The 115,343-nt window shown below is 70.2% G+C and carries 104 protein-coding genes, 2 tRNA genes and 2 pseudogenes (1 of these 108 running past the window's edge); 74 read left to right on the top strand and 34 right to left on the bottom strand.

What is annotated here, in order from left to right:
- Window positions 1-26: 26 nt before the first annotated feature.
- From CLV43_RS35040 to CLV43_RS35030, 3 genes are all read right to left on the bottom strand, one after another.
- A complete protein-coding gene (locus CLV43_RS35040) occupies window positions 27-440 on the bottom strand; it encodes a hypothetical protein (RefSeq protein WP_106192835.1) in 414 nt (137 codons plus the stop codon).
- A 187-nt stretch (window positions 441-627) separates the two neighbouring features.
- On the bottom strand, window positions 628-969 hold the full coding sequence (locus tag CLV43_RS35035) for an ArsR/SmtB family transcription factor (RefSeq protein ID WP_342749836.1): 342 nt from the start codon (window positions 967-969) through the stop codon (window positions 628-630).
- A 40-nt stretch (window positions 970-1,009) separates the two neighbouring features.
- A complete protein-coding gene (locus tag CLV43_RS35030; RefSeq protein ID WP_106192833.1) occupies window positions 1,010-1,687 on the bottom strand; it encodes a TetR/AcrR family transcriptional regulator in 678 nt (225 codons plus the stop codon).
- Between the two features lie 118 nt (window positions 1,688-1,805).
- Here CLV43_RS35030 and CLV43_RS35025 point away from each other — a divergent pair, with 118 nt between their 5' ends.
- Window positions 1,806-2,420 (top strand): hypothetical protein, encoded by a 615-nt coding sequence (locus tag CLV43_RS35025; RefSeq protein WP_106192832.1) that lies wholly within the window; start codon window positions 1,806-1,808, stop codon window positions 2,418-2,420.
- Window positions 2,421-2,429: 9 nt separating this feature from the next.
- Here CLV43_RS35025 and CLV43_RS35020 read toward each other — a convergent pair whose 3' ends face one another.
- Together CLV43_RS35020 and CLV43_RS35015 are read right to left on the bottom strand one after the other, a co-directional pair.
- Window positions 2,430-3,296: an aminoglycoside phosphotransferase family protein gene (locus tag CLV43_RS35020; protein WP_106192830.1), complete on the bottom strand. Its 867-nt coding sequence runs from the start codon at window positions 3,294-3,296 to the stop codon at window positions 2,430-2,432.
- Window positions 3,297-3,362: 66 nt separating this feature from the next.
- Window positions 3,363-4,604, bottom strand: coding sequence for an MFS transporter (locus tag CLV43_RS35015; RefSeq protein WP_106192828.1), 1,242 nt, complete (start codon window positions 4,602-4,604; stop codon window positions 3,363-3,365).
- 438 nt (window positions 4,605-5,042) lie between these two features.
- On the opposite strand from CLV43_RS35015, the gene CLV43_RS47310 reads away from it, so the two are divergent.
- The gene (locus tag CLV43_RS47310) at window positions 5,043-6,416 is read left to right on the top strand and encodes a PIN-like domain-containing protein (RefSeq protein ID WP_146175019.1); all 1,374 of its coding nucleotides are present in this window, start codon (window positions 5,043-5,045) and stop codon (window positions 6,414-6,416) included.
- A 628-nt stretch (window positions 6,417-7,044) separates the two neighbouring features.
- Here the strand turns inward: CLV43_RS47310 and CLV43_RS35010 are convergent.
- Window positions 7,045-7,764 (bottom strand): protein phosphatase 2C domain-containing protein, encoded by a 720-nt coding sequence (locus tag CLV43_RS35010; RefSeq protein WP_170156152.1) that lies wholly within the window; start codon window positions 7,762-7,764, stop codon window positions 7,045-7,047.
- Between the two features lie 48 nt (window positions 7,765-7,812).
- Window positions 7,813-8,586 carry a GntR family transcriptional regulator gene (locus tag CLV43_RS35005; RefSeq protein ID WP_106192825.1) on the bottom strand — a complete coding sequence of 258 codons (774 nt, stop codon included), beginning with the start codon at window positions 8,584-8,586 and terminating at the stop codon, window positions 7,813-7,815.
- A 120-nt stretch (window positions 8,587-8,706) separates the two neighbouring features.
- Between CLV43_RS35005 and CLV43_RS35000 the strand changes: the two genes are divergently transcribed.
- The 22 genes and pseudogenes from CLV43_RS35000 to CLV43_RS34910 all read left to right on the top strand — a co-directional run bounded on the left by CLV43_RS35000 (window position 8,707) and on the right by CLV43_RS34910 (window position 21,801).
- Complete coding sequence (locus tag CLV43_RS35000) at window positions 8,707-9,051, top strand: hypothetical protein (protein ID WP_106192823.1); 345 nt, start codon at window positions 8,707-8,709, stop codon at window positions 9,049-9,051.
- Window positions 9,051-9,287 carry a hypothetical protein gene (locus CLV43_RS34995; RefSeq protein WP_146175018.1) on the top strand — a complete coding sequence of 79 codons (237 nt, stop codon included), beginning with the start codon at window positions 9,051-9,053 and terminating at the stop codon, window positions 9,285-9,287. The genes CLV43_RS35000 and CLV43_RS34995 overlap by 1 nt, the downstream gene beginning before the upstream one ends.
- Window positions 9,287-9,667 (top strand): annotated as a pseudogene (locus CLV43_RS50190) (RRQRL motif-containing zinc-binding protein); the annotation flags it as partial. The gene CLV43_RS34995 and the pseudogene CLV43_RS50190, both read left to right, overlap by 1 nt.
- 50 nt (window positions 9,668-9,717) lie before the next feature.
- Complete coding sequence (locus tag CLV43_RS34985; protein WP_170156151.1) at window positions 9,718-10,152, top strand: hypothetical protein; 435 nt, start codon at window positions 9,718-9,720, stop codon at window positions 10,150-10,152.
- 23 nt (window positions 10,153-10,175) lie between these two features.
- On the top strand, window positions 10,176-10,457 hold the full coding sequence (locus CLV43_RS34980; protein ID WP_146175017.1) for a hypothetical protein: 282 nt from the start codon (window positions 10,176-10,178) through the stop codon (window positions 10,455-10,457).
- Window positions 10,454-10,600 carry a hypothetical protein gene (locus CLV43_RS48105; protein WP_170156150.1) on the top strand — a complete coding sequence of 49 codons (147 nt, stop codon included), beginning with the start codon at window positions 10,454-10,456 and terminating at the stop codon, window positions 10,598-10,600. The genes CLV43_RS34980 and CLV43_RS48105 overlap by 4 nt, the downstream gene beginning before the upstream one ends.
- Window positions 10,601-10,638: 38 nt before the next feature.
- Window positions 10,639-10,818 (top strand): hypothetical protein, encoded by a 180-nt coding sequence (locus tag CLV43_RS34975; protein ID WP_106192816.1) that lies wholly within the window; start codon window positions 10,639-10,641, stop codon window positions 10,816-10,818.
- Between the two features lie 27 nt (window positions 10,819-10,845).
- A complete protein-coding gene (locus CLV43_RS34970) occupies window positions 10,846-11,031 on the top strand; it encodes a hypothetical protein (protein WP_106192814.1) in 186 nt (61 codons plus the stop codon).
- Window positions 11,032-11,102: 71 nt separating this feature from the next.
- Window positions 11,103-11,543, top strand: coding sequence for an NUDIX domain-containing protein (locus CLV43_RS34965; RefSeq protein WP_245887186.1), 441 nt, complete (start codon window positions 11,103-11,105; stop codon window positions 11,541-11,543).
- Window positions 11,544-11,643: 100 nt separating this feature from the next.
- Window positions 11,644-11,913, top strand: a complete 270-nt coding sequence (locus CLV43_RS34960; protein ID WP_106192813.1) for a hypothetical protein — start codon at window positions 11,644-11,646, stop codon at window positions 11,911-11,913.
- Entirely contained in the window at window positions 11,910-12,251 is a 342-nt protein-coding gene (locus CLV43_RS34955; protein WP_106192811.1) for a hypothetical protein, read from the top strand. The genes CLV43_RS34960 and CLV43_RS34955 overlap by 4 nt, the downstream gene beginning before the upstream one ends.
- Entirely contained in the window at window positions 12,248-13,255 is a 1,008-nt protein-coding gene (locus CLV43_RS34950) for a conjugal transfer protein TraI (RefSeq protein ID WP_106192809.1), read from the top strand. The genes CLV43_RS34955 and CLV43_RS34950 overlap by 4 nt, the downstream gene beginning before the upstream one ends.
- Window positions 13,256-13,492: 237 nt before the next feature.
- Complete coding sequence (locus CLV43_RS34945) at window positions 13,493-15,553, top strand: FtsK/SpoIIIE domain-containing protein (protein ID WP_146175016.1); 2,061 nt, start codon at window positions 13,493-13,495, stop codon at window positions 15,551-15,553.
- Between the two features lie 293 nt (window positions 15,554-15,846).
- Window positions 15,847-16,020, top strand: a complete 174-nt coding sequence (locus CLV43_RS48100; RefSeq protein ID WP_170156149.1) for a hypothetical protein — start codon at window positions 15,847-15,849, stop codon at window positions 16,018-16,020.
- Window positions 16,021-16,125: 105 nt separating this feature from the next.
- Entirely contained in the window at window positions 16,126-16,605 is a 480-nt protein-coding gene (locus tag CLV43_RS34940; protein ID WP_106192806.1) for a hypothetical protein, read from the top strand.
- Between the two features lie 64 nt (window positions 16,606-16,669).
- On the top strand, window positions 16,670-16,846 hold the full coding sequence (locus CLV43_RS48095; RefSeq protein WP_170156148.1) for a hypothetical protein: 177 nt from the start codon (window positions 16,670-16,672) through the stop codon (window positions 16,844-16,846).
- Window positions 16,847-17,042: 196 nt separating this feature from the next.
- On the top strand, window positions 17,043-18,005 hold the full coding sequence (locus CLV43_RS34935) for a bifunctional DNA primase/polymerase (RefSeq protein WP_245887207.1): 963 nt from the start codon (window positions 17,043-17,045) through the stop codon (window positions 18,003-18,005).
- Complete coding sequence (locus CLV43_RS34930) at window positions 18,002-18,325, top strand: hypothetical protein (protein WP_106192802.1); 324 nt, start codon at window positions 18,002-18,004, stop codon at window positions 18,323-18,325. Before CLV43_RS34935 ends, CLV43_RS34930 begins: the two co-directional genes overlap by 4 nt.
- Window positions 18,322-19,143, top strand: a complete 822-nt coding sequence (locus CLV43_RS34925; RefSeq protein WP_106192800.1) for a deazapurine DNA modification protein DpdA family protein — start codon at window positions 18,322-18,324, stop codon at window positions 19,141-19,143. The genes CLV43_RS34930 and CLV43_RS34925 overlap by 4 nt, the downstream gene beginning before the upstream one ends.
- A complete protein-coding gene (locus CLV43_RS34920; RefSeq protein ID WP_106192799.1) occupies window positions 19,140-20,360 on the top strand; it encodes a DUF3631 domain-containing protein in 1,221 nt (406 codons plus the stop codon). The genes CLV43_RS34925 and CLV43_RS34920 overlap by 4 nt, the downstream gene beginning before the upstream one ends.
- A complete protein-coding gene (locus tag CLV43_RS34915) occupies window positions 20,357-20,572 on the top strand; it encodes a helix-turn-helix domain-containing protein (protein WP_245887185.1) in 216 nt (71 codons plus the stop codon). Before CLV43_RS34920 ends, CLV43_RS34915 begins: the two co-directional genes overlap by 4 nt.
- Window positions 20,572-21,801: a tyrosine-type recombinase/integrase gene (locus CLV43_RS34910; protein WP_106192797.1), complete on the top strand. Its 1,230-nt coding sequence runs from the start codon at window positions 20,572-20,574 to the stop codon at window positions 21,799-21,801. Before CLV43_RS34915 ends, CLV43_RS34910 begins: the two co-directional genes overlap by 1 nt.
- A 90-nt stretch (window positions 21,802-21,891) precedes the next feature.
- Here the strand turns inward: CLV43_RS34910 and CLV43_RS34905 are convergent.
- A tRNA-Gly gene (locus tag CLV43_RS34905) sits at window positions 21,892-21,965 on the bottom strand.
- A gap of 60 nt (window positions 21,966-22,025) precedes the next feature.
- Here CLV43_RS34905 and CLV43_RS34900 point away from each other — a divergent pair.
- A tRNA-Pro gene (locus CLV43_RS34900) sits at window positions 22,026-22,099 on the top strand.
- Window positions 22,100-22,145: 46 nt separating this feature from the next.
- Here the strand turns inward: CLV43_RS34900 and CLV43_RS50185 are convergent.
- From CLV43_RS50185 to CLV43_RS34875, 6 genes are all read right to left on the bottom strand, one after another.
- Complete coding sequence (locus tag CLV43_RS50185) at window positions 22,146-22,277, bottom strand: hypothetical protein (protein WP_281262189.1); 132 nt, start codon at window positions 22,275-22,277, stop codon at window positions 22,146-22,148.
- Between the two features lie 138 nt (window positions 22,278-22,415).
- Window positions 22,416-25,346, bottom strand: coding sequence for an alpha-mannosidase (locus CLV43_RS34895; protein WP_245887184.1), 2,931 nt, complete (start codon window positions 25,344-25,346; stop codon window positions 22,416-22,418).
- Window positions 25,343-26,473 (bottom strand): glycoside hydrolase 5 family protein, encoded by a 1,131-nt coding sequence (locus tag CLV43_RS34890; RefSeq protein ID WP_106192796.1) that lies wholly within the window; start codon window positions 26,471-26,473, stop codon window positions 25,343-25,345. Before CLV43_RS34890 ends, CLV43_RS34895 begins: the two co-directional genes overlap by 4 nt.
- An 11-nt stretch (window positions 26,474-26,484) precedes the next feature.
- The gene (locus CLV43_RS34885; protein WP_106192794.1) at window positions 26,485-27,291 is read right to left on the bottom strand and encodes a carbohydrate ABC transporter permease; all 807 of its coding nucleotides are present in this window, start codon (window positions 27,289-27,291) and stop codon (window positions 26,485-26,487) included.
- Entirely contained in the window at window positions 27,288-28,160 is an 873-nt protein-coding gene (locus CLV43_RS34880; RefSeq protein WP_211304699.1) for a carbohydrate ABC transporter permease, read from the bottom strand. Before CLV43_RS34880 ends, CLV43_RS34885 begins: the two co-directional genes overlap by 4 nt.
- A complete protein-coding gene (locus CLV43_RS34875) occupies window positions 28,157-29,431 on the bottom strand; it encodes an ABC transporter substrate-binding protein (RefSeq protein WP_106192791.1) in 1,275 nt (424 codons plus the stop codon). Before CLV43_RS34875 ends, CLV43_RS34880 begins: the two co-directional genes overlap by 4 nt.
- 97 nt (window positions 29,432-29,528) lie before the next feature.
- On the opposite strand from CLV43_RS34875, the gene CLV43_RS34870 reads away from it, so the two are divergent.
- A complete protein-coding gene (locus CLV43_RS34870; protein WP_106192789.1) occupies window positions 29,529-30,542 on the top strand; it encodes a LacI family DNA-binding transcriptional regulator in 1,014 nt (337 codons plus the stop codon).
- Between the two features lie 162 nt (window positions 30,543-30,704).
- Here CLV43_RS34870 and CLV43_RS34865 read toward each other — a convergent pair whose 3' ends face one another.
- The 5 genes and pseudogenes from CLV43_RS34865 to CLV43_RS34850 form a co-directional block, all read right to left on the bottom strand.
- Window positions 30,705-31,502: an alpha/beta fold hydrolase gene (locus tag CLV43_RS34865; RefSeq protein ID WP_106192788.1), complete on the bottom strand. Its 798-nt coding sequence runs from the start codon at window positions 31,500-31,502 to the stop codon at window positions 30,705-30,707.
- 12 nt (window positions 31,503-31,514) lie between these two features.
- Window positions 31,515-32,732, bottom strand: a complete 1,218-nt coding sequence (locus CLV43_RS34860; protein WP_106192786.1) for a threonine synthase — start codon at window positions 32,730-32,732, stop codon at window positions 31,515-31,517.
- A gap of 174 nt (window positions 32,733-32,906) precedes the next feature.
- The gene (locus tag CLV43_RS34855) at window positions 32,907-33,563 is read right to left on the bottom strand and encodes a LysR family transcriptional regulator substrate-binding protein (protein WP_245887206.1); all 657 of its coding nucleotides are present in this window, start codon (window positions 33,561-33,563) and stop codon (window positions 32,907-32,909) included.
- A 78-nt stretch (window positions 33,564-33,641) separates the two neighbouring features.
- A pseudogene (locus CLV43_RS49660) lies at window positions 33,642-33,812 on the bottom strand (LysR family transcriptional regulator); the annotation flags it as partial.
- 923 nt (window positions 33,813-34,735) lie between these two features.
- Window positions 34,736-35,302 carry a hypothetical protein gene (locus tag CLV43_RS34850; protein WP_106192782.1) on the bottom strand — a complete coding sequence of 189 codons (567 nt, stop codon included), beginning with the start codon at window positions 35,300-35,302 and terminating at the stop codon, window positions 34,736-34,738.
- A 183-nt stretch (window positions 35,303-35,485) separates the two neighbouring features.
- Here CLV43_RS34850 and tig point away from each other — a divergent pair, with 183 nt between their 5' ends.
- The 5 genes from tig to CLV43_RS34825 all read left to right on the top strand — a co-directional run bounded on the left by tig (window position 35,486) and on the right by CLV43_RS34825 (window position 40,378).
- The gene (gene tig, locus CLV43_RS34845) at window positions 35,486-36,844 is read left to right on the top strand and encodes a trigger factor (RefSeq protein WP_106192780.1); all 1,359 of its coding nucleotides are present in this window, start codon (window positions 35,486-35,488) and stop codon (window positions 36,842-36,844) included.
- A gap of 146 nt (window positions 36,845-36,990) precedes the next feature.
- Complete coding sequence (locus CLV43_RS34840) at window positions 36,991-37,599, top strand: ATP-dependent Clp protease proteolytic subunit (protein ID WP_106192779.1); 609 nt, start codon at window positions 36,991-36,993, stop codon at window positions 37,597-37,599.
- A 26-nt stretch (window positions 37,600-37,625) separates the two neighbouring features.
- The gene (locus tag CLV43_RS34835) at window positions 37,626-38,255 is read left to right on the top strand and encodes an ATP-dependent Clp protease proteolytic subunit (RefSeq protein WP_106192777.1); all 630 of its coding nucleotides are present in this window, start codon (window positions 37,626-37,628) and stop codon (window positions 38,253-38,255) included.
- A 191-nt stretch (window positions 38,256-38,446) separates the two neighbouring features.
- Window positions 38,447-39,727, top strand: a complete 1,281-nt coding sequence (clpX, locus tag CLV43_RS34830) for an ATP-dependent Clp protease ATP-binding subunit ClpX (protein ID WP_106192775.1) — start codon at window positions 38,447-38,449, stop codon at window positions 39,725-39,727.
- Between the two features lie 66 nt (window positions 39,728-39,793).
- Window positions 39,794-40,378: an RBBP9/YdeN family alpha/beta hydrolase gene (locus CLV43_RS34825; RefSeq protein WP_106192773.1), complete on the top strand. Its 585-nt coding sequence runs from the start codon at window positions 39,794-39,796 to the stop codon at window positions 40,376-40,378.
- Between the two features lie 25 nt (window positions 40,379-40,403).
- Here CLV43_RS34825 and CLV43_RS34820 read toward each other — a convergent pair whose 3' ends face one another.
- From CLV43_RS34820 to fdhD, 3 genes are all read right to left on the bottom strand, one after another.
- Window positions 40,404-41,315, bottom strand: a complete 912-nt coding sequence (locus CLV43_RS34820; RefSeq protein WP_106192772.1) for an alpha/beta hydrolase — start codon at window positions 41,313-41,315, stop codon at window positions 40,404-40,406.
- Window positions 41,316-41,383: 68 nt separating this feature from the next.
- Window positions 41,384-42,553, bottom strand: coding sequence for a CaiB/BaiF CoA transferase family protein (locus CLV43_RS34815; RefSeq protein WP_245887183.1), 1,170 nt, complete (start codon window positions 42,551-42,553; stop codon window positions 41,384-41,386).
- Window positions 42,540-43,370, bottom strand: a complete 831-nt coding sequence (gene fdhD, locus CLV43_RS34810; protein ID WP_106193028.1) for a formate dehydrogenase accessory sulfurtransferase FdhD — start codon at window positions 43,368-43,370, stop codon at window positions 42,540-42,542. The genes CLV43_RS34815 and fdhD overlap by 14 nt, the downstream gene beginning before the upstream one ends.
- Window positions 43,371-43,466: 96 nt before the next feature.
- Here fdhD and CLV43_RS34805 point away from each other — a divergent pair, with 96 nt between their 5' ends.
- From CLV43_RS34805 to CLV43_RS34795, 4 genes are all read left to right on the top strand, one after another.
- A complete protein-coding gene (locus tag CLV43_RS34805) occupies window positions 43,467-44,843 on the top strand; it encodes an L-lactate MFS transporter (protein ID WP_106192768.1) in 1,377 nt (458 codons plus the stop codon).
- Window positions 44,840-44,944 (top strand): MFS transporter small subunit, encoded by a 105-nt coding sequence (locus CLV43_RS50535; RefSeq protein WP_425445787.1) that lies wholly within the window; start codon window positions 44,840-44,842, stop codon window positions 44,942-44,944. Before CLV43_RS34805 ends, CLV43_RS50535 begins: the two co-directional genes overlap by 4 nt.
- Window positions 44,945-45,019: 75 nt before the next feature.
- A complete protein-coding gene (locus tag CLV43_RS34800) occupies window positions 45,020-45,220 on the top strand; it encodes a hypothetical protein (RefSeq protein WP_106192766.1) in 201 nt (66 codons plus the stop codon).
- Between the two features lie 9 nt (window positions 45,221-45,229).
- On the top strand, window positions 45,230-46,750 hold the full coding sequence (locus CLV43_RS34795; protein WP_106192765.1) for a phytoene desaturase family protein: 1,521 nt from the start codon (window positions 45,230-45,232) through the stop codon (window positions 46,748-46,750).
- A gap of 852 nt (window positions 46,751-47,602) precedes the next feature.
- Here the strand turns inward: CLV43_RS34795 and CLV43_RS34790 are convergent.
- Window positions 47,603-48,700, bottom strand: a complete 1,098-nt coding sequence (locus CLV43_RS34790; RefSeq protein ID WP_106192763.1) for a hypothetical protein — start codon at window positions 48,698-48,700, stop codon at window positions 47,603-47,605.
- A gap of 84 nt (window positions 48,701-48,784) precedes the next feature.
- Here CLV43_RS34790 and CLV43_RS50180 point away from each other — a divergent pair, with 84 nt between their 5' ends.
- Window positions 48,785-50,770: an AfsR/SARP family transcriptional regulator gene (locus CLV43_RS50180; protein ID WP_106192762.1), complete on the top strand. Its 1,986-nt coding sequence runs from the start codon at window positions 48,785-48,787 to the stop codon at window positions 50,768-50,770.
- 277 nt (window positions 50,771-51,047) lie between these two features.
- Here the strand turns inward: CLV43_RS50180 and CLV43_RS34780 are convergent, their stop codons facing one another.
- Together CLV43_RS34780 and CLV43_RS34775 are read right to left on the bottom strand one after the other, a co-directional pair.
- On the bottom strand, window positions 51,048-53,339 hold the full coding sequence (locus CLV43_RS34780) for an FdhF/YdeP family oxidoreductase (RefSeq protein WP_106192760.1): 2,292 nt from the start codon (window positions 53,337-53,339) through the stop codon (window positions 51,048-51,050).
- Between the two features lie 281 nt (window positions 53,340-53,620).
- On the bottom strand, window positions 53,621-54,562 hold the full coding sequence (locus CLV43_RS34775) for a hypothetical protein (RefSeq protein ID WP_146175015.1): 942 nt from the start codon (window positions 54,560-54,562) through the stop codon (window positions 53,621-53,623).
- A gap of 64 nt (window positions 54,563-54,626) precedes the next feature.
- Between CLV43_RS34775 and CLV43_RS34770 the strand changes: the two genes are divergently transcribed.
- The 8 genes from CLV43_RS34770 (at window position 54,627) to CLV43_RS34735 (ending at window position 69,673) form a co-directional block, all read left to right on the top strand.
- Window positions 54,627-57,323 (top strand): valine--tRNA ligase, encoded by a 2,697-nt coding sequence (locus tag CLV43_RS34770; RefSeq protein ID WP_211304698.1) that lies wholly within the window; start codon window positions 54,627-54,629, stop codon window positions 57,321-57,323.
- Entirely contained in the window at window positions 57,320-58,681 is a 1,362-nt protein-coding gene (gene folC / locus CLV43_RS34765; protein WP_106192755.1) for a bifunctional tetrahydrofolate synthase/dihydrofolate synthase, read from the top strand. The genes CLV43_RS34770 and folC overlap by 4 nt, the downstream gene beginning before the upstream one ends.
- Complete coding sequence (locus CLV43_RS34760; protein WP_106192754.1) at window positions 58,678-59,067, top strand: DUF4233 domain-containing protein; 390 nt, start codon at window positions 58,678-58,680, stop codon at window positions 59,065-59,067. Before folC ends, CLV43_RS34760 begins: the two co-directional genes overlap by 4 nt.
- A gap of 63 nt (window positions 59,068-59,130) precedes the next feature.
- Entirely contained in the window at window positions 59,131-60,654 is a 1,524-nt protein-coding gene (locus CLV43_RS34755; protein ID WP_106192752.1) for an alkaline phosphatase D family protein, read from the top strand.
- A gap of 21 nt (window positions 60,655-60,675) precedes the next feature.
- Window positions 60,676-61,950 carry a hypothetical protein gene (locus CLV43_RS48715; RefSeq protein ID WP_211304697.1) on the top strand — a complete coding sequence of 425 codons (1,275 nt, stop codon included), beginning with the start codon at window positions 60,676-60,678 and terminating at the stop codon, window positions 61,948-61,950.
- A 114-nt stretch (window positions 61,951-62,064) separates the two neighbouring features.
- Window positions 62,065-67,611 carry a pullulanase-type alpha-1,6-glucosidase gene (gene pulA, locus CLV43_RS34745; protein ID WP_106192750.1) on the top strand — a complete coding sequence of 1,849 codons (5,547 nt, stop codon included), beginning with the start codon at window positions 62,065-62,067 and terminating at the stop codon, window positions 67,609-67,611.
- A gap of 68 nt (window positions 67,612-67,679) precedes the next feature.
- Entirely contained in the window at window positions 67,680-68,162 is a 483-nt protein-coding gene (locus CLV43_RS34740) for a MarR family winged helix-turn-helix transcriptional regulator (protein ID WP_106192748.1), read from the top strand.
- A 62-nt stretch (window positions 68,163-68,224) separates the two neighbouring features.
- Complete coding sequence (locus tag CLV43_RS34735) at window positions 68,225-69,673, top strand: DHA2 family efflux MFS transporter permease subunit (protein ID WP_106192747.1); 1,449 nt, start codon at window positions 68,225-68,227, stop codon at window positions 69,671-69,673.
- Here CLV43_RS34735 and CLV43_RS34730 read toward each other — a convergent pair.
- The gene (locus tag CLV43_RS34730) at window positions 69,670-70,341 is read right to left on the bottom strand and encodes a hypothetical protein (protein ID WP_146175014.1); all 672 of its coding nucleotides are present in this window, start codon (window positions 70,339-70,341) and stop codon (window positions 69,670-69,672) included. The two genes, CLV43_RS34735 and CLV43_RS34730, sit on opposite strands and share 4 nt — an antisense overlap.
- A 106-nt stretch (window positions 70,342-70,447) precedes the next feature.
- Here CLV43_RS34730 and ndk point away from each other — a divergent pair, with 106 nt between their 5' ends.
- Together ndk and CLV43_RS47305 are read left to right on the top strand one after the other, a co-directional pair.
- A complete protein-coding gene (ndk, locus tag CLV43_RS34725) occupies window positions 70,448-70,858 on the top strand; it encodes a nucleoside-diphosphate kinase (protein WP_106192743.1) in 411 nt (136 codons plus the stop codon).
- 211 nt (window positions 70,859-71,069) lie between these two features.
- Window positions 71,070-71,855: a hypothetical protein gene (locus CLV43_RS47305; RefSeq protein WP_146175013.1), complete on the top strand. Its 786-nt coding sequence runs from the start codon at window positions 71,070-71,072 to the stop codon at window positions 71,853-71,855.
- 216 nt (window positions 71,856-72,071) lie between these two features.
- Here the strand turns inward: CLV43_RS47305 and CLV43_RS34720 are convergent, their stop codons facing one another.
- On the bottom strand, window positions 72,072-72,662 hold the full coding sequence (locus CLV43_RS34720; RefSeq protein ID WP_106192742.1) for a GNAT family N-acetyltransferase: 591 nt from the start codon (window positions 72,660-72,662) through the stop codon (window positions 72,072-72,074).
- 57 nt (window positions 72,663-72,719) lie between these two features.
- On the opposite strand from CLV43_RS34720, the gene CLV43_RS34715 reads away from it, so the two are divergent.
- The 4 genes from CLV43_RS34715 to CLV43_RS34700 all read left to right on the top strand — a co-directional run bounded on the left by CLV43_RS34715 (window position 72,720) and on the right by CLV43_RS34700 (window position 77,358).
- Window positions 72,720-73,655 (top strand): ABC transporter ATP-binding protein, encoded by a 936-nt coding sequence (locus CLV43_RS34715; RefSeq protein WP_106192740.1) that lies wholly within the window; start codon window positions 72,720-72,722, stop codon window positions 73,653-73,655.
- Window positions 73,655-74,464, top strand: a complete 810-nt coding sequence (locus CLV43_RS34710; RefSeq protein WP_106192739.1) for an ABC transporter permease — start codon at window positions 73,655-73,657, stop codon at window positions 74,462-74,464. Before CLV43_RS34715 ends, CLV43_RS34710 begins: the two co-directional genes overlap by 1 nt.
- 2 nt (window positions 74,465-74,466) lie before the next feature.
- The gene (locus CLV43_RS34705) at window positions 74,467-75,312 is read left to right on the top strand and encodes an ABC transporter permease (RefSeq protein ID WP_245887181.1); all 846 of its coding nucleotides are present in this window, start codon (window positions 74,467-74,469) and stop codon (window positions 75,310-75,312) included.
- Window positions 75,313-75,390: 78 nt separating this feature from the next.
- The gene (locus CLV43_RS34700; protein WP_106192737.1) at window positions 75,391-77,358 is read left to right on the top strand and encodes a TIGR03960 family B12-binding radical SAM protein; all 1,968 of its coding nucleotides are present in this window, start codon (window positions 75,391-75,393) and stop codon (window positions 77,356-77,358) included.
- A 151-nt stretch (window positions 77,359-77,509) separates the two neighbouring features.
- On the opposite strand, the gene CLV43_RS34695 is transcribed toward CLV43_RS34700, so the two are convergent.
- Window positions 77,510-78,382 carry a ferredoxin gene (locus CLV43_RS34695; protein WP_342749835.1) on the bottom strand — a complete coding sequence of 291 codons (873 nt, stop codon included), beginning with the start codon at window positions 78,380-78,382 and terminating at the stop codon, window positions 77,510-77,512.
- Between the two features lie 361 nt (window positions 78,383-78,743).
- On the opposite strand from CLV43_RS34695, the gene CLV43_RS34690 reads away from it, so the two are divergent.
- From CLV43_RS34690 to CLV43_RS34680, 3 genes are all read left to right on the top strand, one after another.
- On the top strand, window positions 78,744-79,295 hold the full coding sequence (locus tag CLV43_RS34690; protein ID WP_425445789.1) for a sigma-70 family RNA polymerase sigma factor: 552 nt from the start codon (window positions 78,744-78,746) through the stop codon (window positions 79,293-79,295).
- Between the two features lie 18 nt (window positions 79,296-79,313).
- The gene (locus CLV43_RS34685; RefSeq protein WP_146175012.1) at window positions 79,314-79,676 is read left to right on the top strand and encodes a hypothetical protein; all 363 of its coding nucleotides are present in this window, start codon (window positions 79,314-79,316) and stop codon (window positions 79,674-79,676) included.
- Window positions 79,677-79,917: 241 nt separating this feature from the next.
- On the top strand, window positions 79,918-82,722 hold the full coding sequence (locus CLV43_RS34680; RefSeq protein ID WP_146175011.1) for a LuxR C-terminal-related transcriptional regulator: 2,805 nt from the start codon (window positions 79,918-79,920) through the stop codon (window positions 82,720-82,722).
- 115 nt (window positions 82,723-82,837) lie between these two features.
- Here the strand turns inward: CLV43_RS34680 and CLV43_RS34675 are convergent, their stop codons facing one another.
- Complete coding sequence (locus tag CLV43_RS34675) at window positions 82,838-84,313, bottom strand: S8 family peptidase (protein ID WP_170156147.1); 1,476 nt, start codon at window positions 84,311-84,313, stop codon at window positions 82,838-82,840.
- A 228-nt stretch (window positions 84,314-84,541) separates the two neighbouring features.
- Between CLV43_RS34675 and CLV43_RS34670 the strand changes: the two genes are divergently transcribed.
- The 6 genes from CLV43_RS34670 (at window position 84,542) to proB (ending at window position 91,980) form a co-directional block, all read left to right on the top strand.
- Window positions 84,542-85,303 carry a TIGR03936 family radical SAM-associated protein gene (locus tag CLV43_RS34670; RefSeq protein WP_106192727.1) on the top strand — a complete coding sequence of 254 codons (762 nt, stop codon included), beginning with the start codon at window positions 84,542-84,544 and terminating at the stop codon, window positions 85,301-85,303.
- Between the two features lie 165 nt (window positions 85,304-85,468).
- Window positions 85,469-88,357: a translation initiation factor IF-2 N-terminal domain-containing protein gene (locus CLV43_RS34665; protein ID WP_106192726.1), complete on the top strand. Its 2,889-nt coding sequence runs from the start codon at window positions 85,469-85,471 to the stop codon at window positions 88,355-88,357.
- A gap of 342 nt (window positions 88,358-88,699) precedes the next feature.
- Entirely contained in the window at window positions 88,700-89,011 is a 312-nt protein-coding gene (gene rplU, locus CLV43_RS34660) for a 50S ribosomal protein L21 (RefSeq protein ID WP_106192725.1), read from the top strand.
- Between the two features lie 14 nt (window positions 89,012-89,025).
- Complete coding sequence (gene rpmA / locus CLV43_RS34655; RefSeq protein ID WP_106192723.1) at window positions 89,026-89,295, top strand: 50S ribosomal protein L27; 270 nt, start codon at window positions 89,026-89,028, stop codon at window positions 89,293-89,295.
- Between the two features lie 106 nt (window positions 89,296-89,401).
- Complete coding sequence (obgE, locus tag CLV43_RS34650) at window positions 89,402-90,853, top strand: GTPase ObgE (protein WP_106192722.1); 1,452 nt, start codon at window positions 89,402-89,404, stop codon at window positions 90,851-90,853.
- Window positions 90,853-91,980 carry a glutamate 5-kinase gene (proB, locus tag CLV43_RS34645; protein WP_106192720.1) on the top strand — a complete coding sequence of 376 codons (1,128 nt, stop codon included), beginning with the start codon at window positions 90,853-90,855 and terminating at the stop codon, window positions 91,978-91,980. Before obgE ends, proB begins: the two co-directional genes overlap by 1 nt.
- A 318-nt stretch (window positions 91,981-92,298) precedes the next feature.
- Here proB and CLV43_RS34640 read toward each other — a convergent pair whose 3' ends face one another.
- Window positions 92,299-92,694 (bottom strand): nuclear transport factor 2 family protein, encoded by a 396-nt coding sequence (locus tag CLV43_RS34640; RefSeq protein WP_106192719.1) that lies wholly within the window; start codon window positions 92,692-92,694, stop codon window positions 92,299-92,301.
- Window positions 92,695-92,776: 82 nt separating this feature from the next.
- Here CLV43_RS34640 and CLV43_RS34635 point away from each other — a divergent pair, with 82 nt between their 5' ends.
- Window positions 92,777-93,316, top strand: a complete 540-nt coding sequence (locus CLV43_RS34635; RefSeq protein ID WP_106192717.1) for a TetR/AcrR family transcriptional regulator — start codon at window positions 92,777-92,779, stop codon at window positions 93,314-93,316.
- On the opposite strand, the gene CLV43_RS34630 is transcribed toward CLV43_RS34635, so the two are convergent.
- The 3 genes from CLV43_RS34630 to CLV43_RS34620 all read right to left on the bottom strand — a co-directional run bounded on the left by CLV43_RS34630 (window position 93,302) and on the right by CLV43_RS34620 (window position 97,983).
- A complete protein-coding gene (locus tag CLV43_RS34630; protein ID WP_106192715.1) occupies window positions 93,302-94,582 on the bottom strand; it encodes an MFS transporter in 1,281 nt (426 codons plus the stop codon). The genes CLV43_RS34635 and CLV43_RS34630 overlap by 15 nt on opposite strands.
- Before the next feature lie 105 nt (window positions 94,583-94,687).
- Window positions 94,688-95,314: a phosphotransferase gene (locus CLV43_RS34625; RefSeq protein ID WP_281262191.1), complete on the bottom strand. Its 627-nt coding sequence runs from the start codon at window positions 95,312-95,314 to the stop codon at window positions 94,688-94,690.
- 587 nt (window positions 95,315-95,901) lie between these two features.
- Entirely contained in the window at window positions 95,902-97,983 is a 2,082-nt protein-coding gene (locus tag CLV43_RS34620) for a RecQ family ATP-dependent DNA helicase (protein WP_106192714.1), read from the bottom strand.
- A 95-nt stretch (window positions 97,984-98,078) separates the two neighbouring features.
- Here CLV43_RS34620 and CLV43_RS34615 point away from each other — a divergent pair, with 95 nt between their 5' ends.
- From CLV43_RS34615 to CLV43_RS34550, 14 genes are all read left to right on the top strand, one after another.
- Window positions 98,079-99,350 carry a glutamate-5-semialdehyde dehydrogenase gene (locus CLV43_RS34615; RefSeq protein WP_245887179.1) on the top strand — a complete coding sequence of 424 codons (1,272 nt, stop codon included), beginning with the start codon at window positions 98,079-98,081 and terminating at the stop codon, window positions 99,348-99,350.
- Window positions 99,347-99,910: a TetR family transcriptional regulator gene (locus CLV43_RS34610; RefSeq protein ID WP_106192710.1), complete on the top strand. Its 564-nt coding sequence runs from the start codon at window positions 99,347-99,349 to the stop codon at window positions 99,908-99,910. The genes CLV43_RS34615 and CLV43_RS34610 overlap by 4 nt, the downstream gene beginning before the upstream one ends.
- A gap of 95 nt (window positions 99,911-100,005) precedes the next feature.
- Complete coding sequence (locus tag CLV43_RS34605) at window positions 100,006-101,187, top strand: cytochrome P450 (protein WP_106192709.1); 1,182 nt, start codon at window positions 100,006-100,008, stop codon at window positions 101,185-101,187.
- Between the two features lie 88 nt (window positions 101,188-101,275).
- A complete protein-coding gene (locus tag CLV43_RS34600) occupies window positions 101,276-102,472 on the top strand; it encodes a cytochrome P450 (protein ID WP_106192707.1) in 1,197 nt (398 codons plus the stop codon).
- A gap of 4 nt (window positions 102,473-102,476) precedes the next feature.
- A complete protein-coding gene (locus tag CLV43_RS34595; protein WP_106192705.1) occupies window positions 102,477-102,698 on the top strand; it encodes a ferredoxin in 222 nt (73 codons plus the stop codon).
- A 210-nt stretch (window positions 102,699-102,908) separates the two neighbouring features.
- Window positions 102,909-103,505 carry a nicotinate-nucleotide adenylyltransferase gene (gene nadD / locus CLV43_RS34590; protein ID WP_106192704.1) on the top strand — a complete coding sequence of 199 codons (597 nt, stop codon included), beginning with the start codon at window positions 102,909-102,911 and terminating at the stop codon, window positions 103,503-103,505.
- 97 nt (window positions 103,506-103,602) lie between these two features.
- Window positions 103,603-103,998 (top strand): ribosome silencing factor, encoded by a 396-nt coding sequence (rsfS, locus tag CLV43_RS34585; protein ID WP_106192702.1) that lies wholly within the window; start codon window positions 103,603-103,605, stop codon window positions 103,996-103,998.
- Window positions 103,999-104,005: 7 nt separating this feature from the next.
- On the top strand, window positions 104,006-104,620 hold the full coding sequence (locus CLV43_RS34580; protein WP_106192700.1) for a histidine phosphatase family protein: 615 nt from the start codon (window positions 104,006-104,008) through the stop codon (window positions 104,618-104,620).
- Window positions 104,617-105,339 (top strand): diglucosylglycerate octanoyltransferase, encoded by a 723-nt coding sequence (gene octT / locus CLV43_RS34575; protein WP_170156146.1) that lies wholly within the window; start codon window positions 104,617-104,619, stop codon window positions 105,337-105,339. Before CLV43_RS34580 ends, octT begins: the two co-directional genes overlap by 4 nt.
- A gap of 20 nt (window positions 105,340-105,359) precedes the next feature.
- Complete coding sequence (locus CLV43_RS34570; RefSeq protein ID WP_106193023.1) at window positions 105,360-106,208, top strand: DegV family protein; 849 nt, start codon at window positions 105,360-105,362, stop codon at window positions 106,206-106,208.
- A 177-nt stretch (window positions 106,209-106,385) separates the two neighbouring features.
- Window positions 106,386-107,147 carry a ComEA family DNA-binding protein gene (locus CLV43_RS34565; RefSeq protein WP_106192697.1) on the top strand — a complete coding sequence of 254 codons (762 nt, stop codon included), beginning with the start codon at window positions 106,386-106,388 and terminating at the stop codon, window positions 107,145-107,147.
- Window positions 107,148-107,712: 565 nt separating this feature from the next.
- Window positions 107,713-110,034 (top strand): DNA internalization-related competence protein ComEC/Rec2, encoded by a 2,322-nt coding sequence (locus CLV43_RS34560; RefSeq protein ID WP_106192695.1) that lies wholly within the window; start codon window positions 107,713-107,715, stop codon window positions 110,032-110,034.
- Window positions 110,035-110,048: 14 nt separating this feature from the next.
- Complete coding sequence (locus tag CLV43_RS34555) at window positions 110,049-110,507, top strand: hypothetical protein (protein WP_106192693.1); 459 nt, start codon at window positions 110,049-110,051, stop codon at window positions 110,505-110,507.
- A gap of 562 nt (window positions 110,508-111,069) precedes the next feature.
- A complete protein-coding gene (locus CLV43_RS34550; protein WP_170156145.1) occupies window positions 111,070-114,219 on the top strand; it encodes a S8 family serine peptidase in 3,150 nt (1,049 codons plus the stop codon).
- 78 nt (window positions 114,220-114,297) lie between these two features.
- On the opposite strand, the gene thrC is transcribed toward CLV43_RS34550, so the two are convergent.
- Window positions 114,298-115,343 carry the 3' portion of a threonine synthase gene (gene thrC / locus CLV43_RS34545; protein ID WP_106192690.1) on the bottom strand. The gene runs 217 nt beyond the window's last position, so the window shows 1,046 of its 1,263 coding nt (coding positions 218-1,263); its start codon lies beyond the right edge, outside the window — the gene reads right to left on this strand; the stop codon is at window positions 114,298-114,300.

Genomic DNA, 115,343 nt, shown 5'->3' with positions numbered 1-115,343 from the left:
GCAGACGTGCGCCCGTGGACCGGACGTTAGGTCAACGGCTCGAAGAAGACCTTGTAGAGGCGGTACACCGAGTCCTCGGGACCGCAGTTCCGCACGGTCAGGGCGTTCTGGCCCGGCCGCAGCACCGACGCCGGGATGTCGAACCGCTCCAGCTCCCGCGTCCGGCTGCTGGGCAGGCCCTCGCGCGTCCAGACGAGCGTGCCGTTGGCCTCCATGCGGATCTCGACGGGACGGCGCGCCACGTGCCGCGGCGACCCGACCAGCGTCACCCGTCCCAGCGGCGAGCCGGGCGAGCAGCAGAAGCCGATCACCGCCTCACCTCCCGCCCGCAGCACCCAGTGGTCACCGCGGAACTGCGCGCCCGAGGAGGCGGCCAGGTGCGCGGTGTCCCCACCACCGGCCGGTGGCGCGGTGCGGAAATCGAGCAGAACCTGCTGCACTGGGGAAACCTCCATCCGTAGGGCCCCACTGCACCGAACGGGACGGCGGAACGCCAGGCAGAACGACCGGCAGAACTGCCGCCGGTGACGCCGCGCTTGCTGGGGGTTTCTCCTCGCGGGCAAGGCGGAAAACGCTTTCGTGGTCACGGCGCGCGGCGCGGTGGGGTAGAACCCGGTCGCATACCGGTCAGCCGGTCGGCGAAAGCCCGACGTGCCCGCCGACGCCTTCCGCCGCCGCGGCGGCCAGCACCGCGTCCAGCAGACCGGGGAACCGCGCGTCGACCTCGGCCCTCCGCAGCCGCACGAAGCACCGCGTGCCCTCCTCGCGCGTCCAGGTCAGCCCGGCGTTGCGCAAGGTCTTCAGGTGGTGGCTCAACGTCGACTTCGCCACCGGCGCCCGCAGCTCGCCCCAGCCCCGTTCCGCGCCGTCGGACAGCACGCGCACCAGGCCGATCCGGACGGGGTCGCCGAGCGCGCTCATGACGTCCGTCAGCTTCACCCGCTCCAGGTCGGGATGCTCCTGCCTCACGCGTCCAGCGTACGGTCGCCGACCTGCGGCGAACGGGTGATCACGCCAATCCGACGAGCAGCGCGAGCCGGTCCAGCTGGTGGTCGAAGTGCGCCGCGGGGTCGTGCACCCCGCCCGCGAACTGCCCGAACAGCTCGAAGCTGATCAACCCGAACACCGCCGTCCACGCCAGCACCGCCCGTGCCACCAGGTCGTCGTCCCCGCGCACGCCGAGGCTCTCCCGGATCCCCCGCACGTCCTCCCGCACCGGCGGCGCCATCACCGGATTCGGCCCCGCGTAAGCGGAATCGGCCTCGCTGATCACCCCGATCAGCAGCCTCGTCACCCGCGTCCCCGGCGTGATCGTCCGGTCCGGCGGCGCCGCGTAACCGGGTACCGGACTGCCGTAGATCAGCGCGTACTCCGACGGCACCGCCACCGCCCACGCGCGCACGGCCGTCCCGATCGCCTTCCAGCGCCCCACCACGTCGGCCCGCTCGCAGGCCGCGTCCGCCGCCTCCGCCACGTCCCCGACCGCGTTGTAGGCGTCCTCGATCAGCATCGTCAGCAGCTCGTCGCGACTCGGCACGTAGCGGTACATCGCCGACGACACGATCCCGAGCTCCCGCGCGATCGCCCGCAACGACAGCGCGGCCCCGCCCTGCACCGCCAGCTGCTCCCGCGCGATCCGCTTGATGTCGGCCATCGCCTGCTCGCGCGCCCATTGCCGTGGGGTCATGGGCCGAGTCTAGAGCGCCGGCAACTTCAGTGAGCACCGCTCTTGACGGATGGCCGGGCACTCGTCAACACTGAGAGAGCACCGCTCACTAAAGTGACAAGCGCCTCCAGGAGTGCCGATGACCACCCCGCGCCAGACCGCCGCCGCCTTCGCCGCGACCGGCCTGCTCTTCCTCGCCTACCCGCTGGTCAGGCCCTACGTCGACGAGACAACCATGGCGGGCGCGCTCTCGTTCGCCACCGGCTCCTGGATCACCGCCCACCTGGCGGCCGTCCTCGGCTTCATCCTGCTGCCCCTGGCGTTGCAGGGGCTGCACGTCGGCCGAACCGCCCACCTGACCACGTACCTGGGCGTCGGCCTCACGCTCCCGTACTACGGCGCCGAGGTCTTCGGCCTGCACGCCATCGGCCAGCGGATCGCCACCGACCACGACCTGGGCCTGCTCACCATGGTCGACGCCATCCGCTACACCCCGGCCGCCGCCACGATGTTCGTCCTGGGCCTGGCACTGATCGCCGTGGGCACCATCACCGCCGCCGTCGACGTCCACCGCTCCGGCCACCTCCCCAGGTGGTCGGCGGTGCCTCTGGCCACCGGCTTCGCCCTGTTCATCCCGCAGTTCTTCACCCCGGCCCCGTTCCGCATCGCCCACGGCGTCCTCATCGCCGCGGGCTGCGCCTGGCTGGCCGTCGAACTGCTGCGCGAACCGGCTCCCACGGCGACGCGTTCGTGAACCGCGCCCTCACCTCCCCAGCGCCGCCCTCAGGAACTCGTCCCGCCTCGCCGTGGCGGTCCGCGCGTCCAGATCACCCCGCCCCTGCCCGTGGATCACCGGCAACCAGTCACCCAGGTCCGCAGGCGTGCCCAACGCGGCCACCACGTCCCACCGCGCCACGTCCGGAGCCCGACTCCCGGCCTCCCGCTCCCACCCGTCCAGCACCAGGTCCGCCGCCCCGAGCCCGTGCAGGATCGCCGCGTCGCACCTCATCGACCCGACGTCCACCCCGCTGGGCCCGGTCCCCGCCCCGTCCCAGTCGACCATCCCCGTGCACGAGTCGCCCACCCACATCGTGTTGCCCTGCCAGAGATCCCCGTGCAGGAACACCCGCGGCCCACCGTCGCGGTCGAACCCCTCCAGGACCTGCTCGGCCTCCTCCAACAGCTCGGCGGGGCCCCGCTCCCGCCAGTCCGCCGCGAAGTCCACGTCCTCGATCGCCCGCTCCCGCAACGGCAGCTCCGCCGTCGGCTCCACCACGACCCGGTGCAACCGCGCCGCGGCCGCCCCCAGCTCCCGCAACCGCCCAGCCCGCACGTCGACCGGAATCCGACTGCTCCCGCGCACGACCGACGTGACCACCCCGAAGTGCCCGGCCAGCCCACCCCCAAGATCCGCCGCGAGCACACGGGGCGCCGCCACCCCGAACGCTGCCGCCCTCTCCAGCGCCGCCACCTCGACCACGAACGGCTCCCGCCGCCGTCCCACCTTCACCACGACCTCGGTGCCCCCGACCGCCACCCGCCAAGGCCCACCGTCGCGACTCCCCAACGGCACGAACGCCCCGACCTCCGCCCCCACCCACTCCGCTACCTGCTCACCGGGCCCACTCATACCCGGCACGCTAAGGGGTGATCGCACGGTGGACGCGGCTGTTGTGAAGCGGTCGGACAACGCGGGTCAGGTCAACCCGGCCGGAACGTCGTGGCCGAGCTCGTCCTCGACGAACGCGGGCTTCGCCAGCATGATCGCCGGGATGATCGTCACGAGGATGACGGCGAGCAGGAACAGCAACGGCAGGGTCCATCCGCCGCTCACGTCGTGCAGCAGCCCCACGAACAGCGGACCGAGCGCGCCAAGCGCGTACGAGACCCCCTGCGCGAAGCCGCTCAACGCGACCGTGCCGCCTTGGGTCCGGGTGCGGACGTTGATCAGCACGAGGTTGACCGGGAACAGGATCGACCCCGAACCGATCAGCAGCACCCAGAGCAGCGTGAGCGTCGCGGGCGCGATCAACAGGCCGAGGTAGCCGAGCACGAAGCTCGCGATACCTGCGCCGATCAGCCAGCCCACGTTGCCCAACCGCGCCACCAGCAGCGGCGCGATGAGCGCACCCGGCACGCTGATGAGACCGGTGACCGCCAGCAGCACACCCGCCTCGGTCGGCGTCGAGCCCGCGATGTCGCCCAGGATCTCCGGCAGCCACGCGAACGCCGCGTAGGTGCAGATCGCACTGGTCGAGAACATCACCGTGATCGACAAGGCCACACGCGACCGCCACAGCCTCGTGACCAGCGCAGGAGGCGCCGACTCGACAACACCGGTGTCCAACGCCCGCCGACGCCGTTCCTTCGCGATGATCACGATCCACGGAACCAGCGCCACCACCGACGTCACCGACCACAGCCCCAGCGAAAACCGCCACCCCGCCCGCTCCGCGACCGGCGCCGCGAGCGCCGCGGGCACCGCCGTGCTCACCCCCACCACGCACGCGTAGACCGCCGTCATCAGCGCTACCCGGTCGGGGAAGTACCGCCGCACGATCGGCGGCAACAACACGTTCCCGATGCCCGTACCCGCAAGCGCCACGACACTGCCCCCAAGCAGCACCGCGAACCCAGGCGCGAACGCCCGCACAAGATGCCCCGCGGTCATGAGCAGCAGTGCAACCACAATGCCACCATCAAGCCCGATACCACGGGCCACCCGCGGCGCCACGAACCCCGACACCGCAAGCAGGATCGGCGGCAACGTCCCCAACACCCCGACCCCGATGTCCGACATCGGAACGTCCACCCGGATGTCCCCAAGAATCGGCGACACCGCCGCCACCGCCTGCCGCAACGTCAGCGCGACAAGCACAATCCCCACCAACGCCGCCCCCCGCCCCGCCCACAGCGGCAGCGAACGGTGCTCAGACACCCCCCGAGCCTAACCGCCCCACCCTTCCCCTCAACCGTGACAATCAACCGCTTGACACACCCACCACATTGGCCTCTTCCACCACGACGCTCAAGCTCACCCAACACAAAAGCCCAGGCCACCGGGACGCCGGATGACCTGGGCTTGGATGTGGAGCGGGTGACCGGGATCGAACCGGCATGACCAGCTTGGAAGTTGAGTCCCAGTGAGAGCGCGTCATCAGCCGAGACGCCAAACACGGTTTACGTGTCAGTGTGCGCTGTAGTTCCCCGTAGCTCCCCCTGGTTAGCTGTCCTATCTGGCACGGATCTGGCACGGTCAGATAGCCAATCCAGCCTCATAGACCCCAAGTGTCCTTGCCTCGCTTAGCGGCTCAGGCGAGGCAACACGAGACGCCGTGGCAAGCTCAGGTGATCTCCATGCGGCATGATGGATCCTATGGAATTAGCGCAAGATAGTTCGAGTGAAGACTCGACAGAACGAAATATTCCCAGAGGGCTTCGTGATGGCTTTCGTGCGTACGCCACGGTTCACGAGGAAGATTATCGTAGAATATTTCAAAGCGGGGCAGTAGTATTTGATACGAATGCATTGCTGAACCTTTATAGGTATACTCCTGCCGTCTGCTCAGACTTCCTGAATGTAATGTCAGCCATTAGTGGAAGAATCTGGATTCCAAATCAGGTTGCCGCTGAATTCTGGCGTAACCGTGACTCGGCTCTGGCGGACTTCAGCAAGGCGACTAACCAGGCGACACAGGCTCTCCGTAAAGGGCTTGAAACGCAGGGGCAAGCATTGGAAACTTGGGCGAATCGCATATCTCTTTCTAACGTAGAAAAGGAGGGTTTATTGAATAAAATCCGAGAGGTCACGGAGAGTACGGTTTCTAGAATTAGTAGCTATCGAGGTGCCTGGTTAGAGGAGGCTCAGGATACGAGCAAAGACCGAGTGCTACTTGCATTGGAAGTCTTGTTGGCCGATCGAGTAGGCTCCCCGTTTACAGTAAAAGAAAAGCGGCAAGCTGCCAGTGAGGCAGTGAAGCGCATAGAAGATAAAGTCCCTCCGGGTTACGAGGATAAGAACAAACCTCCTGAGAAAAGGGTGGGAGACTACTTTGTGTGGCTGCAAATATTGAGTGAATGCAGGAAAAGAAGTTGGCAAGACGTTCTCTTTGTTACCGGAGACACCAAGCCTGATTGGTGGCGACACGATGACCGCGGAAACGCGCGGGGCCCACGTGTGGAACTGTGTGAAGAACTGCATCATGATTCGGGTGCCACCCTATACATGCTCCAGCCGGAACAGTTCTTGCAGCACGCCGCAGAAGCCGCGGGGATAAATATATCCACCTTGGCGCTTGCCGAGGTGGAAAAAGTTGATAAAGACGCAAAATTGAACCGGATAAAGATCAGCTACGGGAGGGATCGGCAAGAGGTTTTGCGAGCTGTGGGAAAATATGATCAATATTTGGCAACGCAAGGATTTAGGCCTCTACTTATGGGCCCTGATTGTCCGTTTGACCTGGTTGTGGAGAAAGGGCTGTCGTTCTACTATGTTAAGTATTTGCCATCGCCTTATGTGGCGCATGATGGCCTTGGTGAGATGAAGATTGCCTACAACGAATGGGCGTCTCAGTTTGACTCAACTGGAGGTTATTCCGTCAAATTCGTCGCATTGCTTTCTTCTGCGCCTTCAGTATCGATGAGTTCGATGGATGTTCGAGATGAATCGTACTTTGTATGGAATTCATTTGGTCATTACATGGGAACATCGGGCGTTAAGAGTATAGGTCTTGCAGAGGCCGAGATGTAAGTAGTCACTGTAAAATAGTCGGTCCAGAGAAGCAATTGCTCAAGTGGGCAAGTGAGGTGCGCAAGCCTATAGCTAATATTCCAACTGGAGGGGTGGCAATCTTAGTCGAGTCAAATCTCGCAGATGTCGCGGAATTCGCGCCTCAAATGGGTCATCATCCTTCGCGCGTAAAGCGTCAGAATGGCCGTACCTCCCGGTCCGCTGGACGCTCCTACCCTGGTCGGCGCCCTCCGATGAACGCCCCTGAACCGCGGAGGGCACAGGCTTAACGGCAGCGTATGAGATGACCGGTGAGGCGGAAGCTTGTCCATAGAGAGCACAGGGTTCAATCCCTCAGTAGGAGGCCTGGCGACGTCTGTAGAGGCTTAATCACGCAGGAACTCGTAGACACCATTCGGGTCCACAACAGGTCGCCGCCTTCGCTCATCACCTTCGTGTCGAGAGAGGTAACCGTCCCAGCCGTCCCAGCCGTCCCACCGCAGGTCAGGGCGGGACGGCACGAATCACTGGGACGGATTGAGCCGTCCCATAAAACAAGCCGTCCCGGCCTGACCTGCGGTGGGACGGCTGGGACGCTTGGGACGGCTACCCCCCTCAGTGCAGGCAAGGATCTGTCGTAGCAGTACCCCTACGGCACAAGGTTCACGAAAACCGCTGTCGCGTCATCATGATGCTTGCGTGTCCGACCGTCACTCGATACGACACCGCCAGCTTCAACCTTCCTCGTCTGCGTAATCAGACTCGCGGGCCCTTCATCAGACAGGATGCGAAACAGTTCTTCCCATGAGATCAACTGGAATGCGTCTACGAGGCGACTCGCACCATCGGTCAACAATGCCGCCGAATCTACACTCCCCGCCGGGAAGCTACCGTGCACGGCCTGATAGGCGGCATCGGGCATGGTGTTAGCAACGTAATACCCCTCTGGCGTGTTTTGCACAGCCATCACAGCGTCATACGAGTAATCGTTGAGGTTTGCCATTCGCTCATCGAGAACGGGTTCAATTTTTCCCGCATGGCTGACAAGAAGCGGGGAATCTCCAAGAACTAGGTAGTCGAGAAAATCATCACGATGACGCAATATCGTCACCGTTGACGACGGACTGTCCGGGTTGCTCAAGTCACATGTTTTCTCATGGGCCGCACAGGTGTGAGCGATTGACTCAGCCAGGGCATCTGCTAGCACAAGGTCTGAAGCAGTGGTGAGTAGCTGAGCCAGATTTCCGGCAAGTCTGTGCACCACCCATGGAACGTCATGGATACAGCCGTTTTTTTCCGGCTTCAGCGCAGTCGCCCCATCCAGCACGACCGCCCATTCCAAGCCGACCACAGCATAGTCATCGTTCACTCGACCAGGTGTTGCCCGACTTTCCATTACGGCTCGCATCTGGACCCCTTAGTCCGGAATGGGAAAACGGTAGCGAAAGGCAGCAGTATCACCGGCAATCACAGAAGTCATAACCTCCACTGCACGGCCGGTGTCATCGTAGATCGTCCTTACAAGCTCAAGTACCGGAGTGCCCGGCGGGAGCTGCAATGAAACAGACTCAGGTCCAGTAGGCATTCTGGTAGAGAGCTCTTCTTCCACCTCGGCAAGCCGGTAGCCATTCTCTTCAAGTCGAGCCAACCCGCCACCGGGTCCCGTATCGGGCTCCATGATCGCCGTACCGCGGACGACGTCAAGTTCGTAGTAGCTATCCGCAAGTTGATTAGGACGACCATCAACGGCGGTAGTCCTGCGTCGTGCCCACACGGGTGTCCCAACCGCAATCCTCAAGCGATCAGCCACCAACTTGGAAGCAGGAACTTGTTCGAGTGCTCGAATTTCCTGACTCGCCTTACCGTAAATCGAGTCCCTAGGCGTAGCGACAAGCACAGTCTTACCGGATTGCCAAAGGCTGCGCGAGTAGCGCTCAATTCCTTGCAATTGTGCAATCGGATGATCACGAACAAATGTTCCACTGCCTTGCATTGTCACGATGAGACCCTGCTGCTTCAGCAGGTCTACAGCCTTGCGTACCACCGCAAGCGAACAGCCGTGAGCCGTCGCGAGCTCGTCGAACGAGGGCAACTTGTGACCGGGAGGCCACTCCCCACTCTCGATCTTCAACCGGACATCGTCCGCTACCTGCACCTGAAGTGGGCGAGCGTCAGTGAATCCGCTGGTCATCTACCCAGTCTAGAGCAGTCTGCATACAGAGTCTTGACAGCCATCCAGCGCGACTCCTAATGTCTGCATACAGACCGACAGACATGCGGACCTCGTCCGTAAGTATCAAGGGAGTCGCAGATGACCAGCACGAGTACCTACCCCGACGGCATCACCCCGTCGGTTCTGGGCCGCATCCAGGCCCTGATCTCAGTCGAGATCGCATCCCCTGCGCCGACATCGGCGCTGCTGGACGGTTCCGCTCTGGAGCGTCGTAACCGCCGTATCGCGGCCCGTGCGCTGGCCGGTGTCACCGCCCGGTTCGGCGTCACGCTGGCTCAGGTGGTCCGTGAGTCGGAGGCCACGCCGCAGCCGGTCACCACGCTCACCCTCCCCGCGCCGGTCTTCGGCAAGACCAAGCGCACCGGGCGCAAGGCCCGCCGCGCAGCTGCGCGTGCCGCGGCGAACCTGGGCCGGGTGGCGTGATGGCGCCGACCCCGGACATCGCCCCCGCTATGGCACTGCTGACCCACTCCTGTGCCAGGCCCACGGCCGACGCGACACCTGCCGAACAGGCCTTGTGGTTGCGGGAGCACGCCGACCTGCGGGAGAGGCTGGCCGCCACTCCCGGCGTCGACCGGGTGTTGGGCGATGAGATGCGCGCGTTGGCCACCGCGGATCGCGACCAGGCGCACCTGATCGTGGCGGCGGGGGTGTCGTGATGGCGGGCAGGGCGTTTGGGTGGGTGTGGACCGAGCACGTGCCCTGGCAGGCCGGTCCGACCTTCACCCGCGGAATCCACGACGGGCTACCGCTGCTGTCCCGGCACATGGCCCCGCGCCACCTGCTCGCCACCTACCGCCAACTGCGGGCACTGGGCCTGCGCCCCGGCGGTGCGGACCCGGTCGCGGTGCTCTACGGCCGCCACAACCCGTCGAGCACCACGTGGTTCGCCTCGCTCTACCTGGTCGCCACCGCGAAACCGGTCCGGCCGATGACCCGCGCCAAGTGGACCGCGCTCGCGAAAGCCAACCTCGCCAGGCGGATCTGCCCGCAGTGCGGGCGCGACCGCGGCTACATCATCCCGCGCGACCTGCGCATGTGCGTGCCCTGCCTGGAAACCACCGACACCGACAGCTTGGAGGCTGCCCGATGGACAACCACCTCACCGCCCTGGCCCATGCCGCGACCGTGGCCGCGCGTCTGCTCCAGGACCACCCCGACCTCCCGCGTGTGGTCGGCATCAACCTCCGCCCGCTGCTCGTGTCCGACGACGTCGAAGTCGAGATCGCCCTGCAACTGTCACCGGACAGCGACCTGACCGGGGTGGCGACCGCGGTGACCAACTGGGCCCGCACGCTGGACTGCACCGTCAGCTTCTCGGTTGCCGACACGTTCACGCAGATCGCCGCGCAGACCCGAATCGACGGACACGCCATGCAGGTGTGGAACCACCTGACCCCCGCCGACACCGCCACCGTGTTCACCGGTCTGGGTCTTCCCGCCCCCACCCGCGGCACCCACGTGGAGATCAGCCCGTCCGCGCTGCTGCGCACCATCACCACGACCCCCGCGGCGGTGGCGTGATGCCCGGCCCCACGCCCGTCGCAGTGACGGAGACGCCCGACGCGCGGACGTTGACCGCGGCGGACGCCATCGAGCTGTGGCGCCGAATGCAGCTCGGCAAGCCCCTGTTGCTTGACCTGATCGCCGCCGTGGACCGGTACCCCGAACTGCGCGACACCATCGCGCACCTCGCGACCGCCCTCAACGGCGACGCGGTCCGAATGGACTCCGGAGAGGTCGAGTACTTCGCCTACGGCCAGGGACGGACGTTCCGTGCGCTGGCCCGCACTGTCGACCACCACAGCACGGGAGGAACCCCGCGATGAACATCCCCGATCCCGTCGGCACCAACAAGCCCTGCCACGACTGTGGTCAGCCGACCGTGGAGGCCCGGACCGGCACCGGCACCACCCGCGTGCACTGCGGCACCTTCGCCACCCGGTGCCACACCCCGGCCCGCACCCGCTGACCCGACCATCCACACCGGACACCCTCAGGAGTGTCGACGTGCTCCAGACCATCACCGACCTTCCCGCCCCCAACCTCCGATCCGGCGACCAGATCCCCAGCCGCGGCATCGTCTCCACGACCACCACCGTCGGCACCGACGTCATCGCCATCCTGACCAACGGCAACCGGGCCAGCTTCGCCACCACCGCCCGCGTCACGGTCTACCGCCCCGCCTAGCAGCACCGACAGCGAGGAGAACCCGTCATGGGTAGGACCCACCCCACACCCGTCTCCGCCAAGAACGTCAGGAAAGGCGCCTCGTTGACCAACCTGGCCGGTCTGGTCGCCTCCGTCGAGATCAAGGGCCCGGACGTCCTGATCACCATGGACGACGGCACGAAGACCTACTTCGGCGCCAACGAGAAGGTCACCGTCAACAAGCCCGTGTGACCCCAGCACAGCCCCACCACCCGGAACACCGCACCGTCCACACAGGACACCGACCGGAAGCGAGAACCATCGTGAAGACCGCCAACGCCAACATCACCGCGGACATGGTCGTCATCGGCCACGACCCCACCGGGCTCCCGTCCGTGCTGCTCATCGAACGCGGCCACGCCCCGTTCGCCGGACACCTCGCCCTCCCCGGCGGCTACGTCGAGCCCGGCGAGACCTTCCTCCAGGCCGCGGTGCGCGAACTCGCCGAGGAAACCGGCGTCACCGTCACCCCGGACCGTCTGCACCAGGTCGGCATCTACGACACCCCCGACCGCGACCCCCGCGGCCGAGTCGTCAGCGTCGCGTTCCTCGCGATCGTCCCGGACCGGCCCATCGCGGTCGGCGCCGACGACGCCGTGATGGCCCGCTGGGTCCGCATCGACACCCTGCCCACCGCGCTGGCATTCGACCACGCCGCGGTCCTGGCCGACGCGCTGGACCTGTTCACCGCACTGTCCCGCTAGCTGTGCCCCGGTCCGGCGGCTCGAACTTGGCCGGACGTTCCGCCGGACCGGGCCTCACAACACCCCCTGACCCGTCACCAGACCAGAAGGAGCCCCACCAGTGTCCACCACCGTCTTCGGCGTGCGCGCGGTCCTGCGCCCCCTGTCCGTCCCCGCCGCCATCGCCTACGTCCTGATCACCACCCTGACCCTGCTCGCACGCGTCACCGCCTACGCGTTCGCCCTGGTCGCCGAGGTCGCCGACCGGATCGCCGACGCTGGTCAGGCCGCCCGTGAGGCCGCGCACGAGCACGGGACCACCGACCTGCCCGAACCCGCCCCGTTCCTCCACTACCGCGGCACGGCGCACGCCTACGGCGGTGGCCGATGACCCTGCCCGACCACGTCCCGGACGCGGTGCTCCCGTGGGCCGCCGCACTGGCGCTGCTGTCGGTGTTGGGCATGTGGTGGGTGGTCCGCGGTGTCCGCTACCGCGCCGCGCGCACCGCCGCCCGTCTGCGCCACGCCCGCGGCGCCGGGTCCCGCGCCCTGCGGGTCCTGCTCCTCACCTGCCTCATCGGCGGTGCCCAGTTCGTGGGCCTGGCCCTGCTGCCCGACCCGGTCTCCCGTGCCGCGGTGCTGCTGGTCCCGGCCCTGATCACCGCGGCACGCCTGTCCGCATCCGCCCGCATTCCCGCGCACCACGTCCACCCGAGGGGGTTCCGATGAGCACCACCGCCGACCACACCGACGACCCAGGCGACCACGACGACGAGATCACCCGCGGGCTGGACGCCCTCACCGCGCACCTGGCCTCCGTCGCACCCCGACCGACCGCGCCCGCCCCGACCCCGGCCCCGGTGGCCACGCCGATCATGTCCAAGCGGGTGTCCAAGCGGCTGGCCGAGCACACCGAAGCCGCCCAACTGCTCGAACTCGACGACGACGACACGCCGTTCCTGATCGAGTCCGAGTCCGTGCGCAAGCGCCGCAAGGCCGTGCGGCGCGCGGGTCAGCTCTACCTGCTCGACCAGGACCCCGCCGCGCTGGCCTACCGCGACGCCCGGATGCGCCGCCTGGTCATCACCCTCGGCATGGCCGCCCTCGTGCTGGGGTTGGCGTGGTCCACCGCCGGGGTGCAGCACTTCGCCGCGGCGACCTCGCAGCCCTACTCCGTCGGGTGGTGGCTGGCGTGGCTGGTGGAGCCGGTGTGCTCCCTGGCACTGCTGATGATCGTCGGGGCCCGCGCCTACCTCGCGGTGCGCGGCACCCCGCTGGACGCGACCGCGGTGACCCGGATCGAGCGGGTGTTCCTCGCCCTGATCGTGTTCATGAACATCTGGCCCTACCTGCCCTGGACGCTCCCGGCCGGGCAGGCGTTCACCCTCGCGCCGGTCGTGGTGCACCTGCTGGGGCCGATCGTCGCGGTGGCGGTCACCCACACCCTGCCGGTGATCCTGGCCCGCTTCGCCGACCTGCACCACACCGCACTGCGCACCACCGCGGGAATCCACGCTACCGACGGTGACGGGGTCACTGGCCCATCGTGCAGCGCAAACACCCCCGCCGGACCCCGCCCGGAACTGGCCGCGCTGGTCGAGCGGGTACGGGCACTCATCACCGCGGGCCAGTTGCGCCCGGACGTGGGGGTGCGGCCGATCCGCCGGGCGCTGTCCTGCTCGATGGCCACCGCGACCGAGGTCCGCGACGCCCTCAACCGCACCACCCACTGACCCGCCGACCCGACTTCACCGCAGGAGGTGACCGGCATGTCCGAAGCAACCAACGTCTACCCCTTTCCCGGTCGTGACACCGACGAGGCAGGACCGGACACGGTCGCGCCCGGCGCCGGTCTGGACCGCATCATCGTGGCGGGGGAGATCGTCCCCGACGACGCCCCCGTCCGCACCGCCCCCGCCGACACCACCACGGCGGGGGCGGTGAAGGTCCGTCGCCCCGCGGTTCCCCCTGTGGTGTGGCGCAAGGTCAAGACCGGCGCGTCCCACTCGCGGCGCGGACTGGGCAAGGGCACTCGTGTCACCGTCCGGTCCGCGGTCACCGTGGCCCAAGGACACGCCAGTTGGGCGCGCCGCGCTGCCGACGCGGCCACTCACGGCCATGTCCGTGAACAGATCCGCCTGGCCCGTCAGGTCGGCGACCGGGTGGCGTTGGCCGAGTGGACCGAGCGGCTGGCACTGCTCAAGGACGGGCGCGCGCAGCGGTTGCAGCAACTGCCCGCCACGCTGTTCTCCGCGCTCAAAGCGTTGTTCGTCACGATCACCGTGCTGGCCGGTGTGCTGCTGGTGGCCGGGATCGTGTTCCAGTTCAGTCCTGGTGGCACCAACTGGTTCGCCTGGTGGGACATGGTCGGTGACGTGCTCGGAGTCCTCGGAGTGTTGATCGGCCTGGCGGTGCAGATCGTCATGTGGGGCACGCTGCCCACGTTGCTGTTCGCCGCGTGGCGCGAGGGTCGCCGCTCCGCGATGGTGCCGCGCTGGCTGGTGTCGGAGACCGAGCGCGCCGAGATGGATTCGGAGATCACCCCAGACCTGATCAACCGCGCCCTGGCCCACGTCAAGGTCAAGGAACTGGCTGCGTTCCTCAAGCACGGCGGGGCGCTGGAGTACCTGATCCAGCCCCGTGAGCAGGGAGGCGGCACCTACACCCAGATCCGGTTGCCGTTGGGTGTGGTCGCGGCCGATCTGCTGGCCACCGCGAAGGTGGAACTGTTGGCGGGCAACCTGGGCCGTCACAAGCACGAGGTGTGGCCGCAGCGCGACCCCGCGGCCGATGCCCGCGTGCTGGACCTGTGGATCGCGGACAAGGGCACCATGGACCGGCCCGCACCCGCGTGGCCGCTGCTCGCGGACGGGGAGTTCGACGTCTTCCGCGACCGGTTGCCCTGGGGCGCGACCATGCGCCAGGAACAGATCGCCGTCGGGATGCTGCAAAAGCACTGGCTGATCGGCGCCACCTCCAAGCAGGGCAAGTCCACCGTCATGCGGTTGCTCGCCCTGGGCCTGGCGCTGGACCCGACGGTCGAACTGCTGGTGGCCGATCTCAAGGGCGACGGCGACTGGAAGATGTTCCAGCCGCGGGCCACCCGCTACATCGAAGGGTCCACTCCGGAGGACGCGGAAGCCACCTGCGAGATGCTCGAGTGGGGTGTGGCGGAGATGGAACGCCGCTACCAGGCCAAATCCGATCAGAACGTGGTCGGGCCGATCAGCCGGGAACTGTCGCGGCGCAAGGGATCGGGCTTCCACCCGATCTACCTGTTCGTCGACGAGTGCCAGGTGCTCTACGGCGCGGAGCACCCCATCGGAGGCACCAAGTCCGACGCCCGCGCGGTCAAGGCGGCGAAGAAGCTGCACGACCAGGCACGCGCGGTCAACGTCCACCTGATGCAGGCCACCCAGCGGCCTGATGACCGGACGCTGCCCGTACGGGTCCGTGAGGGCGCGCACGTGCGGTGCGCGCTCAACGTCCCCAACGAGTCCACCGCCCGGATGATCCTGGCCGACGCCGTGGACCGCGGCGCCCGACCGCAGGACCTGCGCCCGATGGTGGACGCCGGAACCGTGGTCGCGACCGGGGAAGTGGAGGACATTCCCACCGGCCAGGCGTTCGTCATCACCCGCACGCACTACGTGTCCACAAAGGAGGCTTACGGCGTCATCGCCCGTGCGATGGCCATTCTCAAGCGCTACGGCCGCACCGTGGACCCGACCACCGAACCGACCGAGCAGCCCGTACCGGTCGATCACCTGGCCAACATCGAGGCCGCGTTGCGCGATGAGCCTCGGGTGCGCACCACCGTAGTGCTGGCCCGACTCATCGAGCACGATCCCGACACCTACACCGGCATGTCCTCGCAAGCGTTCAGCGCCATGCTCGACACGGTCGGAGTGCAGATCCGCAAGTACCGGGGAGACAGCGTCCTGGCCCTGGCCGAGGTCACCACAGTTCTCACTCAGCGTAATGAGAATGTGGATGACGCGACTGGCGACGACACCGACAGCGACGACTAGAAGCGCTGCCGGACACAGGGGAAGACCATGGGGAAGAGGAGTCGACGGGGGGAAATTTCCCCCGCGACTTCCCCACCCCTCTTCCCCGCATCCCACCAGTGCTGATCAAGCCAGGGGAAGATCAACAAACTAAGCCTGCGACCGGCTGGAACGGCCGGAACCAAGGCTGTTCCACTCCGTTTCCCCTCTTCCCTGCATCACCGGCAAGCCCGCGCCCAGCACCACAGGTCGCGCCTTGCAGGTCGCTCCTACATACCCGCAGTCGATCACTCACAGTCACAAAGGGGTTCCTGATGAGCGGCGCAGACGACGACAACCTGATCCACGTCGAGGTCGCAAAGTCCTGGTGGACCGGCAAGTCCACCACCGCGTGCGGTCAGGCCATCCAGGGCGCGCACGGCGTGTGGACCTGGTTCACCAACCGCACGTGGTGCCCCACCTGCAAGGCCTACGACCGGACCCACTGAACCCACCCAAAACCCAGCACAGCAAGGGGACGTGACATGTGCAGAGCAGGAGGACGCCGCTGCCCCGGCGCGGGCGGACGGTCCACACAGAACACCCGACAGTCCGTGTCCCGCGCCAAAGCCGCACTACGCAAGGCGAAACAGACCGGCGACGACGACCAGGTCACCGCGGCACGCGACCGGCTCACCGCGGCACGGCAAGCCCACCAGGACGCCAAGCACACAGCCGCCGCCCACGACACCGCAGATCAGTGCGGGGACGTGACCGACCACACCTCATCGACCACAAAGGACACCGACATGGGCCACCAGGACCAGCCTCGCCGTATCGGCTTCACCATCCACAACGTCAACAGCGTGACCGGCAACGCGCGCGTCGGCAGTCAGCACGACGTGACCGGCATCGGCCCCGACCTCGACGACGACCAGGTGGCCGACGTGGTCGCCGACGCTCTCGCGAAAGTCCAGCGCGCGGTGGACCGGGTCCACCGCGCCACCGGCCACGGCCAGCCTCGAAGCAACACCAACGTCGCCAGCGGTGACGACGTCGTGGCCCAACAGGTCGGGTTCCGATTCGGCCGCTGACCACACGAAAACCCCAGCACCGCAAGGGGACGTGACACCACCAACACCGCAAGGAGATACCGCCATGCCCCGCACCGTCAACGTCCTGGACCTCAGGCCCGGCGACCGCATCCTCATCCGCCCCGGCCGGGAAGCCACCGTCACCAAGAGGTGCACCGTTGGCGAGTGGGACAGCGTGACCGTCCACACCGACGTGTCCGACGACCTGACCGGCCTGCCCTGCACCGTCACCCTGCTCTAGACCTTCGCCCACCAGCGGAACCCGGAACGACCACTTCGTGGACTGCCTCAGGCGACCACGCAGCACCGGGCCCCACACCGGGCCCCTCGCGTATCGACCCGGTGCCGCGCCGGACGTGACCACACCGCCCCGGCGCGGCACCGCACCACCACTTCACCCGCCCCACAGAAGGGACTCCACCGTGAGCACGTCGCGCATGCTTGCCGTCGCGTTGGACGCGGTTGCCCGCGGATGGCACGTCTTCCCTGTCCACCCGGAATCCAAGAGACCCCCTGCCTTCCACGGGCAAACCTCCTGCCCTCACACCGGGATCTGCGCCACCACCCACCAGGGATGGGAGCAACGCGCCGTGGCAGATCCGGACCTGGTCCGATGGATCTGGGGCAGCACCCGCTACGGCGGGTGCAACGTCGGTGTCGCCTGCGGGCCCAGCAACCTCGTACTCGTCGACCTCGACGTCCCACGGTCACCGACCGAGCAACCCAAGGACGGCTCTAGACGCGGGGAGCCGGTCCGGACCGGGGCGGACACGTTCCGGTCCGTCTGCGCCCAGGCCGGGCAGCCCGTACCGCTGGGCACCCTGACCGGGGCCACACCCAGCGGCGGGACGCACCTGTTCTACCGGGCACCCCAAGGGGTGCAGTTGGGCAATACCCAGAACGAGCGCGGCAACGGACTGGGCTGGAAGATCGACACCCGCGGGCACGGCGGCTACGCCATGGCACCCGGATCGACCACCCCGGACGGCCCGTACCGGATCACCCGCGAACTCCCGATGCTGGATCTGCCCACCTGGTTGGTCCACCGCCTTGCTCCCAGGCCCGTCACGGCCGTCTCACGGCCCGTCCACAGCGCCGTGGACAGGCTCCCCGCCTACGTCACCGCCGCAATACGGGGCGAGGTCGACAAGGTCGCAGCGGCCGCACCGAACGAGCACAACATCGTGCTCTACGTGGCATCCACCGCACTGGGGCAACTCGTCGCGGGAGGACTGCTCCCCGCGTCTAGAGCCGAAGTAGAACTCACCACCGCCGCAGTCCACATGATCACCGACACCTGCGGGTGCACCGACAACGAGGTCCGCCGCGTCATCACCGCAGGACTCCGTGCCGGAGCGGCCAAACCCCGCACCGCACCCACCCGCCGCGGTGCGGCATGAGCGTCTACGACGACCCGACCACACCGTTGGTCGCCCTCTCTGGCGGGCCGCAGAACCGCCGATGGTTCTTCTACGCCGACTGGTTGGCCCTGCGGGACTCCAGTCGCCGTGGCCGGTACCCGCTTCACCACCACTGCGCAGTCCCGCGCTGCTACCTGCCCACCGACCGCATGGCCGTCAACACCAACTCCGCCATCACCGACAAGTACGGCCCTGCCCGCACCTGGACATGGGTGGAACCGGCGCAGTGGTCCCGGTGGGGCCGCGAATACCTGACCCCCGAAGAACTCGTCGACCACGAAGAGAGGCCCGCGGCATGAAAGCACGGTTCCTGCTCGGCACCCACCAACCCGGTTGGCTCACCACCGCCGGGGTCCCGCTGTTCGTCTCCGACATCCGGCTGCGCGTCTACAAGACGCTGCCCCGTGCCGATGCGCCGTGGGCGCTGGATTCCGGTGGTTTCACCGAGTTGCAGTACCACGGGGCCTGGACCGTCAGCCCTACCGACTACGTGGCACGGGTCCGCCGCTACCGCGATGAGATCGGCCGCCTGGACTGGGCCGCGCCGCAGGACTGGATGTGCGAACCCGTCGTCATCGCAGGTGGGCAGTTCGGTCCGTTGCGGTTCGTCGGCACCAGGCTGTCCGTGGCCGAGCATCAGCGCCGCACCGTGGACAACTACCTGCACCTGCGTGACATCGCACCGGAATTGCCGTTCGTCCCGGTCATCCAGGGCTACACCCGGGACGAATACCTTGCCTGCACCGACCTCTACGACCAGGTCGGAGTCGACCTCACCAGCGCACCACTGGTCGGCCTGGGATCGGTGTGCCGCAGGCAGGCCACCGCGGAAGCCCACGACATCATCCATGCCCTGCACGTGCGCGGCATCCGCAACCTGCACGGATTCGGGGTCAAGACCCTCGGACTACAGCTCTACGGCGACACGCTCAAGTCCGCGGACTCCCTGGCCTGGTCACGTGATGCCCGGCTCAAGCGGCGCCCGATGTGCGGATCGACCCGACACAGGAACTGCGCCAACTGCCTGGACTTCGCACTCGACTGGCGCACTCGCCTGCTGGGCGGACCCGGCTCGCTCTCGCAGCTGCGCGAGACCATCACCGGAGGAGCGGCATGACCATCATCACCACCGAACCCACCGGGGCTGATCTGCTCGACGCGCTCCACGCCGCGCTCACCCGCTACGTGGTGCTGCCCAACCCTGAGTACGCCGACGCCGTCACCCTGTGGATCGCCGCCAGCCACGCCCAACCCGCCTGGGCCCATGCACCCCGCATGGTGATCCGCGGACCGGAGAAGCGGTGCGGCAAGTCCCGACTGCTCGACGTCGTGGAAGCCACCTGCCACAACCCGTTCATCACCGTCAACTCGTCATCGGCCGCGGTCTACCGATCGATCACCGAAGACCCGCCCACCATGCTCGTGGACGAAGCGGACACCATCTTCGGCCCGAAAGCGGACGGCAACGAAGACCTCCGCGGACTGCTCAACGCCGGACACCAGCGCAACCGCCCCGCCAAGCGCTACGACGCCGCCACCAACAAAGTCGAATCCATCCCCACCTTCGCCATGGCCGCACTCGCAGGAATCGGAGCCATGCCCGACACCATCGAAGACCGCGCCGTGGTCGTGCACATGCGCCGCCGCGGACCCGGCGAAAAAGCAGCCCCCTACCGCCACCGACGCGACCGGCCCGCATTGCGCGCACTCGCCTTCCAACTCAACGGCTGGCTACGGGCCTCACTCGACGTCCTGGAATCGATGGAACCGGACATGCCCGTGGAGGACCGGGCCGCCGACACCTGGGAACCCCTCGTCGCGGTCGCCGACCACGCGGGCGGGGAATGGCCGAAACGCGCCCGGATCGCCGTCACCGCACTCACCGAGGAAGCCTCCAAGGACGGCAGCACCTCCGAACGCGTCCGCCTGTTGATGGACTGCCGAAAGGCCTTCACCAAGGACACGGCGTTGTCCACCGGGGTCCTGATCGACCGGTTGAAGTCCGACCCGGAAGCACCGTGGTGCACCTACGGTTCCAACGGGCTCACCGCGAACAAGATGAGCGCGCTTCTCAGGGAATTCGACATCCGATCGTTGAACGTCCGATTCTCCGATGGCTCCCAACTCAAGGGCTACCGCAAATCGGACTTCCTCGACGCCTGGGGACGGTACTGCCCACCCGAGGACACCACCGACGAACCTGGCCAAACCGAGCTGTGGGACGGCTCGAACCGTCCCGCCGACACGAGCCGTCCCAGCCTGACCAGGGCCGGGACGGTTGGGACGGCTGGGACGGTTACCCCCCTCAACCACTTCACCGGAGGTGCCGCGTGACTGTTGTCGACCTGCCAGCCGAGCGGTACCTCTCGGTCAAGGATGTCGCTGAGATCCTTGGCACAACGGAGCGTTTCCCCCGACGCCTGATCGAGGAACGCCGTATCGAGTTCGTCCACATCGGCAAGCATGTCCGGATCGCCCTGAGCGTGCTCAACGCGTACATCGCATCTCAGACCGTGCCAGCGAGGTCTGTAAGGAGGGTGGGCTAGTGGGAGGAAACAACAAGGGGCGCAAGCGAAGGTTCGGGGCAGTACGCAAGCTCCCCTCAGGCCGGTTCCAGGCACGTTATCCAGGACCGGACGGACAGCTTCGGCCTGCTGACAAAACATTCCGCACGCAGACGGAAGCCGATGATTTCCTCGACGACGTCCGCGCGGAGATCAAGAACGGAGAATGGATCGACCCTGAGGCGGGAAGGGTCAAGCTGAAGGACTACGCGACAACATGGATACGGGAACGGGACCTAGGCGACAGGACTCGGGAGCTGTACGCGGGATATCTCAAGAATCACATCGGACCCCACCTGGGTGAACTGGTGCTTGTTGAAATTTCCGCACCTCGGGTTCGAGCGTGGCGGGCAGAGTTGATCGATGCCAAGACCGGGGCGTCCACCGTGGCGAAGTCCTACCGCTTCCTGCGCACCGTTCTCAACACCGCCGTTGATGACGAGTTGATCCGGAAGAACCCGTGTCGAATCAAAGGGGCAGGACAGGAAAGGGCACCCGAGAGGCCGCACGCGTCTCTTGCAGAGGTCTTCCGGATCGCTGGGAGGATCGACGGCCGCTATCGACTGCTGGTGCTCCTTGCAGCGTTCGCCCAACTGCGATTCGGAGAACTGGTCGCGCTGCTCCGTAGTGATCTGACCCTCCCGCACCCGCGGAAGCCGACCGCCGAGGAGATCGAAGCTGGAGTTGATGCCGACGAGCTGATCGACGATGGGACGCCGACGATTCGGGTCGACCGTGCGTTGGCTCAGCTCGACACCGGGGAGCAGAAGTTGAAGGCCCCCAAGTCGGAAGCGGGTAGGCGCACAGTGGCGTTGCCTGCCGCGATTCTGCCGGTACTGCGCCAACACCTGGCCACGCCGGGGTTCGCCGACCCTGAGCCCGACGGGAAGCTGTTTCGTGGGCCGCGAGGGGCCACGCCCCGACGGAACAACTTCAACGGCACATGGAAGACCGCGGTCGCCAAAGCAGAGGCCAACCCCGAGCTGCACCTACATGACCTGCGTCACGCTGGGGCGACGCTGACGGCTCAGACGGGCGCAACGCTGAAGGAGATCATGTCCAGGATCGGGCACTCCAGCACGCGAGCGGCCATGGTCTACCAGCACGCCACCAGCGAGCGTGACCGAGAGATCGCAGCCGCCCTGAACGCCTTGATCAGCGGCGCTATGCGTGAGGCCGAGTCGGAAGGAGAGCAGGACCCGCCAGTCTGATCTGGCACGAATCTGGCACGTCGGACGTCGAGGCACCTCAAAGCAAAAGCCCAGGTCTACAGTAGACGCTGTGGACCTGGGCTTTTGTTGTGGAGCGGGTGACCGGGATCGAACCGGCATGACCAGCTTGGAAGGCTGGGGCTCTACCATTGAGCTACACCCGCATGGCCCTCTGGGGGAGGGCGCGGAAACAGCTTAGCGTGTCGCGCTAAGCTACGGGGGACCGGGGCGTGGCGCAGCTTGGTAGCGCACCCGCTTTGGGAGCGGGGGGTCGCAGGTTCAAATCCTGTCGCCCCGACGGTTGCCCCTGACCAGCCATGACGGTGGTCAGGGGCGTTTTCGTGTCATCGGTTCGTGAGGCGGTGCCACCAGGTCCGGGTGGGCTTGGTGAGCAGGCGGGACTGGCGGGCTTCGGTGCGCAGGGCGCACTGGCGGTACTCGACTTCGGCCTTGAGCGCCTCGGGGGTCCACTCCATCGAACTCAGCTCCTCGGGTCGGTGTGGTGACCAGAGTCGTGCTGAGGTGCGCGCGGGGGCATCGGAGCATCACGTGGCCTTGGGTGCGGATCCCTTACGGACGGTCGGTAAGGGATCCGCGGCCGGGTAAGGGGTCGGTCACCTCGTGAAACGCAGGGTGACCACCTGGAAGGGGCGCAGTTCCAGGTCGACGGAGGTGTCGGCCAGGGGGCGTTCGAGCAGGTCGGTCTCGACGACGCGTTGCACCGGGAACGAGGTGCGCAGCGTCGCGTGGGCCCGGCCGCCGAGCGACTCGTAGAGCCGGACGACGACGTCGCCGGACCGGTCGTCGGCGAGCTTGACGGCCTCGACCACCACGGCGGGGTTGTCGACGGCCACCAGCGGTTCCACCTCCCGCGAGCCGCGCACGACCCGTTGGGGGAGGTTGGTGCGGTACCCGGCGGCGACGGCCTCGGCGATGCCTGCGCCGACCACGAGCGCGTGGCGGAAGCGGTGGGTGCCCTGGTCGGTCTGGGGGTCGGGGAACCGCGGGGCCCTGAGCAGGGAGAGCCGGACGGTCGTGGTCGTGCCGCCGTCGTCACGGGTCGTGCGGGTCACGTCGTGGCCGTAGGTGGAGTCGTTCGCCAACGCCACGCCGTAACCGGGTTCGCCGACGTGCAGCCAGCGGTGCGCGCAGATCTCGAACTTGGCGGCCTCCCACGACGTGTTCACGTGGATCGGCCGGTGCAGGTGCCCGAACTGGGTCTCCGCCGTCGACACCTCGGCCCGCACGTCCAGCGGGAACGCGAGCTTCAGCAGCTTCTCGACCTCCTGCCACTCGACCTCGGTGTCGATGTCCAGCTGCCGCGCGTCCTCGGCCAGCCGCAACGTCTGGGTGATCGTCGACTTCCCGAACGACCGCCGCACCAGCAGCCCGTCGGGCAACGCGGTCACCTCGCCGTCCACCAGGTCGACGCGGTTGTTGCGGTAGAACGGGTCGATGTCCCAGGCGTCCCACTGGTTCGGCGTGTCCGCGTGCAGCTGCGGCAGGTTGCCGACCGCGCCGGGCGGCAGGACCTCCCGCCGGGCCCCGATGTCGTACACCGAGGTCAGCAACCCGTTGTCGGACACGGTGATCCGCAGCAGCCCGTTGTCCAGCACGCCGCCGACCGGTGCCACGAAAGCGGCCTGGGGCGTGGCGCGCGCGGTCGACGACACCGCGTCGAACACCAGGTCCGCCTTCCCCTCGCCCGCCAACGCCGTCACCGAGCTGTCGATGATCCCCTCGAGCTCACCGGCCACCCGCGCGTAGGTCGCCTCGGCCTCGCGGTGCACCCAGGCGATCGAGCTGCCGGGCAGGATGTCGTGGAACTGGTGCAGCAGAACGGTCTTCCACAGCCGGTCCAACGCGTCGTACGGGTACGGGGACCCGAACGACAGGTGCGCCGCCGTCGCCCACAGCTCGGCCTCGCGCAGCAGGTGCTCGCTGCGCCGGTTGCCCTGCTTGGTGCGCGCCTGCGTGGTGTAGGTGGCGCGGTGCTTCTCCAGGTACAGCTCACCCGCCCACACCGGCGCGTTCGGGTACTCGTCCTGCGCCCCCTGGAAGAACGCCGCGGGCGTCTCGATCGTCACGGTCGGCGAGCCCTCCAGGTCCGCCACGCGCTTGGCCGTCTCCAGCATCTCCCGCGTCGGCCCGCCACCACCGTCGCCATACCCGAACGGCACCAGCGACCTGGTCGCGACGGCGTGCTCGGCGAACTGCCTGCTGGCACGGGCGAGCTCCTCGCCCGACAGCGAGGAGTTGTAGGTGTCCACGGGCGGGAAGTGGGTGAAGACCCGGCTGCCGTCGATGCCCTCCCACCAGAACGTGGAGTGCGGGAACTTGTTGATCTGGTTCCAGGACAGCTTCTGCGTCAGGAACCACCGCGAGCCGGACAGCTTGATCAGCTGCGGGAGCGCCGCGCTGTAGCCGAACGAGTCCGGCAGCCACACCTCCTCGGTCTCGACGCCGAACTCGTCGAGGAAGAACCGCTTGCCGTGCACCAGCTGCCGCGCCATCGCCTCGCCGCCGGGCATGTTCGTGTCCGACTCGACCCACATGCCTCCGACCGGCACGAACCGGCCCGCCGCCACCTTCGAGGCGATCCGCTCGAACACCGCGGGGTGGTGCTCCTTCATCCACGCGTACTGCTGCGCCTGCGAGCACGCGAACACGAACTCGGGGTAGTCGTCCATCAGCGCGGTGACGTTGCTGAACGTCCGCGCGCACTTGCGCACGGTCTCCCGCAGCGGCCACAGCCACGCCGAGTCGATGTGCGCGTGCCCGACCGCCGACACCCGGTGCGCGCTCGCGTTGGCCCGCCGCGACAGCACCTCCACCAGCGCCGACCGCGCCGAGGCGGCGCTGCCCGCCACGTCCTGGGTGTCCAGCAGGTCCAACGACCGGTCGATCGCGTGCAGGATCCGGTGCCGCCGCGGCTCGTGCTGCGGCAGCTCCTTCATCAGCCCCTGCAACGCCTGCAGGTCCGTGACCAGGTGCCACACCTCGGGGTTGAACACCGCGAGGTCGGCGCGCAGGATCCGGTACAGCGGCTCGGTGCCCGCGGTCTCCTTGTCCCCCAACGGGGTCGGCACGAACGGCTCGAAGTCCAGGATCGTCGGGTTGCCCGCGGCCTCCAGGTAGTACAGGACGCTCGACCCGGACACCGGCAGGTGCGTGTTGCGCGGCTCGATGCCCTTCACCGGCTCACCGGAGGCGTTGTACGCCAGCCCCTCGGCCTGGAAACCGGGACCGGGGTGGGTGAACCCGAGGTCCACCACCACCTCGACCTGCCTGCCCTCCCACTCCGGCGGCACCTCCGCGGCCAGCCGGAACCAGCTGGTGCTCCACGGCGGCCCCCACGCGTCGCCGACGCGGGCGGGCTCGTAGGTGGCGGCCAGCGCCTCGGCCACCGGCACGGGTTCGCCGGGCGCGTGCCACACCGACAGCTCGACCGGCGTGGAGTCGCCGTAGAGCGCGGGCCTGATCCGTTCCCTGAGGGCCCGGTTCAGCCGCTCTTCCAGTAGCGCGCGTTCGTCGTGCACCGTCACCCCACTTCGATCGAAGCTCGCACGCCGTCGCGCGCGAGGCCCATCCACTCGTCGAAGACGGCGCCACTCGGCCCCCACGACGAGCGCTCCCCAGTCAATTTCACCGACGTCGTCCGCGCCACCGGGGACGGCGGGACCTCCCGTGCCCGCGCGACGATCCGCGCCACGGTCTCGCCGAGCGGCTTCACCTTGCGCTCGGTCGTGAGCAGCCCCAGCTCGTACTCGCGCTCGGGGAAGTCGACCAGCGACCGGTCCACGTCGTGCGAGCACCACCACGTGACGCCCCACAGGTTCGTGCACGACAGCACGTTCGCCAGGGTCCGCTCGGCGAACTCCGGCGCCTGCTCCGCGCCGATCTCCGGTTGCGCCGCCCCGATCTCCTGCAGCCACACCGGCCGGTCCGGCGCGCCCCACGCCTTCGCCAGCTCCACCAGGTACTCGGCGTGGTGCACGCTCTCCACGCTCAACGGCCCGTAGCGCTGCGCGGTCCCGTTGAACACCCACGAGTGCACGGTCGTCATGGCGCCCTTGCGCGCGGCGTGCGCGGGCAGGAACGGGTGGTCGTCGGAGTACCAGACGGCGTCGTACTCCGAGTGCACGTGCGGCTGGTCCGGCGCGACCGCGGCGCACACGAGCAGCAGCTCGTCCAGCCACGCGGCGGCCTCGTCGGGGGTGAGCGGGTTGGACTCGGTCAGCAGGTTGGTCTCGTTGCCCAGCGTGAGGCCGAGGAAGTTCGGCCTGTCCCGCAACGCCTCCAGCAGCGTGCGCAGGTAGAACGCCTGCCCGGCCAGGACGTCCGGGTCGGTGAACACGTTGCGGCGGTGCCACGTCTGCACCCACGACGGGTAGAAGTCGAAGCTCGACAGGTGCCCCTGCAGGGCGTCGACCTGCACGTCCAGCCCTTCCGCGGCGGCCGCGTCGACCATCGACACCAACTGCTGCACCGCCCGCGGCCGCACGAGGCCGCGGTTGGGCTGGAACACCGGCCACAGCGGGAACACCCGCACGTGGTCGAGGCCGAGGGCCGCGATGGAGGCGAGGTCCGCGCGCACGGCGTCCAGGTCGAAGTCGAGCCAGTGGTGGAACCAGCCGGAGGAGGGGGTGTAGTTGACGCCGAATCGCAGCAAGGCGGTCCTCTCTAGCCCTTGATGGCACCTTCGCCGACCCCGCGGAAGAAGTGCTTCTGCAGGCTGATGAACAACACGATCAGCGGTGCGACGGCGATGATCGTGCCCGCCGCGACCAGCCGCTGGTTCTGGAAGAACGTGCCCTGGAGGTAGGCCAGACCGATGGTCAGCGTGTACTTGTCCGGGTCGCTGAGCACCACCAGCGGCCACAGGAAGTCGTCCCAGCTGAACATGAACGAGAACAGCGCGACCACCAGGATCGTCCCGCGCGCCGAGGGCACCGCGATCCGGGCGAACCGCTGCCACGCGTTCGCCCCGTCGATGACCGCGGCCTCCTCCACCTCCGGTTGCAGGGCGAGGAAGGCGTTGCGCATCAGCAGGACGTTCAACGCCGCCACGGCACCGGGCAGCACCACGCCGGTCAGCGTGTTGGTCAGCCCGAACGACCGCATGACCAGGAACAACGAGATCAGGATGACCTCGAACGGCACCAGGATGCCCGAGGCGAACACCAGCGCGGCCAGCCGCCGACCGCGGAACCTCAGGCGCGCCAACGCGTACCCGGCCATCGACGCGCCGACGCAGTTGGCCACCACGTTGACCAGAGCCACGAACAGCGAGTTCAGCACGAACGTCCACACCGGCACGACGTCGGCGACGCCCGCGTAGTTGGCCAGCGTCGGTTGCGACGGCACGAAGTCCGGCGCGTACACGTCCTCGCCCGCGCCCTTGAGCGAGGTCGACAGCTGCCACAGGAACGGCCCGATGGTGACGGCCAGCACGAACAGCAGCAGCGCGTACCGCCCGACCCGCCTCACAGCGCCTCCTCCCGCCGGTTGAGCCGCAACGTGACCAGCAGCAGTCCCAGCGTGACCACGAACAGCACCATGCTCAGCGCGGACGCGTAGCCGACGTTGCCGGTCAGGCCGGTGCCGGTCTGCTGGATCAGCATCACCAGCGACGTGTCCGCGCCGCCCGGCCCGCCCGACCCGCCGGAGAGCAGGTAGATCTCGGAGAACACCCGGAACCCGTTGACCGCGGACAGCGCGGCCACCAGCACCATCGTCGGCCGCAGCGCGGGGACGGTGACCGCGAAGAACCGCCGCACCGGACCGGCGCCGTCGACCTGGGCGGCCTCGTGCAGGTCGGCGGGCACGTTCCCGAGCGCCGCCAGGTAGATGATCATGTAGTAGCCGAGGCCCTTCCAGATCGTCACGAGCATGGCGCTGACCAGCAGCAGCCACTCGTCGGTCAGGAACGGCACCGGCCTGCTGACCCAGCCCAGCGCGCGCAGGACGTTGTTGACCAGCCCCTGGCTGTCCAGCAGCCACGTCCAGATCAGCCCGACGACCACCGCCGAGGCGATCACCGGGGTGAAGAACGCGGTGCGGAAGAACGTGATGCCGGGCAGCTTCTTCCGAACCAGCAGGGCGATGAGCAGGGGCAGCACGACCAGCGGCGGCACGACGCCCACCAGGTAGAGCGTGCTGTTGCGCAGCGCCACCCAGAACTTCGGGTCGTCGAGCATCCGCTGGAAGTTCGCCAGCCCGGTGAAGTGCCCGCCGCCGAGCGCGGTGGCGTCGGTGAACGCCAGCACGATCATGTTCACGAACGGCACCAGGCTGAACGTGACCACGACGGCCAGTCCCGGCAGCAGGAACAGCCACGGCGTGTACCAGCGGGTCACCCGAGCAGGCGGTCGCATTCGGCGACCGCGTCGTCGAGGGCCTGCTTGGCGGACTTCTTGCCCAGCATGGCGTCGGCGAGGTTCTGCCGCAGCGAGTCCTGCATCTGCTGGCTGAACTGCACCGGCGTGTAGTTGACCGAGTCGCCGAGCTGCTTGGCCGCGGCCACCCGCACCCTGGCCTCGTCGGACCCGTCCTCGGTGGTGAAGTAGGGGTCCTTCATGCCGTCGCGGCTGCTCGGGAAGATCGTCGCGACCTTGGAGAACGCCAGCTGGTTGGCCGCGTTCGTCACGAACCGGCCGAACGCCAGCGCGGTCGGCTTGTTCTTGCTGGAGGTCGGCACCGAGACGCCGTGCACGAACATGTTGGCCTTGCCGGTGTTCGTGATCGGCTTGGTGATGCCGATGTTCGCGTACAGCGACGGCGCGTCGGTCTTGAACTTGCCGAGGTCGTAGGCGGAGCCGGGGGTCAGGGCGGTCTGCTGCGCCATGAACTTCGCCCCGGACCCGGTGTAGTTCTGGGTCAGCGCCTCCGCGACCAGCCCGCCCGCGTCGTACATCCGCTTGTACATCTCGACCAGCTCGACGCCCTTGGCGGAGTTGAACGTGAACTTGGTGCCGTCGGCGTTCATCATCTCCACGCCGTAGAGCCCGAAGTCCGCGATGGCGGGCGTCTGGCCGAGCATGGCGACCTTGCGGTCGGTCTTCTGGGCCATGGTCAGCGCGGCGGTCTCGAGCTCGGCGAACGTCGTCGGCGGGCTGTCCGGGTTGAGCCCGGCCTGCTGGAACAGCGCTTTGTTGTAGAAAACAGGACCGGTGTTCAGGTACCACGGAAAACCGTACGTACCCGCTTTACCCGGAATGGCGTAAGCGGCCCACGCGTTGTCGAGGTAGTCCTTCTTGGCATCCGCCGCCGCCTCGTCGAGGTTCACCAGCTGACCGGCTTTGGCGAGCGGGAAGCTGAGGTCCGGCGGCACGTTGATCACGTCCGGGAGCGACCCGGCGGAGGCGTCGGCCAGCACCTTGGTCAGGTACCCGTCGGCGGGCTGGTCGATCCACTTGACCGTCGTGCCGGGGTGTTCCTGCTGGAAGGAGGCTATGACACCCTCGACGTACTGGGTGTACTTGGGTTTGAGCGCCCACGTCTGGAAGGTGATCTCGCCCTTGACCTCACCCGCGACCGCACCTCCCTGCTCGTTCGTGCCGGACAGCCCGCAGCCCGCCAGGGTCGCCGCCGCCAGACCGATCAGGAATACCCGCCGAGTCGTCCGCATGACCGCACCTCCGTGTTGTCCGGACCGTAGCTAAACCGGTATAGCTGCAGCTACCCTCAATCGATTCACTTGTCTACTTCCGGACAGGTTGGTGAGCGTGAAACGTCCGACCATCCGCGACATCGCGCTCCGCGCCGGTGTCTCGAAGGGCGCGGTCTCGCTCGCGCTGAACGGCAGACCGGGCGTCTCCGAGACGACCCGGTCGCGCATCCTCGCCGTGGCCGAGGAGCTGGCCTGGCGGCCCAACAGCGCGGCCCGCGCGCTCTCGGCGGCCCGCGCCGACTCAGTCGGCCTGGTGCTCGCCCGGCCCGCCCGCACGCTCGGTGTGGAGTCGTTCTTCTTCCAGCTGATCTCCGGACTCCAGGCCGAGCTGTCCACCAGGTCCGTCGCGCTGATGCTCCAGGTCGTCGAGGACCAGGACGCCGAGATCGAGGTCTACCGGCGCTGGTGCTCCGAGCAGCGGGTGGGCGGGGTGTTCCTGGTCGACCTGCGGGTGGACGACCGGCGGGTCGCGCTCGTCGAGGAGCTGGGACTGCCCGCCGTCGTCATCGGCGGCCCCGGCCACCACGGCGGGCTGGCCAGCGTGTGGGCCGACGACGCCAAGGCGATGGTGTCGATCATCGAGCACCTGGGCTCGCTGGGGCACCGGCGGATCGCGCGGGTCGCGGGCCTGCCCGGACTGCTGCACACCGAACGCCGCACGACCGCGTTCCACGAGGCCGCGAGCGCGTGGGGCATCACGGCCGCCGAGTGCGTGGCGACCGACTACACCGACGAGCAGGGCGCGAGCGCCACCCGCGAGCTGCTGTCCGGGCCGACCCCGCCGACCGCGATCGTCTACGACAACGACGTGATGGCGGTGGCGGGCGCGGGGGTCGCGGCCGAGCTCGGGGTGGCGGTGCCGGGTGGGGTGTCGCTGGTGGCCTGGGACGACTCGCCGCTGTGCAGGCTGATCCACCCGCCGCTCACGGCGCTGGCGCGGGACACGTTCGCCTTCGGCGGCCGGGCGGCGACGGCACTGCTGACCGTGCTGGACGGCGGGGCGCCCGTGGACGTGGAGGACCAGGTGCCGGTGCTGGTCCCGAGGGGCAGCACCGGCCCGCCGCGCTAGGGCGTGTATCGAAGTCTCGTTCGATGGGAGTCGCGCCTGAGGTGGTTCCTGGCGGTGCGGCCGACTGGCCCGCATACCGCCTGTTGTATGCGGGCCAGTCGGCCGTGCCCCCAGGAACCACCTCAGGCCCGGCTACCGCGAACACGGACTTCGATACACGCCCTAGTCCAGGTCCTCCACGAACCGGGTCAGCAGCTCGGCGAACGCCTCCGGGTCCTCCTCCTGCGGCGCGTGGCCCACGCCGTCGATCACCTGCACCTCTCCGCGCCACAGCGTCGGGATGTCCAGCCCCCGCAGGTAGTCCAGCGACACCAGCTGCTCCTCGCGGCCGTGCAGCACGGCCAGCGGCTTCGCCAGGCCCGCGACGATCGCGGCCTCGTCGGCGATCGAGCCGGAGCCGATGGCGTTGCCGATGCCCTCCCGCGCGGCCGGGTCGGTCGCCAGGATGTCGGCGACGAAACCGTGCAGCGGCAACGGGGAGCCGGGCGCGACGAAGCTCGCGGCGTACGCGGTGGCGTCCTCCTCGGAGACCTGGCCGGTGAAGCCGACGCCCATCGCGGGGTTCGGCAGGAACGCCGACGGCACCGCGGCCGGGTTGGGCAGCGGCGGCGTGCCGAAGACGACGAGGCCCGCCGCGTCGGGCAGGCGCGGCTCGGCCTCGATCACGATGTGGCCGCCGAGGCTCCAGCCGACGAACACCGCGTCGAGGGCGTCCGAGACCTCGGCGAACCCGGCGACGGCGGCGGTGAACGTCGCGATCGAGTAGCCGCCGTCCGGTGCCTGCGACCCGCCGTGGCCCGGCAGGTCCGGTGCCAGGCAGCGGAACCGCTTGCCGAACGGCCCGTCCAGCAGCGGCTGCCACGTCCTGGACGACGACGAGTTCCCGTGCACGAGCACCACCGGTCTCCCGGTGCCGGTGCTCTGCCGGTGGGCGATCTCCAGCCCGTTGACCGAAACCATCAGGGTCTTCTCCTATCGCGGCAGGCTGTCGCCGATGTCGAGGGTGGGCACCTCGACGCCCACCGTGTCGGGGTACTTGATGCCGGCTCCGGTGTTGAGCACGACGACCTCCTCGCCTTCGCCGAGCCATCCCTCCTTGCGGAGCAGGCGGACGGCGGCGAACGCGGCCGCCCCCTCCGGGCACACGAACGCCCCTTCGAGCCGGGCGCACAGCTCCTGCGCCGCCAGCAGCGCCTCGTCGTCGACCGCGATGGCCGTGCCGCCGGTGTCGTAGAGCGCGTCCAGGATCAGGAAGTCGCCCAGCGCCTTGGGCACGTTGATGCCGAAGGCGATCGTCGACGAGTCCGGCCACTGCTCCGCGGTCCGCTCACCCGCCTCGAACGCCTTCACGATCGGCGCGCACCCGGTCGCCTGCACGGCCACGAGCCGCGGCAGCTTCCCGGTGATCCAGCCGAGCTCCCGCATCTCCAGCAGCGCCTTGTGGATGCCGATCAGCCCGACCCCGCCGCCGGTCGGGTAGAGGATCACGTCCGGGCACCTCCAGCCCAGCTGCTCGGCGATCTCGTACCCCATGGTCTTCTTGCCCTCGATGCGGTAGGGCTCCTTCAACGTCGAGGTGTCGAACAGCTCGCCGTCCGAAGTGGACACCAGCTCACCGATCATCCTCCCGGCGTCGCCGATGAGCCCGCGCACCAGGTAGAGGTCCGCGCCGCTGACCGCGCACTCGGCGCGGGTGATCTCCGGGGCGTCCACCGGCATCGCGATCACGCTGCGCAGCCCGGCGCGCGCCGCGTACAGCGCCCACGCCGCGCCCGCGTTGCCGTTGGTCGGCATGGCGATGCCGGTCGCGCCCAGCTCCGCCGCGCGGGACACGCCGACTGCCGCGCCGCGGGCCTTGAACGACCCGGTCGGCACCAGGCCCTCGTCCTTCATCAGCAGACCGGGGACGCCGAGCGCCTCGCCGAGCCGGGGGAGCGGCAGCAGCGGCGTCATGCCCTCGCCGAGGGTGACCACGCGCCGGGGGTCGCGCACCGGCAGCACCTCGTGGTAGCGCCACAGCGTCGGCGGCCGCCCGGCCAGGTCGGCGGGGGTGACCGACGCGCGCACGGCGTCGAGGTCGTAGCGCGCCAGCAGCGGGGACCCGCACTCGCACAGGTTCGCGAGCACGTCCGCGTCGTGGCGCCGCCCGCAGCGGGCGCAGTCCAGGTGCGTCAACCGGCTGAACGTCATGACCGCCAGCCAACCACGGATCACCCGCGGCGGTGCTCCGGCGGAATCGCCCGGTCCCGGTCCGCGGGAATCCGCACGTGGACCGGAGGGGTGCGGGGAGGAGGCACCGCGTCACCCCGTCGGAACCGTTCTTGAGCGCTTTCGCGCCCGAAGGCCCAAGAACGGTCCCGCAATTCAGGCCGGGGTGGCCACCTGTTCGCTGACGACCTGGGCGGCCGCGGAGACCAGGGCGGTCACCGAGGGGTTGCCCGAGTTGTCCTGGCGCCACGCGAACTGCGTGTACACCCGGAACGGCGGCACCCAGGGCAGTCTGCGCAACCTGCCGTCCGCCAGCTCCGCGGCGACCGTGACCTCGGGGACCAGCGAGATCCCCAGGCCGGAGGCGACCGCGCGCTTGGCGGCGTCGATCGAGTCGAGCGCCAGCACCGGCGACCTCGACTCGGTGTCGTGCAGCCCCAGTGCCTGTTCGAACTGCTCGTAGTAGCTGGCGCCGTTCTCGGCCCTGACCAGCGTGCTGCCGCGCAGCTCGTCCTCGGTGATCACCGACCGCCTGGTGAGGGCGTGCGTCGGTCCGCTGACCATGACCAGCGGTTCGGGGCAGAGCACCGTCGACTCCAGTCCCTCGCGGGGCTCGATCGGGCCGATGAAGAACGCGCAGTCGAGGCGTCCTTCCCGGACCGACGACAGGTTCGACTGCGTGTTCCTCGAGTGCAGCGAGATCTGGACGCTCGGATAGCGCCAGCACATGTACTCGATGAGTGGTAACAGCCGGTAGTCGGTCAGACTCTGTGCGCTGCCGATGACCAGCTTGCCGTGCGGCTCGCCGTTCATCGTGATGGCTTTTCTGGCCTTGTCGGTAAGGGTGATGATGTTGCGTGCGAAGGGCAGTAGCTCAACGCCCGCGGACGTCATCTGGATGCCACGGGGAAGTCGTCGGAACAACGACACCCCGAGGGTCTCCTCGAGTGCCTTGATACGGGTAGTGATCGTGGGCTGCGAGCAATTCAGAGTGGCGGCGGCCTTCGTGAAACTTCCCGTTTGAACCACAGTTGTGAACGCCAAAAGCTGACGCGTCTCCATGGAGCTCCCCAACGGTGCGTAAAAGAGTGATCCACGAACGCCGGGGTAGGACGGCGTCGTGGGGTCCGGTGCGTTGGCGGTCGTCGACCTGGCTGCGGGTAGGTGTGCAGTCAGGCCGGTTGAACCGTCAACATCGCCGGGCAACCGTGCTGGGTACCGGAGGGAACAGGTAGAGCCATGTCGGAACCAGGCCTGCTCCGCGCCGGGAGACGCGGGTGGTGCCTGCGGACAACGGCCGGTCGTCGGTCGGGGGCAGCGGCGGAATGGATCTCATCGGGTCATCGACACCTTGTCTGGTAGGTGGTTGAAAAGCTCGATGACATTGTCTCGCTCGTTTCTTGCGTCCCGTTACCGGTTGCGTCCGCCTCTGGTTCCCCCCAGAACGTCCGGCAACTTTCTTTGGGTGAGCAAGGTGGGCCCAGGCTCGCGCGTCACGCTACCTGACCTGCACACGAATGGACTACGGCGAGTGGAGTCATCTCAACAAGTGAAAGTTTTCCGTGAGGCGCTACTCCGGTTGGCCTCTATTCACTCGTTGTGCGTAACCCCCCTTGGTTCTCGTTGCGGTCGGTGAGTCCGACTGCGGCACTCGTGTTACGACGGCAACCTTAGGTAACCCATGCACTTGTTGTATGGCTTCGGAGAGTCATCAGATGTGTTTGCCACTCGAATGGCCTAATGTGCTGCTGAACCGGCTAGTGCCGAATAGGCCGGGCGGTCGCACGGGTGCCATCGCCCGCACCTGCCGCGACCGGGGCAAGCGCTCCCACGGGTGACTCCGCTGACCCTGCTAGGTGCCGGTGGTACCCCCTGGTGGCCCAGCGCCTCGTTCGGACGCCGCGGCTCACGTTCCGACGCCGCGGGGAGCCGGACGGTTCCTCCGGATCGCGGGTCCGATCCGCGGTGGTGGCCCGGAGGGGCCGTCAGTGGTGCCCCTTCGTCCTCGCGAACACGCACCCGTCGACGCCCGCGGGCTCCTGCTCGGCGTCGGTGCCGGGAACCGGCTTGCACCAGAGGTGCCGCAGCCCCAGGTCGTCGGTGCCCAGCTCCTCGGACGTGAGCGCGAAGCCGTCGCCGAAGCCGAAGTCGGGGTTCTCGGTGAGCGTCCCGTCGGCCAGGCCGCGCTTCCAGGACTCCTGCAGCGCCCGCACGCCGTCGGGCTTGAACAGCACGAGGCCGACCTTGCTGAACGGCGGCACGGAGCAGGTCGCCCACTCGGCGATGAACGGCTCGTACAGCCGCGCCCGGTCCGCGCCGAGGTAGGAGGTGAGCTCCGGCATCGTCGCGGTCCTGGCGTCGGCGCACTGGCCGCTGGCGGCCCGCGTCCACCGGACGACCTCGTCCAGGGTCGTGAACGGGCCCGCCGGACCCGCGACCGCGGAGGAGGTGGGGTGGTGGCCCGCGTGCGGGTCGGCGGGCGGGTCGGCGGACGCGCACGCCGCCAGCAGGAGCAGTCCGGTCGACGCCGCGGTGATCGCGCGCAGTGCCATCCGCCACCTCACATTGGTCTAGACCCCTCACGGTAAGGCCTGGACGTGCGGCCGGGTAGGGGGCCAGCCCACCCCCGGCGGCCCGGCCGACCTGACGACTCACCTAGACTCGACCGGAATCCCGGCGCCTGTCGTGGTGTTTCGGGGTGTTCCGCACGTCATGTTCGTTACGAGGAGACCACGTTGAAGAGCACCGTCGAGCACCTGAGCCCGACGCGGGTCCGGATCAACGTCGAGGTGCCGTTCGACGAGCTCAAGCCGGACTTCGACCGCGCTTACCGCAAGCTTGCCAAGCAGGTGCGCATCCCCGGCTTCCGTCCTGGCAAGGCACCCGCACGCGTTCTGGAGAGCCGCATCGGCCGCGGCGCCGTACTGGACGAGGTCGTCCAGGAGGCCATCCCGGCCAAGTACCTCGAGGCCGTGAACAGCGGTGAGGTGCGCACCCTCGGCCGCCCCGAGTTCGAGGTCACGAACATCGCCGACGGCGACTCCCTCGCGTTCAGCGCCGAGGTCGACATCCGTCCCGAGATCACCGTGCCCGCGTTCGGCGAGCTGTCCGTGAGCGTCGAGGACCAGGAGGTCGAGGAGTCCGACGTCGACACCCAGCTCGACGAGCTCCGCGCCCGCTTCGGCACCCTGACCGGCGTCAAGCGCGAGGCGGCCGAGGGCGACTTCGTCGTCGTCGACCTGTCCGCGACCGTGGACGGCGAGGAGGTCGAGGAGGCCAAGACCTCCGGCCTGTCCTACGAGATCGGCTCCGGCCAGCTCGTCGAGGGCATCGACGACGCCCTGGTCGGCGCGTCCGAGGGCGAGACCAAGACGTTCACCACCACGCTGGTCGCGGGCGAGCACTCCGGCCGCGAGGCCGAGGTCAGCGTCGTGCTCAACAGCGTCAAGGAGCGCCAGCTCCCCGAGCTGGACGACGAGTTCGCCCAGCTGGCCAGCGAGTTCGACACGCTGGACGAGCTGAAGGGCGACCTGCGCACCAGGCTCGGCCGCGTGAAGAAGATGCAGCAGGGCGTCGAGGCCCGCGACAAGGTCCTCGAGGCGCTGCTGGCGACCGTCGAGGTCCCGCTGCCCGAGGCCGTCGTCCAGGGCGAGGTCGACGCGCGCAAGCACGACGCCGTGCACTCGTTCGACCACGACGAGGCCCGCTTCGCCGAGTGGCTGACCGAGCAGGGCCAGACGCAGGAGGAGTTCGACACCGAGGTGCGCACCGCGGCCGAGCAGGCCGTGAAGACGCAGCTGGTGCTCGACTCGATCGCCGACGCCGAGGAGATCAGCGTCACCGACGGCGAGCTCACCGAGCGGATCATCTACCAGGCGCAGCGGTTCGGCATCAGCCCGGACGAGTACGTCAAGCGCGCGCAGCAGTCCGGCCAGCTCGGCGCGATCTTCGCCGACGTCCGCCGCGGCAAGGCGCTCGCGTCCGTGGTCCGCGGGGCCACCGTGACCGACGCCACCGGCAACGCGCTGGACCTGGACGAGCTGTTCGGCGAGTCCAAGTCGGACGACTCCACTGAGGAATCCGTCGAGCAGTAAAGCCCTGAGCGAACGCGGGCGGTGTCGGGAAGTCGACGCCGCCCGCCTTCGTTAAGGTCACTTGTAGGGAATCCGGTCGGACCGGATCAGAGTCAAGCCACGGCGGAGCAGTCCTCCCCGTTCCTCCTGGAGTAAGGCAGGCAGACGTGACGCAGCACTCCTTCCCGACGCCCGAGATGCGGTCGTCCGCGGGGATGAACCTCAACGACTCGGTCTACGAGCGGCTGCTCCGAGAGCGGATCATCGTGTTGGGTTCCCAGGTCGAAGAGGGCATCGCCAACCAGATCACCGCGCAGCTCCTCCTGCTCGCCGCCGAAGACCCCGACAAGGACATCACGCTCTACATCAACTCGCCCGGCGGCTCGGTCACCGCGGGCATGGCCATCTTCGACACGATGCAGCTCATCGAGCCGGACGTCGCCACGGTCGCCATGGGCCTCGCGGCCTCCATGGGCCAGTTCCTGCTCTCCGCGGGCACGCCCGGCAAGCGCTCGGCCCTCCCGCACGCGCGGATCCTCATGCACCAGCCCTCCGCGGGCGTCGGCGGCACGGCGGCCGACATCGCGATCCAGGCGGACATGCTGACCCGCACGAAGCAGGAGATGGCGGAGCTCATCGCCGAGCACACCGGTCAGCCGGTGGACCGGATCATCGCCGACTCGGACCGCGACCGCTGGTTCACCGCGGCCGAGGCGCTGGAGTACGGCTTCGTCGACAAGGTGATCACCCGCCCCACCCGCGTCTCGAACGCCTGACCGCGGCACAACCCAGGAGAGATCAAGTGGACCAGTCCTACGCGCCTCAGTCCCGGTACGTGCTGCCGTCGTTCGTCGAGCGCACCAGCTACGGGGTCAAGGAGTCCAACCCCTACAACAAGCTGTTCGAGGAACGCATCATCTTCCTCGGCGTGCAGGTCGACGACGCCTCGGCGAACGACGTCATGGCGCAGCTGCTGTGCCTCGAGTCGGACGACCCCGACCGCGACATCCTGCTCTACATCAACTCGCCCGGCGGCTCGTTCACCTCGCTGATGGCGATCTACGACACGATGCAGTTCGTCCGCCCGGACATCCAGACCTACTGCCTCGGCCAGGCCGCCTCGGCCGCCGCCGTCCTGCTCGCCGCGGGCACCCCCGGCAAGCGGCACGCGCTGCCGAACGCCCGGATCCTGATCCACCAGCCGTCCACCGAGGGCGTCTACGGTCAGGTGTCGGACCTGGAGATCCAGTCCAACGAGATCCAGCGCGTCCGCCGCCTGATGGAGACCACGCTGGCGCACCACACCGGCCGCTCCCCGGAGCAGGTCCGGCTGGACGTCGAGCGCGACAAGATCCTGACGGCCGACGCGGCCAAGGAGTACGGCATCGTGGACGCCGTGCTGCCCTACCGGAAGCTCTCGGGCAAGAAGTGACGCCCGACACGCCGAGCTGACCGGGCCTACCGGTTGGTTCGGCGGGTCCGGGGGACGCTGGTCCTCCCGCTCGGACGGGTTGGCCAGGTACCGTCGAGAGGAATGGGTGGAACTCGTGTCCAACGGGCTTCCGCCACACGATCAGGCGCCGCACATCAGGTGTGCGCCGGAGGGGACAGAGGTCAGCGGTCATGGCGCGTATCGGTGACGGCGGCGACCTGCTGAAGTGTTCTTTCTGCGGAAAGAGCCAGAAGCAGGTGAAGAAACTCATCGCTGGCCCCGGCGTTTACATCTGCGATGAGTGCATCGACCTCTGCAACGAGATCATCGAGGAGGAGCTCGCGGAAGCGGGCGACGTCAAGCTCGATGAGTTGCCGAAGCCGTCTGAGATCCACGAGTTCCTCGACCAGTACGTCATCGGTCAGAGCGAGGCGAAGCGGACTCTCGCGGTGGCGGTCTACAACCACTACAAGCGCATCCAAGCGGGTGATCGGGGGCGCGAGGGCAGGGACGACGGCGTCGAGCTGGCGAAGTCGAACATCCTGATGCTCGGGCCGACGGGGTGCGGCAAGACCTACCTCGCCCAGACCCTGGCGAAGATGCTGAACGTTCCCTTCGCCATCGCCGACGCGACCGCGCTCACCGAGGCGGGCTACGTCGGCGAGGACGTCGAGAACATCCTGCTCAAGCTCATCCAGGCGGCCGACTACGACGTCAAGCGCGCCGAGACCGGCATCATCTACATCGATGAGGTCGACAAGATCGCCCGGAAGAGTGAAAACCCGTCCATCACCCGTGATGTGTCCGGTGAGGGCGTCCAGCAGGCGCTGCTGAAGATACTGGAGGGGACCACGGCCTCCGTGCCCCCGCAGGGCGGCCGCAAGCACCCGCACCAGGAGTTCATCCAGATCGACACGACGAACGTGCTGTTCATCGTGGCAGGCGCCTTCGCGGGCCTGGAGAAGATCATCCAGGACCGCGTGGGCAAGCGCGGGCTCGGCTTCGGCGCCGAGGTGCGCACCAAGGCCGAGGTCGACGCGGCGGACTACTTCGCCGACTCGATGCCCGAGGACCTGATCAAGTTCGGCCTCATCCCGGAGTTCATCGGCCGTCTCCCGATGGTCGCGAGCGTCACGAACCTGGACAAGCCGTCCCTGGTCAAGATCCTCACCGAACCGAAGAACGCGCTGGTCAAGCAGTACCAGAAGCTCTTCGAGATGGACGGCGTCGAGCTCGAGTTCACCAAGACCGCCATGGAGGCCGTCGCCGACCAGGCGATCCTGCGCGGCACCGGTGCCCGTGGGCTCCGGGCGATCATGGAGGAGGTGCTGCTCCCCGTGATGTACGACATCCCGAGCCGCACCGACGTCGCCAAGGTCGTCATCACGGAGCAGACGGTCAAGGAGAACGTGAACCCGACGATCGTCGCCCGCCAGCCGAGCAGGCGCGAACGTCGCGAGAAGTCGGCTTAAGAACACGAAGCGGATGGGCGCACCCCGGTCACGGGGTGCGCCCGCTCGTTTTTCCGGAGGTCCGTCGTGTCACTGCCCTACGTCCTCTTGCTGCACGGCCTCAACGGCTCCGGCCCGGCCCACTGGCAGAACTGGCTGGCGGGCGAACTCGCCCACCACGGTGCCCAGGTGGACATGCCCGTGTTCGGCGACCCGGACCGCCCGACCCTCGACGTGTGGCTCGCGGAACTCCGCACCCACCTGATGGCCGCCCCCAGTACGGGTGAACGTGTCGTTGTCGCCCACTCGCTCGGGTGCCTGCTGTGGCTGCACCACGCCGACACCTTCGACGACCCCGCGCTGCGCGTGGACCGCGTCCTCCTGGTGGCCCCGCCCCGCCCGGACCACGTGGAACCGCTCGTCACCACGTTCATGCCGCCCCCGCAGGACCCGGCGGCGCTGCGCCGGGCCGCGGTCACCACCCGCCTCGTGGCGGGCGAGGGCGACCCGAACCTCACCCTCGCCGAGGCCAAGCTCCTCGCCGAGACGCTCCGCGTCGACCTGGACGTCATCGTCGGCGGCGGCCACCTCAACGCCGACAGCGACTACGGCTCGTGGCCCGCGGTTCTGAAGTGGGTCCGCAGCGACCGCACGCCGCTCACGCCGCGCTGACCCCTTCGGGCCACCCCGGCGGTCTTCAGACGCCCGACTTGGGCACCCGTTTCCCCACGAACCTGATCACGTCCGGCACGGCGCGGCGGAAGAAGCGGTCGTCGTGGCCGCCGGGGCCGATCGAGCCGACGACCGGGTGCTTCTCCTTGATGAACTGCCGCGTGCCGACGATGAACCGGTCCTTGTCGCCGATCCACACCCCGATGGGCGTGTCACCCAGGTCGGGGAGGTGCTTGAGCGGGTCGAGGGAGGCCCACTGCTCGGCGTTGGCGAACGCCTTGCGCTTCGCCATCTCCGGCCACGACGTGAGCAGGCCGGGCGCGATCGTGGCGACGGCCTGGAGCGGCCGGCGGCGTTCGGCGCGGCGGCGGGCGTAGAGCAGGGCGCCGAAGCCGCCCATGGACACGCCGGTGCAGGCGAACGGGAGGCCGCCGGTGCCGCCGAGGCCGCGTTCGACGAGCCAGCGGGGCACCTCCTCCAGCAGCATGGCCATCGGGTCGTCGCCGGGGATGTTCTCGTGCCAGTAGTTGTCGCCGCCGTCGACCGCCACGAACCCGAACGGGGGCACGGCGCCGCGGACGACGGCCGAGGTGAACACCTCGACCATGCCGCCGACGGCGGCGTACCGGGCGTTGCCGTGCAGGCCGTGCAGCAGGATCGACATCGGCAGGTTCTTCGGCGTCGGGCCGGGCGGCAGGATGGTCAGCAGGTCCACGTCGCGGCCCCTGGCCGTCGAGTGCACCCGGTCCACGCGCACGACGGCGCGCTTGCCCGCGGGCTTGGGCCCGGCGATGCCGACCGCCAGCCGCAGCGCCTCGCCCAGCGGCGCCGAGCCGTTGAGCGTCAGCCCGAGTCCGGCCGCCGTCACGCCCGCGGCGCCGAGTGCCGACAGCACCGTCCGCCTGGGCACACCCGTGCGCCGTGTCCGCTCTTCCATGGTCCCCCGATACCTCCGCACCACACATCGTGCGCTGGTCGGGCGCCGTTTCACACCCCAGTTCTTCCTCAGCGCGGGGAATCGTCCCGGAAGGCGGCGATCTCCTCCGCTGTGTAGCCGAGCGTGCGCAGTACGTGCTCAGTGTGTTCACCCCGCGCGGGGACGGCGCCGGGCGTCCAGCCCCAGGTGTCGGAGTCGACGGGCGGCCGAAGCATGACCGCGGACCCGCCGGGGACGGCCACGTCGTGACGTCGGTCACGCGCCACGAGCTGCGGGTGGTCGAGCAGCTCCGTGACGGCGCGCGTGCGGGCAGCGGGCACGTCGGCGGCGTCGAGGGCGGCCAGCAGGTCCGCGGCGGCCCACGTGCGGAAGTCGAGCTCGGCGTGCAGCTCCGCGCGGTGCCGCACCCGGTCGGCGACCGTGCCGAAGCGCGGGTCGTCGGCCAGCGCGGCGCGGTCGAGGACCTCGGCGCACAGCCGCCGCCACTGCGGGTCGTTCTGCACGGCCAGGTGCACCGCGCCGTCCCGGCAGGGGAACGGCCCGTAGGGCGCGATGCTCGGGTGATGGGCCCCGCTGCGGGGCGCCGCGGCCCCCGTACCGGCCGCGTAGAGCATCGGCTGGTGCATCCACTCCGCCAGCGCCTCGAAGAGGCTCAGGCGCAACGTGGCGCCCTGCCCGGTGCGCGCCTTGGCGAGCAGCGCCGCCAGCACGGCGGAGTGCAGCTGGACCCCGGCGGCGATGTCCGCGACCGAGATCCCGGCCCGCGCGGTCACGTCGCCGTCGCCGGTCAGCTCCACCAGCCCCGCCTCGGACTGGATCAGCGCGTCGAACGCCTTCCGCCCGCCGTAGGGCCCGTCCTCGCCGTACCCGGACAGCTCGCCGACCACCAGGTCCGGCCTGCCCGCGCGCAGGGTGTCTGCGTCCAGCCCGTGCCGCCGGGCCGCGCCGGGGGACAGGTTGCACAGCACCACGTCGGCGGCCGCGACCAGCCTGGCCACCACCTCGCCCGCGCGGTCGTCCGCGAGGTCGAGGGTCATCGACTCCTTGCCGACGTTCGTCCACGCGAAGTAGGACGACACCTCGCCGCAGGCCGCGTCGTAGTGCCGCGCGAAGTCCCCGACACCCGGCCGTTCGACCTTGACGACCCGCGCGCCCAGGTCGGCCAGCAGCCTCGTCGCGTACGGCACGGCGACGGCCTGCTCGAAGCTGACGACCAGGACCCCCTCAAGGGGCTTCAACAACGCGCTCCGCCCCGGTGTAGACGTTGAGGGACTCGCCGCGCAGGAACCCGACGAGCGTCATGCCCTGCTCCTCGGCCAGCTCGGCCGCCAGCGACGAGGGCGCGGACACCGCCGCGAGCACCGGGATGCCGGCCATCGCGGCCTTCTGGACCAGCTCGAACGACGCCCGCCCGGACACCATCAGCACGTGGTCGCGCAGCGGGATCCGGCCGTTCATCACGGCCCAGCCGAGCACCTTGTCCACCGCGTTGTGCCTGCCCACGTCCTCGCGGACCACGAGCAGCTCGCCCGACGAGGTGAACAGCCCGGCCGCGTGCAGACCGCCCGTCGAGGCGAACACCTTCTGCTCGGCCCGCAGCGCGTCCGGCAGCTTGGTCAGCACGTCCACGCCCACCCGGCACGGGTCGGCGGCGGGGGAGAACTCGGTCTTCAGCCGGACGGCGTCCAGCGCGGCCTTGCCGCACACCCCGCACGACGAGGTCGTGTAGAAGTTGCGCTCCACGCCGACGTCCGGCGCCGGGACACCGGGGGCGAGCGCCAGGTCGAGCACGTTGTAGGTGTTCTGCCCGTCCGGGCCGGTGCCCTCGCAGAACCGGGCCGTCGAGATGTCCTCCAAGCCCCTGATCACGCCTTCGCTGAGCAGGAAGCCGTGGGCCAGCTCGACGTCCTTGCCGGGCGTGCGCATGGTGACGGCCAGCGCGCGGCCGTCCACCCTCAGCTCCAACGGCTCCTCGGCGGCCAGCGCGTCGATCTTCCTGCGCTGCCCGTGCGGCGAAAAGCTGATCACCGGACGTCTCACCGTGACCCGTCCCACCGCCACCAACCCCTTAGTTCGTGCCGCTCCTCGCCAATGACCTACCGCTCATCGGGCTTGTTCGTGCGAACACCATCGGCGAGCAATTAAGTTCCGATGGTCACGAACCAGGTTACGGAGGTGTGCACCGTGGGTTTCCTCGACCGCTCCCGAACAGTCGCTCCCGCGGACTGGAACCGCTGGCTCATCCCGCCCGCGGCGCTGTCGGTCCACCTCGCGATCGGTCAGGCCTACGCGTGGAGCGTGTTCAAGTCGCCCCTTGAGGGCGCGCTCGGGCTGTCCGGCACGCAGAGCGCCCTGCCGTTCCAGCTGGGCATCGTGATGCTCGGGCTGTCCGCGGCGTTCGGCGGGACGCTCGTCGAGCGCAACGGCCCGCGCTGGGCGATGACCGTGTCCGCGGCCTGCTTCTCGTCCGGGTTCCTGATCTCCGCGCTCGGCGCGTGGACCTCGCAGTTCTGGCTCGTCGTCGTCGGGTACGGCTTCGTCGGCGGCATCGGCCTCGGCATCGGGTACATCTCGCCGGTGTCGACGCTGATCAAGTGGTTCCCGGACCGGCCGGGCATGGCGACCGGCATCGCGATCATGGGCTTCGGCGGTGGCGCGCTGATCGCGTCGCCGTGGTCGACGCAGATGCTGAAGTCGTTCGGCAAGGACCACACGGGCATCGCTGAGTCGTTCGCCGTGCACGGCGTGGTCTACGCGGTGTTCATGTCGCTCGGCGTGCTGCTGATCCGCGTTCCCGCGGAGGGCTGGCGGCCTCCCGGCTGGGAGCCGACCGCCGCGGTGGTCAACAAGATGATCACGACCGCGAACGTGTCCGCGCGCAACGCCATCCGCACGCCCCAGTTCTGGCTGCTGTGGGTCATCCTGTGCTTCAACGTCACCGCGGGCATCGGCATCCTGGAGAAGGCCGCGCCGATGATCACGGACTTCTTCGCGGGCACGTCGACCCCGGTGGCCGTCGCGGCGGCGGGCGGGTTCGTCGCGCTGCTGTCGCTGGCGAACATGGCGGGCCGGATCGTCTGGTCGTCCACTTCGGACCTGGTGGGGCGCAAGAACATCTACCGGATCTACCTCGGTGTCGGCGCGGCCATGTACCTGGTGATCGCGTTGGCGGGCAACGCGTCCACGCCGCTGTTCGTGGTGTGCGCCATGGTGATCCTGTCGTTCTACGGCGGCGGGTTCGCGACGATCCCGGCGTACCTGAAGGACCTGTTCGGCACCTACCAGGTCGGTGCGATCCACGGTCGGCTGCTGACCGCGTGGTCCACGGCCGGTGTGCTCGGACCGCTGATCGTCAACGCGATCGCGGACGGGCAGAAGGCGGCGGGCAAGTCCGGGCCCGACCTGTACACCAACTCGCTGTTCATCATGATCGGGCTGCTGGTGGTCGGGTTCGTGGCGAACGAGTTCGTCCGCCCGGTGAACGCGAGGTTCCACGAGTCCGCAGAGCTTGAGGAGGCCGCCCGATGAGGCGTGGGCTGATCGTTTTCGCGTGGCTGTGGGTGGGGATCCCGTTGGCCTACGGCCTGGAGGAGCTGGTGCGCAGGGTGACGCCGCTGTTCGGCGGCTAAGCCCTTCGAGGACCACCCGATCCAGTGACGGCGTGAACCCCGGTTTTTGTCGGTGCCCGTCGGTCTACTTGACCCATGATATTCCTGACCAGGGTCCTGTTCCTGCTGTGGCACGTGCCGGTGGTTCCGCCTGTCCTGGTGCTGCGCGTCCTCGCCGTGTTCCCGTTCCCCTGGGTGGTCGGTCGGTTCGTGGTGCCTGGTGGGGTGCTCGGCCGGGTGCGGGTTTTCGGCTCGGTGCTGGTTTTCGCAGGCCGTGATCCGCCCGTGCGGCGTTAGGTTGGCCGGGTGGACTCCTATGACGTCGTGGTGGTTGGTGGCGGGCACAACGCGCTGGTGGCGGCGACGTACCTGGCCAAGGCCGGTCGGTCGGTGCTCGTGGTCGAGAAGCTCGGCCAGGTCGGCGGCGCGGCGGTCAGCGCCTCGCCGTTCCCCGGTGTTCCCGCGCGCCTATCGCGGTTCTCCTACCTGGTGAGCCTGCTGCCGGACCGGATCGTCGCCGACCTGGGCCTGCGGCTGGAGCTCCGGTCGCGCGCCGCCTCGTCGTACACGGCCGCCGGCACCGGCGGGCTGCTGGTCGAGCGCGTGCCCGGTCCGGACACGGTCGGGTCGTTCCGCGCCCTCACCGGCTCGGACGAGGCCTGGGACCGGTGGCGGGCCTGGTACGCGTCCCTCGACGAGCTGGCGGCCGCGGTGGCGCCCACCATGCTGGAGCCGTTGGTCTCACGGGCGCGTTTCCGCGAGCTGGCGGGTCCGGTGTGGCCGCAGGTGTTCGAGCAGCCGCTCGGCACGACGTTGGAGGAGCTGTTCACCGACGACGTCGTGCGCGGTGTCGTCGCCACCGACGGCCTCATCGGCACCCACACGTCCCTGCGTTCGCCGGACCTGCTGGCGAACCGCTGCTTCCTCTACCACGTGATCGGCAACGGCACGGGGGAGTGGCGCGTGCCCGTCGGCGGCATGGGCGCGGTCACCGCCGAGCTGTTCCGGGTCGCGACCGAGGCGGGCGTCGACTTCGTCACCGGCGCCGAGGTGACCCGCGTGTCGGCCGACGGCACCACCGGCGAGGTGACGTTCGACGGCCGGTTCGTCAGGTCCCGTTCCGTACTCGCGGGCGTCGCACCGGCGGTGCTGGACTCGTTGCGGGGGAAGGAGGTCGTGCCACGCGGCGAGGGCTGCCAACTGAAGATCAACATGCTCCTCACCAAGCTGCCCCGCCTGAAGTCCGGCGTCGACCCCACCCTCGCGTTCGCGGGCACGTTCCACCTGGACGAGTCCTACAGCCAGTTGGAGCGGGCGTACGCGGAAAGCGCGGCGGGCGCCGTCCCCTCCGTCCTGCCCGGCGAGATGTACTGCCACTCCCTCACCGACCCCACCATCCTCGACCCCTCACTGGAGGGCTACCAAGCCCTCACCCTCTTCGGCCTCCACCTCCCCGCGGCCTTGTTCGAAGGCCGCAACGACCAACTCCGCGACACCCTCGTCACCCGCTACCTGACCGCCCTCAACACCCACCTGGTCGACCCCATCGAAACCTGCCTTGCCACCGACACCAACGGCAATCCCTGCATCGAGGCCCGCACCCCACTCGACCTGGAGGCCGAACTGACCATGCCCCGCGGCAACATCTTCCACGGCGACCTCTCCTGGCCATTCGCCGAAACCGACGCCGAAATCGGCACCTGGGGCGTGGAAACCGACACCCCGAACCTCTTCCTCTGCGCAGCCGGCGCCCGCCGCGGCGGCGGCGTCAGCGGCATCCCCGGCCACAACGCCGCCATGGCCGTCCTCAACCACCTCCACCCCTGACACCCGGACCAGACCGCGGCGGACCGTCGGCCGCCACGGGATTGGTTCGGGTGGCGCCGGGGTGGGTCGGGGTGGGGGCCGGGTGGGGTGGGAGTGGGGGTGGAAGCCGAGCCACGCTGGGTGAGGTGGATTGAGTCGCGTCGGGCGGGCTGAGCCGCGCGCCGGGCTGGCCGGGTGCTGAGCCGCGCGCCGGGCCGGGCGCTGGGCTGGGCCGCGTTGGGTGCCGGGCCGGGCTGGGGTGGGCTGGGTGTTGGTTCGGGTTGGGACGGGTGAGAGGGGAGGGGCGAGTTCGGCCCGGCCCGGGACGGGACGCGGGCCGGGAGGGCCGGGAAGGGACGGGTTCGGAGGGATCGAGCCACGCCTGGGTGTGGCGGCGTCTGGAGACCAAGCGGGGTCACGCCTTGGGCGGGCCAAGCGCACCAGGCCGAGCCACGCTTGGGCCTGCGGGTCAAGTGCACCAAGCTGAGCCATGCCTGGGCAGCCAGGCCAAGCGCACCAGCCGGGCCAGGTCTGGGCGGGCGGGTCAAGTGCGCCACCAGGCCTGGGTGGGCCAAGGAGCTGGGGAGGGTTGGGGCAAAGCCTGGCCTGGCATGGAGCCAGTACTGGCCGCAGTAGGGTGCTTTGTCGGGCGCAGCCCGATGCTGGCGTAGCCAGACCTACCCCTGCACCCCGATCCGAAGCCATCTCTGGGCACGCCATTGCTTGTCAAGACAGCTTTATCGTCTTGACAAGCAATGGCGGGTCTAGAACACTCGGCGAGCGGGGTGGAGGCATGTTCCCGAAACCCGCGAGCCCGACGCAAACGCAGCCCGCCTTACCCCGCACCCACCGAACCCGAGCCAGCCCCGGCCGTCACACCCGCTTCCCCACATAAGCCACGTCGAAGAACGACTCCGCCAACACCCCTCCCACGTCATAACACTGCACAACCACCGCAGCACCCCACCCACCGATCACGCACGAGTTCGCCGACGTGTCGTACGCCGTCACCTGAAAACTCCCCCCGTCGACAACCACAGCCGGATCCACCACGTACACCCCCGCAGACCCCGTCACCGCCCACGCAGGCGACGCTGGAAACGCCCATGGATCGGGCGCCGTCCGCGTGGCCATCACCCACGCGTACCCCGATTCCAGCCCCAGGCTCGGGTTCTTGTCGCCGACGATGTTGCCCTTGTCGACGAACGTCACCCCGAACTCGCTGTCAGCCGGGCTTCCGGCCGGCGTGAAGCACATGACCCGCACGTTGTAGAAGATCGCGTCCGGGTACCACCCAGCGGTCTTGCACCACACGTTCGTCTGCCCGGTGGCGGTCACCTGCACCGTCCCACCCGATGCCCCGCCGAGGTTCTTGAACGACACCAGGTACGACCCGACGGCCGTGTGGGCGTAGTTAACAGCCCCGGTGGACGAGTTGTGCTCGGTCACCACCCCGTTGACCGCCGACCGGTACCCGTACCGGTAGTCGCGGCCGCGCACGGAGGTGTAGGAGGCCGTGAACATGCTGTCCACCAACGCCCCGTCGAACGAGTAGCACCGGACGACCACGTACCGCCCCGCTCCGGACGACGACGTGGTGGTCACCTTGCAGCGCGCCCGCACGTTCCAGCCGTACGCGGACGCGTGGGCGACACCCGTGCCGGGGGCGCCGTCGATGTACACCGTGTACGTGCCGACGCCTTCGTGCCGCACCCAGTTCGTCGGGCCGCCGGTCACCGAGCTGAACTGGTAGCGGGCACTGGGCGAGTACCACTCGCCGGTCAGGTGGGCTGGCTCGTTGGCCCACACCCAGCCGTAGACCTCGGTCGCGGCGGCGGTGGGGCCGCACTCGAACCGCTTCATCCGCCCGTCGGTCCCGCACTCGGGTGCGTCCGCCGCGGCCGGTGGTGCCAGGACCGCCAGGAGTGCCAGCAGTGCGGTCGCGAGCAGGGCAAGTCTGTTCCGTCTCAAGGTTCCTCCAACGCGGTATTTCTCGCCGGGCACCAGACTCCGCACGGGTGTCAGGGTTGGATCAGCGCTCGCTCAAGGGGACCGATGGAATCCGAAGGCAGACGGCTGCTGGCCCGGTGCGGTGTGCGGGCGGCGGTGGAGTGGGTGGAACGGGTTCCGCCCGCGGAGCGGTCCGCGGCCGTGCACTGCCTGCACGCCGAGGCGTTGGCGTTGGCGGGTGACCTGGACGCGGCGGCGGCGATCCTCCTGCCGTTGGCGGACGACCCGTCACCGGACGTGGCGCGGCTGCTGGGGCACCTGGAGTACCGGCGGGGCAGGCCGCGGCAGGCGTTGGAGTGGTACGCGAGGGGACCGGCGGACGGGTTGTTGCTGGCCTGGACGGCTACTGCGTACTGGGCGACCGGGGACGAGGCGGCGTGCCGGGAGCACGCCGACCGGGCGTGGCGGGCGGCGACCGCGTCCGGTGACCGGCGGGCGCTGGTGGCCAGTCACGTGGCGTTGGGGTTCGCGGCGGAGATGGTGGGCGACTGCGCGGCCGAGCAGCACCACTACGAGAAGGCCCTCGACCTGGCGGAGGCGGCGGACGACCGGGTCGAGGCGGCGCGGATGCGGGCGAACCTGTCGTCGCGGCTGCTGGGCGAGGCGCGCTACGCCGAGGCCGCGGTGATGGCGGACGCGGCGGTGGCGCAGGCGGAGGCCGTCGGCTACCTGGCGGTGCTGGGCATCGCCCTGTGCAACGGCGGCGACGCGCTGCTCCGCCTCGGCGACCTGGACGCCGCCACGGACCGGTTCGACCGCGCGTTGGCGGTGGAGCACCGGATCGGCTCGCAGCGGCTGGCGTACCCGTTGGCCGGGCTCGGGGACGTGCACCGGGTGCGCGGTCGCACCAGCCTGGCGAGGGCGGCCTACGAGGAGGCGATCCGGGTCTGCGGCACCGGGGGCGACCGCCAGGGGCTGGTCCCCGCGCTGGTGGGGCTGGCCCGGCTGCTGGCCGACCAGGAGCCGGACGTGGCGGCGGAGCTGGCCGACCGGGCGCACCGCGACGCCAAGGGCCCGGCCGCGATCCGCACGCTGCTGGCGCTCGGCTGGGTGGCCGTGGGGAAGGGCGACCACGCGGCAGCCGCCGACCTGGCCGGGCAGGCCGCCGGGAAGGCGCGGCTGCACCGGGACCGGGCGCGGTTGGCCGAGGCGCTGGAGCTGGTGGCGGTGGCCCGGCCCGCGAGGGCGCGGGTGTCGTTGGCCGAGGCGCGGACGATCTGGGCGGACACCGGTGCCGAGCCGGACGCGCGGCGGATCACGGTGCTGCTCGGCGCGCTCCCGCACGCGGGCGCCGACGACCGGGCGGCGGCCAGGGCGGCGCGCGAAGCCCTTGCCGCGCAGGGGATCCCGTCACCGGTGCCGGGTGACCCGGTGGTGATCCGCACGCTCGGCCGGTTCGAGGTCAGGGTCGCGGGCGAGCCGTTGCCGAGGTCGGTGTGGCAGTCGCGCAAGGCGCGGGACCTGCTGCGGATGCTGGTGGTCCGGCGCGGGCGGGGGATCGCGCGGGAGGAGCTGGGGCGGCTGCTGTGGCGGGAGGACTCCGACCGGGTCGCCCACCGGCTGTCGGTCGCCCTGTCCACGGTCCGCTCGGCGCTCGACCCGGCGGGTGACCTGGTGGTCGCCGACCAGCAGACCGTCGCGCTGGACACCGGCCGGGCCGCGGTCGACCTGGAGGACTTCCTCGCCGACGCCCAGGACGGTCTGCGCACCGGCGACCGCGGTGTGCTCGCCGCCGCCGAGGCCGCCTACACCGGTGACCTGTTCGAGGACGAGCCGTACGACGACTGGGCGGTGGCCCTGCGCGAGGAGCTGCGCGCGGTCTACCTGCGGGTGACCAGGACGTTGGCCGCGGGGACGGCGGACGTGGACGAGGCCGCCTACTACTACCAGCGCCTGCTCGCGAAGGACCCCTACGACGAGCAGGCCCACCGCGCCCTGGTCTCGACCCTCACCGCGGCGGGCAGGCACGGTGCCGCTGCCAGGGCACGCGCCCGCTTCGCCGACGCCGTCCGCACCCTGTCCCTGAGCTAGGCCCCGCTCCCGGACCCGTGTCCACGACAGCCCGCCCGAGACGGCCCCATGAACCACCTCGGGCTCGACTCCCGTCGAACCGGATCAGGACCACGCAATGGGCTTCGTCCCCCGGAGCCGACTCCGGTCGAGCGGATCCGGGAGGCGGGCACTGGCGCGTCGGCCGCGAACCGGCCAGGTCCGCCCGGACCTGCGGCCGCGAACCGGCTGGCCCGTCCGGGCCGAGCGCAGCGAATCGGGCAGGCCCGTCCGGACCGACGGGCCCCTTCGCCAAGTTCTACGCCCGGTGTTCCAGTCGCACGACGATCGACTTCGACGTCGGCGTGTTCGACGTGGTGGCGGTGGAGTCCAGCGGCACCAGCGAGTTCGCCTCCGGGAAGTACGCGGCGGCGCAGCCGACCGCCGTCGGGTACGACACGATCCGGAACGACTCGGCGCGCCGGTCGGTGACCCCGGTCGGGTCGTCGGGCCACTCGCTGACGATGTCCACGACCTCGCCGTCGGCGAACCCCAGCGAGGTCAGGTCGGTGGGGCTGACGAACACGACGCGCCTGCCGTCCTTGACGCCGCGGTAGCGGTCGTCCAGGCCGTAGATGGTGGTGTTGTACTGGTCGTGGCTGCGCATGGTCTGCAGCAGCAGCCTGCCCTCGGGCACCCGCAGCACGGTCAGCTCGTTCGCGGTGAAGTTCGCCTTGCCGGACTTGGTGGCGTTGAACTCCCGCGCGTCACGCGGTGCGTGCGGGAGGACGAAGCCGTCCGGCTGCCGGACCCGCGCGTTGTAGTCCGAGCACCCCGGCACGACGTTGGCGATCCGGTCGCGGATGGTGTCGTAGTCCTTCTCGAACTCCTCCCACGGCACCGGGTGCTCGGTCCCGAGCACCTCGCGGGCCAGCCGGCAGACGATCGACACCTCGGACAGCAGGTCGTCGCTGGCGGGCGCGAGCCTGCCGCGGGAGCGGTGCACCACGGACATGGAGTCCTCGACGGTGACGAACTGCTCGCCGGAGTGCTGCAGGTCGCTCTCGGTGCGACCCAGCGTGGGCAGGACCAGCGCCACCCTGCCGGTGACGACGTGCGACCGGTTGAGCTTCGTCGACACGTGCACGGTCAGGTCGCAGCCGCGCATGGCCTTCTCGGTCACCGCGGTGTCCGGCGAGGCGGCGACGAAGTTCCCGCCGACGGCGAAGAACACCCGCGCGTCGCCGTCGCGCATCGCCCTGATCGCCGCCACGGTGTCGAACCCGTGCTTGCGCGGCACCCGGATGGAGAACTCCTGCTCCAGCGCGGACATGAACTTCTCCGGCATCTTCTCCCAGATGCCCATGGTCCGGTCGCCCTGCACGTTGGAGTGCCCGCGCACCGGGCACAGGCCCGCGCCGGGCTTGCCGATCATGCCGCGCAGCAGCACGACGTTGGTGATCTCCTGGATGGAGGGCACCGAGTGCTTGTGCTGCGTCAGCCCCATCGCCCAGCACACGATCGTCCGCTCCGAGTCGGCGAACATCCGCGCGACCAGCTCGACCTGCTCCCGCGACAGCCCGGTGGCCTCGTCGACGGAGTCCCAGTCGAGCTCGGCCACGTGCGCCCGGTAGTCCTCGAACCCGTGCGTGTACCGCTCGATGAACGCGGTGTCCTCGGCGCCCCACGACAGCAGCAGGTTGCCGATCGCCTGGAACAGCGCCTGGTCGCCACCCAGCTTGATCTGCACGAACTCGTCGGCCAGCGGCGTGCCCTTGCCGACCAGCCCGCGCACGTTCTGCGGGTTCTTGAACCGCATCAGCCCGGCCTCGGGCAGCGGGTTGATCGCGACGATCTTCGCGCCGTTGCCCTTGGCCTCCTCCAGCGCGGACAGCATCCGCGGGTGGTTGGTGCCGGGGTTCTGGCCCATCACGACGATCAGGTCGGCGTGGTGGACGTCGTCGATGCTGACCGAGCCCTTGCCGATGCCGGTGGTGGCGCTCAGCGCCGCGCCGGAGGACTCGTGGCACATGTTGGAGCAGTCCGGCAGGTTGTTCGTGCCGTAGGAGCGGACCAGCAGCTGGTAGAGGAACGCGGCCTCGTTGCTGGTGCGGCCGGAGGTGTAGAACACCGCCTCGTCCGGGCTGGCCAGCCCGTTGAGGTGCTCGGCGACCAGCCGGAACGCGGCGTCCCACGCGATCGGCTCGTAGTGGGTCGCGCCGTCGCGCAGCACGAACGGCTCGGTGATCCGGCCCTGCTGGCCGAGCCAGAAGTCGGTCTTGTCCGCGAGGTCCGCGATCGGGTGCTCGGCGAAGAACTCCCGTCCGACCCGGCGCCGGGTGGCCTCCTCGGCCACGGCCTTGGCGCCGTTCTCGCAGAACTCCGCGAGCTTGCGGTGGCCCTGGGGTTCCGGCCACGCGCAGCCGGGGCAGTCGAAGCCCTCGCGCTGGTTGAGCAGCCGCAGCGTGCTCGCCGTGCGGGCCACGCCCATCTGCTCGACGCCGCGTTTGAGCGACACCGCGACACCGGGGATGCCGGCGGCCCAGCCCTTCGGCTTGCCCACCTCGATCCGGGACTCGTCGACGTCCTGCTGCGGTGGCTTCCGGGTCATGACGCCAGTATCGCCCTGTCCGATCCAGGAGGCCGATCGCAGCCCTGTGATCCCGATCGGCGTCCTGGACCGGACGGGGTGGCACGTCCCACCGCCGCGCTCCGCGAAAGCGCGGCGGTGGGTCGCAGACCGGCGCGCCGAGGCGGGCGGAGCGGACCGCTGTCACGGGCTCCAAGGGGTTCGGTCGAGTCCGTGAATCCGTCGTCGACACCCGCTGAGCTGGCCAATCCTGTCAAGTGTGAACTGGGTCACAACAGGAGCGCAGCAACCGTTCGGGTGACTTAGCCGGGGCAGGTGTTGATCGTCGGCATGGGCTTGTCCGGGTCGAAGTAGTCCTCCGGCCTGCCCTCCTCCTGGGTCGAGCCGCGCTGGGTCCGCGGCTCGGCGATCGACGGCGCGAGGAAGCCCTCCCGCGAGGCCGTGCAGCCGATCGAGTAGCTGTGCCCGGTGGCCGGGCCGGACCACATGCCCTGGCTCTCCGGCCGGAAGTCGGGGCCGGACCGCATCACGTAGTCGTACCTGATCCTGGTCACCGCGACGATGTCCATCGGACCGCGCAGCTTCTCCACGTCCGGGGTGGCGAACGCGTAGGCGAACACGTAGTCGGTGTGCACGACCAGCTCGCCGGGGCCCTTGGCCTCGGCGGTCATGGCGCCGTCCACCTTCGGCGCCACCGGCAGCAGCGCCCAGCCGGACGCGACCCTGGTGGCGATCAGCCCCGCCTCGTCGTCCCGCCCGCCCGCGAACAGCGGCCGCAGGCCCTCCTGGTCGTCCACCGCGAAGAGGCTGAGCAGCGGTTCCACGTCGTGGCCCTCCAGCACCCGCCGGTCCAGCCTGGCGGCCACCACGGCGGCGCGGGCGCGCCGGTAGGCGTCCGCGACCTGCTGGGCGCTGAACGGCCCCACCGGGGCGGCCTCGGGCGGTGTGAGGCCCGCCTCGCCGTCGGCCCACGTCTCGGCGGGGGTGTTGCGGAACGGGTCCGCCAGGTCGACGCGGGAGATCGTGCTGGGGGCGGCGGCGGGCGCGGGTTCGGGTACGGGCTTCCGCGTGGCGTAGACGCCGACCAGGAGCGCGGCGATCGCGAGCAGCGCCAGACCGGACACGACCTTGTTCCCGTGGCGGTCCAGCCAGGTTCTTCGCCGCATCCGGCGCAGCTCGCGGGCGATGCGCCTGCTCGCCGCCCGCAGCCACACCGGGTGGCCCTCGATGTGATGTGTTCTCACGTTGACTCCCCAGTAGCTACCCGCTCTCAGCAGATCGGACGGCGGGGTGCGGGCGTTAGCAGGTATGTCGCTCGAAAGCGATGGCGCGCACTTCGTAGACTCTTCAGTCGTGACCGAATCCAGCACCACTCCACAGCGTCCTGATCTCCCTCCGGCGTGGCAGCCGTCCGAGGTAGAGGCGGAGCTGTACCAGGGCTGGGTCGACCGCGGGTACTTCACCGCCGACGCGGGCAGCGACAAGCCGCCGTTCACGATCGTGCTGCCGCCGCCGAACGTGACGGGCAGCCTGCACATGGGCCACGCCCTCAACCACAGCGTCATGGACGCCCTCACCCGCAGGCGCCGGATGCAGGGCTACGAGGTCCTGTGGCTGCCCGGCATGGACCACGCGGGCATCGCGACCCAGAACGCGGTGGAGCGCGACCTGGCGAACAACGGGCTCTCCCGCGGCGACCTCGGCCGCGAGAAGTTCGTCGCGCGCGTGTGGGAGTGGAAGGAGGAGTACGGCGGCAAGATCCTCGACCAGATGCGCCGCCTCGGCGACGGCGTCGACTGGAGCCGCGAGCGGTTCACCATGGACGAGGGCCTGTCCCGCGCCGTGCAGACGATCTTCAAGAAGATGTTCGACGACGGTCTGATCTACCGCGCCGAGCGCATCATCAACTGGTGCCCGCGCTGCCAGACGGCCCTGTCGGACATCGAGGTCGAGCACTCCGACGACGACGGCGAGCTGGTGTCGATCCGCTACGGCGACGGCGCGGACTCGATCGTCGTCGCGACCACGCGCGCCGAGACGATGCTCGGTGACACGGCCGTCGCGGTGCACCCCGAGGACGAGCGGTACGCGCACCTGATCGGCACCGAGGTCGAGGTGCCGCTGACCGGTCGCCGCGTGCCGATCGTCGCCGACGAGCACGTCGACCCGAAGTTCGGCACCGGCGCCGTCAAGGTGACGCCCGCGCACGACCCGAACGACTTCGAGATCGGCCAGCGCCACGGCCTGCCGAACCTGACCGTCATGGACGGCCGGGGCGTCATCACGGTGCGCGGCCCGTTCGAGGGCCTGGACCGCTTCGAGGCGCGGCCCGCCGTGGTCGCCGCGCTGCGCGACCAGGGTCGGATCGTGGCCGAGAAGCGCCCGTACGTGCACTCCGTCGGCCACTGCGAGCGCTGCGGCACGGTCGTCGAGCCGCGCCTGTCGCTGCAGTGGTGGGTGAAGGTCGAGGGCATCGCCAAGGCCGCCGGTGACGCCGTCCGCGACGGCCGCACGACCGTGCACCCGGCCGACCTGACCAAGCGCTACTTCGACTGGGTCGACAACCTGCACGACTGGTGCATCTCGCGCCAGCTGTGGTGGGGCCACCGCATCCCGGTCTGGTACGGCCCGGAGGGCGAGGTCGTCTGCGTCGGACCGGATGAGCAGCCGCCGTCCGGCGAGGGCTGGCGCCAGGACGAGGACGTGCTCGACACGTGGTTCTCGTCGGGCCTGTGGCCGTTCTCCACGCTGGGCTGGCCGGAGAAGACGGCCGACCTGGCCAAGTTCTACCCGACCTCCGTGCTGTCGACGGGCTACGACATCCTCTTCTTCTGGGTCACCAGGATGATGATGTTCGGCCTGTACGCCATGAAGGACCGTGAGGCCATTCAGGCTGTGCCCTTCGAGCACGTCTACCTGCACGGCCTCATCCGCGACGCCAACGGCAAGAAGATGTCGAAGTCGCGCGGCAACGGCATCGACCCGCTCGCCTGGATCGACAGCTACGGCGCCGACGCCACCCGGTTCACGCTGCTGCGCGGCGCGAACCCCGGCTCGGACCTGGCTGTCGCCGAGGAGTGGGCGGCGGGCGCCCGCAACTTCACCACGAAGCTGTGGAACGCCACCAGGTTCGCGCTCTCCAACGGCGCCGCGGTCGACCGGCCGCTGCCCGCCCGCGACGCGCTGACCGACGCCGACCGCTGGATCCTGGACCTGCTCGACCAGCTGGTGTCCGATGTGGACGGCCAGTTCGAGGCGTTCCAGTTCGCCAAGCTGTCCGAAGCGCTCTACCACTTCACCTGGGACGAGTTCTGCGACTGGTACCTGGAGCTGGCGAAGGTCCAGATCGCCGAGGGCGGCGAGCGCGCCGAGGCGACCCAGTCGGTGCTCGGGCACGTGCTCGACGTCGTGCTGCGGCTGCTGCACCCGTTGACGCCGTTCATCACCGAGACGCTGTGGAAGACGCTGACCGGTGGCGAGTCGCTGGTGGTCGCCGAGTGGCCGAAGCCGTCCGGCGCCGAGCGCGACGGGACCGCGGCGGCCCGGATCGAGGGGCTGAAGAAGCTCGTCACCGAGATCCGCCGGTTCCGCTCCGACCAGGGCCTGCGCCCGACGCAGAAGGTCGAGGGCAAGGTGCGCGGCGCGTGCTGCGTCGACCTGCTCGACCAGGTGCCGTCGGTGAAGGCGCTGACCAGGATGACCGAGCCCGGCGAGGCCTTCGCCGTGTCCGCGTCGCTGGAGGTCGGCCTGCCCAAGGGCACCGTGACGGTCGAGCTGGACACCTCCGGCACGATCGACGTGGTCGCCGAGCGCAAGCGGATGACCAAGGACCTCGCGGTGGCGGAGAAGGAACGCGCGCAGTGCGAGGGCAAGCTCAACAACGCCTCGTTCACCGACAAGGCGCCCGCCGACGTCGTGGCGAAGATCCAGGCCCGCCTGGCCGTCGCCAACGCCGACATCGAACGCCTCAACGCGCGGATCGCCGCGCTGCCGGAGCCGAAGTGAGCACCGACCCGACGGCGCTGGAGGCGCTCCGCGCCGTCGAGTCGGAGCTGAACGAGCGCTGGCCCGAGACGAAGATCGAGCCGTCGCTGGACCGGATCAGGGCGTTGACGCACGTGCTGGGCGACCCCCAGCACGCGTACCCGGTCATCCACATCACCGGGACCAACGGCAAGACGTCCACGTCGCGGATGGTCGACGCGCTGCTCTCGCGCGTCGGCCTCCGCACGGGCCGCTACACCAGCCCGCACCTGCAGCTCGCGACCGAGCGGATCAGCGTGGACGGCGAGCCGATCACGCCCGAGCGCTACGTCGAGGTCTACCGGGACATCAAGCCGTTCCTGTCCATGGTGGACGGTGACAGCGACATCCCGATGACGAAGTTCGAGGTCCTCACCGGGATGGCGTTCGCGGCGTTCGCGGACGCCCCGGTGGAGGTCGCCGTCGTCGAGGTCGGCCTCGGCGGCGGGTGGGACGCGACGAACGTGGCGGACGGCAAGGTCGCGGTGATCACCCCGATCGGCGTCGACCACGTCGAGTACCTCGGCCCGGACATCGAGGGCATCGCGCGGGAGAAGGCCGGGATCATCAAGCCCGGCTCCGTCGCGATCCTCGCCGAGCAGACCAACGAGGTGGCCCGGATCCTGATCGAGCGGGTCACCGAGGTCGACGCGATGGTCGCCCGCCAGGGCATGGAGTTCGGCGTCCTGGACCGCGCGGTCGCCGTCGGCGGCCAGGTGCTGCGCCTGCAAGGGCTCGGCGGCGTGTACGACGAGGTCTTCCTGCCGCTGCACGGCGCGCACCAGGCGTCCAACGCCTCGCTCGCGCTCGCGGCCGTGGAGGCGTTCTTCGGCGCGGGCAAGGACCAGCCGCTCGACATCGACGCGGTCCGCGAGGCGTTCGCCTCGGTGACCTCGCCGGGCAGGCTGGAACGGGTGCGCAGCGCGCCGACCGTGCTGGTCGACGCCGCGCACAACCCGCACGGCGCGGGCGCGCTGGCGGCGGCGCTCAAGGAGGAGTTCGGCTTCCGCAAGCTCATCGCGGTCGTCGGCGTCATGGACGACAAGGACGCGGCGGGCATCCTCGCCGCGCTGGAGCCGGTCGTCGACGAGGTCGTCGTGACCGGCAACTCCTCGCCGCGCGCCATGGACGCGGACACGTTGGGGGACCTGGCGATGGAGTCGTTCGGCGAGGAGCGCGTGTTCGTGCAGCCCTCGCTGGCCGACGCCATCGAGGAGGCCGTGCAGCGCACCGAGGAGGACGACGAGGAGGGCGTGGTGTCCGGCGGCGGCGTGATCGTCACCGGGTCCGTCGTCACGGCGGGCGAGGCCCGCGCCCTGTTCGGCAAGGAGCCGTCATGACCACCCCACCGGTCAAGCCACCGCCCAAGGACCCGATGAAGGCGTTCCGCGGCATCACCGCGGGCACGCTGATCATCGAGGTCATCGTGGTGGCGCTGGCGCTCCCGGTGATCGCCAAGCTCGGCGGCGGGTTCACCACCACGGCGGGCCTGCTGGCGTTCGTCCTGATCGCCGGGCTCATCGCCACCTGCGCGCTGCTCAAGCACAGGTGGAGCTTCTGGCTGATCGTCGGCCTGCACGTGGTGATGGTCGCGTCGTGGTTCGCGCTCACCGCGCTCGGCGCCGTCGGCGTGGTCTTCAGCCTGGTGTGGGCGTGCGTGTTCTGGATGCGTCGCGACCTGGCCAAGCGGATGGCCGAGGGCCGGTTGCCCAGCCAGCAGGTCTGATCGTTCACCCGCCCGTCGACCGGGGTTGGGCCGCTGTCGGTGTTGGCCCGCTAGAACTCCCGCATGGCTGATGAGCGGGCGGTGAACCGGCGGACGCTGCTGCGCGCCGGCGGACTCGGTGTCGCGGGCGCGTTCCTGCCCGGCGTGGCGCTGGCGCGGACGGGCAGGCCGGTCCTGACGCACGGCGTGCAGTCCGGTGACGTGGCCACCGACGGCGCGCTGGTGTGGACGCGGGCGGACCGGCCGTCGCGGATGCTCGTGGAGGTCGCCACCGACCCGTCGTTCCGGCACTCGCGGTGGGTGCGCGGGCCGCTGCTCACCCCGGACACCGGCGGCACCGGCCGGGTGCGCCTGGACCACCTGCCGCCCGGAACCCGTGCGCACTACCGCGTGGTCGCCGAGGACCTCGACGGCCGCACCCGCAGCCAGGCCGTCACCGGCACGTTCCGCACCGCGCCCGTGGGACGACAGGACGTCCGGTTCACCTGGGCGGGCGACGTCGCGGGCCAGGGCTGGGGCAGCAACCCCGACCTCGGCGGGATGCCGATCTTCGCCGCGATGGCCGCGCGCAACCCCGACTTCTTCCTGCACAGCGGCGACACCGTGTACTCCGACGGGCCGCTGCTCCCCGAGGTGGTGCTGCCCGACGGCCGGGTCTGGCGCAACGTCGTGACGCCGGAGAAGTCCAAGGTCGCCGAGACGCTGGACGAGTACCGCGGCCAGTTCGCCTACAACCTGCTGGACGCGAAGTACCGCGACTTCGCGGCCGCGGTGCCGATGGTCGTGCAGTGGGACGACCACGAGGTCACCAACAACTGGTACCCCGGCGAGATCCTGGACCTGCCCCAGTACACCGAGAAGCGGGTCGACGTGCTGGCCGCGCGGGCGTTCCGGGCGTTCCACGAGTGGCAGCCGATCGACCCGAGGCGTGCTGTGGACGGACGGGTCTACCGCAGGTTCTCCCACGGCGCGCACGTCGAGGTGTTCGTGCTCGACATGCGCAGCTACAAGGACGCGAACACCGCGCCGCGCGACGGCGTCGGCCACGTCCTGGGGGAGCGGCAGGCGCGGTGGCTGGTCGACTCGCTGGCGCGCAGCCGGGCCACGTGGAAGATCGTCGCTGCGGACCTGCCGATCGGGCTGACCGTGCCCGACGGCGTGGACATCGAGGGTGTGGCCAACGGACTGCCCGGTGCGCCGGGAGGGCGTGAGCACGAGCTCGCGGGCGTGCTGCGCGAGCTGAGGAAGCGCCGCGTCCGCAACGTCGTGTGGCTGACCGCGGACGTGCACTACACCGCCGCCCACCACTACTCGCCCGACCGCGCCGCCGTCGGCGACTTCGACCCGTTCTGGGAGTTCGTGTCCGGTCCGCTGCACGCCGGGGCGTTCGGGCCCAACGCACTCGATCCCACTTTCGGACCGGAGGCCGTGTTCGTGCACGCGCCACCGGTCGCGAACACCTCGCCGCTGGACGGGTTCCAGCACTTCGGCGAGATCGCTGTGGACGGTCGCAGCGGGGAGCTCACCGTGTGGCTCAGGGATGCCACCGGGACGGCGTTGTGGGGGGAAACCCTTCGACCTCGCTGACGGGGCACATAGGGTGTTCGGGTGCCCATCGCGTTCGACACCACCGGTTTGCAGCAGCACGACCAGACGACCTGGTACAACCCCGTCACGAACGACCAGGTCAGCTTGGACTACTTCGACGTGGTGCCCGACCTGCCCGCGGCCCTGGACGACCTCGGGGTGCTGCGGCACGGGCTCGCGCACCTGACGGCCGAGGCGGGCTGCCTGATCGAGGCGCACGTCGTGCACCTGGGCGGGGAGCCCGCGCTGTTCCAGATCGTCAAGCTGCCGATCCCGAACCAGCCGAGCGGGCAGGCGTTCCTGGCGACGTTCACCGTGCCCAGGGCGAACGCGAGCGCGGTGCTGAAGTTCCAGGCGATCGAGCAGGGCGCGACCGGCGTGCGCGAGGCCGTGCTGATGGGGCAGCTGGGGTTCGACAACTGGTTCCAGCCGCACCCCTACGCCCCGGAGCTGCAGGGGAAGCTGCCGTTCCACATCGGCGACGACCCGCGCTGGGACGCCCAGTTCCCGCAGCACCCGCTGTCGCGCGCGCGGGCGTGGGCGCACCACGTGGCGCGGACCGGCACGGTCGACCCCCGGTTCGCCGCGCTGCCGCCGTTCGAGCCGGTCCCCGACGTCGGCGCCACGCTCACGACCGTCGTGCCGGGCATCCCGATCGGCGGGTACCTGCCGCTGTGGCTGGACGACGACGACGTCAGCTACTGGCGGATGACCGACCCCGGCACCGTGCTCGGCAAGCTGGGGAAGGGCGCGCTGGCCCGCGTTCCGGTGCTGGACACCAGGTTCCGCGACCTCGTCGCGCTCGACGAGGGCAGCTCCACGATCATGCTCGCCGACCGCTACGGCTCCGAGGACGGCGGGATGTCCGGCGGGCTGAGCCCGCTGGTGCGCGTCCCCGAGGCCGAGGCGCGGTCGGCCGTGACGGCGGAGACGGTGCTGGACGCCTTCCGCTGGGTCGGCCTGGTGTCCGAGGCGGCGGCCGAGCGCGGCGAGTACGTCGCCGTCGAGCCGGGCGGGGTGACCTACCGGGAGAAGCCGTACGTGCTGATGATCGTGCGGCAGCACAAGGGGCAGATGTTCTCCGTGGTGGAGACGGCGCCGGTGCCCGACGAGGCGCCGATCTGGCACGACCAGCTCGTGCACGAGAACGCGACCGGCCAGACGATGAGCGGACCGGCGAGCCCGGAGACCATCCGCGGCGGTGGTCTGCTCGCGATGTACGCCACGACCACGTGGGACCTGCACCCGTCGCGGCTGTGCCTGTCGTTCGGACCGAACCCGCACAAGACCCCGTAGTCGCAACTATTTGCAGCCCGTCGGCGCTTGTCGGCCCAACGTTGTCGTGGTTTGGTGCGTTCGCCCGGACGTCGTGCGGGTGGTTGCGCAAGCTTTTGCGACAAGGAGGTCGCCGTGCGCCGGGTACTCGCCGCGCTGGTGTCGTTGCTGATCATCCCCCTGGTGCCGCTGGTCTCGACGGCCGCGCCGAAGGCCCCGGCGCTGGCCGTGGGTGCGGTGGGGGACGTCGCGGCGGGTGTGCGCAGCGGTGACCAGCGGCTGGCGCGCAACGCCTTGCGGGAAGACCTGACGGGTGAGCGGTTCTACTTCGTGATGCCCGACCGGTTCGCGAACGGCGACCCGCGCAACGACCGCGCCGGACAGCCCGACGACCGGCTCAAGTCGGGGTTCGACCCCGCCGACAAGGGCTTCTACCACGGTGGTGACCTGGCCGGGCTGCGCGACAAGCTGGACTACCTGGACGGCATGGGGATCACCGCGATCTGGATGACGCCGGTGTTCCGCAACCAGTGGGTGCAGGGCACCGGCGCGGACGCCTCCGCCGGCTACCACGGCTACTGGACCACCGACTTCACCAGCCTGGACCCGCACTTCGGGACCACGCAGGAGATGCGGCGGCTCATCTCCGACGCGCACCGCCGCGGCATCAAGGTGTTCTTCGACATCGTCGCGAACCACACCGCCGACGTCATCGACTACGCCGAGGGCAGGCACGACTACCTGAGTACCGGCGCCGTGCCGTACCTGGACGCCTCCGGCAAGCCGGTCGACATTGCCGCGGTCGCGGGCCGGGCGGACTTCCCGAAGCTGGACGCCGCGAGGTCGTTCCCGTACACGCCGGTGGCGAAGCCCGGTGTGCGCAAGTCGCCGGACTGGCTCAACGACACCACGCTCTACCACAACCGCGGCGACTCGACGTTCAGCGGCGAGTCCGCCGAGTACGGCGACTTCAACGGCCTCGACGACCTGATGACGGAGAACCCGAAGGTCGTCGCGGGCATGGAGAAGATCTTCACCAGCTGGGTCGACACCCTCGACATCGACGGCTACCGGGTCGACACGGTCAAGCACGTCAACATGGAGTTCTGGCAGGCGCTCGCGCCGCACGTGAAGGCGTACGCGGCCAAGCGGGGCAAGGAGGACTTCTTCGTCTTCGGCGAGGTCTTCAGCTCCGACCCCGCGCTGACCTCGTCCTACACCACGACCGGGCGGATGCAGGCGAGCCTCGACTTCCCGTTCCAGAGCGGCGCGGTGAACTTCTTGGCGGGGCAAGGGGCCTCGGGCCTCGCCGACGTGCTGCTGGCCGACGACCGGTACACCGACGCCGACTCCAACGCGTCCTCGCTGCCGACGTTCCTGGGCAACCACGACATGGGCCGGGTCGGCTGGATGCTCCGCCAGCAGCGGCCCGGCATCGGCGAGGCAGAGCTGCTCGACCGGCTCGAGCTCGGCAACGCGCTGATGTACCTGTGGCGCGGCAACCCGGTCGTCTACTACGGCGACGAGCAGGGCTTCGCGGGCGGTGGCGGCGACAAGCTCGCCCGCCAGGACATGTTCGCCAGCAGGACGCCCGAGTACGCGGCCGAGGACCTGATCGGGAGCGACCGCACCGGCGCGCAGGACAACTTCCGCACCGACTCGCCGCTGTACAGGCAGCTCGCGTCGCTCGCCGGGTTCGTGGACGCCGACCCGGTGTGGCGCGACGGCAACCAGGTGCTGCGCTACGCCGAGGGCGACGTGGTCGCGTTCAGCCGGATCGGCGCCGCGGAGCAGACCGAGCACGTGGTGGTCGCGAACGCGGGCACGGCCGCGACGACCGTCGACGTGCCGGTGGCGGCAACCGCTTTCCGCACGGTGTGGCCCGCCGCGGGTCCGGGCCCGACCCGCGTGGACGGCAAGGTGCGGGTGACCGTGCCGCCGCTGTCCGCCGTGGTGCTGGAGGCGACCGGCAGGCTGACGGCGGCCACCCCGGCGCCCACGCTGGTCGTCCCGCCCGCGGGCACCAGGCTGGACCAGCGCGTCGAGCTGCGGGCCGACGGCATCACGTCGCCGTTCGCGCAGGCCAGCTTCGCGGCGAAGGTCGAGGGCGCGCGGGAGTGGACGCCGCTCGGCACCGACGACGCCGCGCCGTACCGGGTGTTCGCCGACGTGGCGAAGCTGCCCGGCGCGGCCGTGGGCAAGAAGGTGGAGGTCCGCGTCGTCGCGAAGGACGCCAAGGGGCGGCTGGGCGCGGACGGCGCGACGCTCACACTGGTCGCGGCGCCGCCGGTGGAGCAGCCCGGTGGCGCCGGGAGCCCGGACTGGCTGGTCGTGCACTACAACCGGCCCGCGGGCGACTACGACGGCTGGGGCCTGCACGTGTGGGGCGACGTCGTGGACGCGCCGACCTGGGGCGCGCCGCTGCCGTTCGCGGGCGAGACCGGGTACGGCCGGTTCGCGTGGGTCAAGCTGAAGCCCGGCGCGCGGTCGGTCGGGTTCATCGCCCATCGCGGCGACGAGAAGGACACCGACGGCGACCGGTTCGTCGACCCCTCGGTGACGCCGCAGGTCTGGCTCGGCCAGGGCAAGGCGACCGTGTTCGGGTCCGAGGTCGCGGCGACCGGGCAGGCCGTCGTGCACTACGCCGGTGACACCACCGGGCTCGTGGCGCGGGCCGGCGGTGTCGACACCCCGTTCACCGACGGCGTCGCGCGGGTCCCGGCGACCGCGCCGGTCGAGTTCTCCCTGGTGCGCGGCGGGACCACCGAGGTCACCGGGCGCGCCGCGGGGTCGGTGTGGGTCGACGGCGGCAAGGTGTACACCTCGCTCGCGGCGTCGCAGAACCGGGCGGTGATCCACTACCACCGGCCCGACGGCACCTACGCGGACTGGACGCTCTACCACTGGACCGGCTCGCAGGAGCCGAGTCCGGGCTGGAACCAGTCGCGCGTGCCGGACGGGTCCGACGGCTTCGGCGTCTACTGGTCGGTCCCGCTGGCGCCCGGCGCGCCCGGTCTCAGCAACATCATCCACCGCGGTGACACCAAGGACCCCGGCGCGGACCAGTTCCTGGACGTGGCGGGCACCGGCAACGAGGTCTGGTTCGTCTCCGGCTCGACCAAGGCGGACGGCTCCGCGTCCTACGTGCTGCCGCCGTCGACCGCACCCGCGGCGGACGACGACCTGACCAAGTCGAAGGCCATCTGGATCAGCAAGGACCTCGTGGTCTGGGACGTGCCCGCGGTCGCGACCGACGGCTACCAGCTGCGTTACGGCGACCGCCAGTTCCGGATGGTGCCCGACCCGACGCCGGTGCCCGCGAAGTTCCCGCACCTGGCCGGGAAACCGGTGTACCGGGTGCTGGCGTCCGATGTGGACAGCGCGGTGCGCGAGCAGCTCTCCGCCGTGCACCTGGACTCCGGTGGTGCCATCCGCGACCGGACGGGTGTGCAGATCGCCGGTGTGCTGGACGACCGGTACGCCGCGGCGGCGGCGAAGCTCACCTACGGGCCGACGTTCTCGGGCGGTCGCGCCACCGTCCGGCTGTGGGCTCCGACCGCGAAGTCGGTGCGGCTGCGGCTGTTCGGCACCCCGTCGGGGAACCCGACCCGCGTCCTGGACCTGCGCCGCGACGACGCGTCGGGCTCGTGGTCGCTCTCGGGCGACTGGAAGGACCAGTACTACCAGTTCGAGGTCACCGACGCCCGGCGCACGGTCGTGGTGACCGACCCGTACTCGCTCGCGCTGTCGGTGGACTCGACGCACTCGCAGTTCGCCGACCTGGCCGACACCCGCACGATGCCCGGCGGCTGGCGCGAGGACGTGGCGCGCGGCCTGGACGGCGACCCCACCGAGCACGGCATCACCGAGCTGCACGTGCGCGACTTCTCCATCGGCGACCAGTCCGTGCCCGCGGCCGAACGCGGCACGTACAAGGCGTTCACCCACCCCGACTCGACCGGCATGACGCACCTGAAGGCGTTGGCGCGGGCGGGCATGGACACCGTGCACCTGCTGCCGACGTTCGACATCGCCACCATCCCCGAGAAGCGCGCCGACCAGCAGGTTCCGCAGTGCGATCTGGCGTCGCTGCCGCCCGACTCGCCCGCGCAGCAGGAGTGCGTGGCTGCGACCGCCGCCCGCGACGGCTTCAACTGGGGCTACGACCCGTTCCACTACGACGTGCCCGAGGGCTCCTACGCCACCGCGGACGCGCAGAACGGCTGGGCGCGGACCAGGCAGTACCGCGAGATGGTGAAGTCGTTGCACGACAACGGCAACCGGGTCGTGGTCGACGTGGTCTACAACCACACCGCGGCCGCGGGCGACGCGCCGACGTCCGTGCTGGACAAGGTCGTACCCGGCTACTACCAGCGGCTCGACCTCGACGGCACCATCGCGAACTCCACGTGCTGCGCCAACACGGCCACCGAGAACGCGATGATGGGCAAGCTCGTCGTCGACTCCGTCGTCCGCTGGGCCAGGCTGTACAAGGTCGACGGCTTCCGCTTCGACCTCATGGGCCACCACCCGAAGGCGAACATCCTGGCCGTGCGCGCGGCCCTGGACGAGCTCACCGTCGCCCGCGACGGCGTGGACGGCAGGAAGATCCGGATCTACGGCGAGGGCTGGGACTTCGGCGAGGTCGCGGGCAACGCGCGGTTCGTGCAGGCCACCCAGGCGAACATGGCGGGCACCGGCGTCGGCACGTTCAGCGACCGCCTGCGCGACGCCGTCCGCGGCGGCGGCCCGTTCGACGCCGACCCCGGCGTGCAGGGCATCGGCTCCGGCCTCGCGGGCGACCTGAACTCCTCGCCCAACAACGGCGACGTGCCCTCCCGGCTGGCCAACTACACCGACCTGGTCAAGCTCGGGATGGCGGGCAACATGGCCGACTTCCGGTTCCGCTCCACCGCGGGCCCGGACGTCACCGGCCGCCAGGTGCCCTACAACGGGTCGCCCGCCGGGTACACGGGCTCGCCGTCCGAGGTGATCACCTACACCGACGCCCACGACAACGAGACCCTGTACGACGCGCTGGCGTTCAAGCTGCCGCCGACCACGTCGATGGCCGACCGCGTCCGCATGCAGACCCTCGCCCAGGCTCCCGTCCTGCTCGGCCAGGGCCAGCCGTTCATGCTCGCGGGCAGCGAGTTCCTGCGCTCGAAGTCGTTGGACCGCAACAGCTTCGACTCCGGCGACTGGTTCAACCGCTACGACCCGTCCCTGCGCTCCACCGGCTTCGGCGCCGGTCTGCCGCCCGCCCCGGACAACCAGGACAAGTGGCAGTACTCCCGGCCGCTGCTGGCGTCGCCGTCGCTCAGGCCCACGTCGGCCGACCAGCGCAAGGCGTTGGACGGCGCCCTCGAGCTGCTGCGCATCCGCAGGTCCTCGCCCCTGTTCACGCTGAACGACGCCGCTCTCGTGCAGACCAAGCTGTCCTACCCGGCGGCCGAGTCCGGCATCGTCGTCGCGCACCTGGACGACACCGCCGGCCCGGACGTCGACCCGAACCGCCGCGGCGTCCTCGTCATCATCAACCCGTACCCCCAGGGCAAGGCCATCGGCCTGCCCGGCGCCGACTGGTCCCCGCACCCGCTGAGCACCGACGCGCACGCCACCACGATCAGCGGCGGCACCGCGACCGTGCCGGGTCGTTCGGTGGTGGTGCTGGTGCGCTGAGAACGGTGTCATCAGAACGTTCCGCAAGAAAACAATCCTGCTGTAGACGATCCCGGTACCCTGGAGCCATGACCCCGCGAAACGTCGACCTCCTGATGCTGCTGCAGCTCACCAGCCACGCGCTGGAGACCGAGATGGCCGCCCGGCTGGCGGCGATCGGGGTCTCGCCGCGGGCGCACTGCGTGCTGACCAACGCGGCGGCGGGGGAGCGGACGCAGAGCGAGCTGGCGGAGCTGTCGAACCTCGACAAGACCACGATGGTCGTGACGATGGACGCGCTGGAGAAGGCGGGGCTGGCCGAGCGGCGGCTGTCGAGCACCGACCGGCGGGCGCGGATCATCGTGGTGACCGACGAGGGGCGCGAGATCGTCGGGAAGGCGCACCAGGTCGTGCAGGAGCTGTACGAGGACGTGCTGGGGACGTTGCCGGACGAGCAGAGCGAGGCCCTGGTGGACGGGCTGTCCGGGCTGCTCGCCGGGCGGTTGGCGGAGAAGGTGCCGTGCGACAGCCCGCCGCGGCGGCGGGCGGTGCGGTCGGTGGTTAAGAAATAGATCGTCCCGTTCGGAACTATCTGCTACGGTCACTTCTGGTGATGGACCAACCAGGGGGACCGATGACTGACACCACCCGACGGCCCGCGGACCCGAGATGGCTCGCCCTCGTGGTGCTGTGCGCCGGGATGCTGATGATCGTCCTGGACCAGACGATCGTGAACGTGGCGCTGCCCGCGATCCAGACCGACCTCGGCTTCAGCCAGGCCGGGCTCGCGTGGATCGTGAACGCCTACCTGATCGCGTTCGGCGGCCTGCTGCTGCTCGCCGGTCGCCTCGGCGACCTGATCGGCCACAAGCGCGTGTTCGTGCTGGGGCTGGTCGTGTTCACCGTCGCGTCACTGCTCTGCGGTCTCGCGACGGCACCGGAGCTGCTCATCGGGGCGCGCTTCGTGCAGGGCGTCGGCGGCGCGCTGTCGACGGCCGTGACGCTGGGCATGATCGTGCGGATGTTCCCGGAGCCGGGGGAGCAGGCCAAGGCGATCGGCGTGTTCAGTTTCGTCGCCGCCGCGGGCGCCTCGATCGGGCTGCTCCTGGGCGGGGTGCTCACCCAGGTGCTGACCTGGCACTGGATCTTCTTCGTGAACATCCCGATCGGCGTCGCCGCGGTGCTGCTGGCCACCCGGCTCATCCCGGCCAAGCCGGGCATCGGGCTCGGCGGGGGCGCGGACGTCGTCGGCGCGGTGCTGATCACGGCGTCGGTCATGCTCGGCGTCTACACGATCGTCAAGGCCGAGACGCACGGCTGGGGCTCGGCGCACACCCTCGTGCTGGGCGCCGTGGCCGTGGCGCTGCTGGTCGGGTTCGTGGTGCGGCAGGCGAAGGCGGTGAACCCGCTGCTGCCGCTGCGGGTGTTCCGGTCGCGCAACGTCGCCGGGGCGAACGGCGCGCAGATCCTGCTGGTGGCCGGGATGTTCGGCATGTTCTTCCTCGGCACCCTCTACATGCAGCTGGTGCTGGGCTACGACGCCCTGCAGATCGGGCTCGCGTTCCTGCCGATCGCGGTGTCGATCGGCGCGCTCTCGGTCGGTTTCTCCGCCCGGCTCAACGCCCGGTTCGGCGAACCGCGGGTGCTGCTGGTCGGCATGGGGCTGATCCTCGTGGGGCTGCTGGTGTTCGTGCGCGCGCCCGTGGACGGCCACTACGTCGAGCACCTGCTGCCGGTGATGCTGCCGCTGGGGATCGGGTTCGGCATGTCGTTCCCCGCGCTGATGACGCTGGCCATGTCCGGCGCGACACCGGACGACGCGGGCCTGGCGTCCGGACTGGTCAACACGACCGCGCAGGTCGGCGGCGCGCTCGGGCTGGCTGTCCTGGCCACCACGTCCACGTCCCGCACGACGGCGCTGCTCGCCGAGGGCGTGCCGACTCCCGAAGCCCTGACCAGCGGCTTCCACCTGGCGTTCGGCATCAGCGCGGCACTGGTCGCGCTCGCCGTCGTCGTGGCCGTCACGGTGATCCGACCCATCCCGGCCACGGCGGAAGCGCCCCGACCGGTGGTCGTGCACTAGTGGTCGGTCAGCTCCTCGCGCGAGCGGACGTCGTCGTCCCGCAGGATCACGAACTTGCGGCTCTTGGCCTCCAGCACCTTGAGGAAGCCGGGCGGCGTGTCCACCACGTAGTACTCGTGGGTGCCGCTGGTCGTCTCCACCCGTTCCAGCGGCACCCACGGCGTCGCGACCACGGCGGCGACGACCAGCGCCGCGATCACCGTCGAGGCGCCGGACCGGTGCAGCACGAACGCGATCGGGTCGCGCAGCCGCGGGTGCCGGTGGGCGCGCTCCAGCACCACCAGCACGGCGGCCAGCGCGGCCGCGCCCGCCGGGACCCACCAGAGGTGGTAGGTCTTGATGTGCGAGATCAGCATCGCCACCAGCACGACCAGCAGCAACGTCCCGCCGAACCGCATCCGCGTCCGGTCGACGCGGGTCGCCTGCAGGTACGCGACGGTGAACGGCAGCGCCACGATCAGCAGCACGCTGCTGATCCGCCGGTCCGCCATGAACGTGCCGAGGAACAGGCCGGGCGCGTCGTCCAGGTCCAGCGTGTGCAGCAGCGCGAACGCCGTGTGCCAGTCGTAGTGCGCCACCGCCAGCAGCCGCAGCAGCACGAACAGCACGGCGGCACTGGTCAGCATCGAGCCCGCGTGGCTCTTGGCGGGCTCGGTCGTCTCCGTCACGGCGAGCACTATCCCATCGGGGCGCCCCGCGGTCGGTCGCTACCCTGTGCGTGGCCGCCCGTGTCACGGGTTCCGCCATTCCCCGTACGAAGGAGTACAGACGGCCGTGTCTGAGCGCACCCTGGTCCTGGTCAAGCCCGATGGCGTCAGCCGTGGTCTGGTCGGCGAGGTGATCGCCCGCATCGAGCGCAAGGGCCTGACCCTGGCCGCACTCGAGCTGCGCACCGTCGACCGCGCCACCGCCGAGCAGCACTACGCCGAGCACGACGGCAAGCCGTTCTTCGGCGACCTCGTCGAGTTCATCACCGGCGGCCCGCTCGTCGCGATGGTCGTCGAGGGCACCCGCGCCATCCCCGCCTTCCGCCAGCTCGCAGGCGGCACCGACCCCGTCGAGAAGGCCACGCCCGGCACCATCCGCGGCGACTTCGGCCTCGAGGTCCAGTTCAACCTCGTCCACGGCTCCGACTCCCCCGAGTCCGCCGAACGCGAGATCAAGCTCTGGTTCCCGGCTCTCTGAGCTGCGGACGACAACGGCCCGGCTCCTTGCTGGGGTCGGGCCGGAATGTCGTCAGTTGGTGCGGATGGTCTATGCGTAGAGTTGGTCAGAGGCTCGTGTAGCCGAGCAACCGTCCTACAGCGTTGAGGTCGTCGTGCTATCTGGTTTTGAGGCGGCGGTAGTCAAGCAGGTTGCTCCTGCGGTCCGGCTCATACCTCGCGGGTTGGCCTGGGTGAAACGCGTGTCTGGTGGAGATCACTCCGCGATCCAGGCGGCGAAGCCGGTGCACCACACCACTCAGGGGCGGTTCTGGCTCTTCGTGGCGGTTGCGCCGACAAGGGCGCCGAAGCAACTGCAGCGGGGAGACTTCGGTTCCTGGGCGAAGAGACTCGCCAGTCTTGTTCTGCCGGAGCCGTTCGAACTGGACTACTTCGATGGTGACCTCGCCCGCTTCCTGGTGCCTGCCCTCGATACGCCATCGCTCGCGATGCACATCCTGGACGTTCATCGTTCCGGATTGGTCGATCTCCGGTGGGGACTGGACATGCCGGTTGTCGACGGCGCTGCGGAACTGCCGCTCGCCGAGGTGATGACGGTGCTCCATCGCGTGCTGGACGTTGCCCGACAGGATGCATTTCGAGCACTCTGCAAGAAGCGTTGGGCAGGTAGTCGCCGCCGCCTCGATTGGCGTGTCGGGCTTGCTCCACACGTCAGCGACCAAGGCGGGCAAGTACCCTGGTCGAAGATTGTTTTTCCTGGTCGTGAGCCTGAGTTCCGAGCGGCCAACCGATGGACCCCATGCCCGCCTGAGGGGTATGGGGCCGAGAGGCTGCGGTCAGTACGGCCGAACGTCAAGCCGCAGGCCGTGATCGAACCGGTGCTACGTGACCTTCTCGCGGTCGCGGGCTATCTAGGCGTTGATGACTGTGTGTCCGATGTCTTGGCCATGCCACCATCAGCACCTCCTGCGGCTGCTCTCCCGGGATCAGGGGATAGTCACTCTGAACTGGGCAAATAGTCTGGTGCTCGATTGCGGCCATGCGCACACTCGACTAAGCCGTTCTTCGGCGACCTCGTCGAGTTCATCACCGGCGGCCCGCTCGTCGTGATGGTCGTCGAGGGCACCCGCGCCATCCACGGCGACTTCGGCCTCGAGATCCAGTTCAACCTCGTCCCGTCCCGGATCGCGCTGCGGTCCGGGCCGTTGTGCTGCCGGGCCGGTATCGCTAACCCCTCACGGCGTGCGCCTGCTGGGCGACGACCCCAGACCGCCGGGGGTCGAGCCGTGCAGGACGACGTGCGGGGCGTAGCCGAGGGGGAGGTGCATGCGCACCGAGTCGAAGCGGGTGTCGCCCACGGCGATGGAGTTCGGCAGCCTGCCCCACTCGCGGAAGCCCAGCGACTCGTACAGCTCGATCGCCCCGAGGTTGTTGCCGCGCACCCCGAGGTACACGACCTCCAGGCCGGCGGTCCTCGCGTGGTCGACGGCGGCGGCGACCACCACGCGGCCGAGGCCGAGGCCGCGGGTGGAGGGGTGGGTGGTGACCTTGCCGAGCTCGGCGCAGTTCTCGAACACCTGGGCCGGGTCGCGCTGCCACGTGGCGGTGGCGCGGACGACGCCGTCGACGCGGGCGACCACGAGGGCGGCGTCGCCCTTGCGGACGCGCGGCAGCAGGCGGTCCAGCCAGGCGTCGGTGTCGGGCCTGCCGGGTGGGCGCTGCCAGCCGATCGCGCCACCGGCGGCGACCACGGCGTGCAGCACGTCGTGCACCTCGTGCCGCAGCCGTTCGTCGGCGTCCTCCGGCCAGCCCAGCTCGATCTCCATGGGGTGCAGGCTAAAACGGCACCGGATTTGTCGGTGCACCCGGTTAATGTCGCACCCGTGACCACACCCGAACCCGTCCTCGTCAGGGCAGGCGCCCTGACCAAGCACTTCGGCGACTTCGAGGCCGTTCGGGGGATCGACGTCGAGGTGCGCAGAGGCGAGGCGTTCGGGTTCCTGGGGCCCAACGGCGCGGGCAAGTCGTCGACGATGCGGATGATCTCCTGCACGTCGCCGCGCACCGGTGGCGAGCTGAGCGTGCTGGGGCTGGACCCGGACACCGACGGCCCGCGGATCCGGGCGCGGTTGGGGGTGGTGCCGCAGACGGACAACCTCGACACCGAGCTGACGGTGCGGCAGAACCTGCACACCTACGGCCGGTACTTCGGCCTGTCCCGGTCGACGGTGCGCGAGAAGGCGGCGGAGCTGCTGGAGTTCGCGCAGCTCACCGACCGGGCGGACCACGAGGTGGAGCCGCTCTCGGGCGGCATGAAGCGCAGGCTGACGATCGCCCGCTCGCTGATCAACGACCCGGACCTGCTGCTGCTCGACGAACCGACGACGGGGCTCGACCCGCAGGCCAGGCACCTGCTGTGGGAGCGGCTGTTCCGGCTCAAGCAGTCCGGCGTCACGCTGATCATCACCACGCACTACATGGACGAGGCCGAGCAGCTGTGCGACCGGCTGGTCGTCATGGACGGCGGCCGGATCGCCGCGGAGGGCTCGCCGAGCGAGCTGATCAACCGGTACTCGACCCGCGAGGTGCTGGAGCTGCGGTTCACGCCCGGCACGCAGGACGCGGTGGTGCCGTCGGTGGTCGACCTCGCCGAACGGGTGGAGGTGCTGCCGGACCGGCTGCTGCTCTACACCAAGGACGGCGAGGGCGCGCTGGCCGCGGCGCAGGCGCGCGACGTGCGCCCGCTGTCGAGCCTGGTGCGCCGCAGCACGCTGGAGGACGTCTTCCTCCACCTCACCGGCCGCACGTTGGTGGACTGATGGACACGATCCCCAGCCGGTCGACCGGCGTCGTCGTCGGCCCGGTGCGCGCCGTCCTGCTCGGCGTCGAGAAGCACTGGACCTGGTACCGCCGCAACTGGCGGTCCACGGCCATCTCCAGCTTCCTCCAGCCGGTGCTGTTCCTGCTGGCCATGGGCGTCGGCTTCGGTTCGCAGGTGCAGCCGGGCGAGGCCACCGGTGGCCACTCCTACCTCGTCTACCTGGCGCCCGCGCTGGTGGTCGTGACGGCGGTGCAGAACGCGACGTGGGAGTCGACGTACGCGATCCTGTCCTCGTTCATCTGGCAGAAGTCGTACTGGGGCGCGGTCGTCACGCCGATCACCCCGGCGCAGATCTTCTACGGCCAGCTGACCTGGATCGGGTTGCGGCTGGTCAGCAGCGCCGTGGTGTTCCTGGCCGTCGCGGCCCTGCTCGGCGCGGTCAGCGGGCCCGGTGTGCTGCTGGCGCTGCCGTTCGCGGTGCTGGCGGGCCTGGCGTTCGCGGCGCCCGTGGTCGCGTTCAGCGCGACCAGGGAGACCGCGGAGGGCTTCACCGGGTTGTTCCGGTTCGTGGTCATCCCGATGACCCTGTTCACCGGCGCGTTCTTCCCGATCACGCAGCTGCCGGGGTGGCTGCGGCCGGTCGCCTGGATCACCCCGATGTGGCACGGCGTCGAACTCGCCCGCGGCGCCGCGTTCGGCACCCTCCAGCTCCTCCCGGCCCTCGCGCACCTCGGATACCTGCTGGTGATGGCCGCGGTCGGGATCGTGCTGGGGCGCAAGTACTTCCGACGCAGGCTGGCGGTGTAGACGTGACGCGGACGATCGACCAGGAGAGCGCGGAGGTCCGTCCCGGTTCGGGGCTGTTCCTGCGGATCGTGCCGCCGGGCCTGTACGCGGGGCGGGCGCGGGTGCTCGTGGAGCGCTCGTTCCTCGTGTACCGGCGGGCGTGGCTGTCGTTCGTGTCCGGGTTCTTCGAGCCGCTGTTCTTCCTGCTGTCGCTGGGCTACGGCTTCGGCAGGCTGGTCACGGAGGTCGAGGGTCCCGGCGGGCACCTGCTCAGCTACCCGGTGTTCGTCGCGCCCGCGCTGCTCGCGGCGTCGGCGATGAACGGCGCGGTGTTCGACGCGACCTACAACATCTTCTTCAAGTTCAAGTACGCCAAGCTCTACGACGCCATGCTGGCCACCCCGCTCGGCCCGCTGGACATCGCGGTCGGCGAGATCTCCTGGGCGCTGCTGCGCGGCGGCATGTACTCGGCGGCGTTCCTGTCGGTCATGCTCGGGATGGGCCTGGTGACCTCGGCGTGGGCGCTGCTCGCCCTGCCCGCCTGCCTGGTCGTCGCGTTCGCGTTCGCCGCGGTCGGCATGGCCGCGACCACGTTCATGCGCTCCTGGCAGGACTTCGACCTGGTCCAGCTCGTGGTGCTGCCGCTGTTCCTGTTCTCCACCACGTTCTACCCGCTGTCGGTCTACCCGAGCGCGGTGCGGACCGTCGTGACGTGGACGCCGCTCTACCACGCCGTCGAGCTGCTGCGCGGTCTCACGACGGGCGTCCCGAGCTGGAGCATGCTCGGCGACCTCGTCTACTTCGCCGTCATGGCCGCGGTCGGGCTCGTGATCGCGGCGAGGAGGTTGGGAACGCTGCTGCTCAAATGAGTCCCGGACCTGGTCGGACGCCTACCGGGCCACTCTCCGGTTAGTCCGTCCGGAGTGATGCCGTTACCCTGGACCACCGTGACGGTCGAGTCGGTCTTCCCCATGTTGGAACCCCTCCTGCCCAGGGTCTCGAAGCCCGTGCAGTACGTGGGGGGCGAGCTGAACGCGACCGTCAAGGACTGGGAGAGCGCTACCGTCCGCTGGGCGCTCATGTACCCGGACGCCTACGAGGTCGGGGTGCCCAACCAGGGCGTCATGATCCTGTACGAGATCCTCAACGAGCTGCCGGACGTGCTCGCCGAGCGCACCTACGCGGTGTGGCCGGACCTCGAGGCCCTGATGCGCGAGCACGGCGTCCCGCAGTTCACCGTCGACGGGCACCGCCCGCTCGGCGCGTTCGACCTGATGGGCATCAGCTTCGCGACGGAGCTGGGCTACACGAACATGCTGACGGCGCTCGACCTCGCGGGCATCCCGCTGCACTCCGAGGACCGCACCGACGAGCACCCGATCGTCGTGTCGGGCGGGCACGCGGCGTTCAACCCGGAGCCCATCGCGGACTTCGTCGACTGCGCCGTGCTCGGCGACGGCGAGGAAGCCGTCCTGGAGATCACCGACATCGTCCGCGCGTGGAAGGCCGAGGGCTGTCCCGGCGGCCGCGACGAGGTGCTGACCCGCCTCGCCGAGACCGGCGGCGTGTACGTGCCGCGCTTCTACGACGTCGAGTACCTCCCCGACGGCCGCATCCAGCGCGTGGTGCCCAACCGCGAGCGCGTGCCGTACCGGGTGTTCAAGCGGACCACGATGGACCTCGACGCGTGGCCGTACCCGAAGCAGCCGCTGGTGCCGCTCGCCGAGAGCGTGCACGAGCGGATGAGCGTGGAGATCTTCCGCGGCTGCACCCGCGGCTGCCGGTTCTGCCAGGCGGGCATGATCACCCGCCCGGTGCGCGAGCGCTCCATCGAGGGCATCGGCGCGATGGTCCAGCGCGGCCTGGAGGCGACCGGTTTCGAGGAGGTCGGCCTGCTCTCGCTGTCGAGCGCGGACCACTCGGAGATCGCCGAGATCACCAAGGGCCTCGCCGACCGCTACGAGGGCACCAACACCGGCCTGTCGCTGCCGAGCACCCGCGTCGACGCGTTCAACGTCGACCTGGCCAACGAGCTGTCCCGCGGCGGTCGCCGGTCCGGTCTGACGTTCGCGCCGGAGGGCGGCAGCGAGCGGCTGCGCCGGGTGATCAACAAGATGGTGTCCGAGGAGGACCTCATCCGGACGGTCAGCACGGCGTTCGCGAACGGCTGGCGGCAGGTGAAGCTGTACTTCATGTGCGGCCTGCCGACCGAGACCGACGAGGACGTCCTGCAGATCGCCGAGATGGCGAAGAACGTGATCCGCGCGGGCCGCGAGGTCAGCGGCCGCAAGGACATCCGCTGCACCATCTCCATCGGCGGGTTCGTGCCCAAGCCGCACACGCCGTTCCAGTGGGCGTCGCAGTGCGACCCGGACACGGTCGACAGCAGGCTGGCCAAGCTGCGCTCCGCGATCAACTCCGACCGCAGCCTGGGCCGCAACATCGGCATGCGCTACCACGACGGCAAGCCCTCGCTGATCGAGGGACTGCTGTCGCGGGGCGACCGCCGCATCGGCCGCGTGATCGAGCGCGTGTGGCGCGAGGGCGGCCGTTTCGACGGCTGGTCCGAGCACTTCTCCTACCAGCGCTGGGTGGGCGCCGCCGAGGCCGAGCTGCCGGAGCTCGGAGTCGACCTGGCGTGGTTCACCACGCGCGAGCGCGAGGAGCTGGAGGTCCTGCCGTGGGACCACCTGGACTCGGGCCTGGACAAGGAATGGCTCTGGGCGGACTGGCGCGACGCGCTGGACGAGCGCGAGCAGGACGACTGCCGCTGGACCCCGTGCTTCGACTGCGGTGTCTGCCCGGCGATGGGAACGGACATCGAGGTGGGTCCGACGGGTCGCACCCTGCTGCCCCTCACGCCGGTCGGTGGCGGTTCCCCGGTGCGCGACACGGCATTGCTCGCCAAACCCTGACGCGTCAGGGCATACCGGGAACGCTCCCAGAACCGGTGGAAGGAAAACGGGCCGGGTCGCGTGCGAAACAATGGTCGTTCGCGCGCACCCGGTTCGAGTCCGGATAGGACGCAAGAAAGCGACGGCGAACGCGCAATTCCCTTGCGGTCGCTCAGTCCTTGACGCGGTTCACCTTGATGGCGCGCATGGGGCAGGCGTGCGCCGCGGCCTCGACCAGCGGGGTCTGGGAGGCCTCGGGGTTCTTGGCGTAGCGCAGCCGCCCGTCCTCCAGCAGCCGGAACACCTTCGGCGCCTGCGAGCCGCAGATGCCGTAGTGGTGGCACCGCTGGTGGTCGACGCTGACGGCGATCTTGTCCTTCACCTCGGTGCGCACGGTCGCCGACAGCGGGTCGCCGGGCTTCGGGGCGGGCTCCTCGGGCGCGGGGGAGTTGTCGACCTCCACGTGCGGGGTGTCCACCAGGCCGATGCGCGCGAGGTGCTCGGGCGGCAGGAAACGCAGCACCGTCAACGTGATCGCGGGCGCGAGCAGCGTGATGCCGCCCAGCCAGAGCGTGGACACCGAGCCGTTCGCGGCGGCGCCGAGCCAGGAGTGCATGGCCACGAGCCACACGCCCACGTAGGAGAAGCGGTGGAAGTTGACCCACTGCGAGGTCTCCAGCACCCGGTGCAGGCCCGCGGTGATCGCGACGGCGATCATCAGCTCCAGCCCGACGATGCCCAGCGCGTGCCGGGCGAGTCCGCCGTCGACGAACGGCAGGACGACCTGGAGGAAACCGAGGCCGCCCGAGTCGAGCAGCAGGAACGCCAACCCGTGCGTCAGACCGGTCGCCAGGGTGAACGTGGCCAGCACGATGTGCCCGCCGCGCAGCGCCTGTCTACCCGTCAACCGGTGCACCCAGCCGGTGGCCGTGAGCACGCCCCAGCACAGGGTCAGGCACATCGCGACGTAGGCCATGCGCGCCGACAACGCCGACACCGCGCGCACGCCGGCGTCGTACGAGGTGGCCGCTACAACCGTTTGCACGATGTGAGCGTTCATAACATTTCCCCCGACAAGGTCTAGATCGTTTTAGTGTGCGGCCCGATAAGTACTACGAACCGGCGTCGGAGTGGTTCGATCAAGTAGCCTATCCTTACTGTGATCTGTATCACAGTTTACTTGCGTAACCTCCTTCCAAGTTGGCCTGAGACCCCTAGAAGTCTGTCGGTGGCTTTCCGAAAGATACGTGTACCGAAGTTTTTATCAGAGATTTGGATTGTCATCTAGCGTGCCGTACGATCCTGTTGTATCAATTAGATCGCAGGTGCGCTTCCGGCCGTCGAAACGACACTGGGCGCCCCATCCGCCGCTTGGACTCCGGGAGGTTGGTTTCTCCATGAATGCGATGGGCGGAGCCTTGGCGGATCAACGTCGGCACGTCACGGGCTTCACCTCCAAGAGGCACGCCGAGGAGCTGGTCACCGAGCTCTACGGACAGTTCAAGGGCGCGTTGTTCGCCCACGTGCTCGGTCTCACCGGCCATGATCGGCAATGGACCGAGGACGTCGTGCAGGAGACGCTCATCAGAGCCTGGCAGAACTCGGAGAACCTCGTCCGCGACCCGCGCATGCTGCGCGGATGGCTACTCACGGTGGCCCGCCGGATCGTGATCGACGGGTGGCGCACGCGGCAGGCCCGGCCCCAAGAGGTGGAGCTGACCTCGCCGGACAGCATGGAAGCCCCCGACGAGACCGACCAGGCCCTCTCACTCATGGTGATCACCCAGGTGATCGGCAGCCTCGGCGAGGAGCACCGCGCCGCGATCTACGAGACCTACGTCCGCGGCCGGACGATCAAAGAGGCCGCCGCCGAGCTGGGGATTCCGGAAGGCACCGTGAAGTCCCGCCTGTACAAGGCCATGCAGATTCTCCGCGGTGCGCTGCGCGAGCGCAGCTGACCCCCGAAGGGGCGGATGATGTCGTCGCATTCGGACGTCGCCGCGTACCTGCTCGGCGTCCTCGACGAGGGCGCCGAGCTCGCATTTAACGACCATCTGTCCGGTTGTACCCGTTGTCAGCGCGACCTTGTCGAATTCCAGACAATTCCCAGGTTGCTCACCACGGCGGAACAATTCGGATTGTTGGCGCGGCGAATTCCCGCCGTCTCCGGATCGGACAGGCGGAAGCGCGGCTACTGCGGTGTGCCGGTGCGTGGTCTGCTGCTCATCGCGGCGAGCCTCTTGCTCGTGGCCGTGGCGGCGGTGCTGGCCATCTCCGGGGCTCTCCCGGCCGGCGACCACCTCTCCAGCGCCTCGTCGGTGTCCGTGTCGTGGGTCTGACCCACCGTCCGATCGCGCCGTACCGCCGATCGGCCCAAGAGCTCGTGGCGCCAAGTCTGGCTCACCGGGCCGCCCAGGTCTCTACGGTGGGTACCGAAGGAAATTCAGGTCTGCCCCCGACACGGCTCTCGGTACCGAAGGTCGAGGCGAACGCCCGGTCTGGACAGATGCCATACGGTGGTGCTCCCCGCTCCCACGGCCTCGCGTGCACCCTGCCAGGCGCCGCAGATCGGAGCTCCAGGTGACATCCCCAGTGCCCGCGTGGGTGGTCCACAGACCCGTGCTCGTGCCCGCGGCCCAGTCCGCCTGCCTCGGTCGCGAGGTCGAGCTGCGCACGATGCGGACCATGCTGGCGAAGGCGGCCGCGGGGCGCTCGGCGATTGTCACCATGACCGGCGAGCTGGGCGTAGGGAAGTCCGTCCTGCTGGAGGCCACCGCCGAACTGGCCAGGACGATGGGGTTCGCCGTCGCCGTCGGGCACGGGGCCAGGCTGGAGACGCACCTCGACGGCGGTGTGATCCGCCAGCTCGCCGACGACCTCGACGGCGAGGGCGTCGACCTCCGCCCCGACCGCGTGTCGTCGCTGGAGGCGTTCTACCGGTTGGTCCGCCAGGCGGCGGACCAGCGGCCGGTGCTGATCATCATCGACGACATCCACGTCACCGACATCTGGTCGATGCGGTCCATGGCCTACATCCGCCGCCGGATCACCGACCAGCCCGTGCTGATCCTGCTCGGCTCGACCACCGGCCACCCGCCCGCGCGCGAGGTGTCGTTGCAGGAGCTGACCGGGTGCAGCGCGGAGACCGTCGTCCTGGGTGGACTCGACATCCACGGCGTCACGGAACTGCTCAGGGCCAACATCTCCGCGCCGGTGCACGCCGACCTCGCCGCGGCCTGCCTGGAGGTCACCTGCGGCAACGCCTACCTGCTGCAGTCCATGTTCGGCGCGCTGCGCCTGCACTTCGGCGACGAGATCGGCGCCGTCACGCCCGCCGAGGTGCGCGAGCTGGCGTCGGCCGACATCGGCGAGCAGCTCCGCGTCCGGCTGCGCCCGCTGCCCGGCTGCGCCGAGCTGGTCCGCGCGGTGGCCGTCCTCGGCGACGAGGCCACCGTGGACATGGTCGCCGCGATGTCCGGTGTGGACTACGCCCAGGCGCTGCGCGGCATCGACGCGTTGGTGCGCCTGCGGATCCTCTGCAACAGCCACACCGTGTCCTTCCAGCACCCCTTCGTCCGCAACTCGGTGCTGGGCGACCTGCCGGTCGCGACCCGCGCCGCGGACCACGCCCGCGCCGCCCGGCTGCTCGCCGACGCCGGCTCCTCCGACGTGGAGGTCGCGGGGCACCTGCTGGAGGCGCGCGGCATCCGCATCCCGTGGGGGCTGGAGGTCCTGCGCCGCGCGGCTCGCGACGCCGCCCATCACCGCAGGCTGGAGCTGGCCCGCGACCTCCTCGAACGCGCGCTCGACGAACCCCTCACCCCCGACCAGCGGCTGGCCGTGCAGCTCGAGCTGGTGCACGCGGAGTTCCTCGGCGACTCGGTGAAGGGCATGGCGCGGCTGCGCGAGGCGCTCGCGCACGCCGACGACGTCCGCTCGGCCGTCGGCCAGGCCGTGACGATGCTGCTGCGGTCGTGCACCGCGCACGAGGCCCGCCTCGCGCTCTCCATCGGCCTCCAGGTCCAGTCCCGGCTCAGCTCCCAGGAGAAGGACGAGTTCTGGGAGCTGCGCGCCATGTGCTACCTCGCCGCGGCGGGCAACGACCTCGGCCTGGCGTTGCGCGCCAGCCTGTTCACCGACGACCTGGAGTCCGAGCAGCCCGACGACCCCCGGCTGCGCCAGCTGCACGCGGTGATCATGTCGCTCGGCCACGCGCTGCGCGGCGACTCGGCGCTGGAGGCCGTGAAGTGGGCCGACCAGGCGCTCGCGGGCGAGCGCACCGACGTCTTCGTGCAGCCCTTCGTGTTCACGCTCTCCACCTGCTTCCTCGTCGACGCGCCGGAGCTGTCGGACAAGTTCCGGCGGATGATCGGCAGCACCGAGGAGCCCCACGACTTCCACCTGCGCAAGGGAACCGTCGTGTCCCTGGCGCACGGCATGGACTTCCTCGCGTCCGGCGAGCTGATCAGGGCGAAGACGTTCCTCAAGTGGCAGATGCGGCTGTTCGAGGAGCTCGACGCCGTGCGCGACTGCCCGATGGCCATCCTCTGCGCCGCCAGGCTCACCGAGGTGCTCGTCGACCTCGGCCGCGCCGACGAGGCGCGGGACCTGTTGGCGCGCAGCGGTTTCGCGGGCGAGCTGCCCGAGCTGTTCCAGCACAACCTCGTGCTGTACTCGCGGGGCAAGCTCAAGCTGGCCCTGGACGACCCGTCGGGCGCCCTCGCGGACCTCCTCGAATGCGGCCGCCGCCTCGAGGCCTCCGCCGTCGACAGCCCCGCCGTGATCCCGTGGCGCGCCCTCGCGGTCCGGGCCTACCTGGCCCAGGGGCAGCGCGAACCCGCCGCGGCGCTGGCGAAGGAAGACCACGAGATGGCCCGGCAGTGGGGGACTCCCCGGTCGCTCGGCACCGCGCTGCTGTCGGTCGGTCTGAGTGCCGACGACGAGGACGCGGCCACCAGGGCGCTGCTCAAGGCGACCGAGTTCCTGTCCGAGTCGACCGCCAAGCTGACGCTCGCCGAGGCGTTCTTCGAGCTGGGGGCCCAGCTCCGCAGGCGTGGGCAGCCGGATCGCGCCATCCCGCACCTGCGCCGGGCCGTGGAGCTGAGCGCGAAGTGCGAGTCGCAGCCGCTGATCCGGCTGGCGGGCGACGAGCTGCGCGCCTGCGAGCCCGTCACGGCCGAGGGCACCGTGCACGGGCTCACCAAGCAGGAGACCAGGGTGGCCGGGATGGCGGCGCAGGGGCTGACCAACCGGCAGATCGCGGAGGCGCTGTTCCTGACCCGCCGCACGGTGGAGCTGCACCTGTCGGGGGCCTACCGGAAACTGGGGATCACCGGGCGCACGGACCTGGCGGAGGCGCTGAGCCAACACCGGGGACAGGAGTAGACCAGGTTCTTGGGAGCGCTCCCACCCCTTGTGCGCCACCGGAACTGTCGTACCCCACGCGTACCGTGTGCGTCGGGGGGGCCTCCCGACCCGGGGACCCCCGTTCCGGGCAGCCCTACTTCGTCACGGCGGTGAGGGCGTCGACCAGCCCGTGGCCGTAGAACCCGTTGTACTCCGAGTACCCCGTGCAGTACGCGTCCTGCGCGCCGGTCCCGTTCAGGTCGTAGTCCGCCGGGCAGGGCAGCGTCTCCGACTGCACGTTCAGCATCCGGCTCAGCTCCGGCGCGGTGGCCTCCGGGTGCACCGACGCCAGCAGCGCCGCCACGCCCGACACGTGCGGGGTCGCCATGGACGTGCCGCAGGAGTAGTCGTAGCCGGCGGGGACCGTGGACAGCACGCAGCCGTCGGTCTTGCCCTCGGGCACCTGCTTGCGGTCGCCGCCGGGGGCCGTGAGGTCGACCGCGCCCAGGCCGTACGAGCTGTAGCCCGCCTTGACCTTGTCCGCGCCGACCGACGACACGGCCACGACCGACCGCAGCTGGGCGGGCAGGACGAGGCAGGTGTTGTCGAGGGCGCGCGGCCTGACCTCCTCGGCGTTGGTCGGGCTCTGCGAGTCGCGGCCGGGCTTGCTCAGGTCGGTGGCGCCGTTGCCCGCGGCGGCGACGGTCAGCACGCCGCGGCCCGACGCGTACTCGACGGCGCGGCGCACGGCCTCGTAGACGACCTTCTGGCCGACCTGGTTCTGGCAGGTGAAGACCCACGGGTCGATGAAGTAGCTGTTGTTCGTGATGGTCATGCCGTGCACGGCCGACCACATGAAGCCGCACACCGCGTACTCCGGGTAGATGTACCCGTCGTCGTCCACGACCTTCACCGACGCGATCCGCACGCCCGGTGCGACGCCGGTGGTGCCGCGGCCGTCGTCGGCGGCGGCGATGGTGCCCGCCACGTGGGTGCCGTGCGCCGAGGTGGTCGGGGACCAGGCCGCCACCGACGTGTCGGCCTTGCCGGTCGCGCAGCCCGCGGACAGGCCGGGGTCGAGCGCCCCGACGAGGTCGGGGTGGTTGGGGTCGATGCCGGAGTCGAGGACGCCCACGACGACGTCGCGGCTGCCGTTGTTCACGGCGTGCGCCTCGGCGGCCCTGATCAGGTCCATGTCCCACTGCTCGACGGTGCGGTCCACGGCGCCGGTGCGGGAGGCCTTGCCCATCTCGGTCTCGTCGACCTTCTTCCGCACGACCGCGCCGGTGTGCTTGGAGATCGCCTCCGCCTGCGCGCTGTACGCCCGGTCGGGTCCCATCCGCCTGCCGAACGACGGGTCCGGCGAGGTCGCCACGGCCACGCCGATCTGCGGGTAGTACACGAGCGGCGTGCCGCACGACGCCGTTATCTCCGCCTCGGCCAGCGGCTGGCTGGTGCCCTCGTCGAACACCACGAGGTAGCGCAGCACCGGGCCCGGCTGCGTGCACGCGGCGATCGGGGTGGAGGACTGCTCGGCCTGCGCGGAGACGGCGGCGGAGGCCACCTGGCTACCGCTGACGAGCAGCACTGCGCTGACCGCGACCGCTCGGGCGCGGCGGAGCAGAGGCACGGGGGACCTCCATGGCTGGGCGTACTGCGTTCGACGGCGCCGGGTGACCGTTGTAGGCGGACGGTAACCACGTGCGCGTGACCAGACAACCTCAACGGCCCGAACCCCACCACGGTACCGTCCTGCTGGAGTAGCAGCCTGGGCCGTTGGGGTGCCACCACCCCCGCCACGCACCGAGGAGCAGCACTGAGCCGCCAGCAGCAGCCCAACAACCCGTCGGCCCCGCCGGTGCAGAAGCTCCGGTTGCGCTACGCCAAGCGCGGGAGGCTGCGCTTCACCTCGCACCGCGACGTGGCGCGCAGCTTCGAACGCGCCCTCCGGCGCGCCGGGGTGCCGATGGCGTACTCGCAGGGGTTCAGCCCCCGTCCGAAGGTGTCCTGGATCGGCGCCTCGCCGACCGGGGTCGCCAGCGAGGCCGAGTACGTGGAGTTCCAGGTCGTCCGGCTCGTGGACCTGGAGAAGCTGCGGCTCGTCCTGGACGAGGCGCTGCCGCCGGGGCTGGACGTGCTGGAGGTCGTCGTCTCGACCGGTGGGAACCTCACCGAGCGCATCGAGGCGAGCTCCTGGCGGGTCGAGCTGCCCGGCGTGTCGCCCGACGAGCTTCGGGTCGCCGTAGCCGCGCTGATGGCCGCGGAGTCGGTCCAGGTGGAGCGCGCGACCAAGGACGGGAAGCGGATCTTGGACGTCCGCCCGGCCGTGGTGTCGGCCCTGGTCGAGGACCAATCGAGCGACGCAGGCCACGATGGGCCTGATTTGTCACAGCCGTGTGGGATACTCGTGACGGTCGTACGGCAGACAACGCCTACCGTGCGACCCGATGACGTGCTGAGCGCGCTCCGCGTCGTCGCCGACCTGGCTCCGCCGGTGCCCGCGAAGGCGACCCGGATGGCGCAGGGACGGCTCGACGACGATGGTGGACTGGTAGACCCGCTGGCCCCGGACAGGGTGGCGGAGTCCGAGCCGGTGGCCGGGGAGCAGGAGCGCCGCTAAGGGCGTCGTCGAAGGACCTGCCGGCTGTGCGCCCGTGCTCGAAGAGCACGGATACCGGTCGGCGTTGGCAAGGATTCCCGCCGCCAGCCGCGGCGGAGAGTGGACTAGAGAGGCCCCTGCGCGGCCGCGTCTTCGACTAGACGCGCCCGGGGGCGGAGGAGCTGCATGTCGAACACGGACAAGCCTGCCGGTAACCCCGGCGGGGATAACGTCACATCCGCACACCCGGAGCTGGCGGATCTGCCCGCCAAGCTCAGGGTGCACGCGCTGGCGAAGCTGCTGGGTGCCAGCAGCAAGGACGTCGTGGCCGCGCTCGCCGACCTGGGCGAGACGGTGCGCGGGGTCCAGTCCAGCGTGAGCCGGGACATCGCGCTGAAGGTCGCCGAGAGCCTGCTGAACTGGGACGACGTCGTCTCCGGTGAGGTCGACGTCGAGGTGCACGAGGAGCCCGCGGTCCCGGCGAGGCAGGTCAGGGACCTGGCCGCCCTCACCCCGCTGTTCGCGCCGCCGTCCGCGGTGTTCCTCTCGCCCGCCGCGCCGGCGCCCGCCCAGGACGAGGAGCCCGCGCCCAAGCGGGGCCGCGGTCGGGCCAAGCCGGTCGTCGAGGAGGAGCCCGCCGACCGCTACGACGACGCGGACGACCAGCACGACGACGCCGCTGACCAGCAGGAGGGCGACGACGACCAGTCCGGTGAGGACAGCGACAGCCGTCGCCGCCGCCGTCGTGGCCGTCGTGGCCGCGGTCGTGGCAAGGGCGCCGAGGACACCGGTGAGGACGGCGAGGGCACCGAGGAGTCCGAGGAGGACGACGCCGAGGCGTCGGCCGACCAGGACGACCAGGGGTCGGATGAGGGGACGGACGGCGGCAGCCGTCGTCGCCGTCGCCGTCGTCGCCGCAAGACCGGCGCCGAGGACGAGCCCGCGATCACCGAGGACGACCCGCCGAACACGGTCGTGCACGTCCGCGAGGTCCGGGAGACCCGCGACGCGCGCGACGACAAGGCCGACTCCGAGGCCGCGCAGAGCGAGGTGCGCAGCATCCGGGGCTCGACCCGCCTGGAGGCCAAGCGCCAGCGCCGCCGCGACGGTCGCGAGGCCGGTCGCCGCCGCGTGCCGGTGCTCTCGGAGGCCGAGTTCCTGGCCCGCCGGGAGGCCGTCGAGCGCACCATGGTCGTCCGCGAGCGCGGCGACCGCACCCAGATCGGTGTCCTGGAGGACGGTGTCCTCGTGGAGCACTTCGTGACCTCGTCCGGCACCGGCTCGCTGGTCGGCAACGTCTACCTCGGCCGGGTGCAGAACGTGCTCCCGAGCATGGAGGCCGCGTTCATCGACATCGGCCGCGGCCGCAACGCCGTGCTGTACGCCGGTGAGGTCGACTGGGACGCCGCCGGTCTCGAGGGCAAGTCCCGCAAGATCGAGCAGGCCCTCTCCAGCGGCGACAGCGTGCTCGTCCAGGTCACCAAGGACCCGGTCGGCCACAAGGGCGCCCGCCTGACCACCCAGATCAGCCTGCCCGGCCGCTTCCTGGTGTACGTGCCCGGCGGCGGCGCGACCGGCATCAGCCGCAAGCTGCCGGACAACGAGCGCAAGCGCCTCAAGGACATCCTCAAGCGAGTCGTCCCCGAGGACGCCGGTGTGATCATCCGCACCGCGTCGGAGGGCATCGCCGAGGAGGAGCTGGGCCGCGACGTCACCCGCCTGCAGGCGCAGTGGCAGGTCATCAAGGACAAGGCCGCCACGCCCAAGGCGCAGGCGCCGCAGCTGCTCTACGAAGAGCCGGACCTGCTGGTGAAGGTCGTCCGCGACCTGTTCACCGAGGACTTCTCCGCGCTGATCGTCCAGGGCGCGGACGCGTGGGAGACGATCGACTCCTACGTCCGCCACGTGGCACCCGACCTCCAGGACCGGCTGCGCAAGCACATCGGCAGCTCGGACGCGTTCGTCGAGCACCGCATCGACGAGCAGCTGCTCAAGGCGCTCGACCGCAAGGTCTGGCTGCCCTCGGGCGGCTACCTGGTCATCGACCGCACCGAGGCGATGACGGTCATCGACGTCAACACCGGCAAGTTCACCGGATCGGGTGGCAACCTCGAGGAGACGGTGACCCGGAACAACCTGGAGTCGGCGGAGGAGATCGTCCGCCAGCTCCGGTTGCGCGACATCGGCGGCATCATCGTCATCGACTTCATCGACATGGTGCTGGAGTCGAACCGCGACCTGGTGCTGCGCCGCCTGACCGAGTGCCTCGGCCGGGACCGCACCCGCCACCAGGTCGCCGAGGTCACCTCGCTCGGCCTGGTGCAGATGACCCGCAAGCGGGTCGGCACCGGTCTGCTCGAGGCGTTCAGCACCACGTGCGAGCACTGCCGCGGTCGCGGCGTCGTCGTGTCCACCGACCCCGTGCACTCGCACGGTGGCGGCGGCGCGCCCGCCACGGCCCCCAGCGCTCCCCAGCAGCAGCAGACCCAGCAGCAGCCGAGCCGGAAGTCCCGCCAGCGCAACCGCGGTGGCGGCGACGGCGGCGAGCACACCGAGGCCCCGGCCGTCGTGGACGAGCCCGTGGCCGAGGTCGTCGAGACCGCGCCCCCGGTGCAGCCCGCGCAGGCGACCCGGCCCGCTCCGTCCACTTCGGACGAGCCGGTCGGCGACCTGGTCGTGGACACCACCGAGCCCGCGGTGCTGCTGGACCAGGACGCCCAGTCCGCTCAGGACGGTGCGAAGCGCGACCGGCGCGACCGCAACCGGGAGCGGCGCCGGGCGCGCCGGGACGCGGGTGCCGCGAAGCAGCAGACCCAGGAGCCCGTAGGTGATGCTTCTGAGACTGTCGTGGCGGCTGCTGTCGAGGCTCCAGCGGTTGTCGAGGTCGTTGCACCGGTTGAGGCTCCGGTCGTCGCGCAGGCTGAGGCCGTCGCGCCGCAGCAGGCGCTGAACGGCCACGCGGCGCCGGAGCAGTCCGAGCCGGAACCGCCGACCGTGATCGCGCCCCGGCGCCGGACGTCGCGTCGTGCGGCGACCCGTCCCGCGGGCCCGCCCGTGGGCGTGACCGAGGGCTGACGTCGCTCGTCCGCCGAGGGCCCGTGCCGATACCGGTGCGGGCCCTCGGCGTTGGCGGGGGAGTGTGGCGTCGGGCACATCCGGCGGCTCGCGGAAGGCGTGCGAAAGCCGTCGGATCCGTACGTCGCGGTGTCCCCGTTTCCGCTGCTGACCAGGGGAATCGGACTACCCACACCCCAGTTTGACCTCGCCGTGCATACCCACGTAACCTGGTACACGGCCCGCCGTCCGGTGGGCCCTGTCGTGTGTAGCCCGGCGACTCTGACTCACGTAATGGTGATTCACGAAAGCCTGGGCGCGCGCGGCCCCGTCACCGTCGAGTAGCAGGAGACTTCCGTCCTGATGTACGCGATCGTCAAGACTGGCGGCAAGCAGTACAAGGTGGCTGTCGGCGACGTCGTCGAGGTCGAGAAGCTCGAGGGCGCCCCGGGCACTGAGTTCACTTTCCCGGCGCTACTCGTCGTGGACGGCACTGACGTCACCGCAGACGCTGAGGCCCTCGGGAAGTTCTTGGTGACCGGCAAGGTCGTCGAGCAGACCAAGGGTCCCAAGATCCGCATCCACAAGTTCAAGAACAAGACCGGCTACCACAAGCGGCAGGGTCACCGTCAGAAGCTGACCCGCGTCGAGGTTACCGGCATCACCGGTAAGTGAGGACCTGACTAGCCATGGCACACAAAAAGGGTGCATCCAGCTCCCGTAACGGCCGCGACTCCAACGCCCAGTACCTGGGTGTCAAGCGGTTCGGTGGTCAGGTCGTCAAGGCCGGCGAGATCCTGATCCGCCAGCGCGGCACCAAGTTCCACCCCGGTGTGAACGTCGGCCGCGGCAAGGACGACACGCTGTTCGCCCTCGCCCCCGGCGCGGTCGAGTTCGGCACGAAGCGCGGTCGCAAGACCGTCAACATCGTGCCGGTCGAGGCCAAGGTCGCCGCGTAACCGACCTGGTTCCCCCGAGCGCCGTGTGTCCGCCAACGCGGACACACGGCGCTCGGCGTTTGACCCCCCTTTTTTGCTTCGTCTAGTCCTTTGGAAGTGAGTTCCCGTGTCCCGATTCGTCGACCGGGTGGTTATCCACGTAGCCGCTGGCGAGGGTGGCAACGGTTGCGCGTCGGTGCACCGGGAGAAGTTCAAGCCGCTGGGCGGTCCTGACGGCGGCAACGGCGGCAAGGGCGGCGACGTCGTCCTGGTCGTCGACTCCAACGTGCACACGCTGCTGGACTTCCACTTCCGCCCGAACGCCTCCGCCACCAACGGCAAGCAGGGCCAGGGCGCCAACCGCGACGGCGCGAACGGCGAGAACCTCGAGCTGCGCGTGCCGGACGGCACCGTGGTCCTCACCGAGGACGGCAAGGTCGTCGCCGACCTCGTCGGCGAGGGCACCCGGATGATCGCCGCGCGCGGCGGCCGCGGCGGCCTGGGCAACGCGCAGCTCGCGTCGAAGGCCCGCAAGGCGCCCGGTTTCGCGCTGCTCGGCGAGCCCGGCGAGTTCGGCGACTTCGTCCTGGAGCTGAAGTCCGTCGCGGACGTCGGCCTGCTCGGGTTCCCGTCGGCGGGCAAGTCGTCGCTGATCTCGGTCCTCTCCGAGGCCAAGCCGAAGATCGCCGACTACCCGTTCACCACGCTGGTCCCGAACCTCGGTGTGATCACCGCGGGCGCCACCGTCTTCACCATGGCGGACGTCCCCGGCCTGATCCCCGGCGCCAGCGAGGGCAAGGGCCTGGGCCTGGACTTCCTGCGCCACATCGAGCGCTGCGCGGTCCTCGTGCACGTCGTCGACTGCGCGACGTTCGAGTCGGGCCGCGACCCGTTGTCGGACATCGACGCGCTCGAGGAGGAGCTCGCGAAGTACACCCCCTCGCTGGGCGGCGACCTGAGCGACCGGCCGCGGCTGGTGGTGCTGAACAAGATCGACGTGCCCGAGGCCCGTGAGCTGGCGGAGCTGGTGCGCGCGGACATCGAGGCGCGCGGCCTTCAGGTGCTGGAGATCTCGACCGCGACCCGAGAGGGCCTGCGCGAGCTGACCTACGCCCTTGGCGCCGTCGTCGAGGAGTACCGCGCCACCAAGCCGAAGCAGGAGTCCACCCGGATCGTGCTGCGGCCGACCGCCGTGGACGACGACGGCTTCACCGTCGTGGACGACCCGGACACCGAGGGCGGCTTCATCGTCAAGGGCGACCGCCCCGAGCGCTGGATCCGGCAGACGGACTTCTCCAACGACGAGGCCGTCGGCTACCTGGCGGACCGCCTCGCCCGGATGGGCGTCGAAGAGGTGCTGGTCAAGCGCGGTGCGGTGCCCGGCGCCCAGGTCACGATCGGCGACCTGGTGTTCGACTGGGAGCCGTCGACGCCCGCCGGTATCGCGATGACCATGACCGGTCGCGGCACGGACCTGCGGCTGGAGAGCAACGACCGGATCGGCGCGCACGAGCGCAAGGCGCTCAAGAAGGCCCGCCGGCTGCCCGGTGTGTACGACGAGGACGACTTCGAGGAGTGATGATCGGCAGCGTGGAGGTCTCGTTGGCCCGCAAGGCGGTCGCTTCGGCCACCAGGGTTGTCGTGAAGGTCGGGTCCTCCTCGCTGACGACGGCCGAGGGCGGGCTCGACCCGGCCCGGCTGGACGCACTGGTGGACGCGCTCGCCGCCCGCCGGGCCGCGGGGAGCCAGATCGTGCTCGTCTCCTCGGGTGCCATCGCCGCGGGCCTGGCCCCGTTGGGGCTGACCCGCCGTCCGAAGGACCTGGCGACCCAGCAGGCCGCCGCCAGCGTGGGCCAGCTGGCACTGGCCCACGCCTACGGCAACTCGTTCGGCCGCTACTCGTTGACCGTCGGGCAAGTCCTGTTGACCGCGGACGACGTGGTGCGGCGTTCGCACTACCGCAACGCGCAGCGCACGTTCTCGCGCCTGCTCGCGCTGGGCGTGGTGCCGGTGGTGAACGAGAACGACACCGTGGCCACCGAGGAGATCCGGTTCGGCGACAACGACCGGCTCGCGGCCCTGGTGGCGCACCTGATCGGCGCCGACGCGCTGTTCCTCCTCTCCGACGTGGACGCCCTGTACGACGGTGACCCCCGGCTGGCCGAGGCCCGCCGGATCACCGAGGTCGGCGGCCCGGACGACGTGGACGGCGTTCGCGCGGGCACCGGCGGCGCGCTGGGTACCGGCGGCATGGCCTCCAAGCTGGCCGCGGCGACCCTGGCGGCGTCCGCGGGCATCCCGGTCCTGCTGGCCGGTTCCGGTGACGCGGCGCGGGCACTGGGGCCCACCGACGTGGGTACGGCGTTCGCCGCCACCGGGTCCCGGCTGACCGCGCGCCGCTTCTGGCTCGGCTACGCCGCCGACGCGACCGGGAAGCTCATCCTCGACGACGGCGCCGTCTCCGCCGTGGTCGGCCGCAGGCGATCCCTGCTGGCCGCCGGCATCACCGCCGTCGAGGGCGCGTTCGAGGCCGGTGACGTGGTCGAGCTCGCCGACACGGCGGGCCAGGTCGTGGCCAGGGGAGTGGTGGCCTACGACGCCACCGAGCTGCCGGGGTTGATCGGCCGATCCAGCCACGAACTACCCGCGGAACAGCGCCGCGAGGTCGTGCACGCCGACGACCTGGTCGCCCTGCACCGCTCCTGAGCCCAGTCGAACGGCCCCGCCGTTCCCGACCTGCGCCGTCCTCCGCCGGGCAGCTCGCCTTGGCCGTGGTCAACGCCCGACCCGCAGGTGACATCCGATGCCATGCCCCGCAGACGATGCCGGCCCCAAGCACGCCACCAGAGGCTGTGTTCGACACCCGGCCCGGCGAAGCCCGCGCCCGACACCCGGCCTGCGAGAGTGGTGTTCGAGCCTTGGCCCACGAGGCCGGTGTCCGGCGCTCGGCCCGCTAACGCGGTGTTCGGCGCTCGGTCCGTGGAGGCGATGTTCGACGCTCGTCCGCGAGGGCGTGGTCGAGGCTCAGCCCGCCAGCGCGGCGGCCATGCCCATCGTGTCCTGGTACTCGCGCCAGTGCGCGATCTTGCCGTCGCGCACCCGCAACACCCCGATGAACGACGCCGCGCTCTGCCTGCCGGTGACCGTCGACTCACCCACCAGCTCGTACTCGACGACGATCACGTCGGGGTCGGTGGTCTCGTGGATCGCCACCTCGCGGTGGTCCACCAGCCGCACGGGCATCGCCTCGCGGCCCGCCTTGGCGAGCGAGAGGAACGCGTCCCGCCCCTCGATCCGCTTCGGCCTGCCCGGCGCGGCGAACGGCGTCTCCACGACGACGTCGTCGGCCCACAGGTCGTCCAGGACCGCCGGGTCGAGCCACCCCCGGCTCATCGACGCGTAGACCTCTCGTGCGTTCATCAAGACCCTCCAGTAAGGTGAGCGAAGACTCAACTTGGACGATAATGAGTCATGACTCAGGTTGTCAACGAAGGGATGTTCGATGCGCGCGGATGCCCAGCGGAACCGGGCACGCATCCTGGCCGCCGCCGACGAGGTCTTCGCCTCGAAGGGCGCGTCCGCGTCGACCGAGGAGGTCGCGGCCAAGGCGGGCGTGGCCATCGGCACCGTCTTCCGGCACTTCCCGACCAAGAACGACCTGCTGTCCGCGCTCATGAAGGAGCTCGTCCGCGAACTGGCCGAGGAGGTCGAGTCCCTTGTTCGCCAAGGGGATCCGGCCACGTCGCTGTTCACCTTCTTCGCCCACCTGGTCGAGCGCGCGGCGTCCCGCAAGACCGTCGTCGAGCTGCTCGGCATCGACATCCGGGTCTCCGACCAGCTCCAGCTGCTGCGCGAGGCCGTCGGCATCCTGCTCGACCAGGCGCAGGCCGCGGGCGTGGTCCGGCCGGGCGTGCGGCTCGACGAGGTGATGGCCCTGCTCGCCGCCACCAGTCAGGGCGCGCTGCACTCCGGCTGGGACGCCGACCTCCGCGAGCGCACGCTCGCGGTCGTGTTCACCGGCCTGCGCTCAGCGCAGCTCTGACCCCTTGGTCTCCGGCAGGGTGAGGATCACCAGGAACGCGACCGTCGCACCCGCCGCCACGTAGTAGAAGTACACGTCCGACAGCCCCCGGTTGGCCAGCGCGGCGATCACCAGCGGTGCCGTGCCGCCGAACAGCGCCACCGTGAGGTTGTACCAGGCGCCGATGCCGAGTCCGCGCAGCTCGGTCGGGAACAGCTCGCTCATCGCCGCCGGCGCGATCGACGTCATCATCGTGTAGAGCCCCAACCCGACGCAGAACACGACCAACGGCCCCGTCAGGCCCGGCTTGATCAACGACGACAGCGGCACGATCAGCACGGCCGTGGCCGCCGACCACACCAGCAGTTGCGGCTTGCGCCCGACCCGGTCCGACAACGCGCCCATCGGGTACTGCAACGCGATGAACAGGGTCGTCGCGATCGAGAGCGCCAGGAACACGTCCACCGCGTCCACGCCCCGGTTCTTCACCGCGAACGGCGTCAGCGCGGAGAAGAACGTGTAGTAGCAAAGGGTCGACAGCATGCTGAAGCCCACCAGCCGCCCCACGGCCTTCGGGTGCTCCCGCAGCGTCGTCGTCAGCGGCCGCTTGAGCGCCTCGGCCTTCACCTTGTTCTGCTCGAACTGCTCCGTCTCCGCCAGGCTGCGCCTCAACCACAGCCCCACCAGTCCCAGCACGCCACCCACCAGGAACGGGATCCGCCACCCGAACGACCCGAGCTGCGCCTTGTCCATCGTCCGCGCCAACGTGAACCCGATCAGCGACGCCACCAGCACCGCCGTCCCCGTGGAGATGTAGAAGAACGACGAGTAGCGCCCCCGCCGTTCGGGCGGCGCGATCTCCGCCAGGTACGCCGACGCGTTGGACACCTCCCCGCCCAACGACAACCCCTGCGCGATCCTCGCCAGCAGCAGCAGGACCGGCGCCAACCGCCCCACCTGTTCGTAGGTCGGCAACACCGCGATCGCCGTGGACCCGCCCGCCATCAGCCCGATCGTCAGGATCATCGCCGTCTTCCGCCCGCGCAGATCCGCGAACCGCCCCAGCAGGTACCCGCCCAGCGGCCGGAAGAAGAACGCCAGCGCGTAGGTCGCCAACGTGTTGATCAACGCCAGCTCCGCGTTGCCGGAGGGGAAGATCGCCGTCGCGAAGTAGATGCTGAACGTCGCGTAGATCGTCCAGTCGTACCACTCGATCGCGTTCCCGATGCTCGCCGCGATCAGCTTCCGAACCGGAAGCCGATGCCTCTGCCCCGCCACCTCCACCATCTTCGGACCATCCCACAGCCCAGCCCCACTGACCAGGCTCCCGCTCACCACCGCTTCGCTGTGCCGGCTCTTGGGATCCCTCACGACCAACTCAGGTCTGCCCGATCACCCCGGCTCCAACTCACCCCGGTGCTCCACCACCCACGCGTACGTCTCCTGAACCCCCTCCACCACCCCCGCCGCCCGCAACCGCACCCCGGCCGGCCCCTCATCCGCGACGATCCCGCGCCAACACCGGTCCTGCCACCACAGGATCGTGTCCACCAGCTCACCCCGGTCATCAAGCCCGTACGCCTCGCAGATCACCCGAATCCCCCGCGCCACCACCCCGACCTCCGCACCGGGCCCCATCCCCGTGTACTGCCAACACACATGCGCCACGTCCTGCACCCGCCGACCCGGCGCCGCCCCGTCCCAATCGATGAACGCCACCGGCCTCAACCCCTCGCCCAAATCCCGGTAGACCGTGTTCTTGGGCGAAAGATCGTTGTGACAAACCACTTCCGCTTCGCCTGCCAGCCCCACGGTCAAATCGTGGAACTCACGCACCAACCGCGCAACCACCGCAAGACTCTCCTCCGACCCCACCGCGCCAGGCTGCTCGCGCTCCCACGCCACATGCCCATCCAAAAACTCCAACACCTCCCGCCCCCGCGAATCCACCCCCAACAACCGCGGCGCACCACCCCACCCCTCCAAGTGCTCCAACACCCGATGCGCAAACCCACCCACCCCCGCCCTGCGCACCGTGTCCCCAACACGCACAACCTCGTTCACAAACCCACCAACCAACCGCTGCTCCAACACCACCCACCCCCATTCAGCCGACACCACCAGATCCGCCCGAGACCACCGAGTGGAGCGGGCAAAGCCCGCAACCTCGCATCCGGCGCGAAGCGCCCCACCGCATGGTCCGAAGCGAAGCAAGACTGCCCACTCGGCGCCAGCCGATGCCCTGTCCGACGGCGCAGCCGAGGATGCAGTGTCCGACGCGCAGCGAGGATGCCTTCCCTGTCCAACGGCGAAGCCGAGGATGCAGTGTCCGATGGCGCAGCCGAGGATCCGTCGTCGGGCGCAGCCCGCCAGCGCGCATCCGGCGCGGAGCGCCTGGGGCCTTGTCCGCAGCGCAGCAAGGATGCCTGGTCCAACGGCGAAGCCGAGGATGCCCTGTCAGGCGCAGCCTGATGCCCCCGAAACCCACCCTTCCCCCACGCACCCCGACAAGAAGCCATCTCTATGGTTGCCGCCCCTTGTCAAGACAGCCCTATCGTCTTGACAAGGGGCGGCAACCATAGAACACTCGGCGACCGGGGTGCCCCCTACGTCGTCACCGCCAAAGCAAACGGCAACACCGCCCCCGCCCCCGCCTTCCTCAACGCCCTCCCCGCCACAGTCATAGTCCACCCCGTATCGATCCGATCATCGATCAACAGCACCGGCCCGTCCACATCGGACAGATCCGGCACCCGCACCCCGTTCCACAGTCCCGCCAACCGCTGAGCGCTGTTCGCCCGGTGCGTCGCCTCTCCCACCCACACCTGCCCCAGCAACGGCAGCCTCCCGATCTCCGAGATGCGCTCACCGAAGCTCCCCACCAGCGACGGCCTGCTCCGCGATCCCACGGTCACCACCCCGACCGGCCGTTCCGCCCAGCCCCACGAGCTCAGCACCTTCACGCAGGCCTGGAACACGTCGTCCGGGATCGGCTGGTCGTCGGCCGCGAACAGCGCCCGCAGCCTGTTGCCCCACCCGATGTCGGTCAGCCGCCCCAACGCCCGCCCGGCCTCCGCCGACTCGCCCGCGGCGATCTTGCCCGACAACGGCACGCCGAGCGCCGCCATCCCGCTCGGCCACAGCTTGCGCGGCGCCACGTCCACGCCCGGCCGCATCAGCCGTTCGCGCGCGACCGTGGCCGCTCCCGACGACACCTCGGCGGAAACACGTTCGCCGGTGCAGTTGTCGCACCGCCCGCAGGGCTTCGCGCTCGGGTCGTCGAGTTGCCGCAGCAGGAACTCCATCCGGCAGCCGGACGTGCCCAGGTAGTCCAGCATCGCCTGCTGCTCGACCTGCCGGGCCTCGCCGATGCGGTCGTACCGCTCCGCGTCGTAGGACCACTCCTGCCCCGTCGACTCCCACCCGCCGCGCACCCGCTTCACCGCGCCGTCGACGTCGAGCACCTTCAGCACCACCTCGAGCCGGTTGCGCGACAGCTCGACCATCGGCTCCAACGCGGCCGTCGACAACACCCGCCCGGCGTCCGCCAACGCCGCGAGCACCTGCCGCACCACCCGTTCCGGCGGGAACGCCAGCGACGCGAAGTACGCCCAGATGTCCTTGTCCTCCGGGCCCGGCAGCAGCAGCACGTCGGCCCGTTCGACGCCACGGCCCGCACGGCCGATCTGCTGGTAGTACGCGATGGGGGAGGGGGGCGCGCCGAGGTGCACCACGAACCCCAGGTCGGGCTTGTCGAACCCCATGCCCAGCGCGGAGGTCGCCACCAGCGCCTTCACCCGGTTCGCCAGCAGGTCCTCCTCGGACCGCTGCCGCTCCGTCGGGTCCGTCCGTCCCGAGTACGCCGTCACCTCGTACCCGCGCTCCCGCAGGAACGCCGCCACGTCGTCCGCCGCCGCCACGGTCAGCGCGTAGATGATCCCCGACCCCGGCAGCTGCGCCAGCCGCTCGCCGAGCCACGCCAGCCGCGCCTCGGCCGTCGGCAGCCGCACCGCCGCCAGCCGCAGGCTCTCCCGGTCCAGCGGCCCGCGCAGCACCAGCGCGTCCGACCCCGAGCCGAGCCCCAGCTGCTCGGCCACGTCGCGCACCACCCGGTCGTTCGCCGTCGCCGTCGTCGCGAGCACCGGCACCCCGGACGGCAGCTCCGTCAACAGCGTCCGCAGCCGCCGGTAGTCCGGCCGGAAGTCGTGGCCCCAGTCCGAGATGCAGTGCGCCTCGTCCACCACGAGCAGCCCGGCCGACGCGGTCAGCGACGGCAGCACGTTGTCCCGGAAGTCGGGGTTGTTCAACCGCTCCGGCGACACCAGCAGCACGTCGACGTCGCCCGCCGCCACGGAGTCCTGCACGTGCTGCCACTCGTCGGTGTTCGCGGAGTTGATGGTCATCGCGTGCACGCCCGCCCGCGCCGCCGCCTCGACCTGGTTGCGCATCAGCGCGAGCAGCGGCGACACGATCACCGTCGGCCCCTCGCCCAGCTCGCGCAGCAACGCGGTCGCGATGAAGTACACCGCCGACTTGCCCCATCCTGTGCGCTGCACCACCAGCGCGCGCCTGCGCTCCGCCACCAGCGCGTGGATCGCGGTCCACTGGTCGTCGCGCAGCACGGCTCCGGGACCCGCGAGGGCCCGCAGTCGCTCGTCGGCCAGCTCCCGGAGGGCGAGTTCGTCCATGCCCACACCATGACAGGTCCCACCGACAAAAACCGCGTTCAGCATCCGGGATACCGCGGCGCGAGGACCGCCCGACTGGTCCTAAGCTTGAGGACGTGACCGCTGAACTGCGCGAAGAGGTGCACGCCGCCGCCCGCCGGGCCCGTGTCGCCGCCGAGGACCTGGTGCTGGCGACCCGTGAGCGCAAGGACGCCGCGCTGCGCGAGATGGCCGCCGCGCTGCGCGAGCGGTCCGAGGAGATCCTCAAGGCGAACACCGCGGACCTGGAGGCCGGTCGCGCCGCCGGGCTGACGGAGAACATGCTCGACCGCCTGGCACTGTCCGAGCAGCGCATCGACGGCGTCGCCGAGGGCCTGCTGACCGTGGCGGGCCTGGCCGACCCGGTGGGCGAGGTGCTGCGCGGCGGCCTGCTGCCCAACGGCCTGGAGATGCGCCAGGTGCGCGTCCCGCTCGGCGTGGTCGGCATGGTCTACGAGGCCCGTCCGAACGTGACCGTCGACGCGGCCGGTCTGGCGCTGAAGTCCGGCAACGCGGCGCTGCTGCGCGGGTCCTCGTCGGCGGAGAACTCCAACACCGCGCTGGTCGCCGTGCTGCGCGACGCGCTGGAGGCGGTCGGCCTGCCCGCGGACTGCGTGCAGCTGCTGCCGTGCCAGGACCGGGCGTCGGTCAACTACCTGATCACCGCGCGAGGCCTGGTCGACCTGGTGATCCCGCGCGGCGGTGCTGGCCTGATCTCCACCGTCGTCGCGAACGCCACCGTGCCCACGATCGAGACCGGCGTCGGCAACGTGCACGTGTACGTGGACGCCGCGGCGGACCTCGACGACGCCGAGGCGATCGTGCTCAACTCCAAGACCCGCCGCACCAGCGTGTGCAACTCCGCGGAGTCGCTGCTGGTGCACGCCGACATCGCGGACGTGTTCGTGCCGCGCATCGCCGAGGCGCTGCACGCCGCGGGCGTCACCGTGCACGCGGACCCGGTGTTCGCCGGCCTGTCCGGCACCGAGGTCGTGGCCGCGACGGACGAGGACTGGGACACCGAGTACCTGTCCCTCGACATCGCGGCCAAGGTCGTCGGCACCCTCGACGAGGCCATCGCGCACATCAACGAGCACGGCACCGGCCACACCGAGGCGATCGTGACCTCGGACGTGAAGGCCGCCCGTCGGTTCACCACGCGGGTGGACGCGGCGGCGGTGATGGTGAACGCCTCGACCGGGTTCACCGACGGCGCCGAGTTCGGCATGGGCGCCGAGATCGGCATCTCCACCCAGAAGCTGCACGCCCGCGGCCCGATGGGGCTGGCCGAGCTCACCTCGACCAAGTGGGTCGTCTGGGGCGAGGGGCACGTCCGGCCGACGTCGTGACCGCCGAACCCCGTCGCCGCGACTCGGCGGCCACCCGTGCCGCGCTCCTGGACGCCGCGACGGCGCTGTTCGCCGAGCGCGGCTTCGACCACACGACCGTCCGCGACATCGCCGCGCGGGCGGGCGTGAACCAGGCGCTGCTGTTCCGGTACTTCGGCAGCAAGGACGCCCTGTACGCCTCGGTGATGGCCGGGCAGGGCCGTGAGCTGCTCGACGACTCCGCGGGGCGGCTGCTGGAAGGGGTGCTGCGGCGGCTGCTGGAGACGGGGCCCCGGCAGGCCAACCACCTGCTGTTCACCGCGTTGCAGCCCGGCGGCATGGACAACGCCGCCGCCGGGATCCGCGAGGAGCTGGGCGACGACTACGTGCGCGCCCTGAGCACGTTGACCGATGCCGAGAACGGCGAGCTGCGGGCCGAGCTGGTGCTCGGCTGGGTGGTCGGCATCAGCATGCTGCGCGCGAGCGCGCACCGGGACGTCCTGCGCCGCGCGGACACCGAGGAAGTCATCCGCCTGGTCCTGGGGGCGGCCTGCACGCTGCTCGAGCGCACGGAGCAGTAGCACCTAAAGAGACGGTCCGTTGACGGTCCGTAGCGGGCATCTCTAGGCTCGAAATATGTAAGCAGGTGCTTACATATTTGCCCGAGGAGCGTGCGATGACCACGACCTACCCCTTCAGCGAGGCCGACCGACTGCGCCTGGACCCCACCTACCTGCGGCTCCAGCGGACCGAGCCGGTCTCCTGGGTGCGCATGCCGTTCGGCGGCGAGGGCTGGCTCGCCACCGGCTACCAGGAGGTCAGGATGGTCCTGGCCGACCCGAGGTTCAGCCGGTGGGCGACGGTGGGCAAGGACGTGCCGAGGACGTCGCCGGTGCTGGAGAACCCGAACATCCTGGCGATGGACCCGCCGGAGCACGGCAGGCTGCGCAAGCTGGTCGCGAAGGCGTTCACCACCCGCCGGGTCGAGCAGCTGCGGGTGCGCGCGCAGGAGGTCGTGGACGCGGCGCTCGACGACATCGAGGCGCAGGGGCCGCCCGCGGACCTCGTGTCGACGCTGAACATGCCGCTGCCGATCACGCTCATCTGCGACATGCTCGGCGTGCCCGAGGGGGAGCGGGGCGAGTTCCAGGGCTGGACCGACGTGCTGCTCGGGTTCGGCGTGTCCACCGCGGAGGAGATCCGGGCGGCGCTGGACAGCCTCAAGGGGTACATCGCGGGGATGGTCGCGCAACGCCGCCGCACCCCGTCCGACGACATGCTCGGCGCGCTGGTGGAGGCGCACGACGAGGAGGACCGGCTGTCCGAGGAGGAGCTGGTCGTCTTCGGCGTGACGCTGCTGGTCGCGGGCCACGAGACGACCGCGAACCTGCTCGGCAACGCGATCTACACGCTGTTCGAGCAGCCCACGCTGCTGCGGTCGCTGGTGGAGGACCCGGACCTGCTGCGGCCCGCCGTCGAGGAGCTCGCGCGGGCGATCCCGCTGGCCGCGATGGTCGCGTTGCCGCGGGTGGCGCTGGAGGACGTCGAGATCGGCGGCGTCACGGTGCGCGCGGGGGAGACCGTGCTGGTCAGCATGGCCGCGGCCAACCGCGACCCGTCGGTGTTCGATACCCCGGAGAAGATCGACTTCCAACGCGGGGTGAACCCCCACATCGCCTTCGGGCACGGCGTGCACCACTGCCTGGGCGCTCCGCTGGCGCGGATGGAGCTGCAGGTCGCCATCGGCACGCTGTTCCGCCGGTTCCCGACGCTGGAGCTGGCCGTGCCCGTCGAGGACGTCGAGTTCAAGCGCGGCCGGCTGGTCCGCGGGCCGTTGACCCTTCCGGTGAAGTGGTAGTCGTTCGTTGACGGAGCGTGAGTGGAAGTCTATCGTCGAAATATGTAATCACTTGATTACATGAGCGCTTTGGGAGGAGTGCGGGGGCATGACGACGAGTCAACAGCCGAGGAGCTACCCCTTCGGCGAAGCCGTCCGGCTGGACCTCGACCCGACGTACGAGCAGCTGCGGGAGACGGAGCCCGTGTCGAGGGTCCGCCTGCCCTACGGCGGTGACGCGTGGCTGCTCACCAAGTACGACGACGTGAGGACCGTGCTGGGCGACCTGCGCTTCAGCCGGGCCGCGGTGGTCGGCCGCGACGTGCCGAGGGCGTCGCCCGCGATCATGAGCAGGCCGTCGATCCTGAACATGGACCCGCCGGAGCACGGCAGGCTGCGCAAGCTGGTGGCCAAGGGCTTCACCATGCGCCGCGTCGAGCAGCTGCGGGAACGCGCCCAGGACCTCGTGGACGGCCTGCTGGACGACGTGGAGGCCAAGGGCGCGCCCGCGGACCTCGTCGAGGCGCTGAACATGCCGCTGCCGATCACGATCATCTGCGAGCTGCTCGGCGTCCCCTACGAGGACCGCGGCGAGTTCCGGAACTGGTCGGACCGCGCGTTGGCGATCACGGCGTTCACGCCCGAGGAGATCACCTCGGCGTTCGAGAGCCTCCAGGACTACATCGCCGGGCTGGTGGCCGAACGCCGCAAGTCGCCGACCGAGGACGTCCTGGGCACCCTCGTCACGGCTCGCGACGAGGGCGACCGGCTGTCCGAGGAAGAGCTGGTCAACTTCGGCGTCACGCTGCTGGTCGCGGGGCACGAGACCACGGCCAACCAGCTGGGCAACTTCACCTACCAGCTGCTCACCCACCCCGAGCGGCTGGCCGAGCTGCGCGCGGACCCCGACCTGGTCCCGGCCGCGGTGGAGGAGCTGTTGCGCATCACGCCCCTGGGCGGCTCGGCGGGCTTCCCCCGGATCGCCGTCGAGGACGTCGAGCTGAGCGGCGTGACGGTCAAGGCGGGTGACGCGGTGTTCATCGGCCAGGCGGGCAACCGCGACCCGGCGGTGTTCGACCGCCCCGGCGAGATCGACTTCCACCGGGAGAACAACGCCCACGTGGCCTTCGGGCACGGTGTGCACCACTGCATCGGCGCCCCGCTGGCCCGGATGGAGCTGCAGGTCGGCATCGGCACGCTGCTGCGCCGGTTCCCGACGCTGGAGCTCGCGGTCCCCGCCGACGAGGTGCCGTTCCGCAAGGGCAGGCTGGTGCGCGGTCCGGACCAGCTCCTGGTGAGGTGGTAGTCCCATGTCGAAGTGGCAGGTCCAGGTCGACCGCGAGGCGTGCATCGGCACCGGGATGTGCGCGTCCAGCGCGGCGGCCTACTTCAGGCTGGAGAACGGCAAGTCGACGGCCGTGCAGGACTTCGTCGAACCCGACGAGCTCGTGACCGACGCCGCCGAGTCTTGCCCGATGGAGGCGATCCTGGTGCGCGACGGTGACGGAGTGGTGATCGCGCCGGAGCCGTGATCCCGAACCGGTGAAAAAAGTTCTCCCGACCGGCGTCATGGCCACGGGCCGTCGTCGTTCCTCCGGTGCACGCGGCTCCGCTTCGGGGTGGGCCGGGTGCCCGGAGGCGGCCCACTCCCCAGGGCCGCGGACGGGGAGTCAGTGCGACGCGGGTGGCCGTCCACGGGAGCGGACGGCCACCCGCGAGCCGGCACCGTAGGCTGCCCAGCCATGTCGAACCGGCGCAGACTCGGGGTCATGGGCGGCACCTTCGACCCGGTGCACCACGGTCACCTGGTCGCGGCCAGCGAGGTGCAGGCGAGGTTCGACCTCGACGAGGTCATCTTCGTCCCCACCGGCGAACCGTGGCAGAAGACGTCGCGGGTGGTCAGCGCGTCCGAGGACCGCTACCTGATGACGGTCATCGCGACCGCGTCGAACCCGCGGTTCTCGGTCAGCAGGGTCGACATCGACCGCGACGGGCCCACGTACACGGTGGACACCCTCACCGACCTGAAGGCCGCCCACCCGGACGCCGACCTGTTCTTCATCACCGGCGCGGACGCGCTGGAGCAGATCGTGTCGTGGCGGCGGGCGGCCGACGTGTTCCACCTCGCGCACTTCATCGGCGTCACCCGACCGGGTTACGAGCTCAACGGCCAGCACCTGCCGGAGGGGTCCGTGTCCCTCGTGGAGGTGCCCGCCATGGCCATCTCCTCGACCGCCTGCCGGGCGCGCACGGCCTCCGGCATGCCCGTCTGGTACCTCGTCCCGGACGGTGTCGTGCAGTACATCTCCAAGCGCGGGCTCTACTCGGTGCCGGACTAGGTCCGCTCGCCGGTACCCTCATTAACTCGTGCGGGCGTATCCGCGCGCATCGAATTGATGTACGACCCGGATCCACGGGTCGCTGGTGAGGAGAGATGTGGCAGCCACCGACGAGGCACGACGGTTGGCGCTGGTCGCCGCTAGCGCGGCGGACGAGAAGAAGGCGCACGATGTGATCGTGCTCGACGTGTCCGACCAGCTCGTGATCACGGACTGCTTCGTGATCGCCTCCGCTCCCAACGAGCGGTTGGTCGGCGCGATCGTGGACAACATCGAGGACAAGATGCGGGAGGCCGGCCGCAAGCCGGTGCGCCGCGAAGGAGCCCGCGAGGGCCGCTGGGTGCTGCTCGACTTCGTCGACGTCGTGGTGCACGTGCAGCACGTCGAGGAGCGCAGCTTCTACGGCCTGGAGCGGCTGTGGAAGGACTGCCCGCAGATCGAGTTCGAGGCGTCCGCGGACGCCCCCGCCGAGGACGAGACGGCGGAGGCGTGAGCACCCGATGACCTTGAACCGGCTCGTGCTGTGGCGGCACGGTGAGACGGACTACAACGCCACGGGACGCTGGCAGGGCCACCTCGACTCGGCGTTGACCGAGACGGGGTGGAACCAGGCCAGGTTCGCGGTGCCCGTGCTCACCGGGTTCGCCCCCGAGCTGGTGGTCGCGTCCGATCTGCGGCGGGCGACGAACACCGCGACGGTGTTCACCGACGCCGTCGGCATCCCGCTGCGGATCGACGAACGGCTGCGCGAGACCAACCTGGGCAAGTGGCAGGGGCTCACCAGCGAGGAGGTCGAGGTCGAGTGGCCGGGCTCGATCGACCAGTGGCGCGCCGACCCCACGGTCGCGCCGCCGGACGGCGAGTCCCGGATCGAGGTCGCGGACCGCGCGGCCGAGGTCGTCGCCGAGGTCGACCGCGAGTTCTCCGGCACCGTGATGCTCTGCGCGCACGGCGGCCTGATCACCGCGCTGACCGGCAGGCTCCTGGACCTGCCGGTCGAGTCGTGGTCGCTGTTCGGCGGCATCGGCAACTGCCACTGGACGGTGTTCACCCGCAGGCCGGGCGGCGACGGCCGGTGGCGGCTGTCGTCCTACAACGCCGGAACCACTCGTTGAGACTGCTGGTCCTGGCCGACTCGCTGGCGTTCCACGGTCCCGACGGTCCGCTGCCCGCCGACCACCCCGGTCTGTGGCCCAACCTGGCCGCCAAGGCGCTGGGCGGGCACGCGGAGCTGGCGGCCGGGTTCGGGTGGACCGCGCGGGACGCCTGGTGGTCGCTGACGGGCGACCCCCGCGTGTGGTCGCTGCTGCCGCGCACGGACGTCCTCGTGCTCGCGGTGGGGCACATGGACACGCTGCCCTCGCCCCTGCCGACCTACCTGCGGCAGGGGCTGCGGTACCTGCGGCCCGACGGTCTGCGCCGGTGGGCGCGGACCGGGTACAAGGCCGCCCAGCCCGCGTTGGCCCGCCTCCTGGGCGGCCACCCGGTCGCGCTGCCGCCGCACCTCACCGTGCGGTACCTCGACGACTCCGTGCACGCCGTGCACGCATTGGAACCGGGCATCCTCCCGTTCGGGATGGTGCCGTCCGTGCACCGCGCCGCCGCGTACGGCGGTGTCCACACAGGCCGTCCCGCCGCGGCGCGTGCCGTGCGCGAGTGGGGTGCGCGCGTGGGCGTGCCGCTGCTGGACGTCGCCGCGGTGGTCGGCGACCACGTGCGGTCGGGGCGCGGCAACCCGGACGGCATGCACTGGGGGTGGGAGGGCCACGAGCTGGTGGGCTCCGCGATGGCGGATCTCATCAGGTCCGTGGCGGTCAGCCACACGACGGGGTGAGAGCCGTAGTGTCCGCACTCGTGCCCACCACCGTTGTCACCGACTCGACGGCGTACCTGCCGGAGGGGTTCGCCGAGCGCCACCACATCCGCGTGGTGCCGTTGCACGTGGCGGTGGACGGCCGCAGCCGGTTGGACGGCTTGGACTTCGGACCGGCCGAGCTGGCCGCGGCACTCGGCGAGCACCGCCGGGTGACCACGTCGCGGCCGACTCCGGGGGAGTTGGCGGACGTCTACCGGGCCGTGCTCGACGAGGGTGCCGAGTCGGTCGTATCGGTGCACCTGTCCCGCGAGCTGTCGGGGACCTGGGAGGCCGCGCGGCTGGCCGCGGAGGAGGTGGATCCCGCCCGGATCCGCGTCGTGGACTCGCGGGCCACCGGGATGGGGCTCGGGTTCGCGGTGCTGTCCGCGTGCGCGTCCTCGGCGGCGGGAGGGTCCGCGGAGGACGTGGAGGCCGCGGCCACTGGGGTTGCCAAGCGTTTGCGGGCGTACTTCTGCGTGGAGACGCTGGACCACCTCCGGCGTGGTGGTCGCATCGGGACCACCGCGGCGCTGGTCGGCACGGCGTTGGCGGTGAAGCCCGTGCTGCACGTCGAGGACGGTCGCATCGTGCCGTTGGAGAAGGTGCGCACGATGAGCCGCGCGATCGGCAGGCTGGTCGACCTGGCGGCGTTGGCCGCGGGCCACGGGCCCGTCGGGCTGGCCGTGCACCACCTGGCCGCGCCGGAGCGGGCGGCCGAGCTGGCGACCAGGTTGGACGAGCGGATCCCCGGTTCGTCCGGGTGCCTGATCTCCGAGGTGGGGGCTGTGATCGGTGCGCACACCGGTCCCGGTGTGCTCGGTGTCGTGGTGCTGCCCGGCGACGTCTGACGCCCTCGTCGTCGGTGGGGCCCGGTCGTCCTGAGTAGACGGACGGCGCCGGCATCCTGCCACACGGCACCGACAATTCCCGTTCCAAGATCCGAACCTGTCCACAGGGCCACCACTTGTCCACAGTTCACCGACTGCCCCTTCGCGGCGGTGACCTCCGGCCCTAGCGTCGAGTGCATGGTCGAACCCCACGCAACCCAAGCGCCGTCCCGAGTCCGGCTGGAGACGCTGGCCGCGCAAGCCGCCGCGCGACCGTCCGCGGGCACCGGCAGAACCGTCGTGTTCACCAGCTCCGACGGCGAACCCGACCCGCCGCCGCCCAGATTCCGCTGGGCCCGCCGCCGGGCGGGCAGACTCGTGGAGCGCTGGCTCCCCGGTGCCGCCCCGCCCGGCAGGCGCCGTGCCCTCTACGCCACGACCGCGGCCGCCGCTGCCGTCGTCGTCCTGATCGCCGTGTGGTCACAACGCCCGAGTCCCGAACGACCCCCGGACCTGCCCGTCGCGGTGGCCGCCGTCTCGTCCAGCCCGCCGGAACCGCTGGTGGTCAACGTCGTCGGTGAGGTCCCCAGCCCCGGTTTGGTCACCGTGCCGAGCGGCGCCCGCGTGGCCGACGCCATCACCGCCGCGGGCGGAGTCAACCCCGGCGTGCGCCCCCAAGGGCTGAATCTCGCCCGCAAAGTCGTCGACGGCGAACAGGTCGCCGTGGGCACCGCCCCCATCCCCGTGCAAGCCGAACCGAGCCCCGACGAGAAGTTGAACCTGAACACCGCCACCAAGGACCAGCTCGACAACCTCCCTGGCGTTGGCCCCGTCACCGCACAACGGATCCTCGACCGCCGAACCAAACGCGGCCCGTTCAGCTCGGTGGACCAGCTCCGCGAGATCGAGGGCATCGGCAACAACCGGCTCGTCAAACTCCGCGAACTGGTCACGACATGACCCACTCGACAATGACCGCCACCCTCGAACGCGCCCTCCGCAACTGGCGAATCCTGCCTCGTCCCCTGTGGCCCACACCCCTTCATCACCCCGCCACTTCCCACCGCCCCGTCTGCCCACCGCTTGGTCCCGACCAAGGAACCAGGCGCCGGCGCTTTCCCGACGCAGGGCGGACCCTCAGCCGTTCACCGTGGTCCGTCCTCATCCGCCGTGCCTCATCCGCCCTTGCTCCTTCCCTCGGCACAGCCGTCCATCCATCACTCCGGTCCGACCAAGCCGATTTGTCGACAGTCGCGCTCGAACGCTCGGTCCGCCACTGCCGAGCTCCCACTCGCCGCCTCCAGCCCGAGCCGACCCGTGATGCCGCCAGTTCCCGCCTCACCACCACCCCCGGTCCTGCTGTGTCCCGCCACGGACCACTTGGCCACGAACAACCCCGCTCGCCCATCGCGCGACACCCTCTGCCCCCTAGCTCCGCATTCCACAACTCCATTTCCACCACCTCTCGCGTCTACCGACATCCATCCACAAAGGACCGAGGTCCGGTTCTCACGACGGCGGAGGCGTGAGTCCCCACGTCCGACTGGTTCCCGCGGCACTGGTGGTCTGGGCGGTGGCCCTGGGTGGGCTGCTCTGGAGCTGGTTGGCCGCCGTCCTCATCGGTGCCTGTGCCTGCCTGGTGGGTGCGGTGGTACTGCGCAAAGGCTGGTGTGAGCGGTCGTGCGCCTTGGCGCTGGTCGTCGTGGCCCCGGTGGCGGCTGGCTCGATCGGGTTGCGGGTGCAGCAGTCGGAGAGCCATCCGGTCCGGGCGGCCGCGAGCCGTGGTGAGGCGGTGGTGCTGCGGGCGGAACTGGTGAACCGGCCGCGCGGGCTGCGGACCGAGGGGTTCGCGGGGCGTCAGGGAGGTGTCCAGTCGGTGGTCGTCCGCGCGGACATCACCTCGGTCGAGCAGGACGGTTCGGTGATCGACGAGGGAGGGGAGGTGTTGCTGGTGGCGCCGGTGTCGGGGTGGCGGAACCTGTTGCCAGGCCAGGAGGTCACGGCTCGTGGTGTCCTGGCGCCCGCCCGGCCGGGGGAGTTGACGGTGGCCGTGCTGCGAGTCCGCGGTCCGCCGTCGCAGGCGGGACCCGCGCCGGTGTGGCAGCGGGCCGCGGAGGTGCTGCGGTCCGGTCTGCGCGAGGCGAGCACAGCCCTGGATCCGGAACCCGCGGGTCTGTTGCCTGCCTTGGTGGTGGGCGACACCGCGGAGGTGTCGTCCAGGGTGGAGGACGAGTTCCGCACGTCGGGTCTGGCGCACCTGCTGGCGGTGAGCGGGGCGAACCTGGCGATCCTCTGCGGCGCGGTCCTGTTGCTGCTGCGGATCTTCCGGGTCGGGCCGAAGGGGTGTGCGGCGGGGGCGTCGGTGGCCCTGGTGGGGTTCGTCGTCCTGGCGGGGCCGGAGCCGAGCGTGCTGCGGGCCGCGGTGATGGGCGCGGTGGCGTTGTTGGCGCTGGTGCTGGGGCGGGAGCGGTCGGCGTTGCCCGCGTTGGCCGCGACGGTGGTGGTGCTGGTCCTGTACGACCCGGCGCTGGGAGTGGAGCCGGGGTTCGCGTTGTCGGTCGTCGCCACGGCGGCGCTGGTGCTCCTCGCACCCCGGTGGGCGGCGGCCCTGCGGGACCGGGGCGTGCCGATCGGGCTCGCGGAGGCGCTGGCCGTGCCGATGGCGGCGAGCGTGGTGACCGCTCCGCTGGTGGTGGCGATCTCCGGGCGGATCAGCCTGGTGTCGGTGGTGGCCAACCTGGTGGCCGCGCCGGTCGTGGCGCCGGCGACCGTGCTCGGTGTACTCGCCGCCGTGGTGGCCCCTGTCCACCACGGGGCGGCACGGGTGCTGGTCGAGCTGTCCGGGCCGGAGGTGGGCTGGCTGATCACGGTCGGGCGGAAGGCGTCGGAGGTGCCGGGCGGGTCGGTGGCCTGGTTGGCGGGGTGGCAGGGCGGGCTGCTGCTGACGGGTGTGCTGCTGGTGGTGTACGGGTTGGTGAAGGTGCGGCGGACCCGGACGTTGCTGGCGGCGGCACTGGTCGGGGCGGTGGTGGTGCTGGTGCCGACGCAGGTGGTGGCGCCGGGCTGGCCGCCCGCGGGGTGGTCGGTGGTCGCCTGCGACGTCGGGCAGGGGGACGCGGTGGTGCTCGCCACGGCCGAGCCCGGTCGGGCGGTGCTGGTGGACACGGGGCCGGACCCGGCGCCGGTGGCGGCGTGCCTGCGGCGCCTGGGGATCCGGCGGATCCCGTTGCTGGTGCTCAGCCACCTGCACGCGGACCACGTCGGAGGGCTCGCGGCCGTGCTCGCGGACCGGAGTGTGGGGGCGGTGGCGATCGGGCCGTCGCATGAACCGGGGTGGGCGTGGGAGGAGGTTCGCCGTCGGACGCGGGCGGCGGGAGTGGATCTGGTCGAGTTGACCGCTGGTCAACGTCTGGACTGGCCGGGGCTGGTGCTGGAAGTCCTGGGGCCGAAGGGGGAGCCCGCCTCGGCCGAGGACGAGAACACCGCGATCAACGACTCGTCGTTGGTGCTGCGAGCCCGCACGGCGGCCGGTCGGGTGCTGCTGACCGGTGATATCGAGCTGGCGGGTCAGGCGGGCCTGCTGGGTGGGCACGTCGACCTGGCCGCCGAGGTGTTGAAGGTGCCGCACCACGGGTCGAGGTTCTCGGCGCCGGAGTTCCTGGCCGCCGTGCGGCCGCGGGTGGCGCTGGTCAGCGTCGGCGCGGGCAACCGGTACGGCCATCCGAACGGGCCGGTGATCGATGCCCTGACCAGGCGCGGGGCGTTGGTGCTGCGCACGGATCGGGATGGGGACACCGCGGTCCTGCGCGGGGAAGGCGGGCCGCTTGTCGTACGACGCAAACGATGAAGGGGAGGAAGAGGATGAACGATACCTGGGTCAGGTTGGGCGTCGGATGGTCGTCGCCGGACGGGACGGTCGCGCTCAGCTGGGTGCTCTGGCAGCCGGGGTACGTGCCGGCGCCGTGGCCGACCGACGAGCTGAAGCGCGCTTTCACCTACTACGCCTGCGAAGGGCTGAGAGGAGGTGGCCGGGGCATCGTCGCCAGAGCCACGATCACCGCACTGCTCGAACCGGTCGACGTGCGGTCGCCGGACGAGGTCCACCAGCTCCTGTGCGAGCACCTGTTCGACGACGACCTGACCATCGACGACCTGCCTTGGCACACGCACGCCTACAACCGCGCCAAGGCGGTGGCGCCGTGGCCACAACGGCTGGTGGCCTGGCGGACGACGACCGAGTCCGTCGGGCCGCACGTCCTGCCGGAGCTCACCCGGTTCCCGCGCACGGGCTGGTTGCGCAGCGACCGGATCGCCGTGTGAGCGCTGGTGGCCTGATTCGGGCAGGTCTAGACCAAGTGGTGGTGGGCTCTTGCCACAGTAAGGAAAGGTTCTTTACTGTCCGCGACACATCAGTCACTTGGAGGCATCGGTGCGTGGTTGGAGCGGGGGACCTTCGCGGAGGGCGCTCGTCGCGGTGGTCGCGGGTGCGGTGGTGTTGGGCGGCGCGCAGGTCGTCCGGGCCGAGCCGGTGCCGTCGGCCGATGCGCCGTCGGTGGTTGGGCAGTCGGCCGGCGGGCAGTCAGCGGGCCGACTGCCGGCTGGCAGGTGGGCAGTGGGTGGGCTGTCTGCCGGCGGGCAGGCGGTGGGCGGGTTGTCCGCAGGTGGGCAGTCGATGGGTGGGTTGTCCGCCGGTGGACAGTCGGTGGACGGGCTGTCCGCAGGCGAGCTGTCCGCAGGCGAGCAGTCGGTGGGTGGGCAAGCGGTGGGCGGGCGGGCAGCGGGCGGGCGGGCAGTTGGTGGGCTGTCTGCGGGTGGTCAGTCGGCGGGAGTGCGGACGGGAGGAGTGGGGGCGGCTGGGCAGGCTGACGAGGGTGCTGAGTCGGTGACGTTGGTGACGGGGGATCAGGTGTTCCCCGGTCGTCAGGGCTCGGTGGGGTACTTGAAGCCGGGGGTGGGGCGGGAAGGGGTGGTGTTCTCGACCTACGAGGTGGGTGGGCACAGTTTCGTGGTTCCCGCCGATGCGGAGCGGTTGTTGACCGACGGGGTGGTGGATCGGCGGTTGTTCGACGTCACCGAGCTGTTGGCGAGTGGGTACGGGGATGCGGAGCGGGCGACGTTGCCGTTGATCGTCACCTACCAGCCGGGGTGGCAGCGGATGGCAGGCGCGGCCGCGGTGGCGGGGATGTCGGTGACGGTGGACCTGCCGAGTGTGGGTGGTGTCGCGGTCGACGTGGAGAAGTCGGCGGGTTCGGGGTGGTGGAGCGGGTTGACCGGGGTCGGTTCGCTCGCCGGTACCGGGATCAAGAAGGTGTGGTTGGACGGGAGGCGGACCGCGTCGTTGGACCACAGCGTGCCGCAGATCGGGGCGCCCGCCGCGTGGGAGGCGGGGTTCACCGGTGCGGGTGTGACGGTCGCGGTGCTGGACACCGGGGTCGACCAGACCCATCCGGACCTGGCCGACCGGGAGGTCGCGGAGCGGAACTTCTCCGGTACCAAGGACTCCGTCGACCACTACGGGCACGGGACGCACGTGGCGTCGATCATCGCGGGTACCGGGGCGAAGTCCGGGGGCAAGTACAAGGGGGTCGCGTACGGCGCGCGGATCCTGGACGTGAAGGTGCTGAACGACTCCGGCAGCGGTCAGGACTCCGGGATCATCGCGGGGATGCAGTTCGCCGCCGAGCAGGGTGCCGACGTGGCGAACATGAGCCTCGGCGGTTACGACACCCCCGAGGTCGATCCGCTCGAGGAGGCGGTGAACACGTTGTCGGCGCGGTACGGCACGTTGTTCGTGATCGCGGCGGGCAACTCCGGGCCGGATGCGCGGACGGTCGGGTCGCCGGGCAGTGCCGACGCGGCGTTGACCGTGGGGGCAGTGGATCGCGACAACAGGATCGCGGACTTCTCGAGCAGGGGGCCGCGGGAGGGTGGTGGTGTCATCAAGCCGGACATCACCGCGCCGGGTGTGGACATCGTCGCCGCGCGGCACGCGGACGGGCGCATCGGTCCGCCGGTGGTGGACGGCTACACGTCGCTGTCGGGTACGTCGATGGCCACACCGCACGTGGCTGGCGCGGCCGCGCTGCTGGCGCAGCAGCACCCGGAGCTGAGCGGTGAGCAGCTGAAGGCGACCCTCACGGCGGCCGCGACGCCGACCGCGGGGCTGACGCCGTTCGACCAGGGTGCCGGGCGGGTCGACTCGGCGCGGGTGCTGACGCAGACCGTCACCAGCTCGCCCGGCAGCATCGGGTTCGGGGAGTTCCGGTGGCCCCACGTCGAACAGCCCGCGGTCACCAGGGAGGTGGGCTACACCAACAGCGGCGCGGCGCCGCTGACCCTGGACCTGCGGGTCGACGCGGCCACTCCGGACGGCACACCGGCACCGGCCGGGCTGTTCTCCGTGTCGCCCGCCCGACTGACCGTGCCCGCAGGCGGCACGGCGAGTGCGACGGTCACCGCGGACGTGCGCGTGGCGCCCGCGGGTGGCCGGTTCGGCGGGGCGCTGGTGGCCACGTCCGCAGGGGTGAGTGCGCGGACGGCGGTCGCGGTCGACCTGGAGCCGGAGAGCTACGACCTGGTCGTCGACGGGATCGGGCGGTCCGGGGAGAAGGCGTCGTACTACTCGGCGGCGCTGGTCGACGTGGACTCGGGCGCGTTCTTCTCGCTCGGCAAGGACGCGGACGGGTTGCTGCGGCAGCGGGTGCCCGTGGGTCGGTACCTGCTGTTCGGTTCGGTGCAGGGGTCCGGCGCGACGTACACCCACGACGTGTTCAACTACCCCAATCTGACGGTGTCCGGGCCGACGACCATCGACCTGGACGCGCGGCTGGCCAAGCCGGTCTCGGTGGCGCTGCCGGATCCCACGGCGAGGCTTTCGTTGCTGCAGACGGGTTTCCAGCGGGTGGTCGGGTCGAAGAAGTACACGATCGGTGGTCTGTCGTTCGGCGGCAGCACCGCCCACATCGGGATGGCGCACCTCGGTCCGGACGCGCCGCCCGACGAGGTGACGGGGCAGCTGAGCACGAGCTGGGTCGCGAAGGACGGAGCGGAGTTCTACGGGCTGGCCTGGTACCTCAAGGGCAGGACGCACACCGGGCTGACCGCGGTGATCGGGCAGGCGGACCTGGCGACGGTGAAGGTCGACGTCGGCAAGCTCCAGCCGGGGGAGTCCACGACGATCGGGAACACGTCCTCGCCGCACGGCCAGGGCGCCTGGGGCTGGGGTGCGGTCGAGTCGTTCGCCGCTCCGGGGGTGCGGACCGAGTACTACGGCGGTGACAACGCGGACTGGGCGCGGCGGCTCACCCTGCAGAGCCCCACGGGGTACCAGGGTGGTCTGGACGGTCCGCCGAAGTCGTACGTGCCGGGCAGGACCTACGCGGAGTCCTTCCACCACGCCGTGTTCGGGCCCGCGCTGCCGGACAACCGGGACCGGCCGTGGCTGTACCGCAACGGCGCGGACGTGGTGGCCGACCTGCCGCTGTTCGGCGACAGCGCGGGCAACGCGGGCCGGTCGACCGCGGTGGGCACGACGAAGCTGTACCGGGACGGGGTCCAGCTCGGCGCGACCGACGACGCCGGGTACGGCTGGTTCACCGACCCGGACGGTGCGGCCGAGTACCGGCTCACCACGGAGGCGACCCGGACCAACTCGCCGTTGAGCACCGGGGTGTCCGCGGCGTGGACGTTCCGGTCCGCGCGGACGGCGGACATCACCGCGCTGCCGATCTCGGTCATCCGGTTCACCCCGGAGCTCGACGCGAACGGGACGGCGGAGGCGGGCAAGCGGTTCACGGTGCCGGTCTCGGTGCATGGCCAGGCGGGCGCCGGTGGGGCGCGGCAGCGGATCACGTCGGCCGAGGTGTCCTACGACGGTGGCACGACGTGGCAGCGGGTGCCGGTGCCGGGTGGGTGCGTGCTGCGGTTGGCGCACCCGGCCGGAGCCACTTCGGTGTCGTTGCGCGCGAAGGCGGGTGACCGCGCGGGCAACTCGGTGGAGCAGACGATCCTCAACGCCTACCTGCTGCGGTGAGGAACGTGGGCGGGCACTCGGTCGAGTGCCCGCCCACCAGGGGGAAAGCCTGTGGTCGGGACGACCTGGAGGGGGTGGTCAGCGGTTGGCGAGCGCGTCCAGCACGGCCTGGGCCGACGGGGGCACGGTCGCGAGCGGGGCGAGGGTGTGGGCCACCGCGTCGAGGGTCTTCAGGCCGTCGCCGGTGATCAGCAGGACGGTCTCGGCGTCGGGGTCGAGCTTGCCCGACTCCACCAGCTTCTTCGCGGTGGCGACGGTGACGCCGCCCGCGGTCTCGGCGAAGATGCCCTCGGTCCTGGCGAGCAGGCGGATGCCCTCGACGACCTCCTCGTCGGTGACGTCCTCGATGGCCCCGCCGGTGCGGCGCACGGCGTCCAGCACGTACGGGCCGTCGGCGGGGGCGCCGATGGCGAGGGAGCGGGCGATCGTGTCCGGGCGGACGGGGCGGACCACGTCGTGGCCCTCCTTGAACGCCAGGGACACCGGCGAGCAGCCGGTGGCCTGGGCGCCGAAGACCCGGTACGGGGTCTGCTCGACCAGGCCGAGCTCGCCGAACTCGCGGAAGGCCTTGTCCACCTTGGTCAGCTGGGAGCCGGAGGCGATCGGCACGACGATCTGCTCGGGCAGCCGCCAGCCGAGCTGCTCGGCGACCTCGTAGCCCAGCGTCTTGGAGCCCTCGGCGTAGTACGGGCGGACGTTGACGTTCACGAACGCCCAGTCCTCGTGCTCCGCGGCCAGTTCCTGGGCGAGGCGGTTCACGTCGTCGTAGTTGCCGTCGACGGCGATCAGGGCACCGTCGTAGACGGCGGTCATGAGGATCTTGGCCTGCTCCAACGAGGAGGGCACCAGCACGACCGAGTCCCAGCCCGCGCGGGCCGCGGCGGCCGCGACGGCGTTGGCCAGGTTGCCGGTGGAGGGGCAGGCGAGCACCTTGAAGCCGAGCTCGCGGGCGGCGGCGAGCGCCACGCCGACCACGCGGTCCTTGAACGAGTGCGTGGGGTTGCCGGTGTCGTCCTTCACCCACACCTTGCGCAGGCCGAGGGCCTTGGCCAGCCGGTCGGCCTGGACCAGCCGGGTGCCGCCGGGCTCGGTGTTGGGGTGCGCCTGGACGTTCGACGGAACGG

Origin of the sequence: Umezawaea tangerina (assembly GCF_003002815.1) — a bacterium.
Taxonomy (GTDB): Bacteria; Actinomycetota; Actinomycetes; order Mycobacteriales; family Pseudonocardiaceae; genus Umezawaea; species Umezawaea tangerina.
The sequence above is the reverse complement of the archived record's forward strand: the minus strand, read 5'-3'. Positions and strand labels throughout refer to the sequence as shown.

Excerpts from the sequence above, each read along its gene's own strand:
- CLV43_RS34920 (WP_106192799.1), top strand. The coding sequence starts at position 19,140 with ATGACCATCATCACCACCGAACCCACCGGGGCTGATCTGCTCGACGCG.
- proB (WP_106192720.1), top strand. The coding sequence starts at position 90,853 with ATGATCGGCAGCGTGGAGGTCTCGTTGGCCCGCAAGGCGGTCGCTTCG.
- CLV43_RS34955 (WP_106192811.1), top strand. The coding sequence starts at position 11,910 with ATGACCCTGCCCGACCACGTCCCGGACGCGGTGCTCCCGTGGGCCGCC.
- CLV43_RS34760 (WP_106192754.1), top strand. The coding sequence starts at position 58,678 with ATGACCACCCCACCGGTCAAGCCACCGCCCAAGGACCCGATGAAGGCG.
- CLV43_RS34635 (WP_106192717.1), top strand. The coding sequence starts at position 92,777 with ATGCGCGCGGATGCCCAGCGGAACCGGGCACGCATCCTGGCCGCCGCC.
- clpX (WP_106192775.1), top strand. The coding sequence starts at position 38,447 with ATGGCGCGTATCGGTGACGGCGGCGACCTGCTGAAGTGTTCTTTCTGC.
- CLV43_RS47310 (WP_146175019.1), top strand. The coding sequence starts at position 5,043 with ATGGAATTAGCGCAAGATAGTTCGAGTGAAGACTCGACAGAACGAAAT.
- CLV43_RS34780 (WP_106192760.1), bottom strand. The coding sequence starts at position 53,339 with ATGACCCGGAAGCCACCGCAGCAGGACGTCGACGAGTCCCGGATCGAG.
- CLV43_RS34930 (WP_106192802.1), top strand. The coding sequence starts at position 18,002 with ATGAGCGTCTACGACGACCCGACCACACCGTTGGTCGCCCTCTCTGGC.
- nadD (WP_106192704.1), top strand. The coding sequence starts at position 102,909 with ATGTCGAACCGGCGCAGACTCGGGGTCATGGGCGGCACCTTCGACCCG.
- CLV43_RS34605 (WP_106192709.1), top strand. The coding sequence starts at position 100,006 with ATGACCACGACCTACCCCTTCAGCGAGGCCGACCGACTGCGCCTGGAC.
- CLV43_RS34665 (WP_106192726.1), top strand. The coding sequence starts at position 85,469 with ATGTCGAACACGGACAAGCCTGCCGGTAACCCCGGCGGGGATAACGTC.
- CLV43_RS34565 (WP_106192697.1), top strand. The coding sequence starts at position 106,386 with ATGGTCGAACCCCACGCAACCCAAGCGCCGTCCCGAGTCCGGCTGGAG.
- CLV43_RS35025 (WP_106192832.1), top strand. The coding sequence starts at position 1,806 with ATGACCACCCCGCGCCAGACCGCCGCCGCCTTCGCCGCGACCGGCCTG.
- CLV43_RS50185 (WP_281262189.1), bottom strand. The coding sequence starts at position 22,277 with ATGGAGTGGACCCCCGAGGCGCTCAAGGCCGAAGTCGAGTACCGCCAG.
- CLV43_RS34950 (WP_106192809.1), top strand. The coding sequence starts at position 12,248 with ATGAGCACCACCGCCGACCACACCGACGACCCAGGCGACCACGACGAC.
- CLV43_RS34860 (WP_106192786.1), bottom strand. The coding sequence starts at position 32,732 with ATGACGTTCAGCCGGTTGACGCACCTGGACTGCGCCCGCTGCGGGCGG.
- CLV43_RS34755 (WP_106192752.1), top strand. The coding sequence starts at position 59,131 with ATGGCTGATGAGCGGGCGGTGAACCGGCGGACGCTGCTGCGCGCCGGC.
- CLV43_RS34690 (WP_425445789.1), top strand. The coding sequence starts at position 78,744 with ATGGGCGGAGCCTTGGCGGATCAACGTCGGCACGTCACGGGCTTCACC.
- CLV43_RS34580 (WP_106192700.1), top strand. The coding sequence starts at position 104,006 with ATGACCTTGAACCGGCTCGTGCTGTGGCGGCACGGTGAGACGGACTAC.
- CLV43_RS34685 (WP_146175012.1), top strand. The coding sequence starts at position 79,314 with ATGTCGTCGCATTCGGACGTCGCCGCGTACCTGCTCGGCGTCCTCGAC.
- CLV43_RS34640 (WP_106192719.1), bottom strand. The coding sequence starts at position 92,694 with ATGAACGCACGAGAGGTCTACGCGTCGATGAGCCGGGGGTGGCTCGAC.
- CLV43_RS35030 (WP_106192833.1), bottom strand. The coding sequence starts at position 1,687 with ATGACCCCACGGCAATGGGCGCGCGAGCAGGCGATGGCCGACATCAAG.
- CLV43_RS48100 (WP_170156149.1), top strand. The coding sequence starts at position 15,847 with ATGAGCGGCGCAGACGACGACAACCTGATCCACGTCGAGGTCGCAAAG.
- CLV43_RS48095 (WP_170156148.1), top strand. The coding sequence starts at position 16,670 with ATGCCCCGCACCGTCAACGTCCTGGACCTCAGGCCCGGCGACCGCATC.
- CLV43_RS35020 (WP_106192830.1), bottom strand. The coding sequence starts at position 3,296 with ATGAGTGGGCCCGGTGAGCAGGTAGCGGAGTGGGTGGGGGCGGAGGTC.
- rplU (WP_106192725.1), top strand. The coding sequence starts at position 88,700 with ATGTACGCGATCGTCAAGACTGGCGGCAAGCAGTACAAGGTGGCTGTC.
- CLV43_RS50535 (WP_425445787.1), top strand. The coding sequence starts at position 44,840 with ATGAGGCGTGGGCTGATCGTTTTCGCGTGGCTGTGGGTGGGGATCCCG.
- CLV43_RS50180 (WP_106192762.1), top strand. The coding sequence starts at position 48,785 with ATGGAATCCGAAGGCAGACGGCTGCTGGCCCGGTGCGGTGTGCGGGCG.
- CLV43_RS48105 (WP_170156150.1), top strand. The coding sequence starts at position 10,454 with ATGAACATCCCCGATCCCGTCGGCACCAACAAGCCCTGCCACGACTGT.
- CLV43_RS34740 (WP_106192748.1), top strand. The coding sequence starts at position 67,680 with ATGACCCCGCGAAACGTCGACCTCCTGATGCTGCTGCAGCTCACCAGC.
- CLV43_RS35005 (WP_106192825.1), bottom strand. The coding sequence starts at position 8,586 with ATGACCAGCGGATTCACTGACGCTCGCCCACTTCAGGTGCAGGTAGCG.
- CLV43_RS34600 (WP_106192707.1), top strand. The coding sequence starts at position 101,276 with ATGACGACGAGTCAACAGCCGAGGAGCTACCCCTTCGGCGAAGCCGTC.
- rpmA (WP_106192723.1), top strand. The coding sequence starts at position 89,026 with ATGGCACACAAAAAGGGTGCATCCAGCTCCCGTAACGGCCGCGACTCC.
- CLV43_RS34875 (WP_106192791.1), bottom strand. The coding sequence starts at position 29,431 with ATGCGGACGACTCGGCGGGTATTCCTGATCGGTCTGGCGGCGGCGACC.
- CLV43_RS34620 (WP_106192714.1), bottom strand. The coding sequence starts at position 97,983 with ATGGACGAACTCGCCCTCCGGGAGCTGGCCGACGAGCGACTGCGGGCC.
- CLV43_RS34800 (WP_106192766.1), top strand. The coding sequence starts at position 45,020 with ATGATATTCCTGACCAGGGTCCTGTTCCTGCTGTGGCACGTGCCGGTG.
- CLV43_RS34630 (WP_106192715.1), bottom strand. The coding sequence starts at position 94,582 with ATGGTGGAGGTGGCGGGGCAGAGGCATCGGCTTCCGGTTCGGAAGCTG.
- CLV43_RS34935 (WP_245887207.1), top strand. The coding sequence starts at position 17,043 with ATGCTTGCCGTCGCGTTGGACGCGGTTGCCCGCGGATGGCACGTCTTC.
- CLV43_RS34855 (WP_245887206.1), bottom strand. The coding sequence starts at position 33,563 with ATGAACGGCGAGCCGCACGGCAAGCTGGTCATCGGCAGCGCACAGAGT.
- CLV43_RS34850 (WP_106192782.1), bottom strand. The coding sequence starts at position 35,302 with ATGGCACTGCGCGCGATCACCGCGGCGTCGACCGGACTGCTCCTGCTG.
- CLV43_RS34805 (WP_106192768.1), top strand. The coding sequence starts at position 43,467 with ATGGTCACGAACCAGGTTACGGAGGTGTGCACCGTGGGTTTCCTCGAC.
- CLV43_RS34720 (WP_106192742.1), bottom strand. The coding sequence starts at position 72,662 with ATGGAGATCGAGCTGGGCTGGCCGGAGGACGCCGACGAACGGCTGCGG.
- CLV43_RS34595 (WP_106192705.1), top strand. The coding sequence starts at position 102,477 with ATGTCGAAGTGGCAGGTCCAGGTCGACCGCGAGGCGTGCATCGGCACC.
- CLV43_RS34865 (WP_106192788.1), bottom strand. The coding sequence starts at position 31,502 with ATGGTTTCGGTCAACGGGCTGGAGATCGCCCACCGGCAGAGCACCGGC.
- CLV43_RS34735 (WP_106192747.1), top strand. The coding sequence starts at position 68,225 with ATGACTGACACCACCCGACGGCCCGCGGACCCGAGATGGCTCGCCCTC.
- CLV43_RS34985 (WP_170156151.1), top strand. The coding sequence starts at position 9,718 with ATGGACAACCACCTCACCGCCCTGGCCCATGCCGCGACCGTGGCCGCG.
- CLV43_RS34555 (WP_106192693.1), top strand. The coding sequence starts at position 110,049 with ATGAACGATACCTGGGTCAGGTTGGGCGTCGGATGGTCGTCGCCGGAC.
- CLV43_RS35000 (WP_106192823.1), top strand. The coding sequence starts at position 8,707 with ATGACCAGCACGAGTACCTACCCCGACGGCATCACCCCGTCGGTTCTG.
- CLV43_RS34770 (WP_211304698.1), top strand. The coding sequence starts at position 54,627 with ATGTCGCTCGAAAGCGATGGCGCGCACTTCGTAGACTCTTCAGTCGTG.
- CLV43_RS34820 (WP_106192772.1), bottom strand. The coding sequence starts at position 41,315 with ATGGAAGAGCGGACACGGCGCACGGGTGTGCCCAGGCGGACGGTGCTG.
- CLV43_RS34710 (WP_106192739.1), top strand. The coding sequence starts at position 73,655 with ATGGACACGATCCCCAGCCGGTCGACCGGCGTCGTCGTCGGCCCGGTG.
- CLV43_RS34995 (WP_146175018.1), top strand. The coding sequence starts at position 9,051 with ATGGCGCCGACCCCGGACATCGCCCCCGCTATGGCACTGCTGACCCAC.
- CLV43_RS34925 (WP_106192800.1), top strand. The coding sequence starts at position 18,322 with ATGAAAGCACGGTTCCTGCTCGGCACCCACCAACCCGGTTGGCTCACC.
- CLV43_RS34970 (WP_106192814.1), top strand. The coding sequence starts at position 10,846 with ATGGGTAGGACCCACCCCACACCCGTCTCCGCCAAGAACGTCAGGAAA.